Annotated in this window: 104 protein-coding genes (1 of these 104 running past the window's edge); 46 read left to right on the forward strand and 58 right to left on the reverse strand. The window is 71.2% G+C overall.

The genetic code is table 11. The features are described 5' to 3' along the window. A partial coding sequence (locus H537_RS0100005; RefSeq protein ID WP_028996259.1) for a UxaA family hydrolase occupies positions 1-1068 on the forward strand: 1068 nt, incomplete at its 5' end. 10 nt (positions 1069-1078) lie between these two features. Here the strand turns inward: H537_RS0100005 and H537_RS48675 are convergent. Then, positions 1079-5347, reverse strand: a complete 4269-nt coding sequence (locus H537_RS48675) for an EAL domain-containing protein (protein WP_051241399.1) — start codon at positions 5345-5347, stop codon at positions 1079-1081. Between the two features lie 307 nt (positions 5348-5654). Between H537_RS48675 and H537_RS0100015 the strand changes: the two genes are divergently transcribed. Further along, positions 5655-6008 carry a nucleotide pyrophosphohydrolase gene (locus tag H537_RS0100015; protein WP_028996260.1) on the forward strand — a complete coding sequence of 118 codons (354 nt, stop codon included), beginning with the start codon at positions 5655-5657 and terminating at the stop codon, positions 6006-6008. 10 nt (positions 6009-6018) lie between these two features. Here H537_RS0100015 and H537_RS0100020 read toward each other — a convergent pair whose 3' ends face one another. After that, on the reverse strand, positions 6019-6525 hold the full coding sequence (locus H537_RS0100020; RefSeq protein ID WP_028996261.1) for an Lrp/AsnC family transcriptional regulator: 507 nt from the start codon (positions 6523-6525) through the stop codon (positions 6019-6021). Positions 6526-6653: 128 nt separating this feature from the next. On the opposite strand from H537_RS0100020, the gene H537_RS0100025 reads away from it, so the two are divergent. Both H537_RS0100025 and H537_RS0100030 read left to right on the forward strand, forming a co-directional pair. Continuing rightward, a complete protein-coding gene (locus tag H537_RS0100025) occupies positions 6654-10241 on the forward strand; it encodes an indolepyruvate ferredoxin oxidoreductase family protein (protein WP_028996262.1) in 3588 nt (1195 codons plus the stop codon). Between the two features lie 70 nt (positions 10242-10311). After that, the gene (locus tag H537_RS0100030; RefSeq protein ID WP_028996263.1) at positions 10312-11319 is read left to right on the forward strand and encodes a zinc-dependent alcohol dehydrogenase family protein; all 1008 of its coding nucleotides are present in this window, start codon (positions 10312-10314) and stop codon (positions 11317-11319) included. On the opposite strand, the gene H537_RS40190 is transcribed toward H537_RS0100030, so the two are convergent. From H537_RS40190 to H537_RS0100045, 3 genes are all read right to left on the reverse strand, one after another. After that, entirely contained in the window at positions 11320-11784 is a 465-nt protein-coding gene (locus H537_RS40190; RefSeq protein WP_051241401.1) for a BLUF domain-containing protein, read from the reverse strand. It lies immediately after the preceding gene. 154 nt (positions 11785-11938) lie between these two features. Next, positions 11939-13069: a 3-deoxy-7-phosphoheptulonate synthase gene (locus H537_RS0100040; protein ID WP_028996264.1), complete on the reverse strand. Its 1131-nt coding sequence runs from the start codon at positions 13067-13069 to the stop codon at positions 11939-11941. Positions 13070-13092: 23 nt separating this feature from the next. Next, entirely contained in the window at positions 13093-14523 is a 1431-nt protein-coding gene (locus H537_RS0100045) for an FAD-binding oxidoreductase (RefSeq protein WP_043457936.1), read from the reverse strand. 230 nt (positions 14524-14753) lie between these two features. Between H537_RS0100045 and H537_RS0100050 the strand changes: the two genes are divergently transcribed. After that, positions 14754-15791 carry an NAD(P)H-dependent flavin oxidoreductase gene (locus tag H537_RS0100050; protein WP_028996266.1) on the forward strand — a complete coding sequence of 346 codons (1038 nt, stop codon included), beginning with the start codon at positions 14754-14756 and terminating at the stop codon, positions 15789-15791. A gap of 300 nt (positions 15792-16091) precedes the next feature. Further along, positions 16092-16760 (forward strand): hypothetical protein, encoded by a 669-nt coding sequence (locus H537_RS0100055; RefSeq protein WP_156901231.1) that lies wholly within the window; start codon positions 16092-16094, stop codon positions 16758-16760. Positions 16761-16769: 9 nt separating this feature from the next. On the opposite strand, the gene H537_RS0100060 is transcribed toward H537_RS0100055, so the two are convergent. Beyond that, positions 16770-17336 carry a DNA-3-methyladenine glycosylase gene (locus H537_RS0100060; RefSeq protein WP_028996268.1) on the reverse strand — a complete coding sequence of 189 codons (567 nt, stop codon included), beginning with the start codon at positions 17334-17336 and terminating at the stop codon, positions 16770-16772. Positions 17337-17517: 181 nt separating this feature from the next. On the opposite strand from H537_RS0100060, the gene H537_RS0100065 reads away from it, so the two are divergent. The 3 genes from H537_RS0100065 (at position 17518) to H537_RS40195 (ending at position 25855) form a co-directional block, all read left to right on the forward strand. Further along, a complete protein-coding gene (locus H537_RS0100065) occupies positions 17518-22749 on the forward strand; it encodes an alpha-2-macroglobulin family protein (RefSeq protein WP_043457938.1) in 5232 nt (1743 codons plus the stop codon). A gap of 31 nt (positions 22750-22780) precedes the next feature. Further along, positions 22781-25060: a penicillin-binding protein 1C gene (pbpC, locus tag H537_RS0100070; RefSeq protein WP_028996270.1), complete on the forward strand. Its 2280-nt coding sequence runs from the start codon at positions 22781-22783 to the stop codon at positions 25058-25060. 129 nt (positions 25061-25189) lie between these two features. Next, a complete protein-coding gene (locus H537_RS40195; RefSeq protein ID WP_156901233.1) occupies positions 25190-25855 on the forward strand; it encodes a DUF6647 family protein in 666 nt (221 codons plus the stop codon). A gap of 21 nt (positions 25856-25876) precedes the next feature. On the opposite strand, the gene H537_RS0100085 is transcribed toward H537_RS40195, so the two are convergent. The 5 genes from H537_RS0100085 to uraH form a co-directional block, all read right to left on the reverse strand. Continuing rightward, positions 25877-26587, reverse strand: coding sequence for a haloacid dehalogenase type II (locus tag H537_RS0100085; RefSeq protein ID WP_028996271.1), 711 nt, complete (start codon positions 26585-26587; stop codon positions 25877-25879). A gap of 106 nt (positions 26588-26693) precedes the next feature. Then, the gene (locus tag H537_RS0100090) at positions 26694-27593 is read right to left on the reverse strand and encodes an SDR family oxidoreductase (RefSeq protein WP_028996272.1); all 900 of its coding nucleotides are present in this window, start codon (positions 27591-27593) and stop codon (positions 26694-26696) included. A gap of 124 nt (positions 27594-27717) precedes the next feature. Continuing rightward, positions 27718-28713 carry a porin gene (locus H537_RS0100095; protein ID WP_028996273.1) on the reverse strand — a complete coding sequence of 332 codons (996 nt, stop codon included), beginning with the start codon at positions 28711-28713 and terminating at the stop codon, positions 27718-27720. A 157-nt stretch (positions 28714-28870) separates the two neighbouring features. Next, positions 28871-29833 carry a Bug family tripartite tricarboxylate transporter substrate binding protein gene (locus tag H537_RS0100100; RefSeq protein ID WP_043457939.1) on the reverse strand — a complete coding sequence of 321 codons (963 nt, stop codon included), beginning with the start codon at positions 29831-29833 and terminating at the stop codon, positions 28871-28873. A 174-nt stretch (positions 29834-30007) separates the two neighbouring features. Continuing rightward, positions 30008-30367 carry a hydroxyisourate hydrolase gene (gene uraH / locus H537_RS0100105; RefSeq protein WP_028996275.1) on the reverse strand — a complete coding sequence of 120 codons (360 nt, stop codon included), beginning with the start codon at positions 30365-30367 and terminating at the stop codon, positions 30008-30010. 232 nt (positions 30368-30599) lie between these two features. Between uraH and H537_RS0100110 the strand changes: the two genes are divergently transcribed. The 9 genes from H537_RS0100110 to H537_RS0100150 all read left to right on the forward strand — a co-directional run bounded on the left by H537_RS0100110 (position 30600) and on the right by H537_RS0100150 (position 39785). After that, the gene (locus H537_RS0100110) at positions 30600-31346 is read left to right on the forward strand and encodes a GntR family transcriptional regulator (RefSeq protein ID WP_028996276.1); all 747 of its coding nucleotides are present in this window, start codon (positions 30600-30602) and stop codon (positions 31344-31346) included. 78 nt (positions 31347-31424) lie between these two features. Continuing rightward, complete coding sequence (puuE, locus tag H537_RS0100115; RefSeq protein WP_028996277.1) at positions 31425-32372, forward strand: allantoinase PuuE; 948 nt, start codon at positions 31425-31427, stop codon at positions 32370-32372. A gap of 3 nt (positions 32373-32375) precedes the next feature. Beyond that, positions 32376-34127: an allantoate amidohydrolase gene (locus H537_RS0100120; protein WP_028996278.1), complete on the forward strand. Its 1752-nt coding sequence runs from the start codon at positions 32376-32378 to the stop codon at positions 34125-34127. A gap of 142 nt (positions 34128-34269) precedes the next feature. After that, positions 34270-35499, forward strand: coding sequence for a M20 family metallopeptidase (locus H537_RS0100125; RefSeq protein ID WP_028996279.1), 1230 nt, complete (start codon positions 34270-34272; stop codon positions 35497-35499). 161 nt (positions 35500-35660) lie between these two features. Further along, positions 35661-36710 carry an ABC transporter substrate-binding protein gene (locus tag H537_RS0100130; RefSeq protein WP_028996280.1) on the forward strand — a complete coding sequence of 350 codons (1050 nt, stop codon included), beginning with the start codon at positions 35661-35663 and terminating at the stop codon, positions 36708-36710. Continuing rightward, positions 36707-37519, forward strand: coding sequence for an ABC transporter ATP-binding protein (locus H537_RS0100135; protein ID WP_028996281.1), 813 nt, complete (start codon positions 36707-36709; stop codon positions 37517-37519). Before H537_RS0100130 ends, H537_RS0100135 begins: the two co-directional genes overlap by 4 nt. 126 nt (positions 37520-37645) lie before the next feature. Beyond that, the gene (locus tag H537_RS0100140) at positions 37646-38404 is read left to right on the forward strand and encodes an ABC transporter permease (protein WP_028996282.1); all 759 of its coding nucleotides are present in this window, start codon (positions 37646-37648) and stop codon (positions 38402-38404) included. A 37-nt stretch (positions 38405-38441) separates the two neighbouring features. After that, positions 38442-38927, forward strand: coding sequence for a nucleoside deaminase (locus H537_RS0100145; RefSeq protein WP_051241405.1), 486 nt, complete (start codon positions 38442-38444; stop codon positions 38925-38927). 150 nt (positions 38928-39077) lie between these two features. Continuing rightward, entirely contained in the window at positions 39078-39785 is a 708-nt protein-coding gene (locus H537_RS0100150; protein ID WP_028996284.1) for a hypothetical protein, read from the forward strand. A 30-nt stretch (positions 39786-39815) separates the two neighbouring features. Here the strand turns inward: H537_RS0100150 and H537_RS40200 are convergent, their stop codons facing one another. The 14 genes from H537_RS40200 to H537_RS40230 form a co-directional block, all read right to left on the reverse strand. Further along, positions 39816-40466 (reverse strand): tetratricopeptide repeat protein, encoded by a 651-nt coding sequence (locus H537_RS40200; protein WP_051241407.1) that lies wholly within the window; start codon positions 40464-40466, stop codon positions 39816-39818. Then, positions 40466-40876, reverse strand: a complete 411-nt coding sequence (locus tag H537_RS40205; RefSeq protein ID WP_051241409.1) for a cytochrome c-type biogenesis protein — start codon at positions 40874-40876, stop codon at positions 40466-40468. Before H537_RS40205 ends, H537_RS40200 begins: the two co-directional genes overlap by 1 nt. Further along, positions 40873-41457 carry a DsbE family thiol:disulfide interchange protein gene (locus tag H537_RS0100165; protein ID WP_084150231.1) on the reverse strand — a complete coding sequence of 195 codons (585 nt, stop codon included), beginning with the start codon at positions 41455-41457 and terminating at the stop codon, positions 40873-40875. The genes H537_RS40205 and H537_RS0100165 overlap by 4 nt, the downstream gene beginning before the upstream one ends. Before the next feature lie 24 nt (positions 41458-41481). Then, positions 41482-43524: a heme lyase CcmF/NrfE family subunit gene (locus H537_RS40210; protein WP_238446566.1), complete on the reverse strand. Its 2043-nt coding sequence runs from the start codon at positions 43522-43524 to the stop codon at positions 41482-41484. Continuing rightward, positions 43509-43934 (reverse strand): cytochrome c maturation protein CcmE, encoded by a 426-nt coding sequence (gene ccmE / locus H537_RS40215; RefSeq protein ID WP_051241410.1) that lies wholly within the window; start codon positions 43932-43934, stop codon positions 43509-43511. Before ccmE ends, H537_RS40210 begins: the two co-directional genes overlap by 16 nt. Continuing rightward, positions 43931-44095 carry a heme exporter protein CcmD gene (gene ccmD / locus H537_RS50265; RefSeq protein WP_064735872.1) on the reverse strand — a complete coding sequence of 55 codons (165 nt, stop codon included), beginning with the start codon at positions 44093-44095 and terminating at the stop codon, positions 43931-43933. The genes ccmE and ccmD overlap by 4 nt, the downstream gene beginning before the upstream one ends. Positions 44096-44171: 76 nt before the next feature. Beyond that, a complete protein-coding gene (gene ccmC, locus H537_RS40220; RefSeq protein ID WP_051241411.1) occupies positions 44172-44960 on the reverse strand; it encodes a heme ABC transporter permease CcmC in 789 nt (262 codons plus the stop codon). Between the two features lie 16 nt (positions 44961-44976). Continuing rightward, a complete protein-coding gene (locus H537_RS0100190; protein ID WP_084150233.1) occupies positions 44977-45705 on the reverse strand; it encodes a heme exporter protein CcmB in 729 nt (242 codons plus the stop codon). Next, on the reverse strand, positions 45639-46274 hold the full coding sequence (ccmA, locus tag H537_RS0100195; RefSeq protein ID WP_028996287.1) for a heme ABC exporter ATP-binding protein CcmA: 636 nt from the start codon (positions 46272-46274) through the stop codon (positions 45639-45641). The genes H537_RS0100190 and ccmA overlap by 67 nt, the downstream gene beginning before the upstream one ends. A gap of 11 nt (positions 46275-46285) precedes the next feature. Beyond that, positions 46286-46888, reverse strand: coding sequence for a cytochrome c3 family protein (locus tag H537_RS0100200; protein ID WP_043457940.1), 603 nt, complete (start codon positions 46886-46888; stop codon positions 46286-46288). Positions 46889-46909: 21 nt separating this feature from the next. Continuing rightward, on the reverse strand, positions 46910-47404 hold the full coding sequence (locus H537_RS0100205; protein ID WP_028996289.1) for a nitrate reductase cytochrome c-type subunit: 495 nt from the start codon (positions 47402-47404) through the stop codon (positions 46910-46912). Then, on the reverse strand, positions 47401-49992 hold the full coding sequence (napA, locus tag H537_RS40225) for a periplasmic nitrate reductase subunit alpha (protein ID WP_084150269.1): 2592 nt from the start codon (positions 49990-49992) through the stop codon (positions 47401-47403). The genes H537_RS0100205 and napA overlap by 4 nt, the downstream gene beginning before the upstream one ends. 17 nt (positions 49993-50009) lie before the next feature. Next, on the reverse strand, positions 50010-50291 hold the full coding sequence (locus H537_RS0100215) for a chaperone NapD (protein WP_028996290.1): 282 nt from the start codon (positions 50289-50291) through the stop codon (positions 50010-50012). Continuing rightward, positions 50288-50503 carry a periplasmic nitrate reductase, NapE protein gene (locus H537_RS40230; RefSeq protein WP_051241413.1) on the reverse strand — a complete coding sequence of 72 codons (216 nt, stop codon included), beginning with the start codon at positions 50501-50503 and terminating at the stop codon, positions 50288-50290. Before H537_RS40230 ends, H537_RS0100215 begins: the two co-directional genes overlap by 4 nt. Positions 50504-50896: 393 nt before the next feature. Here H537_RS40230 and H537_RS0100225 point away from each other — a divergent pair, with 393 nt between their 5' ends. The 3 genes from H537_RS0100225 to H537_RS0100235 all read left to right on the forward strand — a co-directional run bounded on the left by H537_RS0100225 (position 50897) and on the right by H537_RS0100235 (position 54350). After that, entirely contained in the window at positions 50897-51718 is an 822-nt protein-coding gene (locus H537_RS0100225; protein WP_028996291.1) for an urease accessory protein UreD, read from the forward strand. 95 nt (positions 51719-51813) lie between these two features. Beyond that, positions 51814-53700, forward strand: coding sequence for an MFS transporter (locus H537_RS0100230; RefSeq protein ID WP_028996292.1), 1887 nt, complete (start codon positions 51814-51816; stop codon positions 53698-53700). A 92-nt stretch (positions 53701-53792) separates the two neighbouring features. Further along, a complete protein-coding gene (locus H537_RS0100235; RefSeq protein WP_028996293.1) occupies positions 53793-54350 on the forward strand; it encodes a sugar O-acetyltransferase in 558 nt (185 codons plus the stop codon). Between the two features lie 275 nt (positions 54351-54625). Here the strand turns inward: H537_RS0100235 and urtE are convergent, their stop codons facing one another. The 6 genes from urtE to H537_RS0100265 form a co-directional block, all read right to left on the reverse strand. Then, positions 54626-55318: an urea ABC transporter ATP-binding subunit UrtE gene (gene urtE / locus H537_RS0100240; protein WP_028996294.1), complete on the reverse strand. Its 693-nt coding sequence runs from the start codon at positions 55316-55318 to the stop codon at positions 54626-54628. Between the two features lie 4 nt (positions 55319-55322). Further along, the gene (gene urtD, locus H537_RS0100245; protein ID WP_028996295.1) at positions 55323-56201 is read right to left on the reverse strand and encodes an urea ABC transporter ATP-binding protein UrtD; all 879 of its coding nucleotides are present in this window, start codon (positions 56199-56201) and stop codon (positions 55323-55325) included. Next, complete coding sequence (gene urtC, locus H537_RS0100250; protein WP_028996296.1) at positions 56198-57322, reverse strand: urea ABC transporter permease subunit UrtC; 1125 nt, start codon at positions 57320-57322, stop codon at positions 56198-56200. The genes urtD and urtC overlap by 4 nt, the downstream gene beginning before the upstream one ends. After that, positions 57319-58905: an urea ABC transporter permease subunit UrtB gene (gene urtB / locus H537_RS0100255; protein WP_028996297.1), complete on the reverse strand. Its 1587-nt coding sequence runs from the start codon at positions 58903-58905 to the stop codon at positions 57319-57321. Before urtB ends, urtC begins: the two co-directional genes overlap by 4 nt. A 113-nt stretch (positions 58906-59018) precedes the next feature. Next, on the reverse strand, positions 59019-60305 hold the full coding sequence (gene urtA, locus H537_RS0100260) for an urea ABC transporter substrate-binding protein (RefSeq protein WP_028996298.1): 1287 nt from the start codon (positions 60303-60305) through the stop codon (positions 59019-59021). Between the two features lie 128 nt (positions 60306-60433). Further along, positions 60434-61441: an SDR family oxidoreductase gene (locus H537_RS0100265; RefSeq protein WP_028996299.1), complete on the reverse strand. Its 1008-nt coding sequence runs from the start codon at positions 61439-61441 to the stop codon at positions 60434-60436. A gap of 332 nt (positions 61442-61773) precedes the next feature. Here H537_RS0100265 and H537_RS0100270 point away from each other — a divergent pair, with 332 nt between their 5' ends. From H537_RS0100270 to H537_RS0100295, 6 genes are all read left to right on the forward strand, one after another. Further along, the gene (locus H537_RS0100270; RefSeq protein WP_028996300.1) at positions 61774-62097 is read left to right on the forward strand and encodes an EthD family reductase; all 324 of its coding nucleotides are present in this window, start codon (positions 61774-61776) and stop codon (positions 62095-62097) included. Positions 62098-62371: 274 nt separating this feature from the next. Further along, a complete protein-coding gene (locus tag H537_RS40235; RefSeq protein WP_043457941.1) occupies positions 62372-62920 on the forward strand; it encodes a DUF1697 domain-containing protein in 549 nt (182 codons plus the stop codon). Positions 62921-62942: 22 nt separating this feature from the next. Beyond that, entirely contained in the window at positions 62943-63620 is a 678-nt protein-coding gene (locus tag H537_RS0100280) for a hypothetical protein (protein WP_028996301.1), read from the forward strand. 27 nt (positions 63621-63647) lie between these two features. Next, the gene (locus H537_RS0100285) at positions 63648-64082 is read left to right on the forward strand and encodes a GNAT family N-acetyltransferase (protein ID WP_028996302.1); all 435 of its coding nucleotides are present in this window, start codon (positions 63648-63650) and stop codon (positions 64080-64082) included. Between the two features lie 30 nt (positions 64083-64112). Beyond that, a complete protein-coding gene (locus H537_RS0100290; protein ID WP_028996303.1) occupies positions 64113-64571 on the forward strand; it encodes a GNAT family N-acetyltransferase in 459 nt (152 codons plus the stop codon). 5 nt (positions 64572-64576) lie between these two features. Continuing rightward, a complete protein-coding gene (locus tag H537_RS0100295; protein ID WP_028996304.1) occupies positions 64577-65098 on the forward strand; it encodes a DUF2867 domain-containing protein in 522 nt (173 codons plus the stop codon). A 13-nt stretch (positions 65099-65111) separates the two neighbouring features. On the opposite strand, the gene H537_RS0100300 is transcribed toward H537_RS0100295, so the two are convergent. Then, positions 65112-66056 (reverse strand): response regulator transcription factor, encoded by a 945-nt coding sequence (locus H537_RS0100300; RefSeq protein WP_028996305.1) that lies wholly within the window; start codon positions 66054-66056, stop codon positions 65112-65114. Continuing rightward, positions 66037-69624, reverse strand: a complete 3588-nt coding sequence (locus H537_RS0100305) for a hybrid sensor histidine kinase/response regulator (RefSeq protein ID WP_028996306.1) — start codon at positions 69622-69624, stop codon at positions 66037-66039. The genes H537_RS0100300 and H537_RS0100305 overlap by 20 nt, the downstream gene beginning before the upstream one ends. Positions 69625-69717: 93 nt before the next feature. On the opposite strand from H537_RS0100305, the gene ureA reads away from it, so the two are divergent. The 9 genes from ureA to lysM all read left to right on the forward strand — a co-directional run bounded on the left by ureA (position 69718) and on the right by lysM (position 75790). Next, positions 69718-70020: an urease subunit gamma gene (gene ureA, locus H537_RS0100310; protein WP_028996307.1), complete on the forward strand. Its 303-nt coding sequence runs from the start codon at positions 69718-69720 to the stop codon at positions 70018-70020. A gap of 43 nt (positions 70021-70063) precedes the next feature. Continuing rightward, on the forward strand, positions 70064-70240 hold the full coding sequence (locus tag H537_RS52160) for a hypothetical protein (protein ID WP_156901237.1): 177 nt from the start codon (positions 70064-70066) through the stop codon (positions 70238-70240). Next, complete coding sequence (locus H537_RS0100320; protein ID WP_028996308.1) at positions 70237-70545, forward strand: urease subunit beta; 309 nt, start codon at positions 70237-70239, stop codon at positions 70543-70545. The genes H537_RS52160 and H537_RS0100320 overlap by 4 nt, the downstream gene beginning before the upstream one ends. Next, complete coding sequence (gene ureC / locus H537_RS0100325) at positions 70546-72279, forward strand: urease subunit alpha (protein WP_028996309.1); 1734 nt, start codon at positions 70546-70548, stop codon at positions 72277-72279. It begins immediately after the preceding gene. A 46-nt stretch (positions 72280-72325) separates the two neighbouring features. Next, entirely contained in the window at positions 72326-72970 is a 645-nt protein-coding gene (locus tag H537_RS0100330) for a LysE family translocator (RefSeq protein ID WP_028996310.1), read from the forward strand. A gap of 67 nt (positions 72971-73037) precedes the next feature. Next, positions 73038-73775 (forward strand): urease accessory protein UreE, encoded by a 738-nt coding sequence (gene ureE, locus H537_RS0100335; protein WP_028996311.1) that lies wholly within the window; start codon positions 73038-73040, stop codon positions 73773-73775. Then, positions 73775-74458: an urease accessory protein UreF gene (locus tag H537_RS0100340; protein ID WP_028996312.1), complete on the forward strand. Its 684-nt coding sequence runs from the start codon at positions 73775-73777 to the stop codon at positions 74456-74458. Before ureE ends, H537_RS0100340 begins: the two co-directional genes overlap by 1 nt. Positions 74459-74471: 13 nt before the next feature. Further along, complete coding sequence (gene ureG, locus H537_RS0100345) at positions 74472-75119, forward strand: urease accessory protein UreG (protein ID WP_028996313.1); 648 nt, start codon at positions 74472-74474, stop codon at positions 75117-75119. A 134-nt stretch (positions 75120-75253) separates the two neighbouring features. Continuing rightward, the gene (lysM, locus tag H537_RS0100350) at positions 75254-75790 is read left to right on the forward strand and encodes a peptidoglycan-binding protein LysM (RefSeq protein WP_028996314.1); all 537 of its coding nucleotides are present in this window, start codon (positions 75254-75256) and stop codon (positions 75788-75790) included. A gap of 93 nt (positions 75791-75883) precedes the next feature. Here the strand turns inward: lysM and H537_RS40240 are convergent, their stop codons facing one another. The 5 genes from H537_RS40240 to H537_RS40245 all read right to left on the reverse strand — a co-directional run bounded on the left by H537_RS40240 (position 75884) and on the right by H537_RS40245 (position 80000). Next, positions 75884-76144: a (2Fe-2S)-binding protein gene (locus H537_RS40240; protein WP_064735873.1), complete on the reverse strand. Its 261-nt coding sequence runs from the start codon at positions 76142-76144 to the stop codon at positions 75884-75886. A 176-nt stretch (positions 76145-76320) separates the two neighbouring features. Beyond that, on the reverse strand, positions 76321-76800 hold the full coding sequence (gene bfr / locus H537_RS0100360) for a bacterioferritin (protein ID WP_028996315.1): 480 nt from the start codon (positions 76798-76800) through the stop codon (positions 76321-76323). 140 nt (positions 76801-76940) lie between these two features. After that, positions 76941-77570, reverse strand: a complete 630-nt coding sequence (locus tag H537_RS0100365) for a response regulator (protein ID WP_028996316.1) — start codon at positions 77568-77570, stop codon at positions 76941-76943. Positions 77571-77604: 34 nt separating this feature from the next. Then, positions 77605-79107 carry a HAMP domain-containing protein gene (locus H537_RS0100370; RefSeq protein ID WP_238446567.1) on the reverse strand — a complete coding sequence of 501 codons (1503 nt, stop codon included), beginning with the start codon at positions 79105-79107 and terminating at the stop codon, positions 77605-77607. Continuing rightward, positions 79104-80000 carry an alpha/beta fold hydrolase gene (locus H537_RS40245; protein ID WP_238446568.1) on the reverse strand — a complete coding sequence of 299 codons (897 nt, stop codon included), beginning with the start codon at positions 79998-80000 and terminating at the stop codon, positions 79104-79106. Before H537_RS40245 ends, H537_RS0100370 begins: the two co-directional genes overlap by 4 nt. 200 nt (positions 80001-80200) lie before the next feature. Here H537_RS40245 and pqqA point away from each other — a divergent pair, with 200 nt between their 5' ends. The 6 genes from pqqA to H537_RS0100400 all read left to right on the forward strand — a co-directional run bounded on the left by pqqA (position 80201) and on the right by H537_RS0100400 (position 84409). Further along, positions 80201-80275: a pyrroloquinoline quinone precursor peptide PqqA gene (gene pqqA, locus H537_RS52165; RefSeq protein ID WP_156901272.1), complete on the forward strand. Its 75-nt coding sequence runs from the start codon at positions 80201-80203 to the stop codon at positions 80273-80275. An 84-nt stretch (positions 80276-80359) separates the two neighbouring features. After that, positions 80360-81280 carry a pyrroloquinoline quinone biosynthesis protein PqqB gene (gene pqqB, locus H537_RS0100380; RefSeq protein WP_028996318.1) on the forward strand — a complete coding sequence of 307 codons (921 nt, stop codon included), beginning with the start codon at positions 80360-80362 and terminating at the stop codon, positions 81278-81280. A gap of 29 nt (positions 81281-81309) precedes the next feature. After that, a complete protein-coding gene (gene pqqC, locus H537_RS0100385; RefSeq protein ID WP_028996319.1) occupies positions 81310-82059 on the forward strand; it encodes a pyrroloquinoline-quinone synthase PqqC in 750 nt (249 codons plus the stop codon). Then, positions 82056-82340 (forward strand): pyrroloquinoline quinone biosynthesis peptide chaperone PqqD, encoded by a 285-nt coding sequence (pqqD, locus tag H537_RS0100390; protein ID WP_028996320.1) that lies wholly within the window; start codon positions 82056-82058, stop codon positions 82338-82340. Before pqqC ends, pqqD begins: the two co-directional genes overlap by 4 nt. Next, positions 82340-83509 carry a pyrroloquinoline quinone biosynthesis protein PqqE gene (pqqE, locus tag H537_RS0100395; RefSeq protein ID WP_051241415.1) on the forward strand — a complete coding sequence of 390 codons (1170 nt, stop codon included), beginning with the start codon at positions 82340-82342 and terminating at the stop codon, positions 83507-83509. Before pqqD ends, pqqE begins: the two co-directional genes overlap by 1 nt. Before the next feature lie 261 nt (positions 83510-83770). Beyond that, positions 83771-84409 (forward strand): hypothetical protein, encoded by a 639-nt coding sequence (locus H537_RS0100400; protein ID WP_028996322.1) that lies wholly within the window; start codon positions 83771-83773, stop codon positions 84407-84409. Here H537_RS0100400 and H537_RS0100405 read toward each other — a convergent pair. The 6 genes from H537_RS0100405 to H537_RS0100430 are packed head-to-tail and all read right to left on the reverse strand — an operon-like array spanning position 84396 to position 89524. Further along, positions 84396-85730: an ATP-binding protein gene (locus H537_RS0100405; protein ID WP_028996323.1), complete on the reverse strand. Its 1335-nt coding sequence runs from the start codon at positions 85728-85730 to the stop codon at positions 84396-84398. The two genes, H537_RS0100400 and H537_RS0100405, sit on opposite strands and share 14 nt — an antisense overlap. Before the next feature lie 31 nt (positions 85731-85761). Beyond that, positions 85762-86439, reverse strand: a complete 678-nt coding sequence (locus H537_RS0100410) for a response regulator transcription factor (RefSeq protein WP_028996324.1) — start codon at positions 86437-86439, stop codon at positions 85762-85764. Positions 86440-86470: 31 nt separating this feature from the next. Then, entirely contained in the window at positions 86471-87472 is a 1002-nt protein-coding gene (locus H537_RS40250; protein ID WP_051241417.1) for a S49 family peptidase, read from the reverse strand. Further along, on the reverse strand, positions 87469-87891 hold the full coding sequence (locus H537_RS0100420; protein ID WP_043457943.1) for a Rieske (2Fe-2S) protein: 423 nt from the start codon (positions 87889-87891) through the stop codon (positions 87469-87471). Before H537_RS0100420 ends, H537_RS40250 begins: the two co-directional genes overlap by 4 nt. Further along, the gene (locus H537_RS0100425; protein WP_028996326.1) at positions 87884-88546 is read right to left on the reverse strand and encodes an HAD family hydrolase; all 663 of its coding nucleotides are present in this window, start codon (positions 88544-88546) and stop codon (positions 87884-87886) included. Before H537_RS0100425 ends, H537_RS0100420 begins: the two co-directional genes overlap by 8 nt. A 45-nt stretch (positions 88547-88591) precedes the next feature. After that, positions 88592-89524 (reverse strand): RluA family pseudouridine synthase, encoded by a 933-nt coding sequence (locus H537_RS0100430; RefSeq protein ID WP_028996327.1) that lies wholly within the window; start codon positions 89522-89524, stop codon positions 88592-88594. 639 nt (positions 89525-90163) lie between these two features. Here H537_RS0100430 and H537_RS0100435 point away from each other — a divergent pair. From H537_RS0100435 to H537_RS0100445, 3 genes are all read left to right on the forward strand, one after another. Then, on the forward strand, positions 90164-93352 hold the full coding sequence (locus H537_RS0100435; RefSeq protein WP_028996328.1) for an Rne/Rng family ribonuclease: 3189 nt from the start codon (positions 90164-90166) through the stop codon (positions 93350-93352). Positions 93353-93552: 200 nt separating this feature from the next. After that, a complete protein-coding gene (locus H537_RS0100440; RefSeq protein ID WP_028996329.1) occupies positions 93553-93819 on the forward strand; it encodes a PAAR domain-containing protein in 267 nt (88 codons plus the stop codon). A 25-nt stretch (positions 93820-93844) separates the two neighbouring features. Then, a complete protein-coding gene (locus H537_RS0100445; RefSeq protein ID WP_028996330.1) occupies positions 93845-95224 on the forward strand; it encodes a hypothetical protein in 1380 nt (459 codons plus the stop codon). Positions 95225-95264: 40 nt separating this feature from the next. Here the strand turns inward: H537_RS0100445 and H537_RS40255 are convergent, their stop codons facing one another. Next, positions 95265-97874, reverse strand: a complete 2610-nt coding sequence (locus H537_RS40255) for a type VI secretion system Vgr family protein (RefSeq protein WP_051241419.1) — start codon at positions 97872-97874, stop codon at positions 95265-95267. 532 nt (positions 97875-98406) lie between these two features. Between H537_RS40255 and tssF the strand changes: the two genes are divergently transcribed. Further along, positions 98407-100245: a type VI secretion system baseplate subunit TssF gene (gene tssF, locus H537_RS0100455; protein ID WP_028996331.1), complete on the forward strand. Its 1839-nt coding sequence runs from the start codon at positions 98407-98409 to the stop codon at positions 100243-100245. A gap of 44 nt (positions 100246-100289) precedes the next feature. Here the strand turns inward: tssF and nagZ are convergent, their stop codons facing one another. The 13 genes from nagZ to H537_RS52170 form a co-directional block, all read right to left on the reverse strand. Further along, complete coding sequence (gene nagZ / locus H537_RS0100460) at positions 100290-101354, reverse strand: beta-N-acetylhexosaminidase (protein ID WP_028996332.1); 1065 nt, start codon at positions 101352-101354, stop codon at positions 100290-100292. Beyond that, positions 101351-101761, reverse strand: a complete 411-nt coding sequence (acpS, locus tag H537_RS0100465) for a holo-ACP synthase (RefSeq protein WP_028996333.1) — start codon at positions 101759-101761, stop codon at positions 101351-101353. The genes nagZ and acpS overlap by 4 nt, the downstream gene beginning before the upstream one ends. Next, complete coding sequence (locus H537_RS0100470; RefSeq protein ID WP_051241421.1) at positions 101758-102561, reverse strand: pyridoxine 5'-phosphate synthase; 804 nt, start codon at positions 102559-102561, stop codon at positions 101758-101760. Before H537_RS0100470 ends, acpS begins: the two co-directional genes overlap by 4 nt. Beyond that, positions 102524-103333, reverse strand: coding sequence for a DNA repair protein RecO (gene recO, locus H537_RS40260; RefSeq protein ID WP_051241423.1), 810 nt, complete (start codon positions 103331-103333; stop codon positions 102524-102526). The genes H537_RS0100470 and recO overlap by 38 nt, the downstream gene beginning before the upstream one ends. After that, positions 103330-104250 carry a GTPase Era gene (era, locus tag H537_RS0100480; protein WP_028996335.1) on the reverse strand — a complete coding sequence of 307 codons (921 nt, stop codon included), beginning with the start codon at positions 104248-104250 and terminating at the stop codon, positions 103330-103332. Before era ends, recO begins: the two co-directional genes overlap by 4 nt. Positions 104251-104487: 237 nt before the next feature. Then, a complete protein-coding gene (gene rnc, locus H537_RS0100485) occupies positions 104488-105192 on the reverse strand; it encodes a ribonuclease III (RefSeq protein WP_028996336.1) in 705 nt (234 codons plus the stop codon). A gap of 187 nt (positions 105193-105379) precedes the next feature. Continuing rightward, entirely contained in the window at positions 105380-106345 is a 966-nt protein-coding gene (lepB, locus tag H537_RS0100490) for a signal peptidase I (RefSeq protein WP_028996337.1), read from the reverse strand. Positions 106346-106353: 8 nt separating this feature from the next. After that, positions 106354-108162 carry a translation elongation factor 4 gene (gene lepA, locus H537_RS0100495; protein WP_028996338.1) on the reverse strand — a complete coding sequence of 603 codons (1809 nt, stop codon included), beginning with the start codon at positions 108160-108162 and terminating at the stop codon, positions 106354-106356. Positions 108163-108665: 503 nt separating this feature from the next. Continuing rightward, entirely contained in the window at positions 108666-110183 is a 1518-nt protein-coding gene (locus tag H537_RS40265) for a DegQ family serine endoprotease (protein WP_051241425.1), read from the reverse strand. Positions 110184-110229: 46 nt separating this feature from the next. After that, on the reverse strand, positions 110230-111210 hold the full coding sequence (locus H537_RS40270) for a MucB/RseB C-terminal domain-containing protein (protein WP_043457944.1): 981 nt from the start codon (positions 111208-111210) through the stop codon (positions 110230-110232). A gap of 13 nt (positions 111211-111223) precedes the next feature. Further along, positions 111224-111856 (reverse strand): sigma-E factor negative regulatory protein, encoded by a 633-nt coding sequence (locus tag H537_RS0100510; RefSeq protein WP_169516931.1) that lies wholly within the window; start codon positions 111854-111856, stop codon positions 111224-111226. A 41-nt stretch (positions 111857-111897) separates the two neighbouring features. Next, positions 111898-112503 (reverse strand): RNA polymerase sigma factor RpoE, encoded by a 606-nt coding sequence (gene rpoE / locus H537_RS0100515; RefSeq protein WP_028996340.1) that lies wholly within the window; start codon positions 112501-112503, stop codon positions 111898-111900. A 4-nt stretch (positions 112504-112507) separates the two neighbouring features. Beyond that, a protein-coding gene (locus H537_RS52170) for a hypothetical protein (RefSeq protein WP_156901241.1) crosses the window boundary here: on the reverse strand, positions 112508-112811 show its 3' portion. It continues 80 nt past the right edge of the window; only the last 304 of its 384 coding nucleotides appear in the window; the start codon falls outside the window, past its right edge; it ends in the stop codon at positions 112508-112510.

Raw genomic sequence — 112811 nt, forward strand, 5'->3', positions numbered from 1 at the left:
GGCTGCGGCGTGGCCATCGACGCGCCCGACGCGGTGATTCCCATCCGCACCCTGCGCCACATCTCGCTGAACCCGAACTTCGGCGGCGAGGTGATGGTGGTGAGCCTGGGCTGCGAGAAGCTGCAGCCCGAGCGGCTGCTGCCCCCGGGCGTGATCCCGTTGGTGGACGAGCGCAACGTGGCCGACATCGGCAACAACACCGGGCCCGGGCTGGACGTGGTGACGCTGCAGGAGCAGGACGGCTTCGGGCCGATGATCGTCACCATCATGGCGCGCGCCGAAGTGCACCTGGAGCGGCTCAACGCCCGCCACCGCGAGACGGTGCCGGCCTCGGAGCTGGTCGTGGGCGTGCAGTGCGGCGGCTCCGACGCCTTCAGCGGCGTCACCGCCAACCCGGCCGTGGGCTTCTGCGCCGACCTGCTGGTGCGCGCCGGCGCCACCGTGATGTTCTCCGAGACCACCGAGGTGCGCGACGGCGTGGCGCAGCTCACCGCGCGCGCGGCCACGCCCGAGGTGGCGCAGGCCGTGGTGCGCGAGATGGCCTGGTACGACGAGTACCTCAAGCGCGGCAGCGTGGACCGCAGTGCCAACACCACGCCGGGCAACAAGAAGGGCGGCCTCTCCAACATCGTCGAGAAGGCGATGGGCTCGATCGTCAAGTCGGGCTCGGCACCCATCAGCGGCGTGCTCTCGCCGGGCGACAAGCTCAACGGCAAGAAGGGGCTGATCTACGCCGCCACGCCGGCGTCGGACTTCATCTGCGGCACGCTGCAGCTCGCGGCGGGCATGAACCTGCACGTCTTCACCACCGGGCGCGGCACGCCCTACGGGCTGGCGCAGGTGCCGGTGATCAAGGTCGCCACGCGCAGCGACCTGGCGCGGCGCTGGCACGACCTGATGGACCTCAACGCCGGGCGCATCGCCGACGGCGAGGCCAGCATCGAGGACATGGGCTGGGAGCTGTTCCGCCTGATGCTGGACGTGGCCAGCGGGCGCAGGAAGACCTGGGCCGAGCAGCACCGGCTGCACAACGCGCTGGTGCTGTTCAACCCGGCGCCGGTGACCTGAGCCACGGCGCTCAGTTCGGAGCCGGGAGCGCCGCGGCGGCGTCTCCCTCCTCAGCCGGCACCGTCTCCAGCAGGGCCAGCAGCAGCAGCTCCAGGCGCTCGTGCAGCGCCTCCACCTCGCGGGCCCGGGCCTGGCTCTGCGCCGGGTCGTCCGCGGCGCGCAGCCGCTCGCATTCCAGCGCGGCGTCGTGCAATTGCCGGTGCAAGGTCAGCAGCTCGCCACGTGCCTGGCGTAGCGCGTCGTCGGCCGCGGGGCTGCGCATCCAGTGGGAGAACTGGCAGGCGCTGGCGTCCAGCACCGGCCCGGTGCCGTCCTCGCCCGCGCAGTGGGCGCGCCAGCCGCGCATCCAGGCCCGGTGCTCGACCAGGGCGTACAGCGCGGGCTTGAGGCCCAGCGGCAAGGGCGCCGTGCAGGCCCAGCTCGGGTCCGGTCGCCAGGACTGCAGCCACGCCGCGAAGTCGGGGCCCGGCATCGGCCGGGCGATGGCGTAGCCCTGCCCGACTTCGCAGCCCAGCTGCAGCAGCATCCGGCCGTGCGCCACCGACTCCACGCCTTCGGCCACCAGGTCGCGCAGGAAGGAGTTGGCCAGGCCGATCACGCCTTCCAGGATGGTCAGGTCGCCGGTGTCGTACAGCATGTTCTGCACGAAGCTGCGGTCGATCTTGAGCACCCGCGCGGGCAGGCGCTTGAGGTGCGTGAGCGTGGAGTAGCCGGTGCCGAAGTCGTCCAGCGCCACGTGCACGCCGATGCGCTGGCAGTGCTGGATCACGGACGAGGCCTGCCCGATGTCGTCCAGCGCGCTGCTCTCCAGCACTTCCAGCTCCAGGCAGCGCGGCGGCAGGTCCGGATGCGCCTGCAGTGCCTGCTGCAGGCGGGCCGCGAAGTCCGGCTGCTGCAGGTGGTAGCCCGTCACGTTGACGCTGACCGGCAGGTGCAGCCCCTGTGCGCGCCAGCTGCGCGCCTGCTCCAGCGCGGTCCGGATGACCCACCAGCCAACGTCGATCTCCAGCGGGTGCTGCTCGATCAACGGCAGGAAGCTCATGGGCGGCACCAGGCCGCGCTGCGGATGGCGCCAGCGCAGCAGCGCTTCCACGCCCAGCACCTGGCCCTTGCGCATGTGGACCTTGGGCTGGTAGTGCAGCTCCAGCTCGCCCTGCTGCAGCGCCTGGCGGATGCGCTCGATCTGCTCGTAGCGCCCCTGCAGGCTGGCGTGCTGGTGCACGTCGAAGACGTGGTGGCGGTTCTTGCCCGCGAGCTTGGCCTGGTACATCGCCTGGTCGGCCTGGCGCAGCAGCTGGTCGGCGTCGATCTTGGTCGGCTGCGGGAAGAAGGTCACGCCGATGCTGCCGGAGACGTGCAGCTCGGCCCCGGCGAGCCCCACCGGCTCGGCGATGCGGCGCAGCAGCCGCTGCACCACGGGCAGCACGGCGGGCTGGTCCGGCAGGTCGGTGAGCACCGCCACGAACTCGTCGCCGCCCAGGCGCGCGATGGTGTCGCTGCCGCGCAGGCACTCCTTCATGCGCTCGGCCACGGCCAGCAGCACATGGTCCCCGGCCTCGTGCCCGTGCAGGTCGTTGATGGCCTTGAAGCCGTCCAGGTCCACGTAGGCCAGCGCCAGCGAGCGCTGGCTGCGCACGGCAGCGGCCATGGCCTGGCCCAGGCGGTCGGCCAGCAGCACGCGGTTGGGCAGGCCCGTCAGGGCGTCGAAGTGGGCGAACTGGCGCAGCAGCCGCTCGTTTTCCTTGGCCACCGTGATGTCGGAGAACAGCATCACGTAGTGCGACACCGCCTGCTGGCCGTCGCGCACGGCCGAGATGGTCATCATCTGGGCCTGGTCCCGGCCGGACTTGTGCCGGTTCCAGACCTCGCCTTCCCAGAAGCCCCGCAGCCGCAGGTCGCTGCCCATCGCCTGGAAGAAGGCCGGCTCGTGCCGCTCGGCCTTGAAGCTCATCGGCTCCCGGCCCAGCACCTCCTCGCGCGCATAGCCGGTGATGCGGGTGAAGGCCTCGTTGACGTCGACGATGCGGTAGCGCGCGTCGGTGATGACGATGCCCTCGCGGGCGGTGGCGAACACGCTGGCGGCCAGGGCCAGGCGGCCTTCCGCTTCCTTGCGCGCCGTGATGTCGGAGATGGAGCCGGCCATGCGCAGCGGCGTGCCGTCGCCCGCGCGCTCGACCACCTGCCCGCGGTCCAGCACCCAGACCACCTGCCCGTCGGCACGCAGCATGCGGTGCTCCGAGCGCAGCGGGCCGCGCCCCTCCAGCGTGTCCTGCACGCGCGCCATCACGGCCGCGCGGTCCGCAGGATGCAGCAGCCCCACGAAGAGGCTCACCGGGTGCGACTGCGGCACCTGGCGCAGGCCCAGGATCGCGCCCCAGCGGTCGTTGTGATCGACCCGGTCCTCGGCGATGTACCAGTCGTAGATGCCGTCGTCCGTAGCCTCCAGCACGTAGGCCATGCGCTGCTCGCTGGCCTGCAGCCGCATCTGCGTGCGCTTGAGCTCGGTGATGTCGGTGGCGATCACGAGCACGCAGGGCTGCCCGTCCGGCCCCGTGAAGGGCGACTTGACGGACTGGTAGTGGCGGACCTCACCGGTGGCGGCGTCGGTGGACTGCTCGAACACCGTCTGCGTGGTGCCCGAGCGCAGCACCTCCTCGTTGGTGCGGGCATAAGCGGCCACCTGCTCCGCGTTGGGATTGAAATCCGCGTCGTTGCGGCCGAGCAGGTCCTGCGGCGTGGTGCCGTACAGCCGCGCCAGTGCCGTGTTGGCCAGCAGGAAGCGGCCCTGCACGTCCTTCAGCAGGATCAGCACCGGCGCGTCGTCGATGACCTTGCGCAGCAGCGCGCGGCTGTCCTCCAGGCGCTTGCCCAGGGCGCGCAGGCTTTCGCGGTCGCGCTCGATGGCCTGGTCCAGCTCCTTGCGGTCCGTGATGTCCTGCAGCGTGCCCACGCAGCGCAGCCGCGTCCCGTCAAGGCCCAGGTGCGTGGTCCAGGCCTCGTGCACGTGCTTCACGTGCCCGTCCCCGAAGCGCAGCCGGTATTCGATTTCCTGGTCACGGTCCATGCCGGCGCGCCGGTTTTCCAGGGACCGGGACACCCGCTCCAGGTCGTCCGGATGCACGCGCGCCCGCAACTGATCCAAGAGGTCGCGGGACGGCCGGAGCGGGATTTCGAGAATCCGGTACATCTGGTCCGACCAGCGCAGCTCCCCGGCCTCGTGGTCGTATTCCCAGCTGCCCATTTGCGCGATGCCCTGGGCTTCGCTCAGGCGCTGCTCGCTGGTCCGGAGCTGCTGCAGCGCCCGGCCGGCGCGAAGCTGGGCGCGGCCCAGGCCCAGGATCGCCGCTCCCAGCGCCCCCGCCGCCAGCAGCGCCAGCGTGAAGCTGAGCAGGGCCTGCTCGCGCCAGGCGCCGAGGTACTCCGCCTCGTCCAGGTCCACCTGCACGTGGAAAGGATGCCGCTCCAGCTGCTTGAAGGTGCCGATGTGCCTCACGCCGCCCCCGTCCGCCGCGTAGGCCACGCTGCCCAGGCGCTCGCCGGCCTCGATGCGCTGGCGGACGGGATGCTCCGGCGGCAGGGGCTGGCTGGAAGGGCTCTCGTCGTGGCGCGGCACGCGCAGGACCAGTTCGCCGTCGCGGGAGCTGCGCAGCAGGATCTGTCCGCCCTGGCCCATGTCGATGTCGCCAAACACCTTGGCCAGGCCATCCAGGCTCAGCAAGGCCGAGATCAGCCCCAGGAAGCGGCCGTCCGGGCCGCGCAGGGCGCGCACCTGCACGATGCCCCACTTCCCCGTGGATTTCAGGTAATGCAGGCCGGAGAAATCGGACTGCATATCCGCGTGCTCACGCAGCCGCAGGAAAACCGGACTCCCGGAGATATTGATCGCCGGATCCTTGCCGGTCGAATACAGCATCAGGCCATTCTCATCGAACACGTGCAAATGGGTGACCGCTGAAAACGCATCCAGCAGCGCATCCAGATTCCGCATCCATGATTTTCCTCCGGCCTCGAGATTCGAGCCCTTCAATGCCGTGTAGGGTATGTCCTGCGCCGCATGGGCCAGCAGCCCGTCCACCAGCTTGAATTCCGCCGTCACCCGGGACTCGACGATTTCCACCAGGTTCCTCGTCTCCAGCTCGGCCGTCTCGACGGCATGCTGGCGGCTTTGCCACAGGAAGTGGCCGATCAGCGCCAGCATGCACAGCGCCGCGCCCACCGACAGCAGGCCCAGGTTACGGACCCGGGCGAGGCTGATGGAAGCACAGGGTGAATTGAACATACGCAGCAACCTGCCATTCCGCGGCTAACAAGCATGGCCATCCGCGATCAAAAACTTGTTCCCGGCAGCAGAAATTTATGAGCCCAATAGAACAATATTTGAACGCAAGACCAGAAAAAGCCGCGGCCTGCCGCGCAAGGCATCGGCAACAATACGATTTTTAACAAGCTTAGGCCGACGGATATTGAAATGCCTGCGTCACTCGCTGCGCTGGCCGGAAAACCGTGACGCTGTGCGCAATGTCGCCCGGCGCCGTGGCGGTGTTGTCCAATCCGGCCGTGTTCCCTTGGCAGCAAAGAGGCCCGACTTGACCGAAAAACTGCTGGACGTGAGCGCGCTGGAAGCCGCGCTGCAGCGCTTCGCCGACGCGCGCGACTGGAACGGCTTTCACACGCCGCGCAACCTGGTGCTGGCGCTCACCGGCGAGGTGGGCGAGCTGGCCGAGCTGTTCCAGTGGCTCACGGACGAACAGGCCGCGCGCATCGCGCACGAGCCCGCCACGGCCCGCGCAGTGCGCGACGAGCTCGCCGACGTGCTGATGTACCTGGTGCGGCTGAGCACCGTGCTGGGCGTGGACCTGGACGCGGCGGTGCGGGAGAAGCTCGTCGCCAACGGGGTGAAATACCCGGCGCCGGACGCGGACCGCGGCGGCTCGGCCTGAAGCGTCGGGCTCAGCCTTTCTTCGGCTTGCCGACGGCCGCCCCCCTCGCCGGCAGCTCGATCGGCAGCCGCGTCTCCGACTTCACCTCCTTCATCACCACGCTGGAGCGCACGTGCGTGACGCCGGGCAGGCGGAAGGCGGTCTCGTGCAGGAAGTGCTCGTAGGCCTGGATGTCGGGCACCAGCACCTTGATGACGTAGTCCGCCTGCCCCGTGGTGGACCAGCAGGCCACGATCTGCGGGCTCTGCGCCACCGCGGCCTCGAAGCGCTGCACCTCGCCCTCCTGGTGCCGCCCCAGGTTGATCTCCGCCAGCACGCACAGCTGCAGGTTCACCTTGGCGCGGTCCACCAGCGCCGTGTAGCCGCGGATCACGCCCGCGGCCTCCAGCTCCTTGACGCGCCGCCAGCACGGCGTGCTGGACAGGCCCACCGCGGCCGCGAGCTGCTGCACCGTCTGGCGCGCGTCGCGCTGCAGCTCGTTGAGCAGCAGCACGTCCTGGCGATCGAGCAAATCCATTCCGCTTTTCTCCCGAACATGGAAAGGAATTTCCATTTCAGCCTGGATCCCGCGGAAAACAAGTAACCCTTTCCCGGAGCCGCGGCCTACGCTTGTCCGACATCAGGGAGCAGCCCGGGGAGCGCGCGATGACGACGCAGCAGCAGACAAGCCAGCCTTCCTCCTTTCCCGCCTTGCAGGACTACCGCCTCGACGACGCGCTGTGGGCCGGCGGCGGGCGCGTCTTCCTCAACGGCACGCAGGCCCTGGTGCGGCTGCTGCTGATGCAGCGCCGCCGCGACGCCGCCGCGGGACTGGACACGCGCGGCTTCGTCAGCGGCTACCGCGGCTCGCCGCTGGGCCTGGTGGACCAGACGCTGTGGCAGGCCGGCGAGCGGCTGCAGGCCGAGGGCGTGCGCTTCCTGCCGGCCATCAACGAGGAACTGGGCGCCACGGCCGTGCTGGGCACGCAGCGCGTGGAGTCCGACCCCGAGCGCACCGCGCAGGGCGTGTTCGCGCTCTGGTACGGCAAGGGCCCGGGCGTGGACCGCGCCGCCGACGCGCTCAAGCACGGCAACGCCTACGGCAGCTCGCCCCACGGCGGGGTGCTGATGGTCGCGGGCGACGACCACGGCTGCGTCAGCTCCTCCATGCCGCACCAGAGCGACCAGCTCTTCCAGAGCCTGCACGCGCCGGTGCTCTCCCCGTCCAGCGTGGCCGAGATCCTGGAATTCGGCCTCTATGGCTGGGCGCTGTCGCGCTTCTCGGGCTGCTGGGTCGGCCTGACCGCGCTGTCGGAGGTGGTGGAAAGTGGCGCCACGGTGGACCTGGACCTGGTGCAGGCCCGCGCCGCGGCCTGGGTCGATGCCGAGCTGGTGCGCACCTTGAGCGGCTTCACGCCCCCGGCCGACGGCCTGCACTACCGCTGGCCCGACTTCCCCTCGCTCAAGATCGAGGAGCGGCTGCACCTGAAGCTCGACGCGGTGCGCGCCTTCGCCCGCGTCAACAGCATCGACCGCCGTGTGGTGGAGGCGCGCGAGGCGCGCGTGGGCGTGCTCACCGCGGGCAAGGCGCACCACGACTTCATGGAGGTGCTGCGCCGGCTGGACGTCTCCACCGAGACGCTGGCCGCGCACGGCATCCGCGTGCAGAAGCTGGGGCTGACGTACCCGATCGAGCCGCGCCGCGCGCTGGACTTCTGCGAGGGCCTGTCCGAGGTGCTGGTGATCGAGGAGAAGGGCCCGGTGGTGGAGACACAGCTGCGCGAGCTGCTGTTCAACCGCGCACGGCGCCCCGCCGTGGTCGGCAAGCGCGACGCGCAGGACCAGCCGCTGGTGTCGGCTCTGGGCGAATTGCGTCCGTCCCGTTTGATCGAGCTGGTCGCCAACTGGCTGGTGAAACACTGTCCCGACCTGGACCGCCGCGCGCTGGTGCGCGATTTCACGCTGCCCGAGCTGCTGCACAACGAGGCGGACAGCGTGAAGCGCATGCCCTGGTTCTGCGCCGGCTGCCCGCACAACACCAGCACGCGCGTGCCCGAAGGGTCGAAGGCGCACGCCGGGATCGGCTGCCACTTCATGGCCAACTGGATGCAACGCGACACCGAGGGGCTGATCCAGATGGGCGGCGAAGGCGTGGACTGGGTCTCGCACTCGCTCTTCACCCGCGTGCCGCACCTGTTCCAGAACCTGGGCGACGGCACCTACGCGCATTCGGGGCTGCTGGCCATCCGGCAGGCCGTGGCCGCGGGCACGACCATGACCTACAAGGTCCTGTTCAACGACGCCGTGGCCATGACCGGCGGCCAGCCGGTGGACGCGCCCATCAGCGTGGACGGCCTGGCGCGCCAGGTGGAGGCCGAGGGCGTGCGGCAGATCGCCGTGGTCTCCGACGACATCGGCAAGTACGCGCGGCAGCACGATCGCTTCCCCGCAGGCACCACCTTCCACGACCGTGCCGAACTCGACGCCGTGCAGCGCCGGCTGCGCGAGGTGGCGGGCGTGACGGTGCTGATCTACGAGCAGACCTGCGCCGCCGAGAAGCGCCGCCGCCGCAAGCGCGGCACCCTGGCCGACCCGGCGCGCCGCCTGTTCATCAACGAGGAGGTGTGCGAGGGCTGCGGCGACTGCAGCGTGCAGAGCAACTGCGTGGCGGTGCAGCCGCACGAGACGGCGCTGGGCCGCAAGCGCCGCATCGACCAGGCCGCCTGCAACAAGGATTACTCCTGCGCCAACGGCTTCTGTCCCAGCTTCGTCAGCGTGCTGGGCGCCAAGCCGCGGCGGAAAGTAGGCTCGCTGACCGACCTCGGAGCCTTCGTGCGCAAGGTGGACGATTTGCCGCGCCCGGCGCCGCACGGATGGGACGGCCCTTATGACCTGCTCATCACCGGCGTGGGCGGCACGGGCGTGGTGACGGTGGGGGCGCTGGTGGCGATGGCGGCGCACCTGGAGGGCAAGTCGGCCTCGGTGCTCGACTTCATGGGCTTCGCCCAGAAAGGCGGCTCGGTGCTGAGCCACGTGCGGCTGGCGGACCGGGCCGAGCGGCTGAACCAGGTGCGCATCGACAGCCAGCAGGCCGATGCGCTGCTGGCCTGCGAGCTGGTGGTGGGCGCCAGCCCCGACGCGTTGCAGACCGTGCGGCGCGGGCGCACGCGCGTCCTGGCCAACGTGCACGAGGTGCCGGTGGACGAGTACCTGCGCAACCCCGACGCTTCGCTGCGCGTGCCGCAGCTGCTGCAGAAGTTCCACTTCGCCGCCGGCGAGGAGTTGACGGAGACGCTGGATGCACAGGCGCTGTGCGAGACCTTCATGGGCGACACGGTGGCGGCCAACATCCTGGTGCTGGGCTACGCCTGGCAGCGCGGCCTGGTGCCGGTGAGCCTGGAGGCGCTGCGGCGCGCCATCGAGCTCAACGGCGTGGCGGTGCAGGCCAACGAGCTGGCCTTCTCGCTGGGCCGGCTGGCCGCGGGCGATCCACGCGCGCTGCTGGCGCTGGGCAACGCGGCGGTGGAGACGCCGCCGGCCGAGGAGCCGCTGGAGGCGCTGCGCGCGCGCGGCATCGAGCTGCTGACGGCTTGGCAGAACGCGGCCTGGGCCCGGCGCTACGCGTCGCTGGTGGACGAGGCCGCGGCGCGCGAGCGCGCCCTCGGCGCCGACGCCTCTCTGCCCTTCAGCCGCGCCGTGGCGCGCAGCCTGCTGAAGCTGATGGCCTACAAGGACGAGTACGAAGTCGCGCGGCTGTTTGCCGACGGCAGCTTCGAGCGCCGGCTGCGCCAGCAGTTCGAGGGCGACTTCAAGTTGCAATTCCACATGGCGCCGCCGCTGCTGGCGCGCGAGCGAGACGGCCGGCCGCCGTGCAAGTGGACGCTGGGCCCGTGGCTGCTGCCGCTGCTGCGGGTGCTGGCGCACGGCAAGGTGCTGCGCGGCACGGTGCTGGACCCCTTCGGCGCGACGGCCGAGCGGCGCCTGGAGCGCGAGCTGATCGCGTCATACGAGCAGCGCGTGCGCGAGCTGCTGCCGCTGCTGAGCGCGGAGAAGCTGCCGCTGGCCGTCGAGATCGCCCGGGTGCCGCTGAGCATGCGCGGCTACGGCCATGTGAAGGCCGCCGCCGTGGCGCAGGCGCGGCTGCGCGAGGCAGAGCTGCTGTACCGCTTCGACCCGGCGCACCACCCGCGCCCGGCGGCCTCGCGCGCGGCGGGGCAGATCCGCGGCATCCGGGTGACGGCGGGGGCGCATTAGCCCTGCACGGCCGCCCCGCAGACCCTGCGCTAGCCTTGCCCCCCTCAACACTCGAACGAGGGAGAAAGACATGCAAGGCATCGTGTTGCGCGCCCCTGGCGGGCTGGAGCGCCTGGAATCCACCACCCTGCCCGACCCCGGCGCGCCCGGCCCCGGGCAGATCCGCGTGCGGCTGCACGCTAGCTCGCTCAACTACCACGACTACGCCGTGGCACTGGGCGCGATTCCCGCCGCGGACGGCCGCATTCCCATGGCCGACGGCGCCGGCGTGGTCGAGGCCGTGGGCGACGGCGTGGACGAGTTCGCCGTGGGCGACGCGGTGGTGTCGGGCTTCTTCCCGACCTGGCTCGAAGGCCCGGCGCGCGTGAGCGACTTCTCCACCGTGCCCGGCGACGGCGTCGACGGCTACGCGCGCGAGGCGGTGGTCGTGCCCGCCACCTGGTTCACCCGCGCCCCGCGCGGCTACAGCCACGCGGAGGCCGCCACGCTCACCACCGCCGGCCTCACGGCCTGGCGCGCGCTGGCGGTGGAAGGCCAGCTCAAGGCCGGCGACACGGTGCTGGTGCAGGGCAGCGGCGGCGTGTCGGTGTTCGCGCTGCAGCTGGCCAAGGCCATGGGCGCGCGCGTCATCGCCACCTCCTCCTCCGACGAGAAGCTGGAGCGGCTGCGCGCGCTGGGCGCCGACCACCTCATCAACTACCGCCAGCACGCCGACTGGGGCCGCCTGGCGCGCGAGTGGACCGGCGGCGTGGGCGTGGACCACGTGGTGGAAGTGGGCGGCCCGGCGACGCTGGCGCAGTCCATCGAGGCGGTGCGCGTGGGCGGCCACATCGCGCTCATCGGCGTGCTCACGGGTATGGTCGGCGAGGTGCCCACCTTCGCGCTGATGGCCAAGCAGGCGCGGCTGCAGGGCCTGATCGTCGGCAGCCGGCGCATGCAGCAGGAGTTCGTCGCCGCGCTGGAAGCCACCGGCATCCGCCCGGTGATCGACTCGACCTACGCGCTGCAGGAGCTGGCCGACGCCTTCCGCCACCAGGGCGCCGGGGCGCACTTCGGGAAGATCTGCGTGTCGATCTGATCAGGCCACGGCCAGCCCGTTGTTGCGGCTGTAGTGGCGCAGCAGCTCCAGCGCCACGCCGGGACGGGCGCGCAGGCGGGACTCGTCGAAGCCTTGCTGGAACAGCGGGGCGAGCTCGGCCGGCAGCCCGTCGTCCTGTGCCGGCGGGTCCGCCGCCGCCTCGTCGTCGAGGCAGCGGTAGGCCATGGCCCAGTCCGCGAAGGTGCGCTCCGCCACCGGTCCGTGCACAAGCACCGTGACGCGGCGGTGGCGGTCGTCGCGCCGCACGCGATCGAACAGCGCCTTCACGGCCTCTTCCTCGCCTTCGAGCAGCTGCATGAAGCCGCCGCGCGCGTACAGCAGCATCCCGGTGACGCCCAGCGCGCGGTTGCGCCGCACGGACGTGGCCAGCAGTGCCTGCAACTCGGCGCGCGTGGGCTCGTCACGGCTCACCATGCTGATGTAGACGACCTGGTACAGCGCCATGGACTGCCCTCCGTGATGTCGGCGGATCGGGTCATGTCCGTCCGGCTGCCGAGGCCGGGCAGAAAACAGCGCGTCTGTTTGTTACAGCAACAGGACGCGCATTCTTGGATGCCGCACCTTTCCGGTGCCTGACGTTTCAGCGGCGTGCGGTGCTTCAGCCCTGCGCCGCCGCGCGCCGCTGGGCCACGGCCTCGGCCAGGCGCCGCAGCACCCCGGCCGTCTGCGCCCAACCGATGCACGCGTCGGTGACGGACACGCCGCGCTGCAGCGCAACGCCCGGCTTCAGGTCCTGGCGGCCCTCCTCCAGGTGGCTCTCGATCATCAGCCCCGCGATGCGGCGCTCGCCCGCGGCGATGCGCGCGGCGATGTCGTCCGACACCTCGATCTGCCGCCGGTGCTGCTTGGCGGAGTTGGCGTGCGAGCAGTCCACCATCAGCGTCTCGCGCAGGCCGGCCTTGGCCAGGGCCGCGCAGGCGGCGTCGATGCTGGCGGCGTCGTAGTTGGGGCCGCGCGAGCCGCCGCGCAGGATGACGTGGCAGTCGTCGTTGCCGCGGGTCTCGAAGATGGCGGCCTGGCCCATCTTGGTCATGCCCATGAAGGCGTGCGGCGCGCGCGCGGCCTGCAGCGCGTCCACCGCCACCTGCACCCCGCCGTCGGTGCCGTTCTTGAAGCCCACCGGGCAGCTCAGGCCCGAGGCCAGCTGGCGGTGGCTCTGGCTCTCGGTGGTGCGCGCGCCGATGGCGCCCCAGCTCACCAGGTCGGCGATGTACTGCGGGCTCAGCAGGTCCAGGAACTCGGTGCCGCAGGGCAGTCCCAGCGCGGAAATCTCAAGCAGCAGTTCCCGGGCTTTGCGCAGCCCCTCGTTGATGCGGAAGCTGCCGTCCAGGCGCGGATCGTTGATGAAGCCCTTCCAGCCCACGGTGGTGCGCGGCTTCTCGAAGTACACGCGCATGACCAGCAGCAGCTCGCCCTTGAGCTCCTCGTCGAGCGCCTTGAGGCGGTGGGCGTACTCCATGGCCTGGCCGTGGTCGTGGATGGAGCACGGCCCCACGACGACCAGCAGCCGGTCGTCGCGCCCGCGCAGCACGTCGGCGGTGGCGCGGCGGGCGTTCTCCACCAGCGCCAGCACCGCGTCGGACACCGGCACCTCGTCCAGCAGCAGCGCCGGCGAGATGAGCGGACGCACCGCGCCGATGCGCACGTCGTCGATGCGCGTGAGGTCCTGCGTGGAGTCGGCGCTGCCGGCTTCGTGGTCGTGCTGGGGGTCGTCGATGCGTTGGGTCATGGCGCGGGCCTGGACTGCGGGGGTCAAAGGTCGAAGATTTTCCCCGGATTGAGGATGTTCTTCGGGTCCAGCGCCCGCTTGATGGTGCGCATCAGGTCCACCGCGCCGGCGCCGGCCTCCTCCACCAGGAAGCCCATCTTGTGCAGCCCCACGCCGTGCTCGCCGCTGCAGGTGCCGTCGAGCTGCAGCGCGCGGTGCACGAGCTTGTGGTTGAGGTCCTCGGCCAGCGCGCGCTCCTCGGCGCTGTTGGCGTCGATCAGGTAGCCGAAGTGGAAGTTGCCGTCGCCCACGTGGCCCACCAGGAAGTACGGCAGCCCGGAGGCGTCCACCTCCGCCACCGAGTCCAGCAGGCAGTCCGCCAGGCGCGAGATGGGCACGCAGGTGTCGGTGGACATCACGCGGCAGCCCGGGCGCGACTGGATCGCGGCGAAGTAGGCGTTGTGCCGCGCCGTCCACAGCCGCGTGCGCTCCTCCGGCGTGCTGGCCCACTCGAAGGCCTGGCCGCCGAACTCGGCCGCGATCTCCTGCACCGTCTCGGCCTGCTCCTTCACGCCCGCGGGCGAGCCGTGGAACTCCATCAGCAGCATGGGCTCCTCGCGCAGGCTGAGCTTGGAGTGCACGTTGACCATGCGCACCGTGTTGGCGTCGATCAGCTCCACGCGCGCGATGGGCACGCCGAGCTGGATGGTCTGGATCACCGTGCGCACCGCGGCCTCGATGCTCGGGAAGGAGCACACCGCCGCCGACACCGCCTCGGGCAGCGGGTACAGCTTGAGCGTGATCTCGGTGATCACGCCCAGCGTGCCCTCGCTGCCCACCATCAGCCGCGTCAGGTCGTAGCCGGCGCTGCTCTTGCGGGCGCGGGTGCCGGTGCGAACGATCCTGCCGTCGGCGGTCACGACTTCCAGCGCCAGCACGTTCTCGCGCATGGTCCCGTAGCGCACGGCGTTGGTGCCTGAGGCGCGCGTGGCGCACATGCCGCCGATGGAGGCGTCGGCGCCGGGGTCGATGGGGAAGAACAGGCCCGTGGAGCGCAGTTCGTCGTTGAGCCGCTTGCGCGTGATGCCGGGCTGCACCGTGACCGTGAGGTCGTCGGCGTCGATGGACAGCACCTGGTCCATGCGCGAGAGGTCCAGGCTGATGCCGCCCTGCACCGCCAGCAGGTGGCCCTCCAGCGAGGAGCCGGCGCCGTAGGGGATCAGCGGCACCTCGTACTGGCTGCACAAATCCACCACCTCGGCCACCTCGGCGCTGCTCTGCGCGAACACCACCGCCGCCGGCGGCGGCACGGTGAAGGTGGACTCGTCGCTGCCGTGCTGCTCGCGCACGGCCTGCGCGGTGGAGCAGCGTGCGCCGAAGCGCGCCTGCAGCGTCTCGATCAGCGCCTGCGGCACCGGGCGCTGGCGGACCACGGGCAGCGCCGCCGCGGCGCGCTCGGAAACGGTGTCTTGCATAGGGTGTCTCCGTGGAATCGGCCGGCGACTGGCGGCCGGCTCGCAAGGGGAAGCCAACGACTATAGGCCCGGGTCCGCGGCCCTTCCGGCGCCCAGGCAGCGGCCGGCCGGGGCCGTCCCACGTCGTGAACGCAGGCCTGGGCACGGACCGCCGACACGCCGGTGCACCGCCCAGCGGACCGGGCTCGCGCCGCGCCCTGAAAATCGGCGTCCACACCGAAGGAGACGCCATGCACCTCGCCCAATGGCTCGGAACCGAGCTCCCGCTGATCCAGGCCCCGATGGCCGGCAACCAGGACAGCGCGCTCGCCATCGCCGTCAGCAACGCCGGCGGCCTGGGCTCGCTGCCCTGCGCCATGCTCACGCCCGAGGCACTGCACGCCGAGCTGTCCGAAATCCAGGGCGCCACGCGCCGTCCCTACAACGTCAATTTCTTCGCCCATACGCCGCCCGAGCCCGATGCGGCGCGCGAGCAGCGCTGGCGCGAAACCCTGGCGCCCTATCACGCCGAATTCGGCATCGATCCGGCCGACATTCCCGCCGGCCCCGGCCGCGCCCCCTTCAGCGCCGAATTCGCCGACGTGCTGGCGGAATTCCGCCCGCCGGTGGTGAGCTTTCATTTCGGCCTGCCGGCGCCGGATTTGTTGGCCCGCGTGAAAAGCTGGGGCGCCAAGGTGCTGAGCTCCGCCACCACCGTCGAGGAAGCCGTGTGGCTGGAGGCGAATGGCGCCGATGCCGTCATCGCCCAGGGCCTGGAAGCCGGCGGCCACCGCGGCCACTTCCTGAGCGACGACCTCACCAAGCAGCTCGGCACCTTCGCACTGGTGCCGCAGGTGGTGAAGGCGGTGCGGGTGCCCGTCATCGCCGCCGGCGGCATCGCCGACGCCGCCGGCGTGCGCGCCGCGATGGCGCTGGGCGCGGCCGGCGTGCAGGTCGGCACGGCCTACCTGCTGGCCGAGGAAGCCACCACCAGCGCGGTGCTCCGCGCCGCGCTGCAGAGCGAAGCGGCCCGCCACACGGCGCTGACGAACCTTTTCACCGGTCGGCCGGCGCGCGGGATCGTCAACCGGCTGATGCGCGAGATCGGCCCGATCTCGGCCGCGGCGCCGGTCTTCCCGCTGGCGACGGCGGCCGTGGCACCGCTGCGGGCCCGGAACGAGGCACAGGGGTCCGGGGAGTTTTCGCCGCTGTGGGCGGGGCAGAACGCCAGCCAGTGCGCACGGAGCTCGGCGGCCGACATCACCAAGGCTCTTTTTCAACAGTCCTGAGCCGGCAAGCGTCACGGCGACCGTTCACCGTGATGTCCGCCGCCCTCGCCCGCTGTCGCGGGCGATGGGACGGGCGCACCGCTGCTTCGGGCAGCGAGCCCCCGTTTGAGCCAACTCTTGTTACCCGCCACGACATCCTGAAAAACGTTCGGGCTTCAATGCCCGTTGCCGTGGCCGAAGAACGTTCCAGCAAGCCGGACCACGCACAGCCGCGACGCACGAGGAAACTCGTGCAGTTCGAGAAATACTGCCGCTCCGGCCTCCCCCGTCAGGGGACGGGGGATTCCACGACATCGACTTATGCGCTCTACGTCCTGGCGCCTGCGCCTCGCTGTGTCCGGTTTTCTGTTTGCCGCTTCGGCAATTTGTCACGCCGCGCCGGCCGCCGTGACACCGAATACCGGCTGCCAGCCGCAGGTCAGCGTGCGCGCACTGCCGCTGACTTACATCGAGAATGATGCTGGCGACGTGCGCGCTGTCACGGCGTTGAATAGAAACTCCTCACTGCCGCTGACGCAGAACAGTTTCGGCCTGGGCTCCACCTACGCCGAAAGCCACGTCATCGTGAGCTGGAAAAAGGACGCCCAGGGCTGCCCGGCACTGGACCTGCAGGTGAGTTACCAGAAGACCGCCGTGCACATCGCCAGCGAATTGAAGGACAACGCCTGCGCCTTCGAGCACGTGCACGCGCACGAAATGAACCATTTGGCCATTTACCGGCGCTGGCTGGAAGAATCACCGCAGCGGATGGGCGAATTCTTCAAGCAGCGTTTCGAGTCCCTGACCGCCCTGGATTCCCTGAGCCGGAATCAAGAAACCATTCGCCTCGCGCTGGTGGAATTCGGCCAGGTGCGCGCGCAGCACGATACCTTCGATTCCGAGGCCGAATATGATCACAACCAGGCCGTCTGCGACCGCTTCATTCCGAAAATGCTGGACCGCCTGAAAGCCGAGGGCAAACTGCCCTGATTCAGTTTTTCAGTTGAATCCCCGGCTGAGGAATTTCGAGCCCTTCAGCCCGAAACGCCAGAGCTCGTGCGCGGCCTTGGTGATGCCGATGCGCGGCCCCACCAGCAACTCCACCGGCTCGGCCGGGCCGGGCAGCAGCTCAAAGGGCGGCGCATCCAGCGGCAGCCCGTCCAGCGCGCGCGTGATGCCCAGCGCCTGCGCCAGCCGCCCGGGCCCCGCGCACAGCAGCTCCAGCTTTTCCACGCCGCGGCGCTCGCGCATGCGCTCCAGCCCGTGCGTGGGCTCCAGCGCCCGGATCAGCACCCCGGCGCCATGCCCGGGCTCGCGGCACACGAAATTCATGCACCAGTGCATGCCGTAGGAGCGGTAGACGTAGGCATGCGCCGGCGGGCCGAACATGGAGGCGTTGCGCGGCGTCTTGCCCGCATACGTGTGCGAGGCCGGATCGGCCTGGTCGTAGGCCTCGGTCTCGGCAATGCGGCCCCCCACGCCGTCGATCAGCAGCGTCACGCCGATGAGCTGGCGCGCCACCAGCAGCGAGTCGGCCGAGAAATCGATGTCCACAAGCAAGGTCATGCGCTGATTCTGGCAAGGGCCTTGCCACGCCCGGCCCGCCGCGCCGCCGGCGCCCCTGGTGCTGTTACGGATGGAGAAAGCTCCCGACGGCGACAGATCAAAACCGGTTGCTTTCGCCCATGGCGCCGGTCGGCGGCGCGGCTACCGTGTGCGTTCCACTTCCACACGGAGGAGAAGGCCCATGGCGAACGGCGTGGCAAGGAACAAGCGCGGTCTGTTGACCGCCGTCGTGGTGCTGTTGGCCGTCCTGGCGGCCGTCGCGTGGTGGTGGCAGGGGCGGCAACCCGCCACGGCCGGCACCGCTCTTTCCGACCCCGACGCCCCCTTCGCCGCGCTGGACTGCAAGGCGCGCCTGCTCGACGACCGCCCGGCGCTGGCGGTGGTGTTCTCCCAGCCGCTGGACCGGCGACAGGATTTCGGCCAGGCCCTGCGCGTGGTGGACCTGGGCCCCGCCGGCGCCGACGGCGAGGTGAAGGAGCGCGACACCGAACAGCCCGCCGCGTCCGCCCCCGGCGCACCGCCCGCCGGCTCCGCGCCCAACGAGAAACTGCTGCAGGGCGCCTGGGTGGTGGGCGACAACCCGCGGCTGCTCTACTTCCCCTTCATCCAGCCGCAGCGGCGCTTCCGCATCGAGGTGGCCGACGGGCTGAAGGCGCAGGACGGGCGCCGGCTCGCGCAGGCCCACCGCTGCGAGCTGGCCAGCGAGGCCATGCCGCCCTCCTTCTTCTTCGCCAGCCGCGGCGTGGTGCTGCCCGCGGGACAGAACGGCGGGCTCCCGGTGGTCACGGTCAACGTGCCGGAGGTGGACATCCAGTTCCTGCGCGTGGAGCCGGCGCAGCTGCCGCGCTTCCTGGAGCGCGTCGCGGGCGTGCGCAAGGGCGCGCGCGGCGAAGGCAACGAAGAGGACAGCGACACCGACGAGCAGCGCTACGGCGATGACGAGGGCAGCCGCCGGCTGCAGGGCCTGGTCGGCGGGTGGGAGCTGGACCAGTTGCGCAAGAGCGCCACCAGCGTGCACATCGGCCGCTACAGCACCGACCCCACGCCCAACAAGCGCACCGTGAGCTTCATCCCGGTGGAGCAGATCGCCGAGCTGAAGCAGCCCGGCGTCTACATCGCCGTGATGACGCAGCCGGGGCGCTTTTCCGGCGAGTACCAGGTCACCTACTTCCACGTCAGCGACATCGGGCTGCAGGCGCGGCGCTATGCCGGCTCCATGGACGCCTTCGCCAGCTCGCTCAAGTCCGGCGAGGCGCTGCGCGGCGTGCAGTTCGAGCTGCTGGACGAGAACGGCCGCTCCCTGGCCCGCGCCGCGGGCGACGCCGACGGGCATGCCCACTTCGACGGCGCCTTCGAGCAGGCCGCGCTGCTGGTGGCGCGCCGCGGCGAGGGCGCGCAGGGCCAGATGAGCGTGCTGACGCTGCGCGCGCCGGCGCTGGACCTGTCGGAATTCGAGATCGGCGGCCATCCCTCGCGCAACGTGAAGCTGTTCGTGTGGGCCGGGCGCGACCTGTACCGGCCGGGCGAGCGCTTCGAGCTGTCGGTACTGATGCGCGACGCCGACGGCAAGGCGCTGCCGCCGCAGCCGCTGAGCGCCACGCTCAAGCGCCCCGACGGCCGCGGCGTCAGCACCGGCGTCTGGAAGCCGGAAGAGAAATTCCCGGGCTACGCACGCCACGCCGTGGCGCTGCCGCCGGACGCCCAGACCGGCACCTGGCAGCTGGAGCTGCGCGCCGACCCGGGCGCCAAGCGCGCGGACGCGGTGTGGAAGTTCCAGGTCGAGGAGTTCCTGCCCGAGCGCATGAAGCTGGAGCTGCAGACGGCGCGGGCGGTGCTGCTGCCCGGCGACGACTTCGAGGTGACGGTGCGCGGCGACTACCTCTTCGGCTCCCCGGCGGCCGGCAACCGGCTGCTGGTGGCCGCCGCCACCTCGCGCCAGCGCGAGGCCCTGCCCCGGCAGTGGCCCGGCTTCGTCTTTGGCGACTTCGCCGACGACGACCGCGCCAAGCGCGAGGAGCTGGACGAGCAGGCACTCGACGGCGAGGGCCGCGCCCAGGTGAGCCTGCCGCTGCCGGCCCTGCGCCCGTCCTCGCCGATGCTGGTGCGCGGCAGCTTCAGCCTGCTGGAATCGGGCGGGCGACCGGTGGTGCGCTCCATCGAGCGCGTGCTGTGGCCGGCACCGAAGCTGCTGGCGCTGCGCCCGCTGTTCGACCGCGACGTGGCGCCGGACAACGCCACGGCGGAGTTCGAGCTGGTCCGCGTGGACGCGCAGGGCAAGCCGCAGCCGCTGAAGAAGGCGCCGCTGCGCCTGGTGCGCGAGGACCGCCAGTACTACTGGCGCTACGACGACCAGAAGGGCTGGAACTCGGGCTACACCGAGACCGAGGAACTGGTGGAGTCCGGCCAGGTGGCGCTGCCGGGCGAGCGCACGCGGGTGTCCCTGCCGGTGCGCTGGGGCCGCTACCGCCTGGAGGTGGACGACCCCGAGACCGGGCTGCGGCTGCGCTACCGCTTCTACGCCGGCTGGAGCGCGCAGGAGGCCGAGGACATGGGCAACCGGCCCGACCGCGTGCAGCTGAAGCTGGCGCAGGCGCCGCTGAAGGCGGGCGACCGGGCGCAGCTCAGCATCACGCCGCCGCACGACGGCACGGCCATCGTCACGGTGGAAGGCGACCGCCTGCTCTGGAGCCAGCGCGTGGACGTGCGCGCCTCGGGCTCGCGCATCGACATCCCCATCGATCCCACCTGGGCGCGGCATGACCTGTACGTGGCCGTCACCGCGTTGCGACCGGGCAGCCAGGGCGACCGCGTCACGCCGGCGCGGGCGCTGGGGCTGATGCACCTGCCGCTGGCGCGGCAGGAGCGGCAGCTCAAGGTGGCGCTGCAGGCCCCGGCCAAGGTGCTGCCCGAGAAGCGCGCCACCGTGCGCGTGAAGGCCGAAGGGCTCAACGGGCAGTCGGCGCTGGTGACGCTGCACGCGGTGGACGTGGGCATCCTCAACATCACCCGCTACGCCACGCCGGACCCGCTGGACTTCTTCTTCGGCCAGCACCGCTACGGCGCCGAGCAGCTGGACCTCTACGGCAAGCTCATCGAGAAGATGCAGGGCACCACGGCCCGGCTGCGCTGGGGCGGCGACGCCAACCCGCGCGACAGCAAGAGCCTGCCCAAGAAGGTGCAGCTGGTGGACCTGTTCAGCGGCCCGGTGCAGCTTGACGCCCGGGGCGAGGCCGAGATCGGCCTGGACATCCCGGACTTCAACGGCACGCTGCGCCTGATGGCGGTGGTGGCGACGGCCGACCGCTTCGGCAAGGCGGACGCGGAGATGGTGTCGGCCGCGCCGCTGGTGGCCGAGCTGGCGATGCCGCGCTTCATCTCGCCCGGCGACAGCGCCTTCATCGCGCTGGACGTCACGAACCTCAGCGGCGCGCCGCAGCAGGTGAAGGTGAGCCTGCAGGGCGCGGAGCCGGTGCGCGTGGGCGGCACGGAGCAGTCGCTGTCGCTCAGGCACCAGCAGCGCGCGACGCTGCGCTTCCCGGTGGAGGCGACGGACGCCTACGGCTTGGGTCGGCTGCGGCTGCAGGTGAGCAGCGCCAGCGGGCTGAGGATCGCACGCGAGTCGGTGCTGCAGGTGCAGCCGGCCACGCCGGCCGAGCGCGAGGCGCGGCGCCTGCGGCTGGAGCCCGGCGGCGAGCTGAAGCTCGACGCGGCGGCGCTGGAGCGCTTTCACAAGGGGTCGGCGGCGCTGTCCATTGCCGTGTCCGACCAGCCGCCGCTGAACCTGCGCCCGCTGGTGCAGGGGCTGCTGGACTATCCCTACGGCTGCCTGGAGCAGACCGCCAGCGCGGCGTATCCGCACCTGTTCATCGACGAAGGCGCGGCGCAGGCGCTGGGGCTCAAGCCGCGCAGCCGCGAGGAGCGGGCCCAGTTCGTCGAGGGCGCGCTGGGCCGGCTGTCCGGCCTGCAGAAGGCCAACGGCGGCTTCACCTTGTGGGGCGACGGCGGCTACGAGACCTGGCTCTCGGCCTACGTCATGGGCTTCATGCAGGACGCGCGGGACCAGGGTTTCACTGTGCCGGACGCCTTCTACCGCAGGGCCCAGGGATGGCTGCTGCAGGAGCTGCAGCAGGCGCCGAACCGCTTCCCGCAGCTGCCCGCGGCGCTGCAGGCGGCGCTGGGCGCCAGCGGCGCGGGGGCTGCGGCGAAGGCAGCCTCTGCCGCTTCGGCGGCCAGCGGCGTGGACGGCCCGGCGCTGAGCGCACGCGACCGCCAGCTGCTGCGCGACAGCCACCAGCGCTTCGCCGAGCTGGCGCACACGGGCTACGTCCTGGCGCGCGACCAGAAGGCGCCGCTGGCGATGCTGCGCTACCTGCACGACCAGCAGCGCGGCAAGGCGCGCTCGCCGCTGCCGCTGGTGCACCTGGCGATCGCCTTGAAGCTCATGGGCGACGAGGGCCGCTCGCAGGCGGCGCTGGAGGAAGCGCTGCGGCGTCCCTACGGGCTGCCGGGTGCCCGCAGCTCGGCCTGGGGCGACGAGTGGCTGGGCGACTACGGCACGCCGGTGCGCGACCTGGCGCTGGCCTACGCGCTGCTGGCCCGCCACGACATGAAGCTGCCGCGGCGGGAGAGCCTGCTGCTCGATGCCGCGGACCGTTTGAACGGGCGCAACTACCTCTCCACGCAGGAGCGCCTGGCGCTGTTCCTGGCAGGGCGCGCGGCCGGCATGGTGGGCCCCGGCTCGGCGAGCCGCGAGGGCTGGACGGCGCAGCTGAGCGTCGGGGACGCGGCGCAGGCGCTGGCCTCGCGCGGCACCGAGCAGCGCAGCCTGGACGCCGCGGCGCTGGCGCGCGGCGTGTCGCTGCTGAACCGTGGCGCGCGGATGCTGTTCGTGGAGGTGGAGGCCAGCGGCTACCCGCTGAAGGCGCCGGCCGTGCGCGGCGACGCCATCGAGCTGCAGCGCGCCTGGTTCAACGCCGCGGGTGAACCGTTGCCCGAGGGCAAGGCGCTGAGCGTGGGCGAGCTGCTGATCGTGCGCGTGATGGCGCGCGCGAGCCGGCCCATCGAGGACGCGCTGATCGTGGACCGCGTGCCGGCGGGGCTGGAAGTGGAGAACCTCAACCTGTCGCAGGGGCCGAAGGCGGAGGAGTTCCGGGTAGGCGGAATGGACGTGGCACAGGCGATGGCGGACGGGCGGGTGAAGCACCGCGAGTACCGCGACGACCGCTACGTGGCCGCAGCGCGGCTGGACCACGAGTGGCTGCCGGTGTTCTACATGCTGCGCGTGGTCAGCCCCGGGCGCTTCATGGTGCCCGCGCCCTTCGCCGAGGCCATGTACCGGCCGGAGCTGCGCGGCGTGGGCGCGGCGGGGGCGCCGGTGGTGGTGAACGATCCGCGGGGAGCGGCGGGGCAGTGAGGTGACAGCCGCTGTCTGCGGAAAGACGGCCATGGGCCGCCGCATCGAGCTTTTCCTCGCCGCCGCGCTGGCCCTGCTGCTCGCCCTCGACCTGGCCTTCCCGCCTCCCATCCCCCACGACGCCCCCGGCGCCGTCGTCGTGGCCCGCGACGGCACGCCGCTGCGGACCTGGCCGGACGCGGACGGCGTCTGGCGCCAGCCCGTCACGCCGGAGGAGGTCTCGCCGCTGTACCTGCAGGCGTTGCTGGGCTATGAGGACCGCTGGTTCTACGGGCATCCCGGCGTGAACCCGGTGGCGCTGGTGCGCGCCGCCGCGCAGTGGCTGCGGCACGGGCGCATCGTCTCCGGCGGCTCCACGCTGACCATGCAGGTGGCGCGGCTCATCGACCCGCCGCCGCCCGCTGGCAGCCGCAGCCTGCGAGCCAAGGCGCGCCAGATCGCCCGCGCGCTGCAGCTGGAGCTGCGGCTGTCCAAGCGCGAAATCCTCACGCTGTACCTCAACCGCGCGCCCATGGGCGGCATCGTCGAAGGCGTGGAGATGGCCAGCCGCGGCTACCTCGGCCGCCCCGCCCTGCACCTGAGCGCGGCGGAGGCCGCGCTGCTCGCCGCCCTGCCCCAGGCGCCCTCGCGCCTGCGCCCGGACCGCGCGCCGGCTGCCGCCCAGGCCGCGCGCGACAAGGTGCTGCAGCGGCTGCAGGACCTGGGCACCTGGGACGCCCGCACCGTGGCCGACGCGCGGCTGGAACAGGTGGCGGTGCAGCCGCTGCGCGCGCAATGGCTGGCGCCGCTGGCAGCCGAGCGCGTGCGGGCCCAGGCGCGCGCTGCCGGAACGCCGGGCACCGTGCCCCGGCCCCAGCGAAGCCCCGCCCCCACCGTGCTGCGCACCACGCTGTCGCCCGAGGTGCAAGCCGGCGTGGAGCGGCTGCTGCTGGACCGGGTGGACGCGCTGCCGCCCAAGGTGTCCATGGCCGCGCTGGTGATGGACAACGACACGCTGGAGGTGCTGGCCTACGCCGGCTCGGCCGACTTCGCCGACCCGCGCCGCGCCGCGCACGTGGACATGGTCCGCGCCGTGCGCTCGCCGGGATCGACGTTGAAACCCTTCCTGTACGCCTTGGCGCTGGACGAGGGGCTGATCCATTCCGAGAGCCTGCTGGTGGACGCGCCCCAGTCCTTCGGCGGCTACCAGCCGGGGAACTTCCAGGCCAGCTTCAGCGGCCCGGTGAGCGTGGCCGAGGCGCTGCAGAAGTCGCTCAACGTGCCGGCGGTGGACCTGCTGGAGCGCCTGACGCCCCAGCGCTTCGCCGCCGTGCTGCGCGCCGGCGGCCTGCGGCTGCGCATGGCGCCGGGCGCGGAGCCGAACCTCAGCCTGATCCTGGGCGGTGCCGGCACCACGCTGGAAGAGCTCGTCGGCGCCTACCGGGCGCTGGCGCGCGATGGCCTGTCCGGCACGCCGCGGCTCACGCCCGATGCGCCGCGCGTGGAGGCGCGGCTCATGAGCGCGGGCGCGGCCTTCATCGTGCGCGACATCCTCGAAGGCGGCGGCCATCCCGAGCGCCCGTTCACCGAGGGCGCGCGCCGGCTGGCCTGGAAGACCGGCACCAGCTTCGGCTTCCGGGACGCCTGGGCCGTGGGCGTCACCGCGCAGCACACGGTGGGCGTGTGGGTGGGGCGGCCCGACGGCACGCCCAACCCGGGCTTCTTCGGCGCCAACACCGCCGCGCCGCTGCTGCACGAGCTGCTGGCGCTGCTGCCCGAAGGCGAGGCGTCGGCCGCGCCGCGCGTGCCGCCGCCGGGCGTGGCGCCGCTGCACAGCTGCTGGCCGCTGGGCCTGAGCACGCAAGCCACCGCGCCTCGGCACTGCCTGGTGCGCCGCACCGGCTGGATGCTCGACGGCGCCGCCCCGCCCACGCTGCCGGAGCGCGAGCGCAGCGGCGGGCTGCTCGGCCGGGGCTGCGGCGCGGACGCCGAGACGGTGGCGCGCTGGCCGCTGGCGCTGGCGCCCTGGGTGGGCGCGTTGCCTTCGGGTTGCGGCGACGGCGGCAGCGCGCTGCGCATCCGCGGCGTGGACGAAGGCACGGTGCTCAAGGCCGTGCCCGGCAGCGGCGCGGTAGAGATCAGCGTCTCGGCCCAGGGCGACGCGGGGCGCGAGGCCCGGCTGTACTGGCTGCTCGACGGCGTGCAGCAGCAGCGCAGCCGCGTGGGCGAGACGGTGGCGCTGCGCCTGGAGCAGCCGGGCGCGCACACGCTCACGGTGCTGGACGATCAGGGGCGCTGGCAGCGGGTGGGGTTTCGCATCGCGGCCCCCTGACGACACGGCGCCACAACCGTCCAGGCCACGGACCGGACGTGCAACGGTTGGTGACGCGGCCGCTCTTTCCCTGGGTCGTGGGCGCTCGCGGGCCGGGCTATTGCTCAGGTGTGCTCCAAGGAGCCCACCATGCCGGACGAAGGCCACTCCAGATCCTTCCCGAGATCCCGCTGCCGCCAGCGCGCGATCTGGCTCATCGGCTTGGCAGGCTGGAGCGCCATGTGGGCGCCACCGGCCGCCGCCGATCCGCCGCGGCGCCCCGCCCTGGCGGCCATGACCGCCGCCCCGCCCGCCGCTGCGGCACCGCGGCCGGGCCACGCCGCCATCGACGCCGTGCTGGCCGCCGACCTGCTGGACTGGGCCAGCCGCCTCTCCGGTCTGCCCAGTCCGCCCGGCGAGCCGCTGCCCCAGCTCATCCCGCTGCCGCAGCGCGAGATCGAGAAGACCGTCTGCCCCGAGCGCCGCGGCGGCTGCGGCTCGCTGGTGGCGGTGTACGACACCGATCGCCGCCGCGTGCTCTACCGCGACACGCTGGACATGCGCGACCCCACCGACCAGTCCTTCATCGTCCACGAGCTGGTGCACCACCTGCAGTTCCTGCAGCGCGGCGCGGCGCTGTTCGCCACCTGCCAGAGCACGCTGGCCGGCGAGGCCCAGGCCTACCGGGTGCAGAACCTGTACCAGACGCAGTTCCGCCAGTGGCAGCGCATGGGCGAGATCCTGCGCTACATGCACTGCGACGGCAGCACCGGCGCCGAGCCGGTGGCGCGGCTGTTCGGGCTGCCGGGGCGCTGAGCGTCCCTGGGGCTGCCGCGCTCAGGCGCCCAGCTTGTCCGCCAACTCGCCGAAGTCCGCCGCCACCACGTCCCAGTCCTGCTCGGGCGCCAGGTCCTTGCGCTGGTGCGGGCCGTATTCGGTGGGACGGGCCACGAAGGCGGTGCGCAGTCCTTGAGCGCGCGCCGCGGCCAGGTCGTCGTTGTGGGCGGCGCATAGCATCATCTCCCCGGGTGCCAGGTCCAGCAGGCGCGCCGCGCCCAGGTACGTCTCGGGCAGCGGCTTGTAGGCCCTGAAGGTCTCGGCGGAGAACACGACGTCCCAGGGCAGCCCGGCGTGCTTGGCCATGTTCACCAGCAGCGCCACGTTGCCGTTGGACAGCGTGCCGATCACGTAGCGGGCCTTCAGGCGCTGCAGCCCGGCGCGCACGTCGCTCCAGGGGTTGAGCCGGTGCCAGACGCGGTTGAGGTGCCGCCGCTCCTCCTCGCCCAGGTGCTGCAGCCCGTGGCGCGGCAGCAGCTCGTCGAGGGCCTGGCGGTGCAGCGCGTCGAGCACCGTCCAGCCCACGGCGCCGCTGCGCACGCGCTGCATCTGCGGCTGGTAGCGCGAGCGCCAGTCGTCGGCCAGCGCGGCCCAGTCGCAGGCCAGGCCGTGCTGTGCGCCCCAGGCGCCCAGGTCCGCGGCGATGCTGCCGCGCCAGTCCACGACCGTGCCGAACACGTCGAACACGATCGCCTTGAGGGTCTGCGCCATGGAGGTCTCCGGCCGGAAGTCGCAACGCGCCCAGTGTGCCGGGAGCCGGAGGCGGCCGGCTGGAGCAGGCGCCTGCGGCGCACTTGGCCCCTGCCGCAGCGGCGCCTCAGGACGCGCGCGCGCCGCCCGACCCGTGCACCAGCCCCTCGCCGCCGGGGCGGTACAGCGTGCCCTCGGGGTGGCGCGGGGGCTCGTCGTAATGCTGGCGGCCGGCCTGCCGGGCCGCGAGCTTGTCGGCCACCGAGGGCATGACCTTGAAGGCCATGGTGTTCACGACCGCCATGGCGCCCACGCGCACGTCGCGCCCGCCCTCCACCGCCGCCTTGAGGATCGCCTCGGCCACCTTCTCCGGCGCGATCTGCGGCGTGGGCAGCCTGGGCTCGTGGTCCATGTAGTTGCGCGCGTGCTGCGGATAGGGCGTGTCCACCGCCGTGGGCTGGATCAGCGTGATGGTCACCGGCGCCTTGTCCAGCTCCTCGATCTCCACGCGCAGCGCGTCCGTGAAGCCCTTCACCGCGTGCTTGGAGGCGCTGTACATGCCCTGCAGCGGGATGACGGCGTCGGACACCTCGCTGCCGACGTTGACCAGCGCGCCGCCGCTGGCGCGCAGGTGCGGCAGTGCCGCCAGCGAGCCGTGCACCACGCCCCAGAAGTTGGTCTCGAACAGGCGGCGGTGGTCGTCGTCGCTGACCTGGTCGAGGCGGCCGTAGATGGAGACGCCGGCGTCGTTGATCCAGGTATCGATGCGCCCGAAATGCGCCACCGCCGCGGCGGCCACGCGCTGCACGTCGTCGCGCGAGCCCACGTCGCAAGGCACGGCGATGGCCTGGCAGGCGCCCTGGCTGAGCTGCCGGGCGATGTCCTGCAGCGTGGCGGCGCTGCGCGCGGCCAGCACCAGCTTGGCGCCATGCGCCGCGGCCGCCCGCGCCGTGGCCAGTCCGATGCCGCTGGAAGCCCCGGTGATGACGACGACCTGCTGTTCCAGGGGACGGTGCTTGTGTGCCATGGGCTGCTCCTTCACGCCGTGGGCGGCATCCGCGAAATGCGGCAAAGCCCGTTCCCAGGCGAGGCTGGCGCGCCATGGAAAAAGCCCGCGCGGGGCGGGCTTTGGGCGGCAGGAACGCCGGGGATCAGAAGCGGTGGCGCAGGCCCACCGCGTAGCTCTTGCCGGTGGTGGCGGCGCCGTCGAGCTTGTCCTGCATGGCCGCGACGTACACGTCCGTGCGCTTGGACAGGTAATGGTCGTAGGCCAGGCTCAGCGTCTTGCGGTCCGGGTTCACGCCGCTGGCGTCGATCTCGCCGTAGGCCACCAGCACCTTGCCGGCGGTGGTCACGGGAATGGCGGCACTGACGTCGGCGAGCTTGTACTCCACGCCCGTGGAGTTGTTCTTGACGTCGGTGTACTGGGCAAAGACCTTGGCCAGCCCGAAGTCGTAAGCCGCGCCGGCCTGCCAGGTGCGGGTGTCGGCCACGCCGGCGTCGTTCTTCTTCACGTCCTGGACCACGGCGGTGGCGGCGAAGGCGCCGATGCCGTAGTTCAGGGCGGCGCTCCAGTTGCGCCCGCCATTGCCTTCGCCGGCGGCCACCAGCACGTCGGCCTTGAGCCCGCCGAAGCTCGGCGAGGTGTAGGCCGCGGCATCGCTCCAGCCGCTGTCGCCGCTCACGGTGCCGCTGGTGAAGACGTGGCGCACCACCGGCGAGAAGCCGTAGGAGTCGCCGAAGGCGTTGAAGACCACGGTGGAGACGAACAGCGGCGTGGTGATGCGGCCTAGGCGCACCGTGCCCAGCTTGTCGCTGGTCAGGCCGGCGAAGGCGCTGCGGGCGAAGAACTTGTCGCCCCCGAAACGGCCGGCCTCGCCGGTGTCGGCGCGGAAGAAGCTCTCCAGCGAGAAGATCGCCGACAGGCCGCCGCCCAGGTCTTCCTTGCCGCGCATCATCCAGTAGCTCGTGGTCATCGAGCCGTTCTCGACGCGCTTGGTCGACTCGGCCGCACCGGGCGCCTGGAAGCTGCCGGCCGACAGGTCAATCAAGCCCTGCAGCTGCACGCTGCTCTGGGCTTGCGCGGCGCCGGCACAAGCCAGCAAGGCAGCCAGGGCAAGGCTGCGGACGGGAGTGGACTGCTTCATGGATTCCCTCGGGGGTCGTGGAGTGGTGTTGTGGCTGGGGACGGATGGGCCGGTCTGGTGCGCCGGCTTGCGCCGCCTCATTGGATGCAGGTTGTGTGCCAAGTTGCGTGCACTGAATCAGGTCATTTGTATACAGGCCGGTGGCCGGCTATTCGGTTCAGGGTTTGAGGTCGGCGGCCTTGATGGCGGGCGCCCAGTCGGCGACCTGCTTGGCGACGAAGGCGCCGAAGGCATCGGGGCCGAGCTTCATGGGCGTGACGCCCAGCTCCGTGAAGCGCTTGACGGTGGCCGGGTCGGCCACGATGTCGGCCAGGGCGTGGGAGAGCTTGTCCACCACGTCCTTGGGCAGGCCGGCCGGGCCGGAGACGCCGAAGTAGTTCTCCGCCACCAGCTGCGGCAGGCCCAGCTCGACCACCGTGGGCACGTCGGGCAGCAGCGGCGAGCGCTCGCGCGTGGTCACGGCCAGGCCGCGGATCTGACCCGCCTTGACCATGGGCACGAAGGCGGTGATGACGTCGATGCCCAGCGGGATGGTGCCGGCGATGAGGTCCGTGGTCATGGGCGCGCCGCCGCGGTAGGGCACGTGCGTCATCTGCAGCTTCATCGCGCTCTTGGTCATCTCGCCCACGATGTGGCCGATGGAGCCCGGGCCGCCGCTGCCGAAGGTGTAGCCCGGTGCCGCGGCGGCCTTGGGCAGCTCCTTGAGCGTGGCCGGCCCGCTCTTGGGGTTGGCCATGAACAGCACCGGCGCCACGCCCAGCATCGCCACGTGCGTGAACTGCTTGACGGGGTCGTAGGGCTGGCGCGGCACGGCCCACGGGCCGATGGACAGCGGCGTGGAGTTGGAGAGCATCAGCGTGTAGCCGTCGGCCGGCGCGCGCGCCACCTCCGCGCCGCCGATGGTGCCGCCGGCTCCGGGCTTGTTGTCCACCACCACCGGCTGCCCCAGCGCGCGCGCCAGCGGGTCGGCGATGGCGCGCGCCACGATGTCGCTGGCCCCGCCGGCGGCGAAGGTGACGACGATGCGCACCGGCTTCTCCGGCCAGGCGGCGTGCGCGACGACGGCTTGCAGGCTCCACAGCAGCGCGGCGGCCACTGCGACACGGCGACGTTGGCTCATGACTTCCCCCGTTGAAAAAGCCACCTTCCACGCAAGGCCTGCACCAGCGGCGCACGCGGCCTTGCCCCGATCCGGATTCCGCTCAGCGGCCCGTGACGGATTCCCGCTTCGGACCCCGCCCTTGCGCAGGCCGGCTTCGGCCTGGGCAACGCCCGGGGCGGACGGGAACGCGCCTCAGGAGCCCCGGTAGGTGCTGAAGCTCCAGGGGCTCACCAGCAGCGGCACGTGGTAGTGGGCGCCGGGATCGTCGATGCCGAAGTCCAGCGGCACCTCGTCCACGAAAGGCACCTCGGGCATGGCCGTGCCGCGTGCGCGGAAGTACGGCGCCACCGAGAACACCAGGCGGTAGCGCCCGCGCTGCAGGGCCTCGCCTTCGAGCAGCGGGCCGCCGTCGGTGCGGCCGTCCTCGTTGAGCGTGAGCCGGCGCAGTTCCTGCGTGGAGCCGTCGGCCTGCAGGCGCAGGAGCCTCACCTGCATGCCCCCGGCCGGGCAGCCGTTGGCGGTGTCGAGCACGTGGGTGCTGAGTCTTCCCATGATCCGAATCCTGATGAGTTGAAGGGGCCGCGGGCCGCTCCCGGCCCGTCCTGGTGCGCCGCGCACCGCGGCGGCGCGCTCAAGGCGCCGCGGGTGGTGCACAGCGCGGGCATGCGGGTTTGCACATCCACAATGCACGCCAAACTGTATACACTTTGGCGTACCGTTCCAAGCATTCGTTGCCTCAGGCATGCTCGCAAGCCTGTAACAACTCCACCTCTTCCCCGCCGCCATGCCCCGCAGCCGCAGCCCGCTTCAGCTCGTCGCCCCCGCCGCCCCGGCCAAGGCGCCCTCGACCGCTGCCCGCACCAGCGAGCTCAGCGCCACGCAGCGCATTGCCGAGGCCATCACCACGGCGATCGTGGAGCGGCGGCTCATGCCCGGCACCAAGCTCGCGGAGCAGCAGATCGCGGACATCTTCAAGGTCTCGCGCACGCTGGTGCGGCAGGCGCTCAACCAGCTCAGCCGCGACCGCCTGGTGACGCTGGAGCCCGCGCGCGGCGCCTTCGTGGCGCAGCCCAGCGTGGACGAGGCGCGCCAGGTGTTCGAGGTGCGCAAGATGCTGGAGTCGGCGATGCTCAAGCAGCTGTGCGCGCGCATCACCGACGTGCAGGTCGCCGAGCTGCGCGCGCATCTCAAGTCCGAGCGCGCGGCCGTCACGCGCACCGACGTGCCCGGGCGCACGCGGCTGCTGGCGGACTTCCACGTCGTGCTGGCGCGCATGCTGGGCAACGAGGTGCTGGCGCAGATGCTCACGGACCTGCTCTCGCGCAGCTCCCTCATCAGCCTGATGTACCAGAGCTCGCACTCGGCCGAGCACTCGCAGCAGGAGCACGTGGCCATCGTGGACGCGCTGGAGCGCCGCGACGCGCGCGCGGCCGTGAAGCTGGTGGAGCAGCACCTGGGCAACGTCGAGCGCAACCTGCGGCTGAACCCGCGCGCCAGCGACCTGGCGCTGGCGCTGCAGCCGCTGGAGTAACGCCAAGCGCGCGCTCCCGCGAAGCGCCCGCCACACGCCGGCGGGCATGAACCCCCTCCAACGAAGGCAGTACGAGACATGACCACGAACCGCTACCCCCGCGACCTGGCCGGTTACGGCCGCAACGTCCCCTACGCCAACTGGCCCAACCATGCCCGCGTGGCCGTGCAGTTCGTGCTCAACTTCGAGGAGGGCGGCGAGAACTCGGTGCTGCACGGCGACGCCGGCAGCGAGCAGTTCCTCTCCGAGATGTTCAACCCGACGGCCTACCCCGCGCGGCACCTCTCGATGGAGGGCATCTACGAGTACGGCTCGCGCGTGGGCGTGTGGCGCATCCTGCGCGAGTTCGAGCGCCGCGGCCTGCCGCTGACGGTCTTCGGCGTGGGCATGGCGCTGCAGCGCTGCCCCGACGTGACGGCCGCCTTCGTGGAACAGGGCCACGAGATCGCCTGCCACGGCTGGCGCTGGATCCACTACCAGAACCTGGACGAGGCCACCGAGCGCGAGCACATGCGCCTGGGCATGGACGCCATCGAGCAGCTCACCGGGCAGCGCGCCCTGGGCTGGTACACCGGCCGCGACAGCCCCAACACCCGGCGCCTGGTCGCGGACCACGGCGGCTTCGAGTACGACAGCGACTACTACGGCGACGACCTGCCCTTCTGGCTGCAGGTCCGGAAGAGCGACGGCGATCTCGCGCCGCAGCTGGTGGTGCCCTACACGCTGGACTGCAACGACATGCGCTTCGCGCTGCCGCAGGGCTTCAGCCACGGCGACGAGTTCTTCGAGTACCTGCGCGACGCCTTCGACGTGCACTACGCCGAGGGCGACGAGCGCCCCATGATGATGAGCATCGGCATGCACTGCCGGCTGCTTGGGCGCCCCGGGCGCATGCGCGCGCTGCAGCGCTTCCTGGACCACGTGCAGAAGCACTCGCGGGTGTGGGTCGCGCGGCGCATCGACATCGCGCGGCACTGGAAGCAGGAGCATCCCTTCGATGCCTCGACCGCCTTCGTCTGGGAGTAAGCCATGCTGACGCTGGAAGAACTCAACGCCGCCTCGCAGCAGCAGTTCACGGCGCTGCTGGACGGCACCTACGAGCACTCGCCCTGGATCGCGGAGAAGGCCTGGCACCGGCGGCCCTTCGCGAGCCTGGCGCATTTGAAACGCGCGCTGGTGGAGGTGCTGCACGAGGCCGGGCGCGAGGCGCATCTGGCGCTCATCCGCGCCCACCCGGAGCTGGCGGGCAAGGCCATGGTGGCCAAGTCGCTCACGGCCGAGTCCACCAACGAGCAGGGCAAGGCGGGCCTGACCGACTGCACGCCGCAGGAATTCGAGAAGCTGCAGCGCCTGAACGCCGACTACAACGCCAAGTTCGGCTGGCCCTTCATCCTGGCCGTGCGCGGGCCGCGCGGCGCCGGGCTCAACCGGCGCCAGATCATCGACACCTTCGAGCGGCGGCTGGCGAACCACCCGGACTTCGAGCTGGCCGAGGCGATGCGCAACATCCACCGCATCGCCGAGATTCGGCTCAACGACAAGTTCGGCTTCACGCCGAAGATGGGCAACCTGGTGTGGGACTGGGCCGAGGCGCTGGCCGAGTACAGCGAGGCCGAGGACGCCCTGACCGTGACCTACCTCAGCGACGCGCACCGCGCCTGCGCCGCGCGCTTGGCGGAGTGGATGCGCGAGGGCTGCAGCTTCGACGAGGTGCGCATCGACGCCGTGGGCAACGTGGTGGGCGTCTACCACGGCACTGACCCGACCGCGAAGCGGCTGCTCACCGGCAGCCACTACGACACGGTGCGCAACGGCGGCAAGTACGACGGGCGGCTGGGCATCCTGGTGCCCATGGCCTGCGTGCGCCAACTGCAGCGCGCCGGCAAGCGGCTGCCCTTCGGCATCGAGGTCGTGGGCTTCGCCGAGGAAGAAGGCCAGCGCTACAAGGCCACCTTCCTGGGCTCGGGCGCGCTCGTCGGGCAGTTCGACACGGGCTGGCTGGACCAGGTGGATGCCCAGGGCATCTCCATGCGCCAGGCCATGCAGGCCGCCGGGCTGCGCATCGAGGACATCGCCGCGCTGCAGCGCGATCCGGCGCAGTACCTGGGCTTCGTCGAGGTCCACATCGAGCAGGGCCCGGTGCTGGACGCGCTGGACCTGCCGCTGGGCGTGGTCACCTCCATCAACGGCAGCGTGCGCCTCATGGGCGAGGTCGTCGGCCAGGCCAGCCACGCCGGCACCACGCCCATGGGCCAGCGGCGCGACGCCGCCGCGGCGGTGGCGGAACTGGTGCTCTACGTGGAGCAGCGCGCGGCCCAGGTGCCGGACCTGGTGGGCACGGTGGGCATGCTGGACGTGCCCAACGGCTCCATCAACGTGGTGCCGGGGCGCTGCCGCTTCAGCCTGGACATCCGTGCCACCACCAACGAGGTACGCGACGCCTGCCTGGCGGACGTGCGCGCCGAAGCACAGCGCATCTGCGAGCGCCGCGGCGTGAGCCTCAAGCTGGAAGAGACCATGCGCGCCGCAGCCGCGCCCAGCGCGCCCGAGTGGCAGCGGCGCTGGGAGCAGTCGGTGCAGGCGCTGGGGCTGCCGGTGTTCCGCATGCCCAGCGGCGCGGGCCACGACGCGATGAAGCTGCACGAGGCCATGCCGCAGGCGATGCTGTTCCTGCGCGGCGGCAATGCCGGCATCAGCCACAACCCGCTCGAAACCATCACCAACGACGACGCGGAACTCTGCGTCCAGGCGTTCGACAACTTGCTGTCGCAACTGCAGTGAGCCCTGCCGCAAGCCACAACGCCGTCATGCCCGCGAAGGTGGGGATCCACGCCACACGCGGTACCGCCCGGCATTCGTGGATTCCCGCCTGCGCGGGAATGACGGATCCGGCCGCCACCCTGACTGCCTCCTAGAGACAACCATGACCACACCCTACGACCAGCTCGACGCCTGGATCGACGCCCACTTCGACGCCGAAGTCGGCTTCCTGCAGGAGATGGTGCGCGTGCCCACCGACACGCCGCCGGGCAACAACGCCCCGCACGCCGAGCGCACCGCGGCGCTGCTGGCGGAGTTCGGCTTCAACGCCGAGAAGCACGCCGTGCCCGCCGAAGAGGTGAAGGCCGGCGGGCTGGAGAGCATCACCAACCTGATCGTGCGCCGCCGCTACGGCGACGGCGGGCGCACCGTGGCGCTCAACGCCCACGGCGACGTGGTGCCGCCCGGCGAAGGCTGGACCCACGACCCCTACGGCGGCGAGATCGAGGACGGCAAGCTCTACGGCCGCGCCGCCGCCGTCAGCAAGAGCGACTTCGCCACCTTCACCTTCGCCGTGCGCGCGCTGGAGGCTTTGCAGGCACCGCTGAAAGGCGGGGTCGAGCTGCACTTCACCTACGACGAGGAGTTCGGCGGCGAGCTGGGCCCGGGCTGGCTGCTGAAGAACGGCCTGACCCAGCCCGACCTGGCGCTGGCCGCGGGCTTCAGCTACCAGGTCGTCACCGCGCACAACGGCTGCCTGCAGATGGAAGTGACGGTGCACGGCAAGATGGCGCACGCCGCCATTCCCGACACCGGCGTGGACGCGCTGCAGGGCGCGGTGGTGATCCTCAACGCGCTGTACGAGCAGAACCGGCTCTACAAGCAGGTCAGCTCGCAGGTGCCGGGCATCAAGCACCCGTACCTCAACGTCGGCCGCATCGAAGGCGGCACCAACACCAACGTGGTGCCGGGCAAGGTGGTGCTCAAGCTGGACCGCCGCATGATCCCCGAGGAGGATCCGGTGCAGGTCGAGGCCGACATCCGCCGCGTGATCGAGACGGCTGCCAAGGGCTTCCCGGGCATCAGCGTGGACATCCGCCGCATGCTGCTGGCGCGCTCGCTGCAGCCGCTGCCGGGCAACGCCCCGCTGGTGCAGGCGCTGCAGCGCCACGGCAGCGCGGTGTTCGGTGAAGAAATCCCAACTTCCGGTACGCCGCTGTACACCGACGTGCGGCTGTACTGCGAACATGGCATTCCGGCCGTGATTTACGGCGCCGGCCCGCGTACCGTGCTGGAGAGCCACGCCAAGCGCAACGACGAGCGCCTGGAGCTGGAAGACCTGCGCCGCGCCACCAAGGTGGTGGCACGCAGCCTGTACGACCTGCTGGCCTGATCGATCCCGCGCGCACCAGGCTGGGGCCCCACGCGGCCCGGCCTGGTGCGCGGCGGACCGCGCCGGGGCATCCACGCCCCGCGCCGCCCGGGAGCGGCCGCGGCACGCGGCCAATGGCACGGTTCATGCGATTGCATACACGATCGCATACCGGAGCCCTCATGATCCCGTCCTCTTCCCGCCGCCTCCTCCTGTCGCGCCTGGCCGGTGTGGCCCTGGCCGCCGCCGTTGCCGCCCCGGCGATGGCGCAGGAGCGCGACATCCGCTTCCAGCTCGACTGGCGTTTCGAGGGTCCCGCGGCCCTGTTCCTGACCCCGGTGGCCAAGGGCTACTTCAAGGCCGAGAAGCTCAACGTCAGCGTGGATGCCGGCAACGGCTCGGGGGCCGCCGTCACGCGCGTGGCCTCGGGCAGCTACGACATGGGCTTCGCCGACCTCGCGGCGCTGATGGAGTTCCACGCCAACAACCCCACGGCGCCGAACAAGCCGGTGGCGGTGATGATGGTCTACAACAACACGCCCGCCGCGGTGCTGGCGCTCAAGAAGAGCGGCATCAAGGCGCCGGCGGACCTCAGCAACAAGAAGCTGGGCGCGCCGGTGTTCGACGCGGGCCGCCGCGGCTGGCCGATCTTCGCCAAGGCCAACCAGGTGCAGAACGTGGCCTGGACCAGCATGGACCCGCCGCTGCGCGAGACGATGCTGGTGCGCGGCGACATCGACGCCATCACCGGCTTCAGCTTCACCTCGCTGCTGAACCTGGAGGCGCGCGGCGTCAAGACCGAGGACGTCGTGATCCTTCCCTACGCCACCCACGGCGTGAAGCTCTACGGCAACGCGATCATCGCGGGCGAGGACTTCCTGAAGAAGAACCCCGAGGCCGTCAAAGCCTTCCTGCGCGCCTTCTCGCGCGGCATGAAGGACGTGATCGCCGACCCGCAGGCGGCCATCGGCTTCGTCAAGCAGCGCGACGGCATCATCAACGAGGCGCTGGAGCTGCGCCGGCTGAAGCTGGCGATGGACCAGACGGTGCTCACGCCCGATGCCAAGGCCGAGGGCTTCGGCGAGGTCAACCCGGCGCGCCTGACGCTGATGGCCAGCCAGGTCTCGGATGCGTACGCCACCAAGGAGCGCGTCAACGCCACGGCGGTGTGGAACGGCGGCTTCCTGCCCGCGGCGGCCGAGCGCAACATCTTCGCCGCGGCCAAGAAGTGAAGCCCTTCGTCGACTTCCACCAGGTCTGGCTGGCCTACAACGACGCGCTGCTGGCCCAGGGCCAGTTCGCGGTCGAGGACATCTCGCTGCAGGCGCGCCAGGGCGAGTTCATCGCCATCGTCGGCCCCTCGGGCTGCGGCAAGAGCACCTTCATGAAGCTGGCCACGGGCTTGCGCCGGCCCAGCAAGGGCACGGTGATCATCGACGGCCAAGAGGTGACCGGGCCGCTGAAGATCACCGGCATGGCCTTCCAGGCGCCGAGCCTGCTGCCCTGGCGCACCACGCTGGAGAACGTGCTGCTGCCGCTGGAGATCGTGGAGCCCTGGCGCTCCAGCTTCCGCGCCAAGCGCGCCCAGTACGTGGAGAAGGCGCGCGCGCTGCTCGCCGGCGTGGGCCTCTCCGGCTACGAGGACAAGTTTCCCTGGCAACTGTCCGGGGGCATGCAGCAGCGCGCGAGCATCTGCCGTGCGCTCATCCACGAGCCGCGCATGCTGCTGCTGGACGAGCCCTTCGGCGCGCTGGACGCGTTCACGCGCGAGGAGCTGTGGTGCACGCTGCGCGACCTGCAGGCCGCGCGCGGCTTCAACGTGATCCTGGTCACGCACGACCTGCGCGAGAGCGTGTTCCTGGCCGACACGGTGTACGTGATGAGCAAGAGCCCGGGCCGCTTCGTGGTGCGGCGCGAGATCGAGCTGCCGCGCCCGCGCGACCTGGAAGTGACCTACACGCCGGCCTTCACCGACATCGTGCACGAGCTGCGCGGACACATCGGCGCCATGCGCAAGAGCGGCGTGGCGCTGGCGCAGTGAGCCCAGTTCTCTTTTCGAACTGAAGTTGTTCCGTTCGGGCTGAGCCTGTCGAAGCCCTGTTGGTCAGCAAGCCTGCAGGCCCTTCGACAAGCTCAGGGCGAACGGGAAAAAGAAACGGGACCCGAGATGGACAAGAAACTCCAGGCCGCCGCCCCATGGCTGCTGATGATCGCCACGCTGCTGCTGTGGCAGCTGCTGTGCGCGGCTTTCGACGTGAGCGAATTCGTCTTCCCCAGCCCGCTGCGCATCGCGCAGCAGGCGTGGGAGCACCATGCCGCCATCCTCTCGCACGCCTGGCGCACCTTCTGGGTGACGATGGTGGGCTTTGCCATCGCCATCGTGGTGGGCGTGCTGCTGGGCGCGCTCATGGGCAGCTCCAAGCTGGCCTACAACGCGATGTACCCGCTGATGACGGGCTTCAACGCGCTGCCCAAGGCGGCCTTCGTGCCGATCCTGGTGGTGTGGTTCGGCATCGGCGTGGGGCCGGCGGTGCTCACGGCCTTCCTGATCAGCTTCTTCCCGATCATGGTGAACATCGCCACCGGGCTGGCGACGCTGGAGCCGGAGCTGGAGGACGTGCTGCGCGTGCTGGGCGCCAAGCGCCGCGACGTGCTGCTCAAGGTGGGCCTGCCGCGCTCGCTGCCCTACTTCTACGGCTCGCTGAAGGTGGCGATCACGCTGGCCTTCGTGGGCACCACGGTGAGCGAGATGACCGCGGCCAACGAGGGCATCGGCTACCTGCTGGTGTCGGCGGGCAGCTCGATGCAGATGGGCCTGGCCTTCGCCGGCCTGCTGGCCGTGGGCCTGATGGCCATGGTGATGTACGAGTTCTTCGCCGTGGTGGAGAAGCGCACGACGGCCTGGGCGCATCGCGGGCAAGGTTGATCCAGGAACCAGCGTGCGCCCTGCGCAGAATCCGCCCATGACGCACCCCCTCGCCCCCGACCTGGCCCTTTCGCTCCTGCGCCGCGCCAACGACATCGCCCGGCATGCGCTGGCGCGCGGCCATCACCCCTTCGGCGCGCTGCTGGCCGGGCCCGATGGCGCGGTGCTGATGGAGCAGGGCAACGTGGACAGCGTCAATCACGCCGAGGCCGTGCTCGCGCGCGAGGCGGCCGAGCGCTTCGACCCCGGCTTCCTCTGGGGCTGCACCCTGGTCACCACCGTGGAGCCCTGCGCCATGTGCGCCGGCACGCAGTACTGGGCCCACATCGGCGGCCTGCTCTACGGCCTGAGCGAGGCCGAGCTGCTGCAGCTCACCGGCGCGCACCCCGAAAACCCCACCCTGGACCTGCCCTGCCGCGAGGTCTTCGCGCGCGGCCAGAAGCCCATCGCCGTCACGGGCCCGGTGCCGGCGCTCCAGGAGGAAATCGCGGCGCTGCACCGCGATTTCTGGCGCCGTCCCTGACGCCCTTCACCGGCCTGCCGGCGGGGCCGGGGCCCGTCGTTTGCCCATAGAGATCACTGCCCGTCCACGACCTGCGTGACGCAGGTGTTGGGACGTGGGGCCGCGGTTCGCCGGCGCCACGAGGACGGGCTGACCCAAAGGAGCAAGACCATGAAGAAATCCGTTCTCGCCGCCCTGATCGTCGCCGCCCTCGGTTCCACCGGCGTCATGGCACAAAGCCAGGGCATGGGCTCGTCCGGTGCGACCGGCATGTCGGCCACGCCCAGCACGGGCATGACGGGCTCGGGCACCGCCCGGGACGACGGCAGCGCGACGGCCGGCAGCAGCCTGGACCGCAGCAGCCAGAGCTACGACAGCGGCAACAGCGGCCGTGACGCGGCACAGCGCGCTGCGGGCAGCGGCACCTCCGACGGCATGGCCGGCGACGTTGCCACCGGCACGCAAGGCGCCACCACGGGCAGCGGCACGATGGGCAGCACGACCGGCAGCGGCACGATGGGCGCGGCCACGGGCAGCGGCACCACGAGCGACAGCACCCAGGGCAGCACCACGACCTACGGCAGCGGCAGCAACGCCCAGACCACCGGCAGCGGCACGATGGGCGGTGCCCAGGGCACCACGACGACCTACGACAGCGGCAGCAGCGCCATGACCACCGGCAGTGGCGCCGCCGGCCGTGCCTACGACGGCAGCACCACCGCCGGCCCGGCCAGCCGCGCGGAAGTGGCTTCCGACCGCGACCGCGCCATGCGCAGCGACCGCTGGATCTTCAACGACGCGGACGGCGTGCGCCGCCTCGACCCGGGCGAGAACAGCCACATGGGCCGTGTCTACAAGGGTCCGGCCGAGTCGTACTGAGACTGAGCGGCAGGCGCCTCGGCTGCGGCCTCAAGGCCGCGGCCCCCGCGCCTGCTCCAGGCTGTCGCGCACCCGCTGCGCAGCCTCCGTATCGGCCGGCAGTTGCGCCAGCAGCCGCTCCCACAGCGCCACCGCCTCGTCGCGACGGCCGGCGCGCTGCGCCGCCGTGGCGGCCAGGGCCAGGGCCTTGGGATGCTTCGCATCCGCCCGCAGCGCCCGTTCCACCAGCGCCACGGGCTCCCCCTCCAGCGAGCCGCGCTGCACGGTGGCAATGGCATCGGCCGCGTCGGCCAGCAGATCCGCGTCCTCGGGCGCCAGCCGCAGCGCCTGGCGCCAGGCGGCGGCGGCCTCGTCCCAGCGTTCCAGCACCTCCAGCGAGCGCGCCAGCGTGAACCAGCCGGGCAGGTCCCCGGGCTGCGCCAGCAGGCGCGTGGACAGGCGCTGCACCATGCCTTCCATGTCAGCCTCAGCCAGCCGGTGCGGCGGCGCCGTGTCGCGGCCGATGGCCTGTGGTGCCCCCAACCGCGCATAGCTCAGCACGGCCGCCAGCGGCAGCAGCAGCGCCGCGAGCGCGCGCGGCCACCAGCGTCCGGCCCGCCCCGCCACGGGCTGCAGCACCAGCAGCGTGACCGCCACGCCCAGCACGCCCGCGGCCAGCCAGAAACCCAACAGCGGCGACATCAGGCGCCCTCCCCGGCTTGCGATGCGGCATCCCCGGCCGCCGGCCCGGCGCGCAGGCGCCGCCACAGCACCAGTCCCCCGCCGCCCAGCAGGATGAACGGGCCGAGCCACAGCAGCAGCGTCTGCGGCGTGCGGGGCGGCTCGTAAAGCACGAAATTGCCGAAGCGCTGGACCATGAAGGCCCGCACCTCGTCGTCGCTGCGCCCGGCCGCCACCTGCGCCTGGATCTGCTCGCGCAAGTCCAGCGCCACCGGGGCGCTGGACTCGGCCAGGGTCTGGTTCTGGCACACCGGGCAGCGAAGCGACTGCGCCAGGCGGTGCGCGCGTGCCTCCTGTTCGGCCGGCAAGGGTGCCGCGCCGGCCAGGCCGAAGGCCAGCGCCGCCCAGACGAGCACGATGGCGCGCCTCACCGCTGCAGCCCCTTCCACAGCGGCCAGAACTCGCGCTGCAGCACCTGCGGCGTGAGCGCCCCGGCAAAGCGCCAGCGCACGATGCCCTGGGCGTCGATCACGAAGGTCTCCGGCACGCCGCTGACGCCCCAGTCCAGCGCGGCGCGACCATCGGCGTCCTGCACGTTGGTCTTGAAGGGAGCACTGCCGGCGCCGCGCAGCCAGTCGCGCGCCGCCGCGGGCTGGTCCTTGTAGTTGAGGCCAACCACCGTCACCCCGCGCGCGGCGAGCTGCTGCAATTGCGGCAGCTCCTCGCGGCATGGTCCGCACCACGAGGCCCAGACGTTGAGCACCCACGGCTGCCCCTGCAGCGCGCCGCTGGCCAGCAGCTCATCGGGCGCCTCCAGCCTGGGCAGCTCGAAGACCGGCGCGGGCCGGCCCACCAGCGCCGAAGGGAGCGCGCGCGGGTCGCGCTGCAGGCCGTGCGCCAGCAGCAGCACCAGCGCCAGCAGCAGGGACAGCGGCAGCAGCGCGCGCCAGCGGCCGGCTGTTCCCGAGGGAATGGATTCGCGCCGGTGGCGGACGGGTGACGGTACGGCCATGGAAAGCTCCCTCGCAGTGGCGGATCACGACGGCCGGCGCCGCGCGGCCGACTCCACCCCTTGTTGGTCCGGCGCGGCGCGCGGACGCCGCTGGCGGTCCAGCGCCGACAGCGCACCGCCCAGCGCCATCAGCAGCACGCCGGCCCAGATCCAGTTCACCATCGGCTTGAGTTGCAGCCGCAACGCCCAGCGGCCGGCGCCCAGCGGGTCGCCGAGCGCCACGTAGAGATCGCGCCAGGGGCCGCGGTCTATCGCCGGCACGGCCAGGGTCTGGTCCTGGGCGCGGAAGGCGCGGCGCTGCGGCGCCAGTTGCGCCACCGGCGTGCCGTCCTCGCGCCACACCGCCACGCGGGCCTGCACGCCGTCGTGGTTCACGCCCTGCAGCGGCTGCACTGCTTGCAATTCGACGCGGTACGGGCCCAGCGTGGTGCTCTCGCCCACGGCCATGGGCAGCTCGCGCTCGATCTCCAGGCCCTTGACCGCGCACACGCCCAGCACGAACACGCCCACGCCCAGGTGCGCCAGCCGCATGCCCCAGGCGGCACGGCCCGCGCGCGGCTGGCGCAGCGCCTGCTGCAGCGTGGTGGCGAAGACCCAGCCCGCCAGCCACAGGCCCAGGCCGAACAGCGGGCTCCAGTGGCCCAGCAGCGCCATCGCGGCCAGGGCCGCCAGCGCGCTGGCCGCCGCCGCCCAGCGCAGCCGGCGCGCCAGCGGCAGCGCCTCGGCGCGGCCCCAGGCGGCGAAGGGCGCCGCGCCCATCAGGAACACCGCCGGCGCCAGCAGCGGGACCATCACCGCCTCGAAGTACGGCGCGCCCACGGAGATGCGCGCACCGCCCAGGGCCTCCAGGGCCATCGGGTACAGCGTGGCCAGCAGCACCGAAGCCGCGGCCACCGCCAGCAGCAGCAGGTTCACCAGCAGCAGCGTCTCGCGCGACAGCGCTGCGTGCGCCGCCGTGCCCGTGCCGCGCGGTGGGCGCAGCGCCCACAGCGTCAGCGCCCCGCCGACCAGGGCGACGATCAGCGCCAGGATGAACAGGCCGCGCCGCGGGTCGGTGGCGAAGGCGTGCACCGAGGTCACCACGCCCGAGCGCACGATGAAGGTGCCGATGAGCGCCAGCGCGAAGCCGGCGATGCACAGCAGCAGCACCGCGCCCGTCTGCCCGCCGCGGCGCTGTGCCAGCGCCAGCACGTGCAGCAGCGCCGTGCCGACGAGCCAGGGCAGCAGCGCGGCGTTCTCCACCGGGTCCCAGAACCACCAGCCGCCCCAACCCAGGACGTAGTAGGCCCAGGCGCTGCCCAGGCCGATGCCCAGGCTCAGCAAGGCCCAGCTCGCCAGCACCCAAGGCCGCAGCCAGCGCGCCCACTCGGGACGCAGCTCGCGCTCCCACAGCACCGCCAGCGCGAAGGCGAAGGGCACGGCGAAGCCGACATAGCCCAGGTACAGCGCCGGCGGGTGCAGCACCATGGCCGGGTCCTGCAGCAGCGCGTTGAGGTCACCGCCATCGGGCGGCGGCGGCACCAGCCGCGTGAACGGGGACGAGGCCAGCAGCACGTAGAGGCCGAAGGCGGCCACCAGCAGGCCCATGGCGCCCAGCAGCCGCAGCGCGAAGCCTTCGGGCAGGCTGCGGCTGAAGCGCGCCACCGCCGCACCCCACAGCGACAGCACCAGCAGCCACAGCAGCATCGAGCCCTCGTGGCTGCCCCACACGGCGGCGATGCGGTAGGCCAGCGGCAGCGTGGAGTGCGAATGCTCGGCCACGTAGCGCACGGAAAAATCCAGCGCGACGAAGCTCCAGGCTAGGCCCAGCAGCGACAGCGCCAGCAGCGCGCAGCTCGCCGCCGCGCAGCGGCGCGCCAGGCGCAGCAGCGGTTGCGCCAACATCCCGGCCTCGCCCGCGGGGGACGTGCCCGCGGCCAGCGCCGCGCCGCCGTCCACGGCAAGCACCACGGGGGCCGCCGCGCCGCGCGCCAGCGCGCGCAGCGGCAGCAGCGCCTGCAGCAGCGCGACCCAAAGCGCCAGGATGGCGGCGAAGTGCGCCAGCTCCGGGATCACGGCTTCACCCACGCCGGCCGGGATTCCCCGGTGGGCGGCCTGTAGTTCTCGTCATGCTTGGCCAGCACCTCGTGCGCATCGAACACGCCGTCGCGGCCGAGCCGCCCGCCCGCCACCACGCCCTGACCTTCGCCGAAGAGGTCGGGCAGCAGCCCGCTGTAGCGCACCGGCACGCGGCTCGCGCCGTCGGCCACCACGAAGTGCACCGTCAGGCTGCCGGGATCGCGCCGTATCGAGCCCGCCTCCACCACGCCGCCCAGGCGCAGGCGCTGCTGCGGATCGGGCCGCTGCTGCAGCAGCTCGCCGGGGCCAAGGAAGAAGTTCAGGTTCTGCCGCAGCGCCCCGAGCACCAGCGCCACGGCTAGCGCCAGCAGTGCCACCACGGCGGCCACGGCAACCGCGCGACGCCGGCGCGGCGTCATCGGCGCGGCTCCCGCGGCTGCCCGGGCGGCGGCAGGCGCCGGCTGCGCCGCCACAGGGCGAAGAACTCGCCACCCAGCGCCACCAGCGCCACGCCCCAGCCGGTCCAGACATAGGCGCCGTAGCCGCCCATGTCCCACAGCAGTGCCCAGTCGATGTTCATGGGTGCACCCTCGCGCTGCGCGCGGTCCCGCCAAGCGGGACGGAGCGCCTCCTTCGGAGCGGCCGTGCGGAGGCGCTCATCGCCACGCCCCCACGGTCGGCCGCGGCCTCGGTGGCGCGGCGCGCTGCTCGGCCAGGATGCAGCGCGCGCGCAGCAGCGCCATGGCCGCGGCGTAGGCCCAGGCGGCCAGCGTCATGAACACCAGCGCGGCCAGCTGGCTGGGCTCCATGGCCGCGCCGCGCGGCGTGAGCGTGGCGCCCTGGTGCAGCGTGTTCCACCAGTGCACCGAGAACCAGATGACGGGCAGGTTCACCGCGCCCACCAGCGCCAGCAGGGCGGCCAGCCGCGCCGCCCGCCGCTCGTCGTCGAAGGCCGCGCGCAGCCCGATCACGCCCAGGTACAGGAACAGCAGCAGCAGCTGTGAGGCCAGCCGCGCGTCCCAGGCCCACCAGGTACCCCAGGTGGGCCGGCCCCACAGCGCGCCGCTGAGCAGCGCCAGGGCGCAGAACAGCGCGCCCGTAGGCGCCAGGCCCTGCGCCAGCGCCGAGGCCACCCGGCCACGCCACACCAGCGCCACGGCCGACCAGTAGGCCATCACCGCGTAGAGCCACAGCGACATCCAGGCCGACGCCACGTGCAGCGCCAGCAGCCGCACCGACTCGCCCTGCCGCGCGTCGGCCGGCGCGACGAAGAACGCGAACCACAGCCCCAGCAGCGCGGGCGGCACGCCCAGCAGCGCCAGCGGCCCCCACCAGCGCGCCACCCAGGCCTCGAAGGCCGGCGGCGAGGCCAGGCGGCGCCAGGGTGCCCAGGCCGGCACCGCGCCACGCGGCGAGCCCGGAAAGGAGGCGGAAGGCATGACCATGTGTTTGCTCCTCCGGCTAATCCAGGCCCATGCGCAGGGCCGCCAGCGTGGTCCAGGGCAGCAGCGCCAGCGCAGCGGCCAGCAGCGCGCCCAGCAGCCAGGGCGCGGCCGGCTCGCCCTGCGCCGTGCCGATGCCCAGCAGCAGCACCGGGACCGCCAGCGGCAGCACCAGCAGCGCCAGCAGCATCCCGCCGCCGCGCGAGCCCAGCGTCAGCGCCGCGCCCAGCGCGCACAGCATCGCCAGCGTGGGTAGGCCCAGCAGCAGCGACAGCGCCAGCGCCGGCCAGCGCGCCGCCTCCAGGCCGTAGAACGGCAGCAGCAGCCCGCTGGCGGGCAGCAGCAGCGCGCAGGCCAGCCCGTGTCCCAGCAGCCGCCCGCCCAGTACCGCCAGCGGCGCCGGCGCGAGCAGCTGCTGCTCCAGCACGCCGTTGGCCAGGTCGGCCTGGAACAGGCGCAGGCTGCCCAGCAGCACGGCCAGCAGCGCGGCCGTCCACGCCGCCGCCGGCGCCACCCGGCGCAGCAGGGGCAGCTCGCCGCCCAGCGCCAGCGGCAGCAGCGCCAGCACCAGCGTGAAGAAGCCCAGCGCCGCCAGCGCGTCGAAGCGCTCGCGCAGCAGCAGCCGCAGCTCGCGCCGCAGGCTGGTGAGCAGCGCCGCGGCGGTGCCGGCCGTGGTGGCGCTCAGGCCGCCAGGGTGACTTCGGCGCCCAGGTGCAGCCGGGTCAGCGAGGGTGTCGAGGAAGGCCATGAGTCATGGGTGCTGATGAGGGCCACGCCGCCGCGCTCCAGGTGCAGCGCCAGGCGCACGGTGAAATCCAGCCGCGCGGCCTCGTCCAGCGCCGTCAGCGGTTCGTCGAGCAGCCACAGCCGCCGCCGGGTGAGCACCAGCCGCGTGAGCGCCACGCGCCGGCGCTGGCCCTGCGACAGCCGCCGCAGCGGCACGCGCGCCAGCGCGTCCAGCCCCGCGCCCTGCAGCGCCTGCTCGATGCGCGACTCGGCCAGCGCCTCGCCGCCCAGGCGCAGCAGGTGGTCCAGGTTCTGCACGGCATCGAGCGCCTCGTGCAGGCCGTCGCGGTGGCCGACGTAGCAGGCCTCGCGGCACATCGCCTCGCGCGCCGGGCCGCCGTTGAGCGCCTGCCAGCGCAGCTGCCGCGCGTGCAGCGGCTGCAGCCCGGCCAGGCTGCGCAGCAGCGTGGTCTTGCCCGTGCCGTTGGCGCCCTCCACCAGCAGCGCCTGCCCCGGGCGCAGGACCAGGTCGAAGCCCTGGCACAGCAGCCGGCCGCCGCGCACGAGCTGCAGGTCGGTCACGTGCAGCATGCGGCCGGCGCCTAGCGCACCGTCTCCACGCCGGACATGTCGGGCAGCTTGTGCGCGATGCCCTTGTGGCAGTCGATGCAGGTCTTCTGCCCGCTGGCCAGCTCGGTGCTGTGCGCGGCGGTGGCGCGCGGGCTCTGGCGCGTGAAGTCCATGGACTCGAACTGGTGGCAGTTGCGGCACTCCAGCGAGTTGTTGGCCTTGAGACGCTCCCACTCGTGCTCGGCCAGCGTGCGGCGCATGGCGGCGAACTTCTCCGGCGTGTCGATGGTGCCGAAGACCTTGCCCCAGACCTCCTTGGACGCCTGCATCTTGCGCGCCATCTTGTTGGTCCAGTTGTGCGGCACGTGGCAGTCGCTGCACTTGGCGCGCACGCCCGAGCGGTTGGTGAAGTGGATGGTGCCCTGCAGCTCCTGGTAGACGTTGTCGCGCATCTCGTGGCAGCCGGTGCAGAACTTCTCGGTGTTGGTGAGCTCCAGCGCGGTGTTGAAGCCGCCCCAGAAGATCACGCCGGCGACGAAGCCGCCCACGGTCAGGAAGCCCAGGCTGTAGTAGCGGCTGGGCATGCGCAGCACCTTCCAGTAGCGGCGCAGCAGGTTGATGGGACCACGCAGCATGGGCGACCCTTTCTTCGGCGCTCAGCGCCGCGGCGCGCCGGTGCCCTGGCGCTGCTGCTGTTGCTGGTCGCCGCGCACGAGCTGGTCCACGTCCACGAAGCGGTTGTTCACCAGCGGCTTGAGATCGGCCTGCGGCACGTGGCACTGGGTGCAGAAGTAGCGCCGCGGCGAGATGTCGGCCAGGAAGTTGCCCTGGCGGTCCTGGTAGTGCGTGACGCTGATGGGCGGCGCGCCGCTGCTGCCCGTCTGCGCGCGCGCGTGGCAGAACATGCAGCGGTTGGCGCTCTTGTCGAGCTGGTAGTTGTCGATCTTGTGCGGGATCACCGGCGGCTGCATGGCGTAGTTGCGCACGCGCCGGATGTCGGAGTTGTCGGAGTTCACCAGCGGCGGCGGCGGGGTGGTGTCCATGATGGGCGCGCCGCGCATGCGGTCGGTCATGTCCACCGCCAGCGCCACGCCGGCCACCGCGGCGGCGCCCAGGCCCAGCACGATCCCGAGGGCTTGCTTGAGCTTCATACCGTGCCTCCCTGCGGCGGCAGCCCGCCGGCCTTGCGGATGGCCACGGCGCACTTCTTGTAGTCCGTCTGCAGCGAGATCGGGCAGGTGGCGTCCAGCGTGACCTTGTTGATGAGCTGGCTGGCGTCGAAGAAGGGCACGAACACCAGCCCGCGCGGCGGCTTGTTGCGCCCGCGCGTCTCCACGCGGGTGCGCATGCTGCCGCGCCGGGACGTGAGCTCCACGATTTCGCCGCGGCGCACGCCCAGCGCGCGCGCGTCCTCCGGGTGCATGAAGCACACGGCGTTGGGAAACGCCCGGTAGAGCTCGGGCACGCGCCGCGTCATGGTGCCGGTGTGCCAGTGCTCCAGCACCCGGCCCGTGCACAGCCAGTACGGGAAGTCCTTGTCGGGCTCCTCGGCCGCGGGCTCGTAGGGCAGCGCCCACAGCACGGCCTTGCCGTCGGGGTTGCCGTAGAAGCGGAAGCCCTCGCCGGCCTTGACGTAGGGATCGGTGCCCTCGCGGTAGCGCCAGCGCGTCTCCTTGCCGTCCACCACCGGCCAGCGCAGGCCCGTGACCTTGTGGTACGTGTCGAAGGGCGCGAGGTCGTGCCCGTGGCCGCGGCCGAACTGCGCGTACTCCTCGAACAGCCCCTTCTGCACGTAGAAGCCGGCCGAGCGCGCGTCGTCGTTGTCGTAGCCGGCTTCCATCTCGGCCAGCGGGAAGCGGTCCACCGCGCCGTTGCGGAACACCAGGTCGTGCAGCGTCTTGCCGCGCCACTGCGGCTTGGCCGCCAGCAGCTCCGGGCTCCAGACCTCTTCCATGCGGAAGCGCTTGGTGAACTCCATGATCTGCCACAGGTCCGAGCGCGCCTGCCCCGGCGGCTTGACCAGCTGGTGCCAGAACTGCGTGCGGCGCTCGGCGTTGCCGTAGGCGCCCTCCTTCTCCACCCACATGGCCGTGGGCAGGATCAGGTCCGCGGCCATGGTGGACACCGTGGGATAGGGGTCGGACACCACCACGAAGTTGTCCGGGTTGCGGAAGCCCGGGTAGATCTCCTGCACCACGTTGGGCCCGGCCTGCATGTTGTTGTTGGCCATCACCCAGTAGGCGTTGAGCTTGCCGTCCTTGAGCATGCGGCTCTGCAGCACCGCGTGGTAGCCGGGCTTGTCGGGAATGGTGCCTTCGGGCAACTGCCAGATGTGCTCGGCCTCGGCGCGGTGCTTGGGGTTGGTCACCACCATGTCCGCGGGCAGCCGGTGGCTGAAGGTGCCCACCTCGCGCGCGGTGCCGCAGGCCGAGGGCTGGCCGGTGAGCGAGAAGGGGCTGTTGCCCGGGGTGCTGATCTTGCCGGTGAGCAGGTGCAGGTTGTAGAGCAGGTGCGAGCACCAGGTGCCGCGCGTGTGCTGGTTGAAGCCCATGGTGAAGAGGGACATCACCTTGACCTTCGGGTCGGCATACAGCCGCGCCAGCGCCTCCAGCCGATCGCGCGGCACGTTGGTGAGCTTGGCCGTGTAGTCCAGCGTGTAGGTGCTGACGAAGCGCGCGTACTCGTCGAAGTTCGAGGCCTGGCCCGCGCCGGCATCGGCCCAGTGCTTGGCCTTCTGCTGCAGCGGATGGTTGGGGCGCAGGCCGTAGCCGATGTCGGTGTTGCCCGTCATGAAGCGCGTGTGGCGATCCACGAACTCGCGGTTCACGGCCTTGTTCTGGATGATGTAGTTGGCGATGTAGTTGAGGATCGCCAGGTCGGTCTGCGGGCGGAAGGTGAGCGTGAGGTCGGAGAGGTCGTAGCAGCGGTGCTCGTACACCGACAGCGTGGCCACCCGGACGTGCGGCGCGGAGAGGCGCCGGTCGGTGATGCGCGTCCACAGGATGGGGTGCATCTCCGCCATGTTGGAGCCCCACAGCACGAAGGCGTCGGCCTGCTCGATGTCGTCGTAGCAGCCCATGGGCTCGTCCATGCCGAAGGTGCGCATGAAGCCCGCCACGGCCGAGGCCATGCAGTGGCGCGCGTTGGGGTCGAGGTTGTTGGAGCGGAAGCCCGCCTTCATCATCTTGGAGGCGGCGTAGCCCTCCCAGACCGTCCACTGCCCCGAGCCGAACATGCCGATGCTGGTGGGGCCCTTTTCCTTGAGCACGCGCTTGAACTGCGCGGCCATGGTGTCGAAGGCCACGTCCCAGCTCACGGGCTGGAACTCGCCGTCCTTGGCGTAGCGGCCGTCCTTCATGCGCAGCATGGGCTGCGTGAGCCGGTCCTCGCCGTACATGATCTTGGACAGGAAGTAGCCCTTGACGCAGTTGATGCCGCGGTTGACCTCGGCGTTGGGGTCGCCATGGGTGGCGACCACACGCCCTTCCTTGACGGCCACGTTGACGCCGCAACCGACACCGCAGAAGCGGCACGGCGCCTTGGACCACTTGAGCTGCGTGCGCGAGGCGTCGGTGACGACGTTCTGCGCCGCCGCGTCCAGCGGCAGCCCCGCGGCCAGCGCGGCGCTGGCCGCGGCGCTGGCGCGCACGAACTCGCGCCGCGTGCAGCCGCAGTCCGGCGCCTCGGGCGCGCCCTCGCGCGGGGCTTCGACAACAGGAATGGGAACGGGAATGGACATGCGCGGCTCCGTGTGCATCACGTCATGGGTTGTTGCATCGCGGCCCAGGGCTCGGCGTGCTGGTACACCAGCGCCACGTTGAGCACCCCGGGCAGGTCCCGCAGCGCCGACAGCGACTGCAGCACGCCATCCGCGCCCTCGTGTTCGAGCACGGCCACCAGCCGCCCGTCCTCGGCCCACTGCCCCAGCGTGGTGCCGGGCAGCGCGGCGATGTCCTGGCGCAGCCGCGCCACGGCCTCGGGACGGGCCTGCACCAGAACGCCGGCGATGTGCAGCTCGCGCTCCCCGGGGGCCGTCACGGCGTGTACCCCGGCAGCTTCCCGGACAGCATCTGGTACATCCACACGACGAAGCCCCAGCCCGCCACCGTGACCACCGCCAGCACGGGCGCCGTCACGACGGTCAGGAACAGGAAGCTGCGCGTTTCCTCTTGCCGGGTGGAAGGCGCGTCCGGATCGTCGGGGTGAACGGCGGAGCCGGCGGGCTCGGAGGGGGTGGGTGTGGATTTCATCGGCGGTAGCGTCCCTTGGGCGATGACTCGGCGGAATCTCGGGCAATGCCCGTGCCCATACGTGGTGCATTCCGATGCAGAAGCGATGCAAGCCCCAAGTCACCCTGCAGACCGCCCTTGGCGTGCCCAGGATGGCCGTCTGCCCGGTACCTGGCATAACCGTGCGGCGGACCGTGCCCGAGACCCAGAGGAAAGGCGGCCATGCGTACCTGGAACGCAAGCCGGCAACATCGGCTGCAAAGGGTGGCGCGTGCGGTAAGGACTTACCGTCACTTCTGGCGGCCTTGCCGGTGCCGGTGGTCGCTGCGCGTGGCACGGGGAGCGCCGCGGCCCTCTGCGACACTGGCGGCTTCCCGTTGTAACGCCCGGCCCGCCGCGGCCGCCGTACGCCGCATGGCCTGGCACGCAGAACTCTCGATCCGCTATTTCCGCGACAACGAGCGCACCGTCGCGCTGGACCGCCACGAGGGCCCGCTGCGGGTGCTGCAGCGGCTCTACCCGGAAGGCCCGCGCGTGTGCCACCACGTGCTGGTGCATCCGCCCGGCGGCGTGGCCGGCGGCGACGAGCTGCACCTGTCGCTGCAGCTGGAGCCCGGCAGCCATGCGCTGCTGACCACGCCCGGCGCCACGCGCTTCTACCGCAGCCTGGGCGAGACGGCGCTGCAGCGCGTGCAGGCCACGCTGCAGGGCGACGCGCGGCTGGAGTGGATGCCGCTGGAGGCGATTGCCCACGACGCCTGCCGCGCCGAGAACCACTTGCGCTTCGAGCTGCAGGACGCGGCGCAGATGATCGGCTGGGACGTGGTCGCGCTGGGCCTGCCCGCCGCGAACGACCCCTGGCGGCGCGGCAGCTTCCTGCAGCACCTGGAGCTGCCGGGGCTGTGGCTGGAGCGCGGCCGCATCGAGGCCGCCGACACGCGGCTGCTGGACAGCCCGCTGGGCTGGGCCGGGCGCCGGGTGCTGGGCACGCTGTGGTTCGCCAGCGCACAGCCGCTGCCCGCGGCGCTGCGCGAGGCGCTGCTGGAAGCCGGCCGCGCGCTGTGCGAGGGCGAGCCCTGCGCCGGCGTCACCAGCCCCTCGCCGCGCGTGGTGGTGCTGCGCATGCTGGCCGAGCGCGTGGAGCCGGCGCAGCGGCTGATGCAGCAGCTGTGGGCGCGCTGGCGCGAGGCCGCCTGGCAGATGCCGGCTTGCGCACCGCGGGTGTGGCGCACCTGAGCTGAATCAGGCCGGGGGCTCGGGCCCGCGCCAATGGCGCCCCCTGTAAGCATGCGTAATCCTGTCGGTACCGCCACGCGAGGAAGGCCTGCTCCATGCACCCCGACAGCCAGTTCGCCCTGCTGCGCCAGCGCCGCTTCGCGCCCTTCTTCTGGACGCAGTTCCTGGGCGCGCTCAACGACAACCTGTTCAAGTTCGCGCTGACGGTGCTGGTGACGTACCAGCTGCAGCTGGCGTGGCTGCCGCCGGCGCTGGCCGGGCTGGTGATCGGGGCGCTGTTCATCCTGCCCTTCCTGCTGTTCTCGGCCACCGCCGGCCAGCTCGCCGACCGCCACGACAAGCGCTCGCTCATGCGCGCGGTCAAGACGCTGGAGATCGCCATCATGGCGCTGGGCGCCGCGGGCTTCGTGCTGCAGCTGGTGCCGCTGCTGCTGGGCTGCGTGTTCCTGATGGGGCTGCACTCCACGCTCTTCGGCCCGGTGAAGTACGCCTACCTGCCGCAGCACCTGGACACGCACGAGCTCACCGGCGGCAACGGGCTGGTGGAGATGGGCACCTTCGTCGCCATCCTGCTGGGCAACGTCGCGGGCGGGCTGCTGATCGCGCTGCCCGGCCGGGGCGCGCAGCTCGCCGCGGCGGCCTGCGTCGTGCTGGCGCTGCTGGGCCGCTGGAGCGCGCAGCGCCTGCCGCCCTCGCCCGCCAGCGACCCGGGCCTGCGCATGAACTGGAACCCGGTCAGCGAGACCTGGCGCAACCTGCGCCTGGCGCACGGCAACCTGGTGGTGTTCCGCTCGCTGCTGGGCATCTCGTGGATGTGGTTCTTCGGCGCCGTGTTCCTGAGCCAGTTCCCGTCCTTCGCGCGCGAGGTGCTGCGCGGCGACGAGCACGTGGCCTCGCTGCTGCTGGTGGTGTTCTCGGTGGGCGTGGGCAGCGGCTCGCTGCTGTGCGAGCGGCTGTCGCGGCGCCAGGTGGAGATCGGCCTGGTGCCGCTGGGCGCCATCGGCATGAGCGTGTTCGCCGTCGAGCTGTTCTTCGCCGTGCGCGCGCTGCCGGCGGCGGCGGGCATGCAGGGCGTGGGCGCCTTCCTGTCGTTGCCGGCGAACTGGCGCGTGCTGGCGGACCTGGGCGCGCTGGCGCTGTGCGTCGGGCTCTACAGCGTGCCCATGTACGCGCTGGTGCAGATGCGCGCGCAGCCCACGCACCGGGCGCGGATCATCGCGGCCAACAACATCCTCAACGCCCTGTTCATGATCGCCAGCAGCCTGATCGCCGGCGCGCTGCTGCAGGCCGGGCTGGACGTGCCGCAGATCTTCCTGCTCACGGGCCTGGCCAACGCGGTAGTGGCGCTCTACATCTTCCTGCTGGTGCCCGAGTACCTGCTGCGCTTCGCGTCCTGGATCGTCACGCACGCCGTCTACCGCTTCCGCGTGCAGGGTGAGGACCACATCCCCACCACCGGCGCGGCGCTGCTGGCCTGCAACCACGTGAGCTACGTCGATGCGCTGCTGATCGCCGCGGCCAGCCCGCGGCCGATCCGCTTCCTGATGGACCACCGCATCTTCGCCACGCCGCTGCTGGGCTGGCTGTTCCGGCTGGCCAAGGCGATTCCGATCGCGCCGCAGCGCGAGGACCCCGAGGCCTACGAGCGCGCCTTCGAAGCCGCCTGCCGCGCGCTGGACGAGGGAGACCTGGTGGGCATCTTTCCCGAGGGCGCCATCACCCGTGACGGGCAGCTGCAGCCCTTCAAGGGCGGCGTGATGAAGATCCTGCGCACGCATCCCGTGCCGGTGGTGCCGCTGGCGCTGCACAACCTGTGGGGTTCCTCGTTCTCGCGCATCGACGGCAAGGGGCTGATGAGCCGCCCGCTGCGCCGCGGCCTCTTCAACCGCGTGGAGCTGGCCGTGGGCGTGCCGCTGGCGGCCGAGGCGCTGCTGTCGCCGGAAGACCTTCGCGGGCGGATCGAGGAGCTGCTGGCGGCCTGAGGACAAGCCCCGGTGCCCGCGGGCGCGGGCGCGGCGGTTGCCGGCAACGCGTCGATGCACAGCCCGAACCACCACTGCCCCGGGACCGCCCCATGACTACCGAGCTCGACAAGATGCTCGCCGGCGAGCTTTACGACCCGCTGGATGCGCAGCTCACCGCCATGCGCGAGCGCGCCCGCGACCTGTGCCAGGCGCTCAACATCACGCGCGAGACGCAGGGCCACGTGCGCCGGCGCATCCTGGAGCAGCTCCTGGGCACCGGCGGCGACACGGTGCGCATGCAGCCGCCCTTCCAGTGCGACTACGGCGTCAACATCGAACTCGGCGAGAGCGTGTTCTTCAACTTCAACTGCGTGGTGCTGGACGTGTGCCGCGTGCGCATCGGGCACTTCACGCTCTTCGGCCCCGCCGTGCAGATCTACACCGCCATGCACCCGCTGGACGCCACGCTGCGCCGCCAGCAGGAGTACGGCACCCCGGTGGAGATCGGCGACGACGTGTGGGTGGGCGGCGGCGCCATCATCCTGCCGGGCGTGCACATCGGCTCGCGCGCCGTCATCGGCGCCGGCAGCGTCGTCACGCGCGACGTGCCCGAAGGCGTGTTCGCCGCGGGCAACCCCTGCCGCGTGATCCGCCCGCTCGGCACCTGAGCGCCGCCATGCGAAAAGCCCGCCACCGTGACCGGCAGGCGGGCTTCTTCAACGCTGTCCCTCACGAAACGCACCCGGGAAGGCGGGCACCCACGCCAGCTGCTGAACTGTCTACCTGAACCATAGGGGCGCCGGCCCTGTGTCGGAACCGGCAGGGGATTGAGGAAGAAGCGTGGATGCCCGCCTTCACGGGCGCAGGTGCGGGCGCACCGGCAGGCCAGGCCCATTCCAGGCCGGAGCCCCGCGCGGCGGGCCCCGGCGGACGGAGCCGGGTTTCAGATCGCCACCAGCCCCCGCACCCCGTTGGCTTCCATGTCGCGCCCGGCGCCGCGGGCCACGACCTCGCCGCGCTCCATCACCAGGTACTGGTCGGCCAGCTCCGCGGCGAAATCGTAGTACTGCTCCACCAGCAGGATCGCCATGTCGCCGCGCTCGGCCAGGCGCCGGATCACGCGACCGATGTCCTTGATGATGCTGGGCTGGATGCCCTCGGTCGGCTCGTCCAGGATCAGCAGCTTGGGCTTGCCCGCCAGCGCCCGCGCGATGGCCAGCTGCTGCTGCTGCCCGCCCGAGAGGTCGCCGCCCCGGCGGCCCAGCATCTGCTTGAGCACCGGGAACAGCTCGTACAGCTCCTCGGGGATGGGCGTGCGGCCCGGCAGCTTGGCCAGGCCCATGCGCAGGTTCTCCTCCACCGTGAGCCGGCCGAAGATCTCACGGCCCTGCGGCACGTAGCCCATGCCGGCGCGCACGCGCTCGTAGGGCGCGGCGCGCGAGACGTCCTGCCCTTCGAGCTTCACGCTGCCGCTCTTGACGGGCACCACGCCCATGAGACTTTTCAGCAGCGTGGTCTTGCCCACGCCGTTGCGGCCCAGCACCACCGTCACCTCGCCGCGCCGGGCCTCGAAGGCCACGTTGCGCAGGATGTGCGAGCCGCCGTAGTACTGGTTCAGGCCCTCGACCTGCAGCATCACTTCAGCGCCCAAGGTACACCTCCACCACGCGATCGTCGTTCTGCACCTGCGACAGCAGGCCCTCGGCCAGCACGCGGCCCTCGTGCAGCACCGTCACCTTGCGGTGGCCCTGCGTGAGCTGGTCCACGAACTTCATGTCGTGCTCCACCACCATCAGCGAGTGCTCGCCGGCCAGCGACAGGAACAGCTCCGCCGTGCGCTCGGTCTCCTCGTCCGTCATGCCGGCCACGGGCTCGTCGAGCAGCAACAGCTTCGGGTCCTGCATCAGCAGCATGCCGATCTCCAGCCACTGCTTCTGCCCGTGCGAGAGCAGCCCGGCCTGGCGCTGCGCGGCGTTCTTCAGGTGGATGCGCTCCAGCATGGCGCCGATGCGGTCGAGCTGCTCGCCCCCCAGGCGCGAGAACAGGCTGGCGCGCACGCGGCGGTCGGCCTTGAGCGCCAACTCCAGGTTCTCGAACACGCTGAGCTCCTCGTACACCGTGGGCTTCTGGAACTTGCGCCCGATGCCGATCTGCGCGATCTCGTTCTCGCGCAGGCGCAGCAGGTCGATGTTGGAGCCGAAGTGCACCTTGCCCTGGTCGGGCGCGGTCTTGCCGGTGATGACGTCCATCATCGTGGTCTTGCCCGCGCCGTTGGGGCCGATGATGCAGCGCAGCTCGCCCACGCCGATGGCCAGGCTCAGCGCGTTGAGCGCCTTGAAGCCGTCGAAGCTGACCGTCACGTCCTCCACGTACAGCGCCACGCCCTGCGCGAAATCGGGCACGCCGTGGGCCATGGGTCGGCCGAAGCCGCCTTCCCAGCGGCCGCCGGTCGAGGCGGCGCGCTTCTTCTCGTGCGCGGCCAGCGCCTGCGCACGGTCTTCCATCAGGTCGGGCGTCATGCGCGCTCCTCCTTCTTGTTGCGGCGCCAGAGGCCCACGATGCCCTGCGGCATGAACAGCGTCACGGCAATGAAGAGTGCGCCCAGGAAGTACAGCCAGTACTCGGGGAAGGCCTGCGTGAACCAGCTCTTGGCGCCGTTGACGAAGAAGGCGCCCAGGATCGGCCCCACCAGCGTGGCGCGCCCGCCGACCGCGGCCCACACCGCGATCTCGATGGAGGCGGCCGGCGACATCTCGCCCGGGTTGATGATGCCCACCTGCGGCACGTACAGCGCCCCGGCCACGGCGCACATCACGGCCGACAGCGTCCAGATCGCGAGCTTGTAGGACAGCGGGTCGTAGCCCGTGAAGCGCACGCGGCTCTCGGCGTCGCGGATGGCCTGCAGCACGCGGCCAAAGCGGCTGTGCACCAGCGCGCGCGCCATCAGGTAGAAGCCGATGAGCGTGAGCCCCGTCATCACGAAGAGGACCATGCGCGTCGAGGGCTGCGCCAAGGGCACGTCGAGAATGCGCTTGAAGTCGGTGAAGCCGTTGTTGCCGCCGAAGCCGGTCTCGTTGCGGAAGAACAGCAGCATCGCGGCGTAGGTCAGGGCCTGCGTGATGATCGAGAAGTACACGCCCTTGATGCGCGAACGGAAGGCGAAGTAGCCGAACACCCAGGCCAGCAGCCCCGGCACCGCCAGCACCAGGATGAGCTGCAGCACCAGCGACTCGCTCCACAGCCAGTGCCAGGGCAGTTCCTTCCAGTCCAGGAACACCATGAAGTCGGGCAGCTCGCTCTTGTAGTTGCCATCGCGACCGATCTGGCGCATGAGGTACATGCCCATGCCGTAGCCGCCCAGCGCGAAGAACAGGCCGTGGCCCAGCGACAGGATGCCGGTGTAGCCCCAGATCAGGTCCATCGCCAGCGCGCAGATGGCGTAGCACATGATCTTGCCCACCAGCGCCACCACGTGGTCCGGCAGGTGCAGCGGGTGCGCCGCCGGCAGCATCAGGTTGAGCAGCGGCACGATGACCAGCACCGCCATCAGCGCCGCGCCCACGCCGGCCCAGCCGCGCGTGCCCAGCAGCAGGCCGCGCCGCGGCGTGAGGCCCATCGGCCCTTGAAGTACGGCGCTCATGCCTCTCTCCCCTTGAGTGCGAACAGCCCTTGCGGACGCTTCTGGATGAACACCACGATGAAGACCAGCACCATGATCTTGGCCAGCACCGCGCCGGCCCAGCCCTCAAGGAGCTTGTTGAGCAGGCCCAGCCCCAGCGCGGCCCACACGGTGCCGGCGAGCTGGCCCACGCCGCCCAGCACCACGACCATGAAGCTGTCCACGATGTAGCCCTGGCCCAGGTCCGGGCCGACGTTGCCGACCTGGCTGAGCGCGCAACCGGCCAGCCCGGCCAGGCCCGCGCCCAGCGCGAAGGCCCAGGTGTCGATGCGGGCAGTGTGGATGCCCACGCAGGCGGCCATGCGGCGGTTCTGCGTCACGCCGCGCACGAACAGGCCCAGGCGCGTCTTCGAGATCAGCAGCGCCACGCCGGCGAGCACCAGCGCCGCGAACACGATGATGGCCAGCCGGTTGTAGGGCAGCGTCAGGTTGCTCGCCAGCGCCACGCCGCCGGAGAGCCACGCGGGGTTCTCGACCGGCACGTTCTGCGCGCCGAAGAGCGTGCGCACGCCCTGCATCAGCACCAGGCTGATGCCCCAGGTGGCCAGCAGCGTTTCCAGCGGACGGCCGTAGAGCCAGCGGATCACCAGCCGCTCGAGCACCGCGCCCACCAGCGCGGCGGCGAGGAAGGAGGCGGGGATGGCCAGCAGGATGTAGTAGTCGAACAGCCCCGGCAGCCAGGCGCGGAAGGCGTTCTGCACCAGGTAGGTGGCGTAGGCGCCGATCATGATCAGCTCGCCGTGGGCCATGTTGATCACGCCCATCAGGCCGTAGGTGATGGCCAGGCCCAGCGCGGCCAGCAGCAGGATCGAGCCCAGGCTGAAGCCGGTGACCAGCACGCCCGCACGCTCGCCCCAGGCCAGGCGCGACTCGATCTGCCTGATGGCGCCGGCGATGACGGTGCGCAGCTCGGGATCGGCCTCGGCGTCCAGGCGCTGCATCAGCAGCGCGCGCGTGGCGGGCTCGCCGCTGCCGGCCAGCAGCTGCGCCGCCTCCAGGCGTTTCTCACGCTCCGGCGAGGCCACCAGCACGGCGGCGCGCAGCAGGCCGAGCTGCTGCTTGAGGTTCTGGTCGCCCTCGGCGGCGTAGGCCTTGTCCAGCAGCGGCAGCCGGGATTCGTCGGCCTCGTCGCCCAGCGCCTTGATGGCGGCGGCGCGCGCAGCGCGGTCGGGAGAGAAGAGGTTCAGGGCCGCCAGCGCCGCCTGCAGCTCGCGGCGCATGCGGTTGTTGTTGGTGACGTCCTGCGCGTCGTCGGGCAGCGGCGCGGCGGCGGCGGCGCCGGTGGCGGCGTCCACGGCGGCGCCGTCCTTCTTGACGATGAAGACGCGGTCGGGCGTGACGCGCACCGCGTCGTCGAGCATCGCCTGCACATAGGCGGCGAGCGCGGCGTCGCCGTTCTGCGCCACCGCTTCGGAGAGCGCCTGCACGCGCGCGTCGTTGTCGCCGTCGGCGATGGCGCGCGCCTGGGGCTGCGTCAGCGCGTGAGCGCCGGCGCCCAGCAGCGCCATGAGCAGGGCCAGGAGGCCCCTGAGTAACGGAGTCATGTTCTCCCGCCCTTGGAAATGTTCATGGCCCCTCGACCGCTCCCGCGGGCCAGGGGCAGGAGGCGCCAGGCGCCTCCCGGTGGCGGAGGCAACCCGCGGGTTGCCCGCGCGCCTTACTTGGCCGCCGCCAGCTTCTCCGGCTCGTCCTTCTTCTTGTCGTTGCCGGGGATGTACGGGCTCCAGGGGTTGGCCTTGACGGGGCCGGGGGTCTTCCACACCACGGAGAACTGGCCGTCGGCCTTCACCTCGCCGATGAACACCGGCTTGTGCAGGTGGTGGTTCTTCTCGTCCATCTTGGCGACGAAGCCGCTCGGCGCCTTGAAGGTCTGGCCGGCCATGGCGGCGATGACCTTGTCCACGTCCGTGCTCTTGGCCTTCTCGACCGCCTGCTTCCACATGTTGATGCCGATGTAGGTGGCTTCCATCGGGTCGTTGGTCAGCGGCTTGTCCTTGTGGCCGGCGATGTTCTTGGCCTTGGCGTAGGCGGCCCACTTCTTGGTGAACTCGTCGTTGGCCGGGTTCTTCAGGCTCATGAAGTAGTTCCACGCGGCGAGGTGGCCCACCAGCGGCTTGGTGTCCACGCCGCGCAGCTCTTCCTCACCCACGGAGAAGGCGACCACCGGCACGTCCGTGGCCTTCAGGCCCTGGTTGCCCAGCTCCTTGTAGAAGGGCACGTTGGAGTCGCCGTTGATGGTGGAGACCACCGCGGTCTTCTTGCCCTCGGCCGAGAACTTCTTGATCTTGGCGATGATGCTCTGGTAGTCGGCGTGGCCGAAGGGGGTGTACTCCTCCATGATGTCCGCGTCGGCGACGCCCTTGGACTTCAGGAAGGCGCGCAGGATCTTGTTGGTGGTGCGCGGGTACACGTAGTCGGTGCCCAGCAGCACGAAGCGCTTGGCCGAGCCGCCGTCCTTGCTCATCAGGTACTCGACGGCGGGAATGGCCTGCTGGTTGGGGGCGGCGCCCGTGTAGAACACGTTCTTGCTCAGCTCCTCGCCCTCGTACTGCACGGGGTAGAACAGCAGGCCGTTGAGTTCTTCATACACCGGCAGCACCGACTTGCGGCTCACGGAGGTCCAGCAGCCGAAGGTCACGGCGACCTTGTCCTGGCTGATGAGCTGGCGGGCCTTCTCGGCGAACAGCGGCCAGTTGGAGGCGGGGTCCACCACCACGGGCTCCAGCTTCTTGCCCAGCACGCCGCCCTTGGCGTTGATCTCGTCGATGGCCATCAGCACCGTGTCCTTGAGCACGGTCTCGGAGATGGCCATGGTGCCCGACAGCGAGTGCAGCACGCCGACCTTGATGGTGTCGGCGGCCATGGCCGGCAGCGCCGTGGACACCAGCGCGCCCAGTGCGACGGCGCCCAGCGCCAGATTGAAACCGCGACGATTTGCCTTCATGTGCTTCCCCTCTAGCGCCCCTGCATGGGGCCAGTGATCGGATGGAAAGCAGTGTCGAAGGCGCGGCGCCGCGCCGGAATACGACATCCGTCGTAGTTCCGGCGCGTCTACGTCAAATGGCGTAGGTCTTAGATGGCCCCTACGCTCCCCGTCACCGGCAGCACGATCCCGGTGATGTACCCCGCGCACGCCGGCGCGGCCAGGAACACGTAGGCCGGCGACAGCTCCTCGGGCTGCGCCGCGCGCTGGAAGTCGGTCTTCTTGCCGAACTCCGCCACCTTCTCCGCCGGGGAGTCGGCCGGGTTCAGCGGCGTCCACACCGGCCCGGGCGCGACGGCGTTGACGCGGATACCCTTCTGGATCAGGTTGGACGCCAGCGACTTGGTGAAGGCGTGGATCGCCCCCTTGGTGGTGCTGTAGTCCAGCAGCTGCTCGCTGCCCTGCAGGCCCACGACGGAGCCGGTGTTGATGATGGAAGCACCTTCCTTGAGGTGAGGCAGCGCCGCCTTGGCCATGTGGAAGTAGCCGTAGACGTTGGTGCGCATCGTCTCGTCGAAGCGCTCCTCGGTGATGTCCTCCAGGCTCTCGGCGTGCTCCTGGAACGCGGCGTTGTTGACCAGGATGTCGAGCTTCCCAAGCTCCTTGACCGTGCGCTCGACGGCCTGCTTGCAGAAGGCGGCGTCCTTCACGTCGCCGGGAATGAGGATGCAGCGCCGCCCCTCGGCCTCGACATGGCGCTTCGTCTCCTCGGCGTCCTCGTGCTCGCTGAGGTAGACGATGGCGACGTCCGCGCCCTCGCGCGCGTAGAGCACGGCCACGGCACGGCCGATGCCCGAATCCCCGCCCGTGATGAGCGCCGCCATGCCCTGCAGCTTCTCGCTGCCCTTGTAGTTGGGCGCCTGGAACTGCGGCTGCAACTGCAGCTCGGCCTCGATGCCGGGTTTCGCGATGTGCTGCGCCGGCAAGTCGGTGGGCTGCTCGCGCGCCCCGGTCTGCGGCGGCTTCTGCTGCTCCCCGCCCCCGCCCTGCTGCGCCTTGCGGTTGTCCTTCTGGTCCTGCTGCTTCTGAATGCCGCGGTGCTTCTCGGCGGTGGCCTCGGCGGATTGCTTGGGGGAAGTATCGCCTTGTTGCTTCATGGGTAACTCCGTAGGGGTCATATGGGACCCAAGGCGGCAGGCGGTGTGCCCATGCACTGTGGCTAGAATTTGAAATTGCGCATTCTTGATTCTCACCACCAACGATGGCCCTTGCGTCCTATTCTTCACAGGAAATCAGCGTCACGCAAAGAGGCCATATTTTCCTGGAATTGTCCGTTTTCTTGCTGCCGCATGGCATCGAAACATCGCACTCCATCACTGCCCGGGGTCATGCAAGGACCAACAACCCAGACAACGCTGCGTATTCTTGCCAAGGACCAAGTCTTCAGTCTTGACGAAAAAACCTTCCCGACACCATCCACAAAACACCAATGATCAAGATCAGCATTCTGTATCCCAACCACAAGGGCAGCCGTTTTGACATGGACTACTACGTCAAAACCCACATGCCTCTGTCCATCAAGCTGCTGAGCACGCACCCGGGCTTCAAAGGCGTTTCGGTGGAGCAAGGCCTTGCTGGTGCGATACCGGGGTCCGGACCAGCCCACGTCGCCATGAGCCATTTTCTCTTCACGTCCATGGAAGACTTTCTGGCTGCATTCATGCCGCACGCACCGGTTCTTCAGGGCGACATGCCGAACTACACGGACATCGAGCCGGTGATCCAGTTCAATGAAGTGCTCATTCATCAGTGATTCTGCTGCTGGTTGACCAAGGTGAAGCCCTACAACGTCCACAACCTGTATTCGCTTTCGGCCTTGGCACACGGCACGTTCCGAGTTGAAGAACGTGGCGTCCGCCCGGCGCCAGGTCTGCGGTAGCCTCGCTCACCTGCATATGGCGTCCCGCGCCGCCTGGGATTCGAGCCTGCCGCAAGGCACGTGTCATGAAGCGGTTCCAGACTGGGCTGGCCTCATCGCCGCGCTGCAGCCCACCGATGCCTGAAGCGGCGTCGCCCCAAGGAGAAAAATGCAGACCTGGATTGCCCTGCTGCGCGGCGTCAACGTCGGTACGTCGAAGCGCGTGCCGATGGGCGAGTTCAAGGCGCTGCTGGAGGCGCAAGGATTTGGCAACGTCGCCACGCTGCTCAACAGCGGCAATGCCGTCTTCAATGCCAACGCCATACCCTCCGAGGCCGTGCGCCGGACCATCAGCACCGCCTTCGCATCCCGCTTCGAATTCGAGGTGACAGTGGTCGTCAAATCGCTGCATGAACTGGGGCAGATCGTGGCTGAAAATTCCTTGGCCGCCTCCGCGCCGGATCACTCGCGCCTGCTCTGCCTGTTCGCACAACACCCGCAAGATCTGGCGCTCCTGACGAAAATGCAGGAATTCACCGTGCCGCCCGAACGATTCCAGCTCGGCCGGCACGCCGCCTTTCTGAATTGCACTCAAGGCATTCGGGAGAGCAAGGCAGCCAAGCTGCTGATGGGGAAAATCGGGCAGCACGTCACCACGCGCAACTGGGCCACGGTGCTCAAGTTGCATGCGTTGGCGGTGCGGTGCACGGCTGAATGACGGCACAACGAGAAAACAACCAATGGAATTGAAAAACGTCGTCCCCTGGGGCCGCTCCCTGGCCGAATACCGGTCCATGTTCTCGCTGACCGATTCGGACCTGAAGAAAAAAATACTGGGTTGCGGCGACGGCCCCGCCAGCTTCAATGCCGAAATGACCGCTGCTGCGGGCCAGGTGGTTTCCGTCGATCCGGTCTACGCTTTTTCCGGGTTTCAGATCCGCAGCCGGATTGCCGAGGTCTATCCCACCATCATGGAGCAGCTGGCGCGGCACCGCGACGACTACGTCTGGGACCATTTCTCCGGCGTGGAGCATGCAGGACGCACGCGCATGCAGGCAATGGAACGGTTTTTGGAGGATTACGAGGCAGGCCGGCAACAGGGCCGGTACGTCGAGGCGGGGCTGCCGGCATTGCCCTTCGAAAACCAGGCTTTCGAATTGGCGCTGTGCTCGCATTTCCTGTTCCTGTACAGCGCGCAGGTGAATCTCGAAACCCACGTGGCGAGCGTTCGGGAACTGTGCCGGGTGGCGAGGGAAGTGCGCATCTATCCCCTGGTGTCGCTGGAAGGAACGGAATCTCCGCACCTTGGCCCGGTGGTCGAGCGCTTGAACGCCGAGGGCATCGCCGCCCGGCGCGAAGCGGTCCATTACCGGTTCCAGAAAGGAGCTACCGACATGCTGGTGCTGTACAAAGCTTGATCCGTCCTCTTCACCCAATCGTCCGTCATGCCCACCCAGCTTTTCATCGCGAATTCCGACGATCAAATCCAGGCCTGCTTTCCCGCCTTCAGCGCCTTGCGCCCGCACGTAAAGCCGGAATTGTTCCTGCCCCAGGTACGGCGCCAGCAATCGCAGGGCTACCAGGTTCTGGCGCTGGCGCACGAAGGCGAGGTCAAGAGCGTGGCCGGATTCCGCATCACCGAATTCCTGGCTTGGGGCAAGGTGCTCTACATCGACGACCTGTCCACCTTGCCCGGCGAGCGCGGCCAGGGTTTCGCGGGCACCCTGCTGGACTGGCTGATCCAGCACGCGCAGGAAAACCATTGCCGCGGGCTGCACCTGGACAGCGGCTATGCCCGCAACGCGGCGCACCGCCTTTACCTGAACAAAGGGCTGCAGCTCAACTGCCACCATTTCGCGCTGGAATTTCCGCAGCACTGAGCCCTGTTTTCCATGCCCACCGAGAAAGCCTTGAGCGCCATCACCATCCGGTCCGCCACCCTCTCCGACTTGGACGCCGTCGTACCGCTGTTCGACGCCTACCGGCAGTTCTACGAGCAGCCCGCTGACCCGGTACTGGCGCGCGATTTCATCAACGCGCGCATGACGAACCGCGAGTCGGAGATTCTCCTGGCGGTGGATGTGTGCGGCGAGGCTGTCGGCTTTTGCCAGCTTTACCCCACTTTCTGCTCGGTCGAAGCGAAACCCATCTTTTCGCTTTACGACCTGTTCGTCGTGCCGTCAGCGCGGCGTGCGGGCACCGGCCAAGCGCTGTTGAGGGCGGCTGAAGCCTTGGCACTGGAGCGCGGCAAGGTCCGCATGGACCTGACCACCGCCAAGACCAACCGGACGGCGCAGTCGGTCTACGAATCGCTGGGGTGGATTCGGGACGAGGTTTTCTACGCCTACAACAAGCGGATCGACGGTTGAACGCCATGGCTTCGAACCGTCCCCAAGCAACACAGCCGCCGCTCGGCAGCCTGATTGCCGGCCATACCGAAGGGGCGTATTTCCACGACGCCTGGAGCGTGCGCGCCGGCGAGCCGCGGCTTTCGGCCCTGGGCCAGCTCCTGAAACTGATGTCGCAGGCGCCGCGCTGGGTCGAAGTCAGCATGGCGCTGCGAAACCGCGTGGTGGCCCGGCTGGGGCTGAAGAATCTGGGCGGCTTCGGGGATTTCGACCGGGCCAAGGCCGAATCCGAATATCGGCCAGGGGACCGGGTCGGCATCTTCACGCTGTTCCAGATCACGCCCGACGAGGTGCTCATGGGCGATAAAGACAAGCACCTGGACGTGACGCTGTCGCTGCACCGGCGCCAGGAAGGGCCCGACGTGCGCCTCACCGTCACGACCGTGGTGCACGTGAACAATGGGCTGGGGCGGATCTACATGCTGCCCGTCACGCCCATGCACAAGCTGATCGCGCCGGCGACCATGAGGACATTGGCTTTGCCTTGAGGCGGCCCGCCCTTCATCCCCCCATCGCCCCCGCCATCGGCCCCAGCCTTTTCACCACCAGCACTGCGGCAGCGGTGCGGGTTTCGACGCCGAGTTTCTCGAACACGTGCTCCAGGTGCTTGGTGACCGTGCGCGGGCTGGTGCCGAGGATGTCGCCGATGTCGCGGTTCGTCTTGCCCTGCAGCACCCAGTAGAGCACCTGCGATTCGCGCGCCGTGAGGCCGAAGGCCGGGCCCAGGGCCGCGATGGTCGCGGCGTCGGACTGCTCGCGCAGCACCAGCAGCCACTCGTCCTCGCTCAGGGTCTGGTGCAGCACGAAGCTCAGGCGCCGGGCGCCCTGCGTCACTGAGAACGTCGCGCCCAGGGCCGGCTTCTCGGCCAGCCAGGCGCGCATCGGTGCCGGCGCCAGGCCGTCCGCGCCCGGCGCGTCGGTGCCGATGAAGAACTCGGCCAGCAGCCGCCGCGCCAGCGCCGTCTGCCACACCAGGCGCCCGTCGCGCGGGCGCAGCACCACGCTGGCGTGGCCGAAAGCGTCCAGCGCGTTGCGCGCCTGCCGCTGCGTGCGCGCGCTGTGCAGGTGCGCCGCCATGCGCGCCAGCACCTCGCTCGTGCGCACCGGCTTGGTCACGTAGTCGTTGACGCCGGCGGCGAAGGCGGCCACCAGGTGCTCGCTTTCGGTCAGGCCGGTCATGAACACGATCGGCGTGGCGGCGGTGCGCGGGTCGGCGCGCAGGCGGCGCGCGACCTCGAAGCCGTCCATGCCGGGCATCACGGCGTCCAGCAGCACGATGTCGGCCTGCGCGGCACGGGTGAGCGCCTGCTCGCCCGAGGTCGCCACCAGCACCGTGTAGCCGCCCTCGTCCAGGGCGTCGTGCAGCAGCGCGAGGTTGTCGGGCACGTCGTCCACCACCAGCACCACGCCGGCGCCTCGATCCAGCTCAGGCGGCTCGTTGTTCATCTTGGGTTTCCAGGGTCTTGCGCACGGCACCGGCCAGTGCGTCGAGTTCAAAGCGCTGCAGCAGCGCCCGCAGCGGGGCGGCGAAGGCGGGGCCGTGCTGCGCGTCGGATTCGGCGATGCGGTCCAGCGCCCTGCCCACGCCGCGCACGTGCCCCAGGCGCAGGGCGTCGTCCAGGGCGCGCAGGAGCGCGGCGTCGGGGCGCCAAGCAGGGTCGGTCACGGCAGGGGAACCCGTTTCCGCTCGCACCGGGCTGGTCGAAGCGACTGCGGCGGGGTCGAGAGCCGGGGCTTCGACAGGCTCAGCCCGAACGGGTGCTTGCGGCGTCGGAAGCAGTTGGGTCGCCGCCGGCGCCTCCTCGATCCACGCCAGCTTCAGCCGCCGCTCCAGCCAGTCCAGCAGATCGTCCACGCGCACGGGCTTGACGAAGAAGTCGCTCGCACCCACGCCGGGGTCGTTGTCCAGGCCGCGGTCGAAGGCGTTGGCCGAGACGATGGCCACCGGCGCCGCATCGGGCAGGCCCAGCGCGCGCAGCCGCTGCAGCGTCTGCCAGCCGTCCAGGCCGGGCATCGCCAGGTCCATGAAGATGGCGTCCGGCTGCAGCGCGGGCCACAGCGCCAGCGCCTCCACGCCGTTGGCGGCCTGGTGGATCTCGAAGCCCAGCGGCTGCAGCAGGTGCGTCAGCAGCTCGCGGTCCGGCTGCTCGTTGTCCACCACCAGCAGCCGCCGGCGCGGCCCCAGCACGCCGCGGCGCTGGCCGCGCAGCGCCTGCGGCGGCGGGGCCTCCACCTGGGGCAGGAACAGCTTCAGGCTGAAGCTGCTGCCCTGCCCCGGCGTGCTGCTGGCCGTCAGCTCGCCGCCCATCAGGATCACCAGCATGCGCGCGATGGTCAGCCCCAGCCCCGAGCCGCCACCGCCGGCGCTGCCGCGCTCGAAGGGCTCGAACACGCGCTCCAGCTCCTGCGCGCTCATGCCGGGGCCGCTGTCCTGCACTTCGAACAGCGCCATCTGCCGCGCGTAGCGCAGGCGCAGCCGCACGCGGCCGGCGGCGGTGAACTTCACGGCGTTGCCCAGCAGGTTGATCAGCACCTGGCGCAGCCGCCTCTCGTCGGCGCGCACCCAGGCCGGCAGCGCGCCCTCGATCTCCAGCCTGAAGTCCAGCCCCTTGGCGGTGGCCTGCAGCTCGAACAGGTGCGCGATCTCGGCCACCGTCTCGCGCAGCGCCAGCGGCTTCACCTGCAGCTGCACCCGGCCGCTCTCGATGCGCGACAGCTCCAGCGTGCCCTCGATCAGCGACAGCAGGTGCTCGCCGCCGCGGCGGATCACCTGCACCGCGTGCTGCCGGCGCGGCGGCATGGCGGCGTCCTCCTCCAGCAGCTGCGCGTAGCCCAGGATGGAGTTCAGCGGCGTGCGCAGCTCGTGGCTGATGGCGCTGATGTAGCGGCTCTTGGCCTGGTTCGCGGCCTCGGCCGCCTGCTTGGCCTGCTGCAGCGCGGCGTCGGTGCGGTGGTGGGCCTCGATCTCGCGCTGCAGCGCGGCGGTCTGGCGCCGGCTCTCCTCCTGCGCCAGCGTGCGGCTGCGCTGCGCCAGCACCAGCCACCACAGCACCATGCCCGCCAGCGGCACGCCCAGCAGCGCCTCGCTCAGGAAAGGGCCGCCCGCCGCGGCGTGGCGGTGCAGCAGCCACAGCGCCAGCGTCAGCAGCGGCGCGCCGGGCAGCGCGACCAGCAGGTAGGGCGCGAGCCCCTTGTCCAGGTAGGCGCCGGCGCCGCGCGGCAGCAGCGCGCGCAGCAGCCGCTCCCACTGCCGCTCCAGCCGCGCGTGCGGCTTGCAGAGGTCGCCGCAGCGCGCGTCCAGCGTGCAGCACAGCGAGCAGATGAAACCCTGGTAGGCGGGGCAGCGCGCCATGTCCTCGGCCTCGTAGCGGCGCTCGCACACCACGCAGCGCACGGTCTTGAGCGGGTGCGCGGCGTCGGCGGCGTCCGCGCCGGCTGCCGGGCCCGGAGCGGCGGCCGTGGCAGCGCTGCCCGGCCGGGCCGGCACCTGCGCCGCCCGCGCGATGTAAAAACGCCCGCGCGTGGCCCAGGCCACCAGCGGCGCGGTCAGCAGCGCCGTGACCATGGCGATCAGCGCCGAGAAGGCCTGGGCCAGCGGGCCGAAGGCGCCCAGGTGCGCGGCGATGGAGAGGGCGGACGCCAGCCCCATGGCGCTCAGCCCCACCGGGTTGACGTCGTACAGGTGCGCGCGGCGGAACTCGATGCCCGGCGGCGACCAGCCCAGCGGCTTGTTGATCACCAGGTCCGCCACCACGGCCATGATCCAGGCCACCGCCACGTTGGCGAACAGCCCCAGCACATGGCCCAGCGCCTGGAACACGTCCATCTCCATCAGTGCCAGCGCGATGAGGGTGTTGAACACCATCCACACCACGCGCCCCGGGTGGCTGTGCGTGGCGCGCGAGAAGAAGTTGCTCCAGGCCAGCGAGCCGGCGTAGGCGTTGGTGACGTTGATCTTGAGCTGCGACACCACCACGAACAGCCCCGTGGCCGCCACCGCCCAGCCGTAGTGCGCGAACACGAACTCGTAGGCCACGAGGTACATGCGGCTGGGGTCCACCGCCAGCTCCGTGGGCACCATGTGCGTGAGCGCCAGGTGCGCCAGCAGCGCGCCGCCCAGCATCTTCAGCACGCCCGGGATCACCCAGCCCGGCCCGCCCGTCAGCACCGCTGCCCACCAGTGCGCGCGCGCGCGCCGGCCCGGCCCGGCCTCGGGCATGAAGCGCAGGTAGTCGGCCTGCTCGCCCATCTGCAGGATCAGGGCGATGCCGACGGTCGTCGCCGCGCCGAAGCCCAGCAGGTCGAAGCCCGCGCTGCCGCCCGCGCCCGCGTGCGCCATGAAGCTCTGCAGCAGCTCGGGCTGCTCGCGCAGCACCACCACGTAGGGCGTGACGAGCATCAGCAGCCACAGCGGCTGGGTCCAGAGCTGCAGCCGGCTGATGGTGGTGACGCCGTGCGTCACCAGCGGGATCACCACCAGCGCGCAGAGCAGGTAGCCCCAGGCCGGCGGGAGGCCGAAGACCAGGTCCAGCGCGTAGGCCATCACCGCCGCTTCCAGCGCGAAGAAGATGAAGGTAAAGCAGGCGTAGACCAGCGAGGTCACGGTCGAGCCCAGGTAGCCGAAGCCCGCGCCGCGGGTGAGCAGGTCCATGTCCACGCCGTGGCGCGCGGCGTAGACGCTGATGGGCAGGCCCGCCAGAAAGATGATCAAGCCGGTGACGAGGATCGCCAGCGCGGCATTCGTGAAACCGTGCTGCACCAGCAGCGTCGCGCCCACGGCCTCCAGCACCAGGAAGGACGAGGCGCCGAAGGCGGTGTGCGCCACGCGCCAGGGGCCCCAGCGGCGGAAGGCGCGCGGCGTGAAGCGCAGCGCGTAGTCCTCCATCGATTCGCGCGCGACCCAGGCGTTGTAGTCGCGCCGGATCTTCACCACGCGCTGCAGCGGCTCGCCAGCGGAAGGGGATGGCGAAGAAGACGGTGATGGCGGTGACGGTGGGGACGGTGGAGAGGGCATGGACATCGGGCTCAACCGCCATGTCGTTCAAGAAACGCACCAGCCGTCCCCCATTGGGGGGATATCCGGCATTCATCGTGCTAAACCCCCGGCATGGAACTCACGCCCCGCGAGAAAGACAAGCTGCTGATCTTCACCGCCGCGCTGCTGGCCGAACGGCGCCGCGCCCGCGGCCTGAAGCTCAACTACCCCGAGGCCGTGGCGCTGCTGAGCGCGGCCATCATGGAAGGCGCGCGCGACGGCAAGTCCGTGGCGCAGCTCATGGGCGATGGCAAGACCATCCTCAGCCGCGACGACGTGATGGAGGGCGTCGCGGACATGATCCCGGAGATCCAGGTCGAGGCCACCTTCCCCGACGGCACCAAGCTGGTGACCGTGCACCAACCCATTGCCTGAATCCGCACCTTGTAGGTGCATTCACAACCCAGCAAGCACAACAATGAAGCAACTCCTGACCGCCACTTGGGCCGGCTTGGCGACGATCGCCACGTCGGTGCAGGCCCACGAGGGGCACGGCCTGCCCGGCGCCTCGCACTGGCATGCCAGCGACACCGTGGGCTACACGGTGCTGGTGGCCGTGATCGCCGTGGCTTGGTGGAGCACGCGCCGCAAATGATTCCCGGCGAACTGCTCACCGACGACGCTGCCGAGCTGGAGCTCAACCCCGGTCGGCGCACGCTGACGCTGGTGGTGGAGAACGCGGGCGACCGCCCGATCCAGGTCGGCTCGCACTACCACTTCGCCGAGACCAACGGCGCCTTGCGCTTCGACCGCGAGGCCGCGCGCGGCATGCGGCTGAACATCCCTTCCGGCACGGCGGTGCGCTTCGAGCCGGGGCAGCAGCGCACGGTGGAGCTGGTGGACTACGCCGGCACGCGCGAGGTCTGGGGATTCCGGGGACTGGTGCAGGGGAAGCTCTGAATGGCAAAGATTTCACGGCGTGCCTACGCCGAAATGCTCGGCCCCACCGTGGGCGACCGGCTGCGACTGGCCGACACCGAACTGCTGATCGAGGTCGAGAAGGACTTCACCCTGGCTGCCGGCGGCTACGGCGAGGAGGTGAAGTTCGGCGGGGGCAAGACCGTGCGCGACGGCATGGGCCAGGGGCAGCGCCCCAACGGGCCCGGCGCGGCGGACGCGGTCGACTGCGTGATCACCAACGCGCTGATCGTGGACCACTGGGGCATCGTCAAGGCCGACATCGGCCTGCGCGGCAGCCGCATCGCCGCCATCGGCAAGGCGGGCAACCCGGACGTGCAGCCGGGCGTGGACATCGTCATCGGCCCGGGCACGGAGATCATCGCGGCCGAGGGGATGATCGTCACCGCCGGCGGCATCGACACGCACATCCACTGGATCTGCCCGCAGCAGATCGACGAGGCGCTGAACTCCGGCGTCACCACCATGATCGGCGGCGGCACGGGGCCGGCCACCGGCACCTTCGCCACCACCTGCACGCCCGGGCCCGAGAACATCGCGCGCATGCTCATGGCGGCCGAGGCCTTCCCCATGAACATCGGCTTCATGGGCAAGGGCAACGCCAGCCGGCCGGACGCGCTGCGGCAGCAAATTGAAGCGGGAGCCCTGGGGCTGAAGCTGCACGAGGACTGGGGCACCACGCCGGCGGCCATCGACTGCTGCCTGAGCGTGGCGGAAGAGACCGACACCCAGGTGGCGATCCACACCGACACGCTCAACGAGTCGGGCTTCGTGGAGGACACCATCGCTGCCTTCAAGGGCCGCACCATCCACAGCTTCCACACCGAGGGCGCGGGCGGCGGGCACGCGCCGGACATCATGCGGGTGGTGGGCGAGGCCAACGTGCTGCCCTCCTCGACCAACCCGACGCGGCCCTACACGGTCAACACGCTGGACGAGCACCTGGACATGCTCATGGTGTGCCACCACCTGGACGCGTCCATCGCCGAGGACCTGGCCTTTGCCGAGAGCCGCATCCGGCGCGAGACCATCGCGGCGGAGGACGTGCTGCACGACCTGGGCGCGATCAGCATCTTCAGCTCCGACTCGCAGGCCATGGGCCGCGTGGGCGAGGTCGTGATCCGCTGCTGGCAGACGGCGCACAAGATGAAGGTGCAGCGCGGGCCGCTGGAGATCGAGGGCGACGGCGTGCGCCACGACAACGGCCGCGTGAAGCGCTACATCGCCAAGTACACGATCAACGCGGCGCTGGCGCACGGCATCGCGCACGAGGTGGGCTCGATCGAGGTGGGCAAGTGGGCCGACCTGGTGCTGTGGAAGCCGGCCTTCTTCGGCGTCAAGCCCAGCCTGGTGCTCAAGGGTGGCTTCATCGCCTCGGCGGCGATGGGCGACGCCAACGCCTCCATCCCCACGCCGCAGCCGGTGCACTACCGGCCGATGTTCGGCGCCTTCGGCGGGGCGCTGTCGGCGGGCTCGCTGAGCTTCGTGTCGCAGGCGGCGCTGGGCAGCGGCGTGCTGGACCGGCTCAACCTGCGCAAGACGCTGTCGGCCGTGCGCGGCTGCCGCACGGTGAAGAAGGCGGACATGCGGCTCAACGCCTACACGCCGCACATGGAGATCGATCCGCAGACCTACGAGGTGCGCGCCGACGGCCAGCTGCTGACCTGCGAGCCGGCCAAGGTGCTGCCGATGGCGCAGCGGTACTTCCTGTTCTGACGCGGACATTCGCCCGGCGCCGCACCGCCGGGTTCAGCATCTGGCCATGGACACCCTGCTTCCTCCCCTTCCCCTCCTCCTCGCCTTCCTCGGCGCCAGCCTGGTGCTGGCCGTCACGCCGGGGCCGGCCGTGGTCTACATCCTCACGCGCACGCTGGCGCAGGGGCGCGCCAGCGGGGTGGCCTCGGTGGCGGGCGTGGCGCTGGGCAACCTGGGCAACGCCGCGGGCGCGGCGCTGGGGCTGGCGGCGCTGTTCGCGGTGTCGGCCGCGGCCTTCACCGTCGTGAAGTGGCTGGGGGCGCTGTACCTGATCTGGCTGGGCGTGCGGATGTGGCGCCAGGGCGATGCGCCGGCCAACGCGCCGCGGGTGCGCGCGCAGAGCCACCGGCGCGTGTTCGCCGACGGCTTCGTGGTCGCGCTGCTGAACCCGAAGACGGCGCTGTTCTTCGCCGCCTTCCTGCCGCAGTTCATGAACCCGCAGGGCGCGGTGCTGCCGCAGAGCCTGCTGCTGGGCGCGCTGTTCGTGGCGGTGGCGGCCAGCACGGACCTGCTTTATGTGCTGGGTGCCAGCGTGCTGGCGCCGCGGCTGCAGCGCGGCATCGCCCAGGCGCGCCTGGGACGCCGCGTGGCCGGCACCTCCTTCATCGCGCTGGGGCTGCTGACGGCGCTGTCGGAGCGGCCGCGGGCCTGAGCCGGTCCATCCCTCGTGAAGCCCCGCCCGGCCGGCCGGCCGACGGGGCCCCTGCATACTGTTCCGCATGCTGACCATCAACAAACTCCTGCCCCGTGGGCAATCCCTGGCGCCCGCGCTGCGCCGCCGTGCTGCCACCGTGGAGCTCGACTGGGACACGCGCCAGAAGAGCCGCTTCGAAGCCACCGACAGCCAGGGCCGCCGCCTGGGCGTGTTCTTGCCGCGTGGCAGCGTGGTGCGCGGCGGCGACGTGCTCGTGGCCGAGGACGGCTCGCTGGTGGTGGCGCAGGCCGCGCCGCAGCCGGTGCTGGAAGTGCGCGCCTCGAATCCCTTCGACCTGCTGCGCGCCGCCTACCACCTGGGCAACCGCCACGTGCAGCTGGAGCTGCAGCCCGACGTGCTGAAGCTGGAGCCCGACCACGTGCTGGCGCAGATGCTGCGCCAGATGGGCCTGCAGGTCGCCGAGGCCCAGGCAGCCTTCGAGCCCGAAGCCGGCGCCTACGCAGCGGGCGGACACGCGCATGCCCAGGGGCACGACCACGACCATGGCCATGTGCATGGCCCGGGCTGCGGACACGACCATTCGCACGACCACGGCCACCAGCACGCGCAGGCGCATGACCACGGCCACGTGCACGGCCCGGGCTGCGGCCATGACCACGGGCATGAGCACCCGCACGAGCACGCCCCGGCCGCGCAGCCCGCTGCCGCCGCGGCGCCGTCGCGCGGCAAGCCGATCGGCATCCCGGTCGCGTCCGCGCCCGTGCCGCACGTGCACGGCCCCGGCTGCGGGCACGACCACTGATGGCGCCCGGCGCGCTGCTGGACCTGCTGTGGCTGGCCTCGCCGGCGCTGCCGGTGGGCGGATTCAGCTACTCCGAGGCGCTGGAGGCCACGGTCGAGGCCGGGCTGGTCACGAACGAGGAACAGGCCCGCGCCTGGCTGCTGGACCAGCTCAACCTTTCACTGGCGCGCGCGGATCTGGCCGTGGTCGCCGCTGCGCATGCGGCGTGGGGGGCTGGCGACGAGGGCCGCATCCGCACGCTGAACGACTGGGTGCTGCTCACGCGCGAGAGCAGCGAGCTGCGCCAGCAGGCCGAGCAGATGGGCCGCTCCATGCTGGAGTGGCTGCGCAACCAGCCCGAGGGCGCCGACGACCCGCGGCTGGCGCAACTGGCCAGCCTGAAGCCGCCCACCTGGCCTGTGGCCTGGGCGCTGGGCGCGGTGCGCGGCGGCGCGGCGCTGGAGCCCTCGCTGGTGGCGCACGCCTTCGGCTGGGCCGAGAACCTGGTGCAGGCCGCGCTCAAGGCGGTGCCGCTGGGCCAGAGCGCCGGGCAGCGCATCCTGGCGGCGCTGGCGCGGGACATCCCGGCCGCGGTGGCGCACGCGCTGAGCCTGGACGACCAGCATCGCCAGGCTTTCACGCCCATGCTCGCCATCCTTTCCGCCCGGCACGAGACCCAGTACTCCCGCCTTTTCCGTTCCTGAAGCCCAAGAACCCATGAACAAGCTGCATTCGATCTCCAACCGAACCAAGAAACTGCCGCCGCTGCGCGTGGGCGTGGGCGGCCCGGTGGGCTCGGGCAAGACCACCCTGGTCGAGATGCTGTGCAAGACCATGCGCGAGCGCTGGGACCTGGTGGTGGTCACGAACGACATCTACACCAAGGAAGACCAGCGGCTGCTGACCGTGGCCGGCGCGCTGGACCCCGAACGCATCATGGGCGTGGAGACCGGCGGCTGCCCGCACACCGCCATCCGCGAGGACGCCTCCATCAACCTCGAAGCCGTGGACCGCATGCTGGAGAAGTTTCCGGACGCGGACGTGGTGTTCATCGAGTCCGGCGGCGACAACCTGGCCGCCACCTTCAGCCCCGAGCTGTCCGACCTGACCATCTACGTCATCGACGTGGCCGCGGGCGAGAAAATCCCGCGCAAGGGCGGCCCCGGCATCACCAAGAGTGACCTCTTCGTCATCAACAAGACCGACCTCGCGCCCCACGTCGGCGCGGACCTCTCGGTGATGGAGGCCGACACGAAGCGCATGCGCCCCAACCGCCCCTATGTCATGACCAACCTGCGCACGAAGCAGGGCCTGCAGGAGGTGGTGGACTTCATCGAGACGCGCGGGATGCTGCGTCCGAACTGAGCGGCCACTCCCGGTGTGACGCGCGGTGAAAAGCGCCGCGCCATGCGTCACCCGGGTTCCCACCGGCACGCTCCCGGGCTGAAGGGCACGCGGCCTGCTGACGCAGGCACACCCCAATCAAGCAAGGAGCACCCATGGGTCTGTTCAACTTCGTGAAGGAAGCGGGCGAGAAGCTGTTCCACCGTGGCGAGGACAAGCCCGCTGCCGCCCCGGCCGCGGCGCCGACGCAGGCGGACGTGGCGCAGCTGAACCAGCAGGCGGGCGACGCGATCGAGCGCTACGTGCAGCAGCTGGGCCTGCAGGTGCAAGGGCTGCAGGTCACGTTCGACGGTGCCAGCTCCACCGCCACCGTCACCGGCCAGGCGCCGGACCAGGCGACCAAGGAGAAGGTGCTGCTGGCCTGCGGCAACGTGCAGGGCGTGGCGGCGGTGACCGACCAGCTGACGGTGGCCGGCGCGCAGGCGGCTTCCACGGACCAGGCGCAGAACGCCTCGCAGGCGCCAGCGCAGTTCCACACCGTGGCCTCGGGCGACTCTCTCTCGAAGATCTCGGCCAAGTACTACGGCAGCGCCAACGAGTACAACCGCATCTTCGAGGCCAACAAGCCCATGCTGTCGGACCCGAACAAGATCTATCCGGGCCAGGTGCTGCGGATTCCGCCCAAGGCTTGATGCAGGCGGCGGGCCGGGAAACCGGCCCCGGAAACGACGATGCCCGCTCGAAGCGGGCATCGTCACATCAGGGAGAGAAAAACTGCCGCGGGCTCAGGCCACCACCAGGGAGATCACCCGGCGCGGCGCAGCCGGCACGGGGGCGGCGGGCAGGTTCGTCACCGCGGCGATGCTGGTGGACGCGGCATGCTTGGCCAGCGCTTCCTCGAAGGTCTCCACCGCGCAGTCCTCGCAGCAGCCGCAGTTGCGGGCGATGCAGGTCTCGTCCTGCAGCGTCTCGAAATCATGGGTGCCGGTGCGCACCGCCTCGCGGATGTCTCGGTCGCTGATTCGGTGGCAGAGGCAGACGATCATGGCGGCACTCACTGATGAAGTGCAGCCAGTATCTCAAATGAGAATGCTTCTCAGCAAGTATTCCGTGCAGTTTCAGGGGACTTGGTCTGAAGCCTGTCCCGGCGGCACGGGCGCCGGGTGGCGGGGCGCGGCGAGGAATGCGCCGCCGCGCCGTCGCCACCGCGGCGGCGGTCCGGTCAGGAGCCGCTGTGGTCCATCTGCGACTGCAGGTAGTTCTGCTCGCCGACCTGGCCCACGAGGTCGATCTGGGTTTCGAGGTACTCGATGTGCTCCTCGGTGTCGTCGAGGATGTCGGTGAGCAGGTCGCGCGTGACGTAGTCGCGCACCGTCTCGCAGTGGGCGATGGCGTCGCGCAGCACCACGGCGGAGCCCACTTCCAGCTTGAGGTCGCAGCTCAGCACCTCGATGGCGTTCTCGCCGATGAGCAGCTTGCCCAGGTCCTGCAGGTTGGGCAGGCCTTCGAGCATGAGGATGCGGTCAATGAGCTTGTCCGCATGCTTCATTTCCTCGATCGACTCCTCGTACTCGTGCTTGGCCATGCGGCCGAAGCCCCAGTGCTTGAGCATCCGGTAGTGCAGGAAGTACTGGTTGATCGCCGTGAGCTCGTTCTTGAGCTGGGCGTTGAGGAAGTCGATGACTTGCGGATCACCCTTCATGAAGCACTCCTTGTTCACTTGTTGTTGAGCGGGAAGATCGGGATTGTGGTCCGGCACCCCGGTGCCGCCGCGCTTGTCCCTTGCAACCCGCTCTGGACACGACGCATTCGCAAGACCTGGGCCCGGGGGTGGTCCCGCGTTCAGGCCTGGATCAATCCCCAGCGCAGCGCCACCAGCGTGAGCTCGGACTGGTTGCTGGCGTTGAGCTTCTGCTTCACGTGGTACAGGTGCGTGCCCACGGTGCTGGGCGAAAGCTTCAGGTCGCTGGCGATCTGCGCCACGCTGCGCCCGCGCGCGAGCTGGATGAAGACGGCGAACTCGCGCTCGCTCAGCAGCTCCACCGGGCTGGCGTCGCCTTCGAGCTGCGCCAGCGCCAGCGCCTGCGCGGTGCGCGCGTCCACGTGGCGCCGCCCCTGCGCCACCGCCCGCACCGCGGCCACGAGCTCGTCGGGCGCCACGCGCTTGGCCAGGTAGCCCAGCGCGCCGGCGCGCAGCACGCGCTGCGGATGCGCCGTGTCCTCGTGCGCCGACAGCACCAGGATGCGCGCGCGCGCATCCTGCGCCAGCAGCCGCCGCACCGCTTCCATGCCGCCCATGCCCGGCATGGAGAGGTCCATCAGCACCACGTCGGGGCGCACCGAGGCGTAGAGCTGGCAGGCCTGCTCGCCGTCGCCGGCCTCGCCCACCACGTCCATGCCGGCATCGGCCAGCAGCATGCGAAAACCCATGCGCACCAGCGCGTGGTCGTCCACCAGCAGCACCCGCGTCACGGCGCGCGCCTCCCGGCCCGGGATGGCCTTGTCCTCACGGTGTCTCCTCGTCGTCCTGGTTTGGCCGCGCCGCCGAGGGCGCAGCCTGTGAATCGTCCGGCGGCTGCAGCGGCAGCCACACCTGCAGCTCCACGCCCTGCGGCGCGGCGGGCTGCACGCTCAGCCGCCCGCCCTGGGCGCTGACGCGCTCGTCCAGCCAGCGCAGGCCGTGGTGGCCCGGGCGCTGCTGCCACTGCGCGGGCAGGCCGCGGCCGTCGTCGCGCAGCCGCAGCTGCAGCGCGCCGGCCTCGACCCAGAGCCTGATCTCGATGCGCTGCGCCGCGCCGTGGCGCAGCGCGTTGGTCAGCCCTTCCTGCGCGGCGCGGTACAGCGCCAGCGCCGCCTCGGTGGCCAGCGCCGGCATCTCGGCCGGCAGCACCAGCGACAGCTGCAGCCCGGGATGCGCCCGGCGCGTGCGCTCGACCAGGTCCTGCAGCGCGGCGCTCAGGCCCATGCTGTCCAGCACCAGCGGCGCCAGGCGCGGGATCAGCCCGTGCATGGCGTCGTACAGCCGCAGCGACTCGTCGGCGATGAGCTGCGCCGCCTGGCGCGATTCCTCGTCCGGCACGCGCCGCGCCACCGCCAGCGCCAGGCTGCGGATCGCGGTGACGGACTGCCCGAACTCGTCGTGCAGCTCGCGCGCGATGGTGCGGCGCTCCTGCTCGATGTGGTCGTCCAGCCAGCGCGCGAGCTCGCGGCTGTCGCCCAGCCGGCGCTCGGCCAGCACGGCGCGCTTCTCGGTGTCGATGTGGGTGCGCAGCTGCGCCACCATGCGGTTGAAGGCGCTGCCGATGGCCGCCGCCTCGGTGCCGCGCAGCGGCGGCAGCCGCGCGTCGAAGCGGCCCGATTCCAGCTGCTCCAGCGCCCGCACGATGCGCCCGAAGGGCCGCACCGCGCGCCCCACCAGCCAGAACACCAGCGCGTTGAGCGCCACCAGCAGCGCCAGCGCCACGCCCGTGAAGCGCAGCAGCTCGTCCCAGGCGTCCAGCGCGGCGCGCGAGGCGTTGGCCGTGACCTCCAGCCGCCCGTCGGGGAATTCGTAGGCCTGCATCAGCGGCTCGGGCGCGATGTAGCGTTCGAACCAATCCGGCGCGTCGCGCCCGGGCTTGTAGGGCGAAGGCGGCGAGGTGTAGAGCACGTGCCCCTGCGCGTCGCTGAGCGTGACGTCGTTGGAGCGGATGCGCCCCACGCCGTTGAGGAAGGCCAGCATCCCCGGCGTGCCCTGCGCGGCGTAGAGCCAGGCGGTGCGGTTGAGCAGCTGCGTCGCGACGCGGTTGGCGGCGACCACCTCCTCCTTCACCGAGTCGCGCAGGTTGTTGAGTTTCAACACCAGCAGCCAGGCGACGAACAGCAGCGTCAGCAGGCCCACCAGCCCGTTGACCTGCGCGCGCAGCCCCCAGGAGCGGCGGCGCGGCGCGGCCGCGGCGGGCTGCGGTGGTGCGGCGGCGGGGGTGTCGGACGGCGAACCCACCGAGTCGGGACGCTCCAGCACGCTCACGTCGAAGCCCCGAAATCGCCCCGCGCCGCGAAGGCGTCCAGCGCGCGCCGCAGCGCCGCCTGCAGCAGCGGGTGCGCCGGATCGTGGCCCACGCCGGGCAGCATCTCCAGCGTCGCCCAGGGCACGGCGGCCTGCAGCGAGCGCGCGCCCTCGGGCGGGCACACGGCGTCCTGCTCGCCGTGCAGCAGGTGCACCGGCACGCGCGGCAGCGCCACGCAGCGCTCCAGCAGCGGCGGCGACTGCAGCCAGCAGCCCTGGCGCAGGTAGTGCGCCTGCACGCGGTAGCGGTCCGCCAGCGCGGCCAGCGCCTCGCCCTCGGGCGCCGCGGTGCCCTCGTCGTGCCCGCAGCGCTGCCGCTCCCACCACCACCAGCGCAGCGACAGCGCCCGCGCCGCCTCGGCTTCCATCTCGGGCAGCGTCTGCCACCCCTGGACCAGCTCCTGCGGCGCGCCGTCGAAGAAGGCGGCAATGTCCTCCTCGCGCGCCAGGAAGGTGTTGCGCAGCAGCAGCCCGCTGACCGCCTCGGGCTGGTCCAGCGCGTGCGCCAGCGCCAGCGTCGCGCCCCAGGAGCCGCCCACCACCAGCCAGCGCTCGATGCCCAGACGCCGGCGCAGCAGCCACAGGTCGTCCAGCAGCTTCTCGGTGGTGTTCTTCAGCACGCTGCCGCGCGGCGTGCTGCGCCCGGCGCCGCGCTGGTCCGGGCAGATCAGGCGGTAGCGCTCCAGGTCGAAACCCTGGCGCAGCAGCGGGCTGCAGCCGGAGCCCGGGCCGCCGTGCAGCAGCAGCGCAGGCAGGCCGTCGTCACGGCCCCATTCCTCCACGTGCAGCACGTGGTCGTGGCCCACGGGCCAGGCGTGGGTGCGCAAGGGAGAGGCGTACAGCTCGGAAGACACGCGGCGATGGTATCGGCCGCGGCAAGCCCCCCGGCCTGGCCTGGGGTGTGCGGCACAGATTCATGATTTTCATGAGGCGCGATTCCAGACCCCCGGCCTGTGGCGCGCCGGCCTTCGGCGAGACCATGGCGCCTGGAACGACGTTCCCGCGGAAGCTTCAAAACTCACACGGCGCCGCGCCACCACAAGGAGACCTGAGCATGCAATGGACGACCCCCACCGCCACCGATCTGCGTTTCGGCTTCGAAATCACGATGTACGTGGCCGCTCGCTGATCCACTGACAGCGACCAAGCCGGGGCGGCACGGTGCAAGCCGTGCCGCCCCGCGCACATCCAGATCACGGGATCACGGGACGCCATGCGCATCACCATCCTGGGCTCCGCCGCCGGCGGGGGCTTTCCGCAGTGGAACTGCAACTGCCGCAACTGCGCCGGACAGCGCGCCGGCACCGTGCGCGCCAAGGCCCGCACGCAGTCTTCCATCTTCATCCAGCCCGACGCGGGCGCCGACGGGCTGCTGCTCAACGCCTCGCCGGACCTCCTCCAGCAGATCAAGGCCACGCCGGCGCTGCAGCCCGGGCGCGCGCTGCGCGACACGGCCATCGCCGCCGTGCTGCTGATCGACGGCCAGATCGACCATTCCACGGGCCTGTTCATGCTGCGCGAGCGCAACGGGAAGCTGCCGCTGTGGTGCACCGATGCCGTGGCGCAGGACCTCTCCACCGGCAACCCCATCCTGCGCGTGCTGGAGCATTACTGCGGCGTGGACCGCCGCCGCATCCAGCCTGACGGCACGCCGTTCGAGATCCCGGGCCTGGCGCCGCTGGTGTTCCGCGCCATCGCCCTGTCCAGCAAGGCCGCGCCCTACTCGCCGCACCGTGACGCGCCGGAGCCGGGCGACAACATCGGCCTGCTGGTCACGGACCCGCGCAGCGGCAAGACCCTGTTCTACGCGCCGGGCCTGGGCGAGATCGACGCGCAGGTGTTCGACGCCATGCACCAGGCCGACGCCGTGATGGTGGACGGCACCTTCTGGACCGACGACGAGATGCAGCGCCTGGGCCTGAGCCGCAAGACCGCGCACGACATCGGCCACCTGGCGCAAAGCGGCCCGGGCGGCATGGTCGAGTGGCTGGACAAGCTGCCCGCCTCCACGCGCCGGCTGCTCATCCACATCAACAACACCAATCCCATCCTCGACGAGGACTCGGCCGAGCGCGCCGAGGTCGAACGCGCGGGCATCACCGTGTGCGAGGACGGCATGACCCTCGACTTCTGAACACAACACAACGACAGCGGAGACCCACCATGCGCGCCGACATCCTGTACCAAGCCGCCCCGGCCTACGACGACCGTCCGGCCTGGAGCCGCGAAGAGTTCGAGCTCAAATTGCGCGAGCGCGGACGCAGCTATCACATCCACCACCCGTTCAACGTGATGCTCAACACCGGCAAGGCCACGCCGGAGCAGGTGCGCGGCTGGGTGGCGAACCGGTTCTATTACCAGATCGCGATTCCGGTGAAGGACGCGAACGTGATGGCCAACTGCCCCGACCGCGACGTGCGCCGCGGCTGGGTGCAGCGCATCCTGGACCACGACGGCTTCGAGATCGGCGGCATCAAGGACCCGGGCGGCATCGAGGCCTGGCTGCGCCTGGCGCAAGCGGTGGGCCTGAGCCGCGAGGAGGTCGAGGACCTGCGCCATCTCGTGCCGGCCGTGCGCTTCGCGGTGGACGCCTACATCAACTTCGCGCGCAAGGCGCCGTGGCAGGAGGCGGTGTGCTCCTCGCTGACGGAGCTGTTCGCGCCCGAGATCCACAAGCAGCGCCTGGCAACCTGGCCGCAGCACTACGGGTGGATCGAGTCCGAGGGGCTGACCTACTTCCGCAACCGCGTCAGCCAGGCGCGGCGCGACGTGGAACAGGGCCTGGCGATCACGCTGGACCACTTCAACACCCGTGCACTGCAGGAACGGGCGCTGGAGATCCTGCAGTTCAAGCTCGACATCCTGTGGGCCATGAACGACGCCATGGCGCAGCGCTACGGGGTCAACGCATGACGGGCGCGCCGCCGCTTTCGAGCAGCCCGCGCATCGGCCGCGGGTTCAGGCTGCAGTGGGAGGAAGTGCAGAACTGCTTCGTGCTGCTCTACCCGGAAGGCATGGTCAAGCTCAACCAGAGCGGCGGCGAGATCCTCAAGCGCTGCGACGGCACGCGCAGCGTGGCGCAGATCGTCGCGGAGCTGGAGCAGGCTTTCGGCATGCAGGGCCTGGAGGGTGACGTGGTGGGGTTCATGGAGATCGCCGGCAAGCAGCGCTGGCTGGAGTGGGAGGCCGCCTGATGTCATCCCCCCTGCCCGCCACCAGCGCCGCGCTGGCCGCGGCGCGTCCCGGACCGCCGCTGTGGCTGCTGGCGGAGGTCACGTACCGCTGCCCGCTGCACTGCGTGTTTTGCTACAACCCGGTCGATTTCGCCCGGCACGAGCAGGAGCTGTCCACCGAGGAGTGGCTGCGCGTGCTGCGCGAGGGCCGCGAGCTGGGCGCCGTGCAGTGCGGCTTCTCCGGCGGCGAGCCGCTGCTGCGCGAGGACCTGGAAGAGATCGTCGCCGAGGCGCACCGCCTGGGCTACTACACCAACCTGCTGACCTCGGGCGTGGGCCTCACGCCCCAGCGCGCCCGGACACTCAAGGCGGCGGGACTGGACCACGTGCAGCTCTCGTTCCAGGACTCGACCAGGGAAGTCAACGACTTCCTCTCGCACACCAAGACCTTCGAGCTGAAGCGCCGCGTCGCCGCGCTGATCAAGGAGCAAGGCTGGCCGATGGTGATGAACGTGGTGCTGCACCGCCTCAACATCGACCACATCGACCCGATCATCGCCCTGGCCGACGAGCTGGGCGCGGAGTACGTGGAGCTGGCCAACACGCAGTACTACTCCTGGGCCTTCCTCAACCGCGAGCAGCTGCTGCCCACGCATGAGCAGCTCAAGCGCGCCGAGGCTGTCACCGACGCCTGGCGCCTGAAGCTGGGCGACCGGATGAAGCTGTTCTTCGTGGCACCGGACTACCACGAGGGCCGGGCCAAGAAGTGCGTCAACGGCTGGGGGAACATGTTCATCACCGTCACCCCCGACGGTGACCTGCTGCCCTGCCACACCGCCAAGATGCTGCCGGGCCTCAGCTTTCCCAACGTGCGCGACAGCTCGCTGCGCGCGGCCTGGTTCGATTCCGAGGGCTTCAACCGCTACCGCGGCACGGGCTGGATGAAGGAGCCCTGCGCCAGCTGCGAGCACAAGGAGCAGGACCTGGGCGGCTGCCGCTGCCAGGCCTACCTGATCGCCCGCGACGCCGAGGCCGCCGACCCGGTGTGCGCCAAGAGCCCGCACCACCACCTGGTGCAGGAAGCGGTGCAGCGCGCCGAGAGCGGCGCGCCGGCGCCGGTGCGGGAGCAGCCGCTGGTGTTCCGGGACCCGGGCAATTCGCGCCGGCTGACGCCGGCGGGGGCGCGCTGACCGCCGCCCCGCTCCAGCCCCGGCGCGCGGGAAGGCGCCCACTCACTTCGCCTTAATCCCGCCTTCATCCCGCACTTACAGCATCACTCCTCGAAAACTTCCCGCCGCGCCGCGCGGCGTCTTTCGAGGAACGTGTGTGCTGTCCTTTTCCCTACCGCCTCTGGAACCGGCGGATCCTCCGATGCGCGCCCCGGCCAAGCTGCCGGGCCTGCGCGTTCATGGCCCCGACTCGGCGGGCCGTGACGCCGTCGAGGCCTCCGCATGAACAAGACCCTTGCGGGCCTGCTGGCCCTGTGCGGCGCGCTGCCCGTCCTGGCCACCGCAGCTCCCGTGGACGACGCCGTCACCGAGCTTCAGCACGACTGGGAAGTGATCCGCTACCAGACCCCGACCGCCGAGCGCGAGAAGCGCTTCGAGGCCCTGGCGGCCAAGGCGCACCAGGTCAGCGCGAGCTTCCCCGGCCACGGCGAGCCGCTGGTGTGGGAGGGAATCATCCTCAGCTCCTGGGCCGGCGAGAAAGGCGGCCTGGGCGCGCTGTCCCTGGCCAAGCAGGCCAAGGCGCTGTACGAGCAGGCGATCCAGATCGACGACGACGTGCTCGACGGCTCGGCCTACAACAGCCTGGGGGCGCTCTATTACAAGGTGCCGGGCTGGCCGCTGGGCTTCGGCGACAAGGCCAAGGCCGGCGAGCTGCTGCGCAAGGCGCTGGCGCTCAACCCCAAGGGCATCGACCCGAACTTCCTCTACGCCGAGTACCTGGTGGAGACCAGGCACGCCGACGAGGCGACGCCCTACCTGGAGCGGGCACTGCAGGCGCCGCTGCGGCCGGGCCGCCAGATCGCCGACACCGGGCGGCGCGAGGAGGCGCGCGCGCTGCTGGCCAAGCTCAAGGCGCCTTGACCAGCCGCGCCACCACGCCGCGGCCGTCCGCGCGCGTGCCGTACTCCAGCGCCAGCCCGTGCAGCTCGGTGATGCGCCGCGCGATCGACACGCCCAGCCCGCTGCCGCTCTCGGCCTGACCGTCCAGGCGGTGGAAGCGCTCGCCCAGGTGCTCCAGCACCGGGGCCGGCAGCGGCGGGCCGTCGTTCTCCACGCGCAGCTCGCCGGCCTCGAAGTACAGCGCCACCGTGGAGCCCCGCGGCGCGTAGCGCACGGCGTTGTCCAGCAGGTTGCGCAGCAGCACGGCCAGCAGGTCCGTATCGCCCTGCAGCGGGAAGGCCGGCGTGTCCGCCGGCGGCCAGTGGCAGGCCAGCTCGATGTCGCGCCGCTCGGCCAGCGCCAGCACGTCGCCCATGACCTGCTCCACGACCGGCACCCACGCCACCGGCGCGGTGCGCGGCAGCCGCTCGGTGGCTTCCAGGCGCGACAGCGCCAGCATCTGCGTCACCAGCCGGTCCATGCGGTCCAGCCCGGCGCCCAGGCGCGCCTGGGCCTGCTCGCGCTCGGCCGGGTTGGCGGCGCGGCGCAGCACGTCCCACTGCGCGCGCAGCACCGCCAGCGGCGTGCGCAGCTCGTGCGCCGCGTCGGCGGTGAAGCGCCGCTCCCGCGCCAGCGTGGCCTCCACGCGCGCGAACATCCCGTTCATCGCCACCAGCAGCGGCTGCAGCTCGCTGGGCGCGTGGTCCACGGGCACGGGCTGGAGGTCGTCGGCTTCGCGGGACCGCAGCTCGGCCGTGAGGCCGCGCACCGGCGCCAGCGCCTGCCGCACGCCCCAGGCCATGGCGCCCAGCAGCACCGGCAGCACCAGCAGCCAGGGCAGCAGGTGGCTGAAGACCAGGCTCCACACCACTTCGTCGCGCTCGTGGCTGCGCTGCCCGGCGGCCACCAGCCATTCGCCATTGGGTGACTGCAGGTAGTAGACGTCCCACGCGTCGCCATCGAGCTTCAGCTCGACGAAGCCGGCGGCATCGGACCGGTAGGGCAGCCGCGTGCCTTCGCGGTCCACCAGCTGCAGTTCGCCCCGGGCATTCCAGACCGCGATGGCGGCGTCGCGCAGGTCGGCCTCGCCGGAAGGGCCGCCGCCCTGGGCCGATGCCGGCGGCCCCACGGTGTCGGTCTTGCGCAGCGTGGCCTGCACCTGGCGCGCGAGCCGGATGATGCTGGTGTCGAAGAACTCGTTGACCTCGTGCCGGGTGCGGTTGGCCGACACCACCAGCGCGATGGCCCACACCAGCGGCGCGCACAGCAGCAGCACCACCAGCAGCCGGCGCTGAAGGCTCACGGGCGCCCTCTCGCGCTGCGCGCGGCGGCGCTCACACCAGGCTCTCGGCCGCGCCGAGCGCGTAGCCCACGCCGTGCAGCGTGCGCACCACGCCGGGATGGAGCTTGCGGCGCAGGTTGTGCACGTGGACTTCCAGCGCGTTGCTCTCGGGCCCGGCGTCGCCCCAGTCGTAGAGCTTCTCGCGCAGCTGCGTCTTGGACAGCACGCGCTGCGGATGCATCAGCAGCACCTCCAGCAGCGCGAGCTCGCGGCCGGTGAGCTTCACCGACACGCCGCGCCAGAGCACCTGCCGCGTGGCCGGCGCATAGCTCAGCGCGCCGTGGGTCCACACCTCCTGGGTGCGGCCCGTGGCCCGGCGCAGCAGGGCGCGCAGCCGGGCCGCGAGCTCGTCGATCGAGATGGGCTTGATGAGGTAGTCGTCGGCGCCGGCGTCCAGTCCGGCGATGCGCTGCTCGATGCCGTCGCGCGCGGTGAGGATGAGCACCGGCAGCGCCAGGTTCCTTTGCCCGCGCCAGCGGCGCAGCCACTCCATGCCGTCGGCGCCGGGCAGGCCCAGGTCGAGCACCAGCGCGTCGTAGGTCGTGGCGCCGAGGGCGGCGTCGGCCTGCATCCCGTCGCAGAACCAGTCCACCGTGTGGCCGACCTGGCGCAGGCCCGCCGCCAGCGCCTCGCCGAGCTGGGCGTCGTCCTCGACGATCAGCAGGCGCATGGCGGCCGGACCCCGTGGCGGTGGCGGCGGCTCAGCGCAGGTTCACCGAGGCCTGCAGCGCGCGCACCGCGCCAGCGCCGATGGCCGCGCCGAAGCGCTTGGCCAGACGTTCGGCCACGTTTTCCTTGGGCGTGTAGTCGATGACCTCCTCGGCCTTGACCACCTCGCGCGCGACGTGGTCGAGGTTGCCGAAGTGGTCGGCCAGGCCCTGCGCCACGGCGTCCTCGCCGTTCCAGAACAGGCCCGAGAAGGTCTGCGGCGTCTCCTTGAGCCGGTCGCCGCGGCCGTCCTTGACGACCTTGATGAACTGCTGGTGGATCTGGTCGATCATGGCCTGCGCGTAGGCGCGCTGCTGCGGGTTCTGCGGCGAGAACGGATCGAGCATGCCCTTGTTCTCGCCCGCGGTGATCAGCCGGCGCTCGACGCCGAGCTTGTCCATCAGCCCGGTGAAGCCGAAGCCGTCCATGAGCACGCCGATGGAGCCCACCAGGCTGGCCTTGTCCACGAAGATCTCGTCGGCGGCCACGGCGATGTAGTAGGCGCCGGAGGCGCACATCTCCTCCACCACGGCATAGACCGGCTTCTTATGCAGCGCCTTGAGGCGGTGGATCTCGTCGTTGATGATCCCGGCCTGCACCGGCGAACCACCGGGGCTGTTGATGCGCAGCACCACGGCCTGCGCGGCGCGGTCCTCGAAGGCAGTGCGCAGAGCGGCGACGATGTCCTCGGCGTTGGCCTCGGTGTCCGCGGCGATCTCGCCGCGCACCTCGATCAGCGCCGTGTGCGGGCCGCTGCTGGGCGTGGTCACGTGCGCGCGCTGCACCAGCAGCGCCCAGGCAATGGCCAGGAACAGGCCCAGCCAGGCCAGGCGGAAGAAGATGCGCCAGCGCCGATCGCTGCGACGCTCACGCACGAACTCGCGCGCCACCTGTTCCATCACGGCCTCGTAGCTCGCGCGCGGCGGCGCGGCGGCCTCGCGCCGGGGCGTGGGCGGTGCATCCGGCACATCGCCGGGCCGGGCTTCGTCGTTCATGGTGGGGAGCTCTCTGCAGAAGGTTCAGCCGGCGGGGGCGGCCGGACGTCCGCGCAAGGATACCAATACACCTGCGCGCCCTTTTCCTCGACCCGCAGCGGCCGCAGCCGCCCTCGCCCGCACGGTCCGCCCACGCAGCGGCCCGTGGCCGGCTCGTAGGCCGCGCCGTGGATGGAGCACAGGATCCACTCCCGGCTGCTGTCCAGGAACTCGCCCGGCTGCCAGTCCATCTCCACCGGCACGTGGGCGCAGCGGTTGATGTAGGCCACCACGCGCCCGTCGAAGCGCAGCGCGAAGGCGCGCGCGGGCTGGCCCCACAGCAGCACGTCGAACACCAGCGCCTTGCCCTTCTCGGCCAGGTCGGCGCCGGCGCACAGGCGCAGCGGCGCGGTTTCGACGGCCGGCTTGGGCTCAGGCATGGTCGATCAGCCAGCGGTGCAGCTCGGCCGTGGAGTGCAGCACCGCCAGCGGCCCGTAGGCGTCGAAGGCCTCGTGCGAGTGCGCGCCGTAGCTCACGGCCAGGCTGGGCGTGCCGGCGTTGACCGCCAGCTGCAGGTCGTGCGTGGTGTCGCCGATCATCAGCGTGCGCTCGGGCTCCGCGCCGAACTCGCGCATGAGCTCCAGCAGCATGCGCGGATCGGGCTTGGAGGCCGTCTCGTCGGCGGTGCGGGTGCCGTCAAAAATGCCCGCGATCTGCGCGTTCGCCAGCGCCTCGTCCAGCCCGCGCCGGGCCTTGCCGGTGGCCACGGCCAGCCAGTGGTGGCGGGCCTTGAGCGCCTGCAGCATCTCCAGCGTGCCCTCGAAGAGGCTGAGCTCGTGCTGGCGCGCGAAGTAGTGGTGGCGGTAGCGCTGCGCCAGCGCCGGGTAGCTTGAGGCTTCCAGCCCCGGCACGGCGTGGCGCAGCGCGTCCTGCAGCCCCAGGCCGATGACGTAGGCCGCGGCCTCGTTGGAGGGCACCGGCACGCCCAGGTCGACACAGGCGTCCTGGATGCAGCGCACGATCAGCGCCGTGGAGTCGTAGAGGGTGCCGTCCCAGTCGAAGACGATCAGATCAAAGCGGCGAGGCAGGTTCATGGGGAGCGTGAAGCAGGGTTCGGGCCACAGCGGCGCGGCACACCGTCAGAGATGTTCCAGCAGGCGCACGCACTCCGGCGGCAGCGGCGCTTCGAGCTCGACGCGCTGCCCGGTGGCGGGATGATCGAAGGCCAGGCGCCGCGCGTGCAGGAACATGCGCTCGAAGCGCAGCCCCGGCACCTGCTCGCCGCGCGCCAGGGCGTGGTTGAGGGCGAAGTCGCCGTACTTGTCGTCGCCGGCAATCGGGCAGCCCTCGTTGGACAGGTGCACGCGGATCTGGTGCGTGCGTCCGGTCTTGATGGTCACGTCCAGCAGCGTGAACTTCTGGAAGCGCTGGGCAATGCGCACCAGCGAGATGGAGCGGCGGCCTTCGGCGTGGTCGGCGTCCACCGCGCGCACGCGGCGCTCGCCGGCGGCGTCCAGGTACTTGTGGAGCGCCACGTCGATGACCTTCTTCTTCTCCGGCCAGGCGCCCACCACCAGCGCGGCGTAGGTCTTGCCGGTGTCGCGGGCGCGGAACTGGTCCTGCAGCGCGGTCAGCGCGCTGCGCTTCTTGGCGATGAGCAGCAGCCCGGAGGTCTCCTTGTCCAGCCGGTGCACCAGCTCCAGGAACTTCGCCTCGGGCCGCGCGCGGCGCAGCTGCTCGATCACGCCGAAGCTCACCCCGGAGCCGCCGTGCACGGCCACGCCGGCGGGCTTGTCGATGACCAGCAGGTGCTCGTCCTCGTACAGCAAGGGGAATTCGCGCGCGGGCACCGGCGGCGCGGTGCTGGGCGCGGGCAGCCGCACCGGCGGTACGCGCACCTCGTCGCCGATCTCCAGCCGCGTGTCAGCGCTGGCGCGGCCCTTGTTGATGCGCACCTCGCCCGAGCGGATGACGCGGTAGACGTGCGTCTTGGGCACGCCCTTGAGCACGCGAAGCAGGAAGTTGTCCAGGCGCTGGCCCTGCGATCCCTCGTCCACCGTGAGACGCTGCACGCTCGGGGCGGGTACGGCATTCGCGGTCTTGACAGCCGGCTGCGGGGCTGCGGAATTGGCGCCTATAATGCGTCGGCCCATGTGTGTTGTAAGTGCTTGATTTTTCAGAGTTTACTGGCACTGCAACATGCACCGGCTGCGCGCAAGCGCAAAAACCCGGTGATGCAACGCGATTGCCCGGCGGCGGGCCCGGTCCCCAAGTGACCCGGCAGCCGGCCCGGCACAGCGGAAGAGACACCGTAGAAGAAGCAGCCCCCCTGCTGTGTGGCAGGGACCGAACAAGGTTTTCAAGGGTGCGAGGCCTGCAGGGCCTCGTCCCAGCGTCCAGTGACCGTGCGCATGTTGTCGCCGTCTCCCCTCGAACTGACCGTTAAGCGACCCCGGGATACCGGCGCGGTCGCCGTCGGCCTGCCTGTCGCCGGCGGCGACGGGCCGCGGAGATGCGTCATCGGTGCTTGTTTTGCTGTTGTGCCGCACGCAGCCCCGCTGCCGTGCCAGGCACCTGCTTGATGGCGGCCCCGGGCGATTCCTGACCGACGCTTCTTCCACGTTCTCTCGTGCATCGGACAGCCGCCCATGGAGGACATGGGCGGCGCTGCTGAAGAGAGGCGGCCGCCTGGAGCGGTCGCGGGAGTGCCCATGAAGCGCATGCTGATCAACGCCACGCAGCCCGAAGAGCGGCGGCTGGCCATCGTCGACGGCCAGAAGCTGCTCGACTTCGAAACCGAGATCGAAGGCCGCGAGCAGCGGAAAGGCAACATCTACAAGGCCGTCGTCACGCGCGTCGAGCCTTCGCTGGAAGCCTGTTTCGTCGACTACGGCGAGGACCGCCACGGCTTCCTGCCGTTCAAGGAGATCTCGCGCCAGTACTTCAAGGAAGGCGCCGAGGTCAAGAACGCGCGCATCAGCGACGTGATTCGCGAGGGCCAGGAGCTGCTGGTACAGGTGGAGAAGGAAGAGCGCGGCAACAAGGGCGCGGCGCTGACCACCTTCATCAGCCTGGCCGGGCGCTACCTGGTGCTCATGCCCAACAACCCGCGCGGCGGCGGCGTGAGCCGGCGCATCGAGGGCGAGGACCGTGAAGAGCTCAAGGAGGCGATGGACCAGCTTGAGCATCCCAAGGGCATGAGCCTGATCGCCCGCACCGCCGGCATCGGGCGCTCGGCGGCCGAGCTGCAGTGGGACCTCAACTACATGCTCAAGCTGTGGAGCGCCGTGGACGGCGCGGCCCAGTCCGGCAAGGGCGCGTTCCTGATCTACCAGGAGAGCTCGCTCGTCATCCGCGCCATCCGCGACTACTTCACGGTGGACGTCGGCGAGATCCTGATCGACACCGACGACATCTACGAGCAGGCGCAGCAGTTCATGAACCACGTGATGCCCGAGATGGCAACGCGTGTGAAGCGCTACCGCGATGACGCGCCGCTGTTCAGCCGCTTCCAGATCGAGCACCAGATCGAGACGGCCTTCGCGCGCACGGTGAACCTGCCCTCCGGCGGCGCCATCGTCATCGACCACACCGAGGCGCTGGTGTCCATCGACGTCAACTCCGCGCGCGCCACGCGCGGCGGCGACATCGAGGAGACCGCCAGCCGCACCAACCTCGAAGCCGCCGACGAGATCGCGCGCCAGATGCGGCTGCGCGACCTGGGCGGCCTGATCGTGGTCGACTTCATCGACATGGAGGAGTCCAAGAACCGCCGCGAGGTCGAGCAGCGACTGCGCGACGCGCTGCGCCAGGACCGCGCCCGCGTGCAGTTCAGCTCCATCTCCAAGTTCGGCCTGCTGGAGCTGAGCCGCCAGCGCCTGCGCCCGGCGCTGAGCGAGGGCAGCCACATCACCTGCCCGCGCTGCAACGGCACCGGCCACATCCGCGACACCGAGTCCTCGGCGCTGCAGATCCTGCGCATGGTCCAGGAGGAGTCCATGAAGGACAACACCGCCGCCGTGCACGTGCAGGTGCCGGTGGAGGTGACGAGCTTCCTGCTCAACGAGAAGCGCACCGAGATCACCAAGATCGAACTCAAGCAGCGCGTGACGGTGCTGCTGGTGCCCAACAAGCACCTGGAGACGCCCAACTACAAGCTGGAGCGGCTGCGCCACGACGACCCGCGCCTGGAGAACCTGCAGGCCAGCTACACGATGATCGAGGAGCCCGACGACGAGGTCGGGATCACGCGGCGCGAGAAGACCAAGCCGAAGCAGGAGCCGGTGATCAAGGGCATCCTGCCCGAGACGCCCGCCCCGGTGGCGCCGCCCAAGCCGGCCCCCGCGCCGGCCCCGGTGGCCGCGCCCGCCCCGGCCCCGGCCCCCGCGCTCGCGCCTGCTTCCGCGCCGGCGCAGCCCGCGGGCGGCGGCTTCTTCGGTTGGGTCAAGCGGCTGTTCGGCGTGGAAAGCGCGACCGCCGCGGCGCCGGCCGGCGTGGCTGCCCCGGCCGCGGCACCGGCCGTGGCCGATGCCTACCCCTACCCCGAGGCGCGCGAAAACCGCCGCCGCGACCGCGGCGAGCGTGGTGAACGCGCCGAGCGCGGCGACCGTGGTGGTGACCGCGGCGAGCGCAACGGCCGCCGCGACGGTGGCCGTGGCCGCCCCGAGGAACGCCGCAACGGCGAGGTGCGCGAGGCCCGCAACGGCGAGCGCAACGGCCGCCGCCACGAGGCCCACGAGTCGGTCAACGGCTTCGAGGAGCGTGCCGAGCGCACCGAGCGGGCACCGCGTGGCGAACGCCTGGAGCGCGCCGATCGCGCAGAGCGTGCCGAGCGTCCGGAACGCACTGAACGCGCCGAGCGCGGCGACCGCGGCGACCGCGCGGAGCGTGGTGAACGTGCGGAGCGTGGCGAGCGCGCCGAGCGTCCGGAGCGCACTGAACGTGCCGAGCGGGGCGAGCGTGCGGAGCGCTTCGACCGCGGCGAGCGTCCGGAACGCCAGGAGCGCGAGGAGCGTGGCGAGCGTGCTGAACGCGCCGAGCGCCGCGGCCCGCGTCCCGAGCCCGTGCGTCCGCAGCCGCCGCAGGAGGAGCCGGCCGTGGCGGCCGAGCTGAGCGCGGACCTGGCCGAGGCGCCGGTCTCCGGCGATGAGCTGGACCTCGACGCCCAGTCCGAGCAGAGCCGCCGCCGTCGCCGCCGCCGCAGTGGTCGCGACCGCGAGGAGTTCCGCCTGGAGGGTGAAGGCCTGGAGAACGTGACCGAGGCCGCCGCCGTCGAGGGCGCCGAGATCGTCATCGACGCCACGCCGGTGCCGGCGCTGCAGGCCGAGCCGGCGCAAGCCGTGGAAGCCGCTGCGGCCGAGGCCGAGACGGAAGCCGCTCCCGCGACCGCCGAGGAAGCCGGCGAAGCCGCCGACACGCGCCGCCGCCGCCGTCCGCGCCGCGAGCGCGAGCCGGCCGCCGAGGCCGCTGCCGTGGCCGAAGGTGCCGAGTCCGCGAGCGCCGATGCCGCCGAGGTGGCAGCACCGTTGCCGGTGGAAGAAGGCGCCGTGGCCGAGGAAGCGCCCCAGGCCGAAGCCGCCGCGCCGGCCGTGGAAGCCCAGCCCGAGCCGGTGGCCGAGCAGGCCCCCGCCGCCGAGCCGGCCGCTCCGGTGGCGCAGCGCTTCGAGCTGCCGCTGGACGAGCTGCGGGCGCTGGCCGAGTCGGCCGGCCTGCATTGGGTGCTCTCCGACGAGGAGAAGGTGCGCGTGGCCCAGGAAGCCATCGCCGCCGCGCCCAAGCCGGTGCACGTGCCGCGCGTGATCAAGCCCGTGGTGCTGGTGGACGAAGGTCCGCTGGTGCTGGTGGAGACGCGCAAGGACCTGGCTCAGGTCCGCCTGCCCTTCGAGCTCGAAGCGCAGTGACCCGCGGCCCGGCCCGCGTGCGCCGCCCTGGCGCGGCGCGGGCCGGCCTCAGCGCCAGCTGCTGAACGCATGACGCGGCGCCCGCTCGGGCGCCGCCGCCGGCCCCCTGTCCTGGGGTGTGTCAGGCCCCTTCCGGATCGACACCGGAAACCTTTGCTCTCAATCTTCACGCCTTATCCATGGACATGGAGGCGTGAGCGATGGGCAAACCCGTGATCGTCGTCGGTGACAAGACCAGCCATGGCGGCACGGTGCTGAGCGGATCGCCCGGCACCGACACCCACGGCAAGCCCATCGCGCGGGTGGGCGACAAGGCAACCTGCCCGCTCAAGGGCCATGGCGGCATCACGGTCATCGTCTCCGGCGATCCCACGCTGCTCGTTGACGGCCAGCCGGCCGCTTGCCACGGCCACAAGACGGCCTGCGGCGCCACGCTGATCGCCTCGCAAGGCGCGACGCTGGACTGAGGGCACGCCCCGGGCCGCTGCCGCCATGCGCTCCCTGTTCACGAAATTCCTGCTGCTGGCGGCGCTGGGTGCCGCGACCTGGCTCATCGTGCTGTGGCGCTGGTACGTAATGCAGCGCGTGGTCAGCGTCGAGGACGTGGTGCTGTACCTGCTGGCGTTGCCGCTGGGGCTGTTCGCCTTCGTGCTGGCGATGCGCTGGGCGGTGCTGCGGGGTGCGGCGTCCGCGCAGGCTGCCGCCGAAGCGGCGGCAACGGCACGCACCGCTGGCCAGACGCCCGCCGCGCAGCCTGTGGCACCGCCGGCCTGGCCGCTGCTGGGTGCCTGGGTGAACACGCCGGCGGGCGCGGACCTCGAAGCGCTGCGGGCCGCCCTGGCCGAGGGCGCCCCCCGGCCCGCACCCGATGCCCGGCTGCGTGACCAGGACGGCCTGCCACTGCTCAGCGCCCGCATCCCGGCGCTGGACGTGCCTGCCATCGAGGCTGCCCTCGCAGCCACCACTGGCACGCCGCCGGTAAACGTCTCTCCCGCCGTGCTGCGTGCGCTCGCGGCGCTGGCGCCGCTGATCGACCAGGCGGCAGAGCCGTGGTGCCAGGCAACGGACGCCGCCGCCCCGAAACCCGCGGCACCGCGCCTGCAAGTGCTGGTGCACTGGCCCGCCGCCTGGAGCGCCGCCGAGTCCGAAGCCGCCCAGGCGTGGCTGAAGGCGCGGCTGCAGGTCCTGGCGGCCGATGCGCAGCCCTCACGGCCCTGGGCGCTGCGAAGCGTGGCGGACGGCGGCGTGGCGCTGCTGCGGGAGGCGATCGGCCACGTGGAAGCCGTGCGTGCCGAGAACCAGGACGGCCTGGTGCTGGCGCTGGCCTGCCACAGCGACCTGGACGACGCCGCCGTGCAGCGGCTGGAGCGGGAGCAGCGGCTCTACGCCTTTGCGCGCCGGCCCCGGGGCGTGATGCCGGGCGAGGCGGCGGCGGCGCTGCTGCTGTCGGCCCAGGCGCCTTCGGCCGCCGTAGCGCCGGACGCGCCCGGCGTGGCACTGCGAGGGTTTCAAGCCGCGTGCAGCGAGGCGGACAGGGTCCAACTGCAGGCGCTGCTGTCCCAGTCGCTGGCGGCATCCGGGCTGGAGGCCGCCAGGGTGACCGCGCTGGTTGGCGATGCGCCGCAGCACGTCGATGCGGCCATGGCGCTGTACGCGCTGGCGCAAGCCTCGCTGGCGCATCTGGACGCGGGCACTGACGTGCGCCTGATGGGCACGCTGTGCGGCCACACGGGAGCAGTGGCACCGTTGCTGGCGCTGGCGGCAGCGTGGGGAGAGTGCGCCCACTCTGGCCAGTCGGCGCTGGCGGTGTCGCTTATGGGTGCGCCGTGGCGCATGGTGGCGGCGCTGGTGCCGGAATCCGCCGCGCCTTGAGACGCCGCCCTTCCGGTCCTGCGATCCCGGCACAGCCAAGTCAACGGGGCAGCTCTGGCAGCTCCGCTGCTTCCTGCCCTCCCCCCAGGAACTCATGCGTCGCCCCCCGCACCGTGAAGCTCCCCGGCGTGGCGACCTCGATATCTCCCCCGTCCAGCGTCAGCGCCGACGAGCCCGCCACCAGCCGCACCCGCTGCTGCGCGCTGATGCGCAATTCGCCCTCCACTGAAGCCACCGACAGCGACTGGTCCGCCAGCAGCTGCAGAGCGTCGGTGTGCGCGCGCAGCGATACCGGCCCGTGCGCCGCCCGCGCCGTGATTCCGCCCTGGTGCGCGTACACGCCCGCCGTGCCGCCGCCAGCCTGGGCATAGGTGCCCGCGGCAGCCAAGTGCAGGTCTTCCTGCGCCACCAAGCCCTGGCTGCCGCCGGACCACGCGCTGACGCTGGCCTCGCTCGCCAGCAGCGCCGCGGCCGGGGTGTCCAGCAGCAGCACCGGCTCGGCAAAGGCCGGCACCGGCTGCGTACCCGCGTTGCGGCCGTCGGCGGCGGCTTGCAGCGCCGGCTGGCCGTTGACCTGTGCAGGATGGCGCCCCTGCCGCGCCGGGTCGATCACGTCGATGAGACGCGCCAGCGCCTGGCCGTCGTCGGCGCTGCGCAGGCCCGGCGCCTGTACCGCCCGCGCCGCCGCGCCCAGGCGCTGGGCCAGCTCGCGCGCAGTGCGCAGCTGCGCCAGCGCCTCGGTTGCATCCATCTGGCTGCCCTGCGCGCTGCCGTAGGTGCCGGGGCGCCTCTGCGTGCTCAGCAGCAGCCCGGCACCCGCGCGCACGCTGGCCCAGCCTTGCGTGCAGCCTTCGAAGCCCGAGCCCCGCCAAGCGCCGCGCCAGGCATCGTGAGGCCCCTGCTGGATCAGGTGGCCCAGGCCGAGCTCGCTGCGCGCGGCACTGGCATGCAGCCGCATGCGCAGCTGCCCGGTGCTGTCGTCCAGCACCCACTGGTTGAAACCGTCGCCGCCCAGGCCGCGGCTGTGCAGCCCCGACAGCGCCCCGGCGTGGTTCACGCCGCTGTCGCAGCCCGCGGCGAAAGGCGGCGGCTCGTTGCCGTGATAGAGGCCGCCGGCCACCACCGGGCGGTCGATGTCGCCGTCGAGGAATTCAATCGCCACCTCGGCACCGATGCGCGGCGTGTAGACGAAGCCCCAGCCGGCGCCTGCCGCCGGGCTCAGCACCCGCAGCCAGGCCCCGCAACGCTCGTCGCCCGGCGCATGGCCCTCCGGGTTTGCGCGCGAGACGTGCGCCAGCCCACCGGGATTGGGCGCGAGCCCGCGCTGGAAATGGAACTGCACCTTGACGCGGTGGTCCCGGTCGCTGGTGAGCGCGCCGCCGCGCTGCCCCACCACGCGCGCGCCCAACACTGCCGGCGCCGTGGGCCGGCGCGGCGCGGGCGGCACCAGCGGCACGTCGTCCAGCACGGCCTCGAAGCGGTTGCGGTAGGCGCCGCCCTCGATGTCCCCGTCGGCCAGCGCACGCGCCGCGGCAAGGCCCAGGTTGTTGGCGGCGCGGTGCTCCACGGCCAGCACGGTGAAGCCGTTCGCCTCGCGCCGGTGCCACGGCGTGCCGGCATCGCTCCAGGCACTGGTGCTGGCGCCGTAGCTGGGATGGTCGATGAGCGTGAAGCGCCGCCCCGCGCCCAGCCGGCGCACACCGCTCACGCCCTCGAAGCGCTTGGCGTCCAGCGCCAGCGCCGACAGCGCCAAGGCCGCGGCGGCGGTCGCCGCGCTGCCGTCGGGATGGCGCCCCAGGCCCGCGCCGTCGTAGCGCTGCAGCCGCGGCAGCGCGCCCAGCGCCAGCGGGCTCTGCAGCAGCGCGCCGGCGCCGGCCAGCCGCGCCGGGTCCCAGCTGCCCAGCGCCACGGCGTTGGCCACGGCGCGGCGCGCAGGCATGAAATCCGTCACCGGGTCTTCCAGCCCAGGCAGGAAGGCGCTGGGATGCTGCGCCGCGAAGCGCACCGGGCCCAGGTCAGGGCCGCGGTGGCGGGCGTCGGCGATCACGAGCACGTGCCGCGCCGCGGCCGAGTCGCCTGCGCCGCCGCCCTCGTCCACGTGCTCGAAATGCCAGTGGAGCCCTTCCTGCGCCAGCAGCCGCGTGACGAAGGCCAGGTCGCTCTCGCGGTACTGGATGCACAGCTCGCGCACGCGCATCGCCTGCAGCGTGGCCTCGGCGCAGTCGATGCGCCACTGCGCCCCGGGGTGGTCGGCGAACACCGATTCCACGATCTGCAGCGCCGTGCGGTCCTGGTAGACGAAGCTGTCCTGGCGCAGCGCCAGCCAGCTCAGCCAGGGCTGCAGCAGCAGGCGCCAGCGCACCAGGGCGCCCACGCGGCCGAGCCGCACAGCCTCGGCCACGCAGCCATGCCAGGGGGTGTAGCGGCCGTCGGCCTGCTTCAGCCGCAGCGTGAGCGCCTCGCCCACGAGCGCGCGCAGTCCCTGCGGCGAGGGCTCAGCCAGCAGCTCCAGCACCAGCGTGAAGCCCTGGTTGACGGCCTCGTGCAGCATGGCCCGCACCGGCACCAGCGCGGCCCCGATGCCGGCGGGCAGCGCTCCCAGGCGCAGCAGCCGCTCGTCGTCGCGCGGCAGATCAAGCAGCGACAGCATCGCGGCCTCAGTACAGCGCAGGGCCAAACGGGCGCGGCCGGGGCAGCGCGGGAATTTCCTCAGCCCTGGACGGGCCACCCGATGCGTATTCCTGCATGAATATGAGCATGGCCTCCCCGAGTTGCCAATATTCAAGAGCCGCGACGATGCGAGGCCGCGCGCGAAATCCACGCGTCCTGCCACCAGAATCTCTCAGAACTGCTGTATGCCTTTGCGCAAACGGCTGCACGCTTATTCGAATTCATGAGCACTCCGGCTCCGCTATACCCAGCGGCCGGGCGGATCGCGCCTTTCGGGCTGCCTCGCTCCCCAGGGCGCAAGGTACGCGGGCCGGTGCGCGCACGCCTATGCGTAATAGCCCTATTTGCCGGCAGCGGCCACCCTGAGGCGAAATCCGCGCTGCACCCGCACCACGAATAAAAACCGTCGCTTGGCTTACAAAAATCAAGCCGACGGTTATTGCTGCCTCTGGCCTGCCGACTTGCCATCGAACAGGCGCGCACGCCCATGACAAGTACGGGAGGAATATCCCATGGACAAATTGCTGCCCTATTTCGAGCGCGAGCTGGCGCTGCTGCAGCAGCAGGCGGACGACTTCGCGCGGCGCCATCCGCACATCGCCGGGCGGCTGTCGGCCAGCGGCGAGCTGCTGCAGGACCCGCAGGTGCAGCGCCTGATGCAGTCCTTCGCGCTGCTGGGCGCACGCATCCACGCCCGGCTGGACGACGACTTCCCGCGCTTCACCCACGCGCTGCTGGAGCAGCTGAGCCCGCAGTGGCTGCGGCCCTTCCCGGCCTGCTCCATCGCCGACTTCCACGACCCTGCCGCCGCCCTGGCGCGCAGCACCGCAGAGGTGCTGCCGGCCGGCGCGCTGCTCGGCGCCATCCCGCTGCACAACCCCATGGAGCTGCGCTTCGCCACCACGGCCGAGGTGCAGCAGCTGCCGCTGCGAGTGGCTGCGGCGGGTTTGACTTCCGTCTCCGGCGTGCCCTCGGACACGCCGCTGCCGCGCCAGGCAGTGGCGCTGTTCAGCCTGCGGCTGGAGCTGCTGTGCGACAAGGCGCGCTGGGCGGCGCTGGGGGTGGAGCGCATCCGGCTGTTCCTGGACGGCGAGGCGCCGCTGGTGGCGCTGCTGCGGGAGACGCTCACGCGCCGCGTGCTCACCACGCTGGTACAGGCCTCGGCCCACGGCCCCTGGCACGCCGATACGGCGGCCAACCCGCAGCCAGTGGGCTTGGCGCCCGGCGAGGCGCTGATCGCGGACGGCTGGCCCGCGGCGCACCGGCTGCTGGCCGAGTACTTCAACTTCCCGGCCAAGTTCGACTTCATCGACCTGCCGCTGACCGCTGCGGCCCGGTGTGCGCAAGGCAGCACGCTGGCGCTGCATTTCGCGCTGGCGGGGCTGCGCACCGACGGCGAGGAGGCGCGGCTGCTGGAGTCGGCCGGCGCCCGGCACTTCCGGCCCGGCTGCGTGCCCGTCATCAACCTGTTCAGCGCGACCGCCGAGGCCGAGGCGCTGAGGCACGAGCCCGCCACCTACACCGTGCGGGCCACGCCCGGCCCGGCCCTGCACGAGGTGCATGCCATCGACGGCGTGCGCTACCAGCCCCAGGGCGCCGGCGCCGGCGAGCTGCGGCCGGTGGAGGCCTTCCACTCGCTGCGGCACGCCGCAGGGTCAAGCGAGGACCCGGCCGCACCGCCCCGCTGGATGGCCCGGCGCGACGAAGGGTTGGCGCAGCGCAAGCCCGGCGACGAGACGGTGCTGACGCTGGTGGACGCCGGCCAGGCGCCCAGCGAGGCGGTGGTCGATGCGCTGGAGGTGCGGGCGCGCTTCACCAACCGCGACCTGCCCAGCCGCATGCGCATCGGCAACGCCGGCGGCGAGCTGGGACTGGCCGGCGGCGGCGCGGCCGCCATCCGCCTGCTGCACCAGCCGACGCCGAGCCGGCGCTTCGATTTCAGCGGCGAGCGCTCCTGGCAACTGCTGTCGCTGCTGCGCCCGCGCCACTTGCTGCTCACGAGCGCCGGGCTGCAGGCGCTCAAGGACGGGCTGCGACTGTTCGACTGGTCGCGCGACCCGCGCACCGAGCGGCTGCTGGAGGGGCTGGCCGCCATCGAGATGCGGCCGGCGCAGGCTTGCATGGCCGGGCGCTGCGGGCCGAGCCTCGTGCGCGGCACCGAGATCCGGCTGTCGGTGCACGAAGCCTGTTTCGCCGGGCGCGGGCTGCAGCTGTTCGCGTTGGTGCTCTCGCCCTGGTTCGCGCTGCATGCGCACACCAACAGCTTCACGCAGCTGCAGGTGGTGTCGGCCGCTACAGGCGAGCTGCTGGTGTCCTGCCCGCGCTGCCGGGGCGAGGTGCCGCTGGTCTGAGCGCAGCGGCCGGGCCGCCGTCTACCGCGGCGGCCCCAGGGGGCTTAGGGCAGCTGCTCCAGCGCCCGCTGGTACACCGCCTGGTGCATCAGGTCGTCCCAAGGCACCGGCGCTCCCTGTGGCAGCAGCGCCACGCGGCGCGCTTCGCTGTCGGGATCGAGCTGCCACTCGCCGCGCTCCAGAGCGGCCTGCAGGCCGTCGAGCAACTCGTTGACCGCCGCGCCGCCGTCCAGGGATTGATTGCACAGCAGCACCAAGTCGCAGCCCGCGGTCAGCGCCGCCACGGCGGCGGCGGGGTAGCTGACCACTTCGCCGTCCAGGCGCCGCGCGCCTTCCATGCTCAGGTCGTCGCTGAACACGGCGCCGGTGAAGCCCAGGCGGCCACGCAGGATGTCCTGCAGCCACTTGGCAGAGAAGCCCGCCGGGCGCGCGTCCACCTTCGGGTAGACCACGTGCGCGGGCATCACCGAGGGCAGGCTGGTGGACAGCCACTCGTAGGGCTTGGCGTCGTCGGCCAGGATGGCCTTGAGCGAGCGCCGGTCCACCGGCACGTCCACGTGCGAGTCGGCCTTGGTGAAGCCGTGCCCGGGGAAATGCTTGCCGCAGGACTGCATCCCGGCGAGCAGCAGCCCGTGCATCAGGCTCTTGGCCAGCAGCGTGGCCACGCGCGCGTCGCGGTGGAAGGCGCGGTCGCCGATGACGGCGCTCTGGCCGTGGTCCAGGTCCAGCACCGGCGTGAAGCTGAAGTCCACGCCGCAGGCGCGCAGCTCCGAGGCCAGCACGTAGCCGGCGGCGCTGGCGGCCTCGGTGGCGGCCATGGCGTCGCGCATCCACAGCTCGCCCAGGCGCGCCATCGGCGGCAGGTGCGTGAAGCCGTCGGTGCGGAAGCGCTGGACGCGGCCGCCCTCGTGGTCCACGCAGACCAGCAGGTCCGGGCGCAGGCTCTTGATCTCGGCCGTGAGCTCGGTGAGCTGGCGCCGGCTCTCCCAGTTGCGGGCGAACAGGATCAGGCCACCGGTGAGCGGGTGCGCGATGCGGCGGCGGTCGTCGTCGTCCAGCGCCAGGCCGGCGATGTCGAGCACCACCGGGGCGTGCTGCGAAGAAGTCATTCGATGTCCTGCTGAGGTTGCTTCTCGACCACGACGAAGCTCACGGCGTAGTCGGTCTCGTCGCTGAGGGTCACGTGCGCCTGCCAGCCCTGCGCCTCGAACCAGTCCTTGAGCGCGCCGTGCAGCCGGATGTAGGGCTGGCCGCTCGCGTGGTTCAGGATTTCGCAGTCGCGCCAGCGCATGGGCATGTGCATGCCCAGGCCGATGGCCTTGGAGAAGGCCTCCTTGGCCGAGAAGCGCGTGGCCAGGTAGGCGATGCCGCGCGACTCGGCGCGGGCACGCCGCGCGGCGAACACCTGCTGCTCGCCGGGACCGAGCACGCGCAACGGAAAGCGGTCGTTGCGGCGTCCGAGCGTGGCGGCGATGCGCCGCACGTCGCAGACGTCGGTGCCGATGCCGACGATCACCGCGCGCCGCCCTCCGCGGGCGCGAAGGCGCGCTGGATGCAGCGCTGGTAGTCGCGCACGGTCTCGGTGTAGCCCAGCTCCAGCGCGTCGGCGATCAGCGCGTGGCCGATGGACACCTCCGCCACGCCCGGCACCTCGCGCAGGAAGCGCGTGAGGTTGTCGCGGTTGAGGTCGTGCCCGGCGTTGACGCCCAGGCCCGCGGCCAGCGCGGCCTCGGCGGCGCGCGTGTATTGCGCCAGCACCGCGTCCTCGTCCGCCGTGCCAAACGCCCGCGCGTAGCCCTCGGTGTAGAGCTCGACGCGGTCGGCGCCGGCCTGCGCGGCGAAGGCCATGGCCTCGGGCACCGGGTCCATGAACAGGCTCACGCGCACGCCCAGCGCCTTCACCTGCTGGATCACGGACACCAGCCGCTCCAGGTCCGCCGGCATGTTCCAGCCGTGGTCGGAGGTGAACTGCTCGACGTTGTCCGGCACGAAGGTGGCCTGGTGCGGACGCGTGGCCTCGATGAAGCCGACGAGGTTGTGGAAGGGGTTGCCCTCGATGTTGTATTCGACCTGCGGCCAGGCCTTGAGGAACTCGGCCAGCGCGTGCACGTCCTCGGCGCGGATATGGCGCTCGTCCGGGCGCGGGTGCACGGTGATGCCCTGCGCGCCGGCTTGCAGCACCTGCTCCGCCGCGCGCGTGACGCTGGGAATGCCCAGGTGGCGCGTGTTGCGCAGCAGCGCGACCTTGTTGAGGTTGACCGACAGCGCGGTGCGCGCGTCACGCGGCCGGGATTCGGGAGCCACGAGAGGGTTCATCTGGCGGGGGAGGCGGGGGGACGTCGATGAGGCGCTGCAGGTCGCGCATCACCTCGCGGGTGCGCAGCAGCGGGGAGCCGAGATGATAGTGAAGCAGCGTGCGCAACTGCCCGCGCAGCGGCTGCAGCGACAGCAGGCAGGCCGCCTGCAGCGCGCCCAGGTCGCCGGCGTCCAGCGCGGCCTGCAGCGTGGTCCAGACCTGGCCGGAGAGCGCCGCCTCGGCGCCGGCGGCGTCCACCAGCCCCGACTCAGCCCGCAGCGCGTAGCGCGCGCGCGGCTCGGTGGCCTCCAGCCGCAGCGTGACCTGGGCCAGGTCGGGCAGCAGCCCGGTGCTGCGCAGCAGCATCAGCTCGAAAGCACGCAGCCCCGCCTGCGCGCGCAGCTCGTTGCCGCCGGACAGTGCCGGCAGCGTGGCGGCGTAGGCGTCGAAGAGCGCGGGATGCGGGTCCTGGCGCGCGAGCAGCTTCATCAGCAGCTCGTTGAGGTAGAAGCCCGAGAACAGCGCGTCGCCGGTGAGCATGGGCGCGCCGCCGGCCCAGTCGGCACCGCGCAGCAATTGCACTTCGGCTTCGGCGCTGCGGCCCAGGTGCACGTTCAGGCGCTGGAAAGGCAGCAGTACCGGGCGCAGCTGCGAATACGGGCGCTTGGCGCCCTTGGCCACTGCCGCCACGCGGCCGTGCTCGCGCGTGAACAGGTCCAGGACCAGGCTGGATTCGCTCCAGTCCCAGCGGTGCAGCACATAGGCCGCCTGGGGCGGAGCCTTTCCCTTCACTCGTAGCCGTAGGAGCGCAGGTGCTCTTCGCTGTCGGCCCAGCCCGAGCGCACCTTGACCCAGATTTCCAGGAAGACCTTGGCGTCCATGAGCCGTTCCAGCTCCTGGCGCGCCTCGCTGCCGATGCGCTTGAGCACCTCGCCCTTGTCGCCGATGACCATGCCCTTGTGCGCGTCGCGCTCCACGACGATGGTGGCGGCGATGCGGCGCAGGTTGCCCTCTTCCTCGAACTTGTCGATCACCACCGTGCAGCTGTAGGGCAGCTCGTCGCCGGTGAGGCGGAACAGCTTCTCGCGGATCAGCTCGCTGGCCAGGAAGCGGTCGCTGCGGTCGGTGAGCGCGTCCTCCTCGTAGAACCAGGGCTGCTCGGGCAGGTAGGGCCGCACGATGTCCATCAGCCGCTTCACGTCCGCGTCCTTGCGCGCCGACAGCGGCACGAACTCGGCGAAGTCCCGGCGCTCCTGCATGGACTTGAGCCAGGGCAGCATGTCGTTGCGGCGCTGCACGGCATCGAGCTTGTTGGCGATGAGCATCACCGGCTTGTCCTGCGGCAGCAGCGCCAGCACCTTGGCGTCGTCCAGCCCGAAGCGGCCGGCCTCCACCAGGAACAGCACCACGTCCACGTCGGAGAGCACGCCCTGCACGGTGCGGTTGAGGTTGCGGTTGAGCGCGGTGCTGTGCTTGGTCTGGAAGCCGGGCGTGTCTACGAACACGAACTGCGTGTCGCCCTCGGTGCGGATGCCGGTGATGCGGTGGCGCGTGGTCTGCGCCTTGCGCGAGGTGATGCTGACCTTCTGCCCCACCAGCGCGTTGAGCAGCGTGCTCTTGCCCACGTTGGGCCGGCCGACGATGGCCACCAGGCCGCAGCGCTGGCCCGCGACGGCCGCGGGCTTGCCGAAGGCGGCGTCCAGGTCCACGCCCTCGCGCTCGTCCTCCTCCTCGTCGTCGCCTTCCTCGGCGTCCTCTGCGTCTTCGACGTCGAGGTCGTCGTCCTCGGCGCCGGTGTCGGCGCCCTCCTCCACCGCGCCGCTGGCGTCGGGATCGGCGGCGAAGTCTTCGGCTTCGGGCGTGGCGGCCTCGTGGGCGGGCACGGCGGGGGCGTCGGCGGCGTCAGCGGCCGGCGCGGAAGGTTGGGATTTGGAGTTCACGGTAATTCAGGAGCGCAGCGGCCCGCCGGGGCGGTCGCTGGACTTGAGGTTTTCGAGCAGCCGCCGCGCGGCGTCCTGCTCGGCCATGCGGCGAGAACGGCCCTCGCCCGGCTCGGCCAGGCCCAGGGCCGGCACGGCGCACTCGACCTCGAAGGTCTGGGCATGGGCTTGGCCGCGCGTGGCGACGATGCGGTAGACCGGCACGGCCAGGCGCCGCGCCTGCAGCCATTCCTGGAGCTCGGTCTTGGGGTCCTTGCTCCAGCCGTCCATCTCGGTGGAGGCGATGACCTCGCCAAAGAGGCGGCGCACCAGTGCCTGCGCGGGCTCGAAGCCGCCGTCGAGGAAGGCCGCGCCGAGGATGGCTTCCAGCGCGTCGGCCAGGATCGACGGGCGCTGCGCGCCGCCGCCGCGGGCTTCGCCCTCGGACAGGCGCAGCACCTCCGGCAGGCCCAGCTGCAGCGCCACGCGGTGCAGGCTGTCCTCGCGCACGAGGTGCGCGCGCACGCGGGTGAGATCGCCCTCGTCCGAGCCGCTGAAGCGCTCGTAGAGCATGGCGGAGATGGTGATGCTCAGTACGGCATCGCCGAGGAATTCGAGCCGTTCGTTGTGATCGGCGCCGAAGCTGCGGTGCGTGAGCGCACGCTGCAGCAGCCGCGGCTGCGCGAAGCGGTATCCCAGGCGTTGCTGGAGTGCTTCGATTCGATGGTCCATGTCGTGATGTGCGGGCAAGTGGCGCGCCTTCAACGGCAGCGGCCGTGGTACTTGATGGGCAGGTACACCGGGGCCATGAACGTGAGGAGCGGGAGCCCGCGCCGGCGCGGCCGGGCGGCCGCTTCGGCGGGACAGGCGCCGCCCGGGCCGCGCCCGCAAGGCTGCGGCCCGAGGGCGCCCGGCGGCTTCAATGGAAGCGGCCGATGCGGCTGGGGTTGCCGAAATTCATCCACACGAAGAAGGCTCTGCCGACGATGTTCTGGTCCGGCACGAAGCCCCAGTAGCGCGAGTCCTGCGAGTTGTCGCGGTTGTCGCCCATCACGAAGTAGTGGCCCTCGGGCACCTTGCAGCTCACCCCTTCGGCGCTGTAGCGGCAGGCCGAGCTGTTGGGGAAGGCATGGTTGCCGGGGATGAAGCCGGGACGGTCCTTGTCGATGAGGATGCGGTGATCCTGCTCGCCCAGCTTCTCGCTGAACTGCTGCTGGTAGCGCAGGCTGTCCTCGTCGTAGAAATCGGGCAGCTGCGAGGTCGGCACGGGCTGGCCGTTGATGGTGAGCCGCTTGTTGAGGTAGCTCACCTCGTCGCCGGGCAGGCCCACCACGCGCTTGATGTAGTCCACGCGCGGGTCCACGGGGTAGCGGAAGACGATCACGTCGCCGCGCACAGGCTCGTTGTTGCTCACGACCTTGGTGTTCACCACCGGCAGCCGGATGCCGTAGTGGAACTTGTTCACCAGGATCAGGTCGCCCACCAGCAGCGTCGGGATCATGGAGCCCGAGGGGATCTTGAACGGCTCGAACAGGAAGCTGCGCAGCAGGAACACGGCCACGATCACCGGGAACAGGCCGGCCGTCCAGTCCAGCCACCAAGGTTGCGCCAGCACCTTGCGCCGCGCCTCGGTAACGTCGCCGTCCACCTTCTCGATGCCCATGCGGGCCAGCTCGGCGCGGCGCGAGGCGGCCTGCGCCTCCAGCTGCGCCGCGGCGGCCTCCCGCGCGGGGCGGAAGCGCAGCCGCTCGGCCAGCCAGTAGACCATCGTCACCAGCGTGAGGATGAACAGCAGCAGGGCGAAGTTGCCCATCCAGTAGCCCATGAACCAGCCGCCGAGATAGACGATCAGGGCCCCATACAGAACCGCGGTGAGAGAGCTCATTCGTTGTGTCAGTCGTCCACCTGGAGGATGGCCAGGAACGCTTCCTGCGGCACCTCGACGGTACCGATCTGCTTCATCCGTTTCTTGCCGGCCTTCTGCTTTTCCAGCAGCTTGCGCTTGCGGGTGATGTCACCGCCGTAGCATTTTGCCAGCACGTTCTTGCGCAGCGCCTTGATGTTCTCGCGGGCGATGATGTTGGCGCCGATGGCGGCCTGGATCGCCACGTCGTACATCTGGCGCGGGATCTGCTCGCGCATCTTGGCCGCCACGGCGCGGCCGCGGTACTGGCTCTGCGAGCGGTGCACGATCATCGCCAACGGGTCCACCCGGTCGCCGTTGATCATGATGTCCACCTTCACCACGTCGGCGGCGCGGTACTCCTTGAACTCGTAGTCCATGGAGGCGTAGCCGCGCGACACCGACTTCAGCTTGTCGAAGAAGTCCAGCACGATCTCCGCCAGCGGCAGCTCGTAGGTCAGCATCACCTGGCGGCCGTGGTAGGCCATGTTCAGCTGCACGCCGCGCTTCTGGTTGGCCAGCGTCATCACCGGGCCCACGTAGTCCTGCGGCATGTACAGGTGCACCGTGACGATGGGCTCGCGGATCTCGCGGATGCGGCCCAGGTCCGGCATCTTGCTCGGGTTCTCGACCTCGATCACCTCGCCGTCGCCCAGCTCCACCTCGTACACCACGCTGGGCGCGGTGGTCACCAGGTCCTGGTCGAACTCGCGCTCCAGGCGCTCCTGCACGATCTCCATGTGCAGCAGCCCCAGGAAGCCGCAGCGGAAGCCGAAGCCCAGCGCCTGCGACACCTCGGGCTCGTAGCGCAGCGAGCTGTCGTTGAGCTTGAGCTTTTCCAGCGCGTCGCGCAGCTGGTCGTACTCGCTGGCCTCGCTCGGGTACAGGCCCGCGAACACCTGCGGCTGGATCTCCTTGAAGCCCGGCAGCGCCTCGGTGGCCGGGCCGGCGTTGTTGGGCAGCTTCTTTTCCAGCGTGACGGTGTCGCCCACCTTGGCCGCGGCCAGCTCCTTGATGCCGCAGATCACGAAGCCCACCTCGCCGGCGCGCAGCATGTCGCGGTTCTCGCTCTTGGGCGTGAACACGCCCAGGTGCTCGATGCCGTAGACGGCGTTGGTGGCCATCATGCGGATGCGCTCGCCCTTGCCGATCTGGCCGTCCACCACGCGCACCAGCATCACCACGCCGACGTAGTTGTCGAACCAGGCGTCGATGATCATCGCCCGCGGCGGCCCCTCGGGGTTGCCCTTGGGCGGCGGCATGCGCACGATCACCGCCTCCAGGATGTCGTCGATGCCCATGCCGGTCTTGGCCGAGCAGGGAATCGCGTCGCTGGCGTCGATGCCGATGACGTCCTCGACCTCCTCCTTGGCGCGATCCGGGTCGGCCTGCGGCAGGTCCATCTTGTTGAGCACCGGGATGACCTCGACGCCCAGGTCCAGCGCGGTGTAGCAGTTGGCCACCGTCTGCGCCTCCACGCCCTGGCTGGCATCCACCACCAGCAGCGCGCCCTCGCAGGCCGAGAGCGAGCGGCTGACTTCATAGGAGAAGTCCACGTGCCCCGGCGTGTCGATGAGGTTGAGGTTGTAGGTCTTGCCGTCGCGCGCCTTGTACTGCAGCGCCGCGGTCTGCGCCTTGATCGTGATGCCGCGCTCGCGCTCGATGTCCATCGAGTCGAGCACCTGGGCCTCCATCTCGCGATCGCTCAAGCCGCCGCAGCGCTGGATGAGCCGGTCAGCCAGCGTGCTCTTGCCGTGGTCGATGTGGGCAATGATGGAGAAATTGCGGATGTGGTCCATGCGAACGGGAAGCGAGGGGCCGAGGCCGCGGGCGGCGTCGGTCGCAGGCCGCGCTGCCTGCACGGAACCCTGCGGATCGGCCCAGCGACACGCCACCGCGCGGCAGCCTGTCGGGGTCAAAAAAAAGGCACGTCGAAACGGTGACGCGCCTTCCAACAAAACGTATGGCAACTGCTTGTTGGGCCTTCATTGTAGCCAAAAGCCCCCCGCCGACCAGCCACAAACGGTCATCGCGACAGGTCTTCCGGGGCGCTACACCGGAAGTTTTCAACAGTTTATGCACAAGTGGTCAACCCTTGTGCTGCCTCAGGACAGCAGCCTGATATGCACAGGATGGACTGCGGCTGATGCAGCGCAACATTCCAACCCGGCATGAGGGCAATCCCGTAACAGGCCGTTCTAGGGCGGCGGTGGAAGGCCCGCCGCAGCGGCTGCCGATTGCGCTTCGTGAAAAAACCCGGCGCCCCAGTGGGGCGCCGGGTCTTGCACGCCAGAGGCCGGGCTCAGCGGCCGTTGCCGTTGCTGTTGCTGTTGCCGCCGGGCCGGATGATCAGGTAGTTGGTCTGCTCGCCGCGGCGCACCAACACGGTGAGCGCCTTGGAGCGATCTGCCTTCTCCACCAGGCCCGTGAACTGGCGCGCGCTGGTGATCTCGGTGTTGTCCACCGTCAGGATCACGTCGCCCTCGCGCAGCCCGGCACGCGCCGCCGCGCCTTCCGCCGACTCCACCCGCACGCCGCCGCGCACCTTGAGTTCGCGGCGCTGCGCATCGCTGAGGTCCGACACCGACAGTCCGATGGGCGTGGTGGCGCTGGCGCGCGGCGCGCTCTCGGCCTGGGCGACGCGGCGCGGCTTCTCGGGCTCGATCTCGGCCACCGTCACCGCCAGGTCGCGGTAGCTGCCGCGGCGGAACACCTGCAGCGTGGTGCGCGTGCCGGGCTTGGTGCCGCCGATGACGCGCGGCAGCTCGCCCGAGCGCTCCACCGCCTTGCCGTCCACCTTGGTGATGATGTCGCCGGGCTCGATGCCCGCCTTCTCCGCCGGGCCACCCGTCTCCACGCCCTGCACCAGCGCGCCGATGGGCTTGCCCAGGCCAATGGACTCCGCCACCTCCTTGGTCACCGGCGCGATCTGCACCCCGATGCGCCCGCGCACCACGCGGCCGTTGGTGCGCAACTGCTCGGCGACGCGGATGGCCTCGTCGATGGGAATGGCGAAGGAAATGCCCATGAAGCCGCCCGAGCGGCTGTAGATCTGCGAGTTGATCCCGACCACCTCGCCGCGCATGTTCAGCAGCGGCCCGCCGGAGTTGCCAGGGTTGATGGCGACGTCGGTCTGGATGAAAGGCAGGTAATCGCCCGTGTCGCGCTGCTTGGCGCTGACGATGCCGGCGGTCACGGTGTTGTCCAGGCCGAAGGGCGAGCCGATGGCCACCACCCACTCGCCCACGCGCAGCCGGCCCACGTCCCCGATGCGCACGAAAGGCAGCCCCGTGGCCTCGATCTTGACCACCGCCACGTCGGTGCGGGTGTCGGCGCCGACGATGCGCGCCTTGAGCTCGCGCTTGTCGGCGAGGGTGACGACGACCTCGTCGGCGCCCTCCACCACGTGCGCGTTGGTCATCACGAAACCGTCGGCGCTGAGGATGAAGCCGGAGCCCACGCCGCGCTGCTGCGGCTCGTCGCTGCCGCCACCGCCGCCGGGCGGGCCGCGCCGCGGGTCGGGCCGCCCGGGCATTGGGATGCCGAAGCGCCGGAAGAACTCTTCCAGGTTCTCGTCCATTTCCGGCGTGCTGCGGCTGGCGCGCCCACGCTCCAGGGTGCGGATGTTGACCACCGCCGGCCCGACCCGGTCCACCAGCTCGGTGAAGTCCGGCAGCACCTGCGCCTGTGCCGGGGCCTGCGCCGGCCCCTGCTGCGCGTGCGCCGGCAAGCCCAGCGCCACGCCCAGGCTGAGCGCCGTCAGCGTGGACAGCACGGCACCACGGGCCCGCCGGCCCTGCAATACGCCATCGACTCGCATGGAGGTTCCCTTGTCTGTTGAAGTGCTTTTACCCGCGAGAGGGTGTTCAAGGCCGGCGCGTCAGGCCGGCCGCGAACTTCTGCAGCGTACCCATGGGCACCTCGCCGACCGCCGTCACCCACCATGAGCCCTGGCGCTGCATCAGGGTATGGGTGGCGCCGATGGCGGTCTGCATCGGGCGGTGGTGCTCGCCGCGGTAGGGTTCGATGAACAGCGACACGTGCGTGAGCCCGTCGGCGTACACCACCTGCAGCGTCTCGCCGTTTCGGCCTCCCTCGCCCTCGTCGAGCACGCGCTTGAAGCAGCTCAGCTGCTCGAAACCCGGCACCTCCGGCGCGCTCCAGCCCTCCGCATCGAGCCGCGTGCGCAGTTGCGCCGGACGCAGCACGCGGTAGCCGTCGAGCTTGCGCATGGGGCGCAGCACCGTCTCGGGCTGCGGCCGCACGCCCAGCGTGAGCTCGCTGAAGGCAGCGCTTTCCAGCACGCGGCCGTCCGCGGCCAGCAGGTCCACGCGCAGCAGCAGCGAGGTGTGCGGTTCCATCCACAGCCGCTGGGCGAAGCGCAGCGCGTCGCGCGGGTGCAGCAGGAACACCTGCGTCTCGTGGCCGGCAACGCGGTCCGTGCCCTGCGAGCGCAGCTCGTAGCGCTCGAACACCTGCTCATCGGGCCGTGCGCGCAGCAGCACCGGCATCGCCGCGCCGGGCTCGCGCTGCTCGAACACCGCCAGCCGGCGCTCGGGCCACAGCGTCAGCACTTCGTCGTCGTGGCGGAACACGCGCCGCATCTGGCCATCGAGCATCTCCATGCGCTCGTACTGGTGGCCGTTCTCCCCGTAGTGCGCCACGCGCGAGCTGCTGGCCGTGCCGCCGACGCTGTGCACCAGCGTGCCCTGGAAGTTGCGATGCTGCGCCGCCTCGCGCAGCCGCAGCAGCCAGGCCGCACCGTCGGCCGGCGCCGCGATCAGGGACGGAGCGGCGAAGGCGGCCAGCGCCGGCAGCACCGCATGCACGAACCTGCGCCTGTGCATCGTCGCGGCCGCCTCAGCGCCCGGCGGCAGCGGCCACCGGGACGTGCGCCGCCACCGGCACCGGCATGGCAAAGCTGCTGCCCCACTGCTTGTGAGCCACGAGGTAGCGGTCCAGCCGTGCATCGCGCAGCAGCCGGTCGTCGGCCTGTGCCACGGCGGCCGGCGCCGGTTCCTGCGCCGCGACCGTGGCGGCGCCGGCCGGCTGCTGCGGCGCGGTCTGCGGCGCCTGGGCCAGCACCGCGGCGGCCGGGCTGGACTCCAGCGGCTGCAGCCGCGTGAGCACCAGCACGCCGCCTACGGCCATGGCGCCCGCGGCCACGGCCGAGGCAGCCCAGGCACGGCTCGGAAGCCGGCGGCGGCGCCGCTCGGGCATGGCCACCGGCGCCGGCGCCAGCAGCACCGGCTCGGCCGCCAGGCGCTCGCGCAGCCGCAGCACGAAGGCCGAGTCATGCCCGGGCGGCTGCGCCAGGTCCTGCGAGCGCATCACGTCGCCGATGAGGTGGTAGCTGTGCCAGGCGGCGCGCAGCCGCGGGTCGTGGCGGCAATCCTCGGCCAGCCGCGCCGCGGCAGCGTCGTCGAGCTCGCCGTCCATGAGCGACGACAGCGCCTGCTCGGGTTGCGATGGGTCGTGTCGGTCATCGGGCATCTGGAACTCCATGGCTGCACTCGCGCACTCGGTATGAGGCCCTACCAGCGTTCGTCGCCGCGCGTGCCCAGCAAGGGGCGCAGGCGCTGCGCAATGGCTTCGCGCGCGCGGAAGATGCGCGAACGCACGGTGCCGATGGGGCAGTTCATCACTTCAGCGATCTCTTCGTAGCTCAGCCCCTCGATCTCGCGCAGCGTGATGGCCTGGCGCAGGTCTTCCGACAGGGCATCGATCGCGGCGTTGACCGTAGCGGCCACTTCCTTGCTGGCCAGCACCGCTTCCGGGGTCTCGCCGTCGCTTAGTTCGTTCTCGACGCGGGAAGTTTCCTCCCCGTCGTCTGCCGGCGCGTAAGCCGCCTCGGTCACCAGCGGATCGCGCTTGAGCTCCACCAGCGCTTTCTTGGCGGTGTTGACCGCGATGCGGTAGAGCCAGGTGTAGAAGGCGCTCTCGCCGCGGAACTGCGGCAGCGCGCGGTAGGCGCGGATGAAGGTTTCCTGCGCGATGTCGGCCACCAGGTCGGTGTCGCGCACCATGCGGCCGATGAGCCGCTCCACGCGGCGCTGGTACTTGATCACCAGCAATTCGAAGGCGCGCTGGTCCCCGCGCTTGACGCGCTCGACCAGCAGGGCGTCGGCTTCGGCGCTCATGGCTTCAGGTGTCCTGTCCCGGCCCGCCGGCCGCGGCGTTCGTGGCAGCGCCGTGCACGTACAGCGCGCAGCGCAGCGCGTGCCAGTGCGGACGGTGGCGCGCCTGCGACAGCGCCAGCCAGTGCCCACGCGCGCCGCCCCGCACGGACGGCACGGCCCGGAAGCGCAGCAACAGCCAGGCGCCCAGGTCGATCATCAGCTGCACCCGACCCGCGCGCGGCGCGCTCTCGCCGCGGGCAAGCAGCCACCACTGGGCACCGTCCCAGGCCAGCGCACGGGCCGCGACGCCGCTGCGACGCCACAGCGAC

It is taken from the genome of Azohydromonas australica DSM 1124, from assembly GCF_000430725.1.
GTDB classification, from domain to species: domain Bacteria; phylum Pseudomonadota; class Gammaproteobacteria; order Burkholderiales; family Burkholderiaceae_C; genus Azohydromonas; species Azohydromonas australica.

Bases quoted from the DNA above. Each gene is read 5' to 3' on its own strand.
- H537_RS48675 (WP_051241399.1), bottom strand. From the start codon at position 5,347: ATGTTCAATTCACCCTGTGCTTCCATCAGCCTCGCCCGGGTCCGTAAC.
- H537_RS0100020 (WP_028996261.1), bottom strand. From the start codon at position 6,525: ATGGATTTGCTCGATCGCCAGGACGTGCTGCTGCTCAACGAGCTGCAG.
- H537_RS0100025 (WP_028996262.1), top strand. From the start codon at position 6,654: ATGACGACGCAGCAGCAGACAAGCCAGCCTTCCTCCTTTCCCGCCTTG.
- H537_RS0100030 (WP_028996263.1), top strand. From the start codon at position 10,312: ATGCAAGGCATCGTGTTGCGCGCCCCTGGCGGGCTGGAGCGCCTGGAA.
- H537_RS40190 (WP_051241401.1), bottom strand. From the start codon at position 11,784: ATGGCGCTGTACCAGGTCGTCTACATCAGCATGGTGAGCCGTGACGAG.
- H537_RS0100040 (WP_028996264.1), bottom strand. From the start codon at position 13,069: ATGACCCAACGCATCGACGACCCCCAGCACGACCACGAAGCCGGCAGC.
- H537_RS0100045 (WP_043457936.1), bottom strand. From the start codon at position 14,523: ATGCAAGACACCGTTTCCGAGCGCGCCGCGGCGGCGCTGCCCGTGGTC.
- H537_RS0100050 (WP_028996266.1), top strand. From the start codon at position 14,754: ATGCACCTCGCCCAATGGCTCGGAACCGAGCTCCCGCTGATCCAGGCC.
- H537_RS0100055 (WP_156901231.1), top strand. From the start codon at position 16,092: ATGCGCTCTACGTCCTGGCGCCTGCGCCTCGCTGTGTCCGGTTTTCTG.
- H537_RS0100060 (WP_028996268.1), bottom strand. From the start codon at position 17,336: ATGACCTTGCTTGTGGACATCGATTTCTCGGCCGACTCGCTGCTGGTG.
- H537_RS0100065 (WP_043457938.1), top strand. From the start codon at position 17,518: ATGGCGAACGGCGTGGCAAGGAACAAGCGCGGTCTGTTGACCGCCGTC.
- pbpC (WP_028996270.1), top strand. From the start codon at position 22,781: ATGGGCCGCCGCATCGAGCTTTTCCTCGCCGCCGCGCTGGCCCTGCTG.
- H537_RS40195 (WP_156901233.1), top strand. From the start codon at position 25,190: ATGCCGGACGAAGGCCACTCCAGATCCTTCCCGAGATCCCGCTGCCGC.
- H537_RS0100085 (WP_028996271.1), bottom strand. From the start codon at position 26,587: ATGGCGCAGACCCTCAAGGCGATCGTGTTCGACGTGTTCGGCACGGTC.
- H537_RS0100090 (WP_028996272.1), bottom strand. From the start codon at position 27,593: ATGGCACACAAGCACCGTCCCCTGGAACAGCAGGTCGTCGTCATCACC.
- H537_RS0100095 (WP_028996273.1), bottom strand. From the start codon at position 28,713: ATGAAGCAGTCCACTCCCGTCCGCAGCCTTGCCCTGGCTGCCTTGCTG.
- H537_RS0100100 (WP_043457939.1), bottom strand. From the start codon at position 29,833: ATGAGCCAACGTCGCCGTGTCGCAGTGGCCGCCGCGCTGCTGTGGAGC.
- uraH (WP_028996275.1), bottom strand. From the start codon at position 30,367: ATGGGAAGACTCAGCACCCACGTGCTCGACACCGCCAACGGCTGCCCG.
- H537_RS0100110 (WP_028996276.1), top strand. From the start codon at position 30,600: ATGCCCCGCAGCCGCAGCCCGCTTCAGCTCGTCGCCCCCGCCGCCCCG.
- puuE (WP_028996277.1), top strand. From the start codon at position 31,425: ATGACCACGAACCGCTACCCCCGCGACCTGGCCGGTTACGGCCGCAAC.
- H537_RS0100120 (WP_028996278.1), top strand. From the start codon at position 32,376: ATGCTGACGCTGGAAGAACTCAACGCCGCCTCGCAGCAGCAGTTCACG.
- H537_RS0100125 (WP_028996279.1), top strand. From the start codon at position 34,270: ATGACCACACCCTACGACCAGCTCGACGCCTGGATCGACGCCCACTTC.
- H537_RS0100130 (WP_028996280.1), top strand. From the start codon at position 35,661: ATGATCCCGTCCTCTTCCCGCCGCCTCCTCCTGTCGCGCCTGGCCGGT.
- H537_RS0100140 (WP_028996282.1), top strand. From the start codon at position 37,646: ATGGACAAGAAACTCCAGGCCGCCGCCCCATGGCTGCTGATGATCGCC.
- H537_RS0100145 (WP_051241405.1), top strand. From the start codon at position 38,442: ATGACGCACCCCCTCGCCCCCGACCTGGCCCTTTCGCTCCTGCGCCGC.
- H537_RS0100150 (WP_028996284.1), top strand. From the start codon at position 39,078: ATGAAGAAATCCGTTCTCGCCGCCCTGATCGTCGCCGCCCTCGGTTCC.
- H537_RS40200 (WP_051241407.1), bottom strand. From the start codon at position 40,466: ATGTCGCCGCTGTTGGGTTTCTGGCTGGCCGCGGGCGTGCTGGGCGTG.
- H537_RS0100165 (WP_084150231.1), bottom strand. From the start codon at position 41,457: ATGGCCGTACCGTCACCCGTCCGCCACCGGCGCGAATCCATTCCCTCG.
- ccmE (WP_051241410.1), bottom strand. From the start codon at position 43,934: ATGACGCCGCGCCGGCGTCGCGCGGTTGCCGTGGCCGCCGTGGTGGCA.
- ccmD (WP_064735872.1), bottom strand. From the start codon at position 44,095: ATGAACATCGACTGGGCACTGCTGTGGGACATGGGCGGCTACGGCGCC.
- ccmC (WP_051241411.1), bottom strand. From the start codon at position 44,960: ATGGTCATGCCTTCCGCCTCCTTTCCGGGCTCGCCGCGTGGCGCGGTG.
- H537_RS0100190 (WP_084150233.1), bottom strand. From the start codon at position 45,705: ATGGCCTTCCTCGACACCCTCGCTGACCCGGCTGCACCTGGGCGCCGA.
- ccmA (WP_028996287.1), bottom strand. From the start codon at position 46,274: ATGCTGCACGTGACCGACCTGCAGCTCGTGCGCGGCGGCCGGCTGCTG.
- H537_RS0100200 (WP_043457940.1), bottom strand. From the start codon at position 46,888: ATGCTGCGTGGTCCCATCAACCTGCTGCGCCGCTACTGGAAGGTGCTG.
- H537_RS0100205 (WP_028996289.1), bottom strand. From the start codon at position 47,404: ATGAAGCTCAAGCAAGCCCTCGGGATCGTGCTGGGCCTGGGCGCCGCC.
- napA (WP_084150269.1), bottom strand. From the start codon at position 49,992: ATGTCCATTCCCGTTCCCATTCCTGTTGTCGAAGCCCCGCGCGAGGGC.
- H537_RS40230 (WP_051241413.1), bottom strand. From the start codon at position 50,503: ATGAAATCCACACCCACCCCCTCCGAGCCCGCCGGCTCCGCCGTTCAC.
- H537_RS0100225 (WP_028996291.1), top strand. From the start codon at position 50,897: ATGGCCTGGCACGCAGAACTCTCGATCCGCTATTTCCGCGACAACGAG.
- H537_RS0100230 (WP_028996292.1), top strand. From the start codon at position 51,814: ATGCACCCCGACAGCCAGTTCGCCCTGCTGCGCCAGCGCCGCTTCGCG.
- H537_RS0100235 (WP_028996293.1), top strand. From the start codon at position 53,793: ATGACTACCGAGCTCGACAAGATGCTCGCCGGCGAGCTTTACGACCCG.
- urtE (WP_028996294.1), bottom strand. From the start codon at position 55,318: ATGCTGCAGGTCGAGGGCCTGAACCAGTACTACGGCGGCTCGCACATC.
- urtD (WP_028996295.1), bottom strand. From the start codon at position 56,201: ATGACGCCCGACCTGATGGAAGACCGTGCGCAGGCGCTGGCCGCGCAC.
- urtC (WP_028996296.1), bottom strand. From the start codon at position 57,322: ATGAGCGCCGTACTTCAAGGGCCGATGGGCCTCACGCCGCGGCGCGGC.
- urtB (WP_028996297.1), bottom strand. From the start codon at position 58,905: ATGACTCCGTTACTCAGGGGCCTCCTGGCCCTGCTCATGGCGCTGCTG.
- urtA (WP_028996298.1), bottom strand. From the start codon at position 60,305: ATGAAGGCAAATCGTCGCGGTTTCAATCTGGCGCTGGGCGCCGTCGCA.
- H537_RS0100265 (WP_028996299.1), bottom strand. From the start codon at position 61,441: ATGAAGCAACAAGGCGATACTTCCCCCAAGCAATCCGCCGAGGCCACC.
- H537_RS0100270 (WP_028996300.1), top strand. From the start codon at position 61,774: ATGATCAAGATCAGCATTCTGTATCCCAACCACAAGGGCAGCCGTTTT.
- H537_RS40235 (WP_043457941.1), top strand. From the start codon at position 62,372: ATGCAGACCTGGATTGCCCTGCTGCGCGGCGTCAACGTCGGTACGTCG.
- H537_RS0100280 (WP_028996301.1), top strand. From the start codon at position 62,943: ATGGAATTGAAAAACGTCGTCCCCTGGGGCCGCTCCCTGGCCGAATAC.
- H537_RS0100285 (WP_028996302.1), top strand. From the start codon at position 63,648: ATGCCCACCCAGCTTTTCATCGCGAATTCCGACGATCAAATCCAGGCC.
- H537_RS0100295 (WP_028996304.1), top strand. From the start codon at position 64,577: ATGGCTTCGAACCGTCCCCAAGCAACACAGCCGCCGCTCGGCAGCCTG.
- H537_RS0100300 (WP_028996305.1), bottom strand. From the start codon at position 66,056: ATGAACAACGAGCCGCCTGAGCTGGATCGAGGCGCCGGCGTGGTGCTG.
- H537_RS0100305 (WP_028996306.1), bottom strand. From the start codon at position 69,624: ATGCCCTCTCCACCGTCCCCACCGTCACCGCCATCACCGTCTTCTTCG.
- ureA (WP_028996307.1), top strand. From the start codon at position 69,718: ATGGAACTCACGCCCCGCGAGAAAGACAAGCTGCTGATCTTCACCGCC.
- H537_RS52160 (WP_156901237.1), top strand. From the start codon at position 70,064: ATGAAGCAACTCCTGACCGCCACTTGGGCCGGCTTGGCGACGATCGCC.
- H537_RS0100320 (WP_028996308.1), top strand. From the start codon at position 70,237: ATGATTCCCGGCGAACTGCTCACCGACGACGCTGCCGAGCTGGAGCTC.
- ureC (WP_028996309.1), top strand. From the start codon at position 70,546: ATGGCAAAGATTTCACGGCGTGCCTACGCCGAAATGCTCGGCCCCACC.
- H537_RS0100330 (WP_028996310.1), top strand. From the start codon at position 72,326: ATGGACACCCTGCTTCCTCCCCTTCCCCTCCTCCTCGCCTTCCTCGGC.
- ureE (WP_028996311.1), top strand. From the start codon at position 73,038: ATGCTGACCATCAACAAACTCCTGCCCCGTGGGCAATCCCTGGCGCCC.
- H537_RS0100340 (WP_028996312.1), top strand. From the start codon at position 73,775: ATGGCGCCCGGCGCGCTGCTGGACCTGCTGTGGCTGGCCTCGCCGGCG.
- ureG (WP_028996313.1), top strand. From the start codon at position 74,472: ATGAACAAGCTGCATTCGATCTCCAACCGAACCAAGAAACTGCCGCCG.
- lysM (WP_028996314.1), top strand. From the start codon at position 75,254: ATGGGTCTGTTCAACTTCGTGAAGGAAGCGGGCGAGAAGCTGTTCCAC.
- H537_RS40240 (WP_064735873.1), bottom strand. From the start codon at position 76,144: ATGATCGTCTGCCTCTGCCACCGAATCAGCGACCGAGACATCCGCGAG.
- bfr (WP_028996315.1), bottom strand. From the start codon at position 76,800: ATGAAGGGTGATCCGCAAGTCATCGACTTCCTCAACGCCCAGCTCAAG.
- pqqB (WP_028996318.1), top strand. From the start codon at position 80,360: ATGCGCATCACCATCCTGGGCTCCGCCGCCGGCGGGGGCTTTCCGCAG.
- pqqC (WP_028996319.1), top strand. From the start codon at position 81,310: ATGCGCGCCGACATCCTGTACCAAGCCGCCCCGGCCTACGACGACCGT.
- pqqD (WP_028996320.1), top strand. From the start codon at position 82,056: ATGACGGGCGCGCCGCCGCTTTCGAGCAGCCCGCGCATCGGCCGCGGG.
- pqqE (WP_051241415.1), top strand. From the start codon at position 82,340: ATGTCATCCCCCCTGCCCGCCACCAGCGCCGCGCTGGCCGCGGCGCGT.
- H537_RS0100400 (WP_028996322.1), top strand. From the start codon at position 83,771: ATGAACAAGACCCTTGCGGGCCTGCTGGCCCTGTGCGGCGCGCTGCCC.
- H537_RS0100410 (WP_028996324.1), bottom strand. From the start codon at position 86,439: ATGCGCCTGCTGATCGTCGAGGACGACGCCCAGCTCGGCGAGGCGCTG.
- H537_RS40250 (WP_051241417.1), bottom strand. From the start codon at position 87,472: ATGAACGACGAAGCCCGGCCCGGCGATGTGCCGGATGCACCGCCCACG.
- H537_RS0100420 (WP_043457943.1), bottom strand. From the start codon at position 87,891: ATGCCTGAGCCCAAGCCGGCCGTCGAAACCGCGCCGCTGCGCCTGTGC.
- H537_RS0100425 (WP_028996326.1), bottom strand. From the start codon at position 88,546: ATGAACCTGCCTCGCCGCTTTGATCTGATCGTCTTCGACTGGGACGGC.
- H537_RS0100435 (WP_028996328.1), top strand. From the start codon at position 90,164: ATGAAGCGCATGCTGATCAACGCCACGCAGCCCGAAGAGCGGCGGCTG.
- H537_RS0100440 (WP_028996329.1), top strand. From the start codon at position 93,553: ATGGGCAAACCCGTGATCGTCGTCGGTGACAAGACCAGCCATGGCGGC.
- H537_RS0100445 (WP_028996330.1), top strand. From the start codon at position 93,845: ATGCGCTCCCTGTTCACGAAATTCCTGCTGCTGGCGGCGCTGGGTGCC.
- H537_RS40255 (WP_051241419.1), bottom strand. From the start codon at position 97,874: ATGCTGTCGCTGCTTGATCTGCCGCGCGACGACGAGCGGCTGCTGCGC.
- tssF (WP_028996331.1), top strand. From the start codon at position 98,407: ATGGACAAATTGCTGCCCTATTTCGAGCGCGAGCTGGCGCTGCTGCAG.
- nagZ (WP_028996332.1), bottom strand. From the start codon at position 101,354: ATGACTTCTTCGCAGCACGCCCCGGTGGTGCTCGACATCGCCGGCCTG.
- H537_RS0100470 (WP_051241421.1), bottom strand. From the start codon at position 102,561: ATGAACCCTCTCGTGGCTCCCGAATCCCGGCCGCGTGACGCGCGCACC.
- rnc (WP_028996336.1), bottom strand. From the start codon at position 105,192: ATGGACCATCGAATCGAAGCACTCCAGCAACGCCTGGGATACCGCTTC.
- lepB (WP_028996337.1), bottom strand. From the start codon at position 106,345: ATGAGCTCTCTCACCGCGGTTCTGTATGGGGCCCTGATCGTCTATCTC.
- lepA (WP_028996338.1), bottom strand. From the start codon at position 108,162: ATGGACCACATCCGCAATTTCTCCATCATTGCCCACATCGACCACGGC.
- H537_RS40265 (WP_051241425.1), bottom strand. From the start codon at position 110,183: ATGCGAGTCGATGGCGTATTGCAGGGCCGGCGGGCCCGTGGTGCCGTG.
- H537_RS40270 (WP_043457944.1), bottom strand. From the start codon at position 111,210: ATGCACAGGCGCAGGTTCGTGCATGCGGTGCTGCCGGCGCTGGCCGCC.
- H537_RS0100510 (WP_169516931.1), bottom strand. From the start codon at position 111,856: ATGCCCGATGACCGACACGACCCATCGCAACCCGAGCAGGCGCTGTCG.
- rpoE (WP_028996340.1), bottom strand. From the start codon at position 112,503: ATGAGCGCCGAAGCCGACGCCCTGCTGGTCGAGCGCGTCAAGCGCGGG.